General features: G+C 53.8%; 101 protein-coding genes, 4 tRNA genes and 1 other annotated feature (2 of these 106 running past the window's edge). Of the genes, 34 read left to right on the forward strand and 71 right to left on the reverse strand.

The features are described 5' to 3' along the window. The 3 genes from A6013_RS11105 to A6013_RS11115 all read right to left on the reverse strand — a co-directional run. Nucleotides 1-5: the 5' portion of a fimbria/pilus periplasmic chaperone gene (locus A6013_RS11105; protein ID WP_049136347.1), read on the reverse strand. The gene continues 757 nt to the left of window position 1, outside the view; 5 of the gene's 762 nt are visible here — the first part of the coding sequence; the start codon lies at nucleotides 3-5; its stop codon lies off the left edge, out of view. Between the two features lie 120 nt (nucleotides 6-125). After that, nucleotides 126-662: a fimbrial protein gene (locus A6013_RS11110; RefSeq protein ID WP_047367856.1), complete on the reverse strand. Its 537-nt coding sequence runs from the start codon at nucleotides 660-662 to the stop codon at nucleotides 126-128. A gap of 418 nt (nucleotides 663-1,080) precedes the next feature. Beyond that, on the reverse strand, nucleotides 1,081-1,899 hold the full coding sequence (locus A6013_RS11115; protein WP_157859378.1) for a winged helix-turn-helix domain-containing protein: 819 nt from the start codon (nucleotides 1,897-1,899) through the stop codon (nucleotides 1,081-1,083). Between the two features lie 962 nt (nucleotides 1,900-2,861). On the opposite strand from A6013_RS11115, the gene A6013_RS11120 reads away from it, so the two are divergent. From A6013_RS11120 to A6013_RS11130, 3 genes are all read left to right on the forward strand, one after another. Continuing rightward, nucleotides 2,862-3,557: an EAL domain-containing protein gene (locus A6013_RS11120; RefSeq protein WP_082131804.1), complete on the forward strand. Its 696-nt coding sequence runs from the start codon at nucleotides 2,862-2,864 to the stop codon at nucleotides 3,555-3,557. A 209-nt stretch (nucleotides 3,558-3,766) separates the two neighbouring features. Beyond that, nucleotides 3,767-5,080, forward strand: coding sequence for an MFS transporter (locus tag A6013_RS11125; RefSeq protein WP_045260367.1), 1,314 nt, complete (start codon nucleotides 3,767-3,769; stop codon nucleotides 5,078-5,080). Then, entirely contained in the window at nucleotides 5,077-5,865 is a 789-nt protein-coding gene (locus A6013_RS11130; RefSeq protein WP_069733056.1) for a substrate-binding domain-containing protein, read from the forward strand. The genes A6013_RS11125 and A6013_RS11130 overlap by 4 nt, the downstream gene beginning before the upstream one ends. Here A6013_RS11130 and A6013_RS11135 read toward each other — a convergent pair. The 3 genes from A6013_RS11135 to A6013_RS25205 all read right to left on the reverse strand — a co-directional run bounded on the left by A6013_RS11135 (nucleotide 5,840) and on the right by A6013_RS25205 (nucleotide 8,502). Further along, nucleotides 5,840-6,739 carry a LysR family transcriptional regulator gene (locus A6013_RS11135; RefSeq protein ID WP_047367860.1) on the reverse strand — a complete coding sequence of 300 codons (900 nt, stop codon included), beginning with the start codon at nucleotides 6,737-6,739 and terminating at the stop codon, nucleotides 5,840-5,842. The two genes, A6013_RS11130 and A6013_RS11135, sit on opposite strands and share 26 nt — an antisense overlap. 90 nt (nucleotides 6,740-6,829) lie before the next feature. Next, entirely contained in the window at nucleotides 6,830-8,359 is a 1,530-nt protein-coding gene (locus tag A6013_RS11140; RefSeq protein WP_069733057.1) for a cryptochrome/photolyase family protein, read from the reverse strand. Next, nucleotides 8,356-8,502 carry a DUF2256 domain-containing protein gene (locus tag A6013_RS25205; RefSeq protein WP_072001212.1) on the reverse strand — a complete coding sequence of 49 codons (147 nt, stop codon included), beginning with the start codon at nucleotides 8,500-8,502 and terminating at the stop codon, nucleotides 8,356-8,358. Before A6013_RS25205 ends, A6013_RS11140 begins: the two co-directional genes overlap by 4 nt. A 189-nt stretch (nucleotides 8,503-8,691) precedes the next feature. Here A6013_RS25205 and mtfA point away from each other — a divergent pair, with 189 nt between their 5' ends. Then, entirely contained in the window at nucleotides 8,692-9,489 is a 798-nt protein-coding gene (gene mtfA / locus A6013_RS11145; RefSeq protein ID WP_045260370.1) for a DgsA anti-repressor MtfA, read from the forward strand. Here the strand turns inward: mtfA and A6013_RS11150 are convergent. Beyond that, nucleotides 9,486-10,697 carry an MFS transporter gene (locus A6013_RS11150; protein ID WP_069733058.1) on the reverse strand — a complete coding sequence of 404 codons (1,212 nt, stop codon included), beginning with the start codon at nucleotides 10,695-10,697 and terminating at the stop codon, nucleotides 9,486-9,488. The two genes, mtfA and A6013_RS11150, sit on opposite strands and share 4 nt — an antisense overlap. Before the next feature lie 138 nt (nucleotides 10,698-10,835). Between A6013_RS11150 and A6013_RS11155 the strand changes: the two genes are divergently transcribed. The 6 genes from A6013_RS11155 (at nucleotide 10,836) to A6013_RS11180 (ending at nucleotide 19,041) form a co-directional block, all read left to right on the forward strand. Continuing rightward, entirely contained in the window at nucleotides 10,836-12,578 is a 1,743-nt protein-coding gene (locus A6013_RS11155; protein ID WP_069733059.1) for an IucA/IucC family siderophore biosynthesis protein, read from the forward strand. Continuing rightward, nucleotides 12,578-13,525 (forward strand): GNAT family N-acetyltransferase, encoded by a 948-nt coding sequence (locus tag A6013_RS11160; protein WP_028013731.1) that lies wholly within the window; start codon nucleotides 12,578-12,580, stop codon nucleotides 13,523-13,525. Before A6013_RS11155 ends, A6013_RS11160 begins: the two co-directional genes overlap by 1 nt. Beyond that, nucleotides 13,522-15,264, forward strand: a complete 1,743-nt coding sequence (gene iucC / locus A6013_RS11165) for an IucA/IucC family siderophore biosynthesis protein (RefSeq protein ID WP_069733060.1) — start codon at nucleotides 13,522-13,524, stop codon at nucleotides 15,262-15,264. The genes A6013_RS11160 and iucC overlap by 4 nt, the downstream gene beginning before the upstream one ends. Beyond that, nucleotides 15,261-16,586 (forward strand): lysine N(6)-hydroxylase/L-ornithine N(5)-oxygenase family protein, encoded by a 1,326-nt coding sequence (locus tag A6013_RS11170; protein ID WP_069733061.1) that lies wholly within the window; start codon nucleotides 15,261-15,263, stop codon nucleotides 16,584-16,586. Before iucC ends, A6013_RS11170 begins: the two co-directional genes overlap by 4 nt. A gap of 26 nt (nucleotides 16,587-16,612) precedes the next feature. After that, nucleotides 16,613-18,802 carry a TonB-dependent siderophore receptor gene (locus A6013_RS11175; protein WP_069733062.1) on the forward strand — a complete coding sequence of 730 codons (2,190 nt, stop codon included), beginning with the start codon at nucleotides 16,613-16,615 and terminating at the stop codon, nucleotides 18,800-18,802. Nucleotides 18,803-18,965: 163 nt separating this feature from the next. Then, a tRNA-Asn gene (locus tag A6013_RS11180) sits at nucleotides 18,966-19,041 on the forward strand. A gap of 54 nt (nucleotides 19,042-19,095) precedes the next feature. Here A6013_RS11180 and A6013_RS11185 read toward each other — a convergent pair. From A6013_RS11185 to A6013_RS11200, 4 genes are all read right to left on the reverse strand, one after another. Next, on the reverse strand, nucleotides 19,096-19,428 hold the full coding sequence (locus tag A6013_RS11185) for a type II toxin-antitoxin system PemK/MazF family toxin (RefSeq protein WP_049138518.1): 333 nt from the start codon (nucleotides 19,426-19,428) through the stop codon (nucleotides 19,096-19,098). Beyond that, a complete protein-coding gene (locus A6013_RS11190) occupies nucleotides 19,429-19,686 on the reverse strand; it encodes an antitoxin (RefSeq protein WP_041909206.1) in 258 nt (85 codons plus the stop codon). A 276-nt stretch (nucleotides 19,687-19,962) separates the two neighbouring features. Then, nucleotides 19,963-20,922 (reverse strand): zinc-binding alcohol dehydrogenase family protein, encoded by a 960-nt coding sequence (locus A6013_RS11195; protein WP_069733063.1) that lies wholly within the window; start codon nucleotides 20,920-20,922, stop codon nucleotides 19,963-19,965. A 48-nt stretch (nucleotides 20,923-20,970) separates the two neighbouring features. Continuing rightward, complete coding sequence (locus tag A6013_RS11200) at nucleotides 20,971-21,360, reverse strand: RidA family protein (RefSeq protein WP_041909204.1); 390 nt, start codon at nucleotides 21,358-21,360, stop codon at nucleotides 20,971-20,973. Nucleotides 21,361-21,501: 141 nt separating this feature from the next. On the opposite strand from A6013_RS11200, the gene A6013_RS11205 reads away from it, so the two are divergent. After that, nucleotides 21,502-22,422, forward strand: a complete 921-nt coding sequence (locus A6013_RS11205) for a LysR family transcriptional regulator (protein WP_069733064.1) — start codon at nucleotides 21,502-21,504, stop codon at nucleotides 22,420-22,422. A gap of 160 nt (nucleotides 22,423-22,582) precedes the next feature. On the opposite strand, the gene A6013_RS11210 is transcribed toward A6013_RS11205, so the two are convergent. The 3 genes from A6013_RS11210 to nac all read right to left on the reverse strand — a co-directional run bounded on the left by A6013_RS11210 (nucleotide 22,583) and on the right by nac (nucleotide 25,997). Further along, complete coding sequence (locus A6013_RS11210) at nucleotides 22,583-23,869, reverse strand: hypothetical protein (protein ID WP_069733065.1); 1,287 nt, start codon at nucleotides 23,867-23,869, stop codon at nucleotides 22,583-22,585. A 163-nt stretch (nucleotides 23,870-24,032) separates the two neighbouring features. Next, the gene (cbl, locus tag A6013_RS11215) at nucleotides 24,033-24,983 is read right to left on the reverse strand and encodes an HTH-type transcriptional regulator Cbl (RefSeq protein ID WP_069733066.1); all 951 of its coding nucleotides are present in this window, start codon (nucleotides 24,981-24,983) and stop codon (nucleotides 24,033-24,035) included. Nucleotides 24,984-25,079: 96 nt separating this feature from the next. Next, nucleotides 25,080-25,997 carry a nitrogen assimilation transcriptional regulator NAC gene (nac, locus tag A6013_RS11220; protein ID WP_028013742.1) on the reverse strand — a complete coding sequence of 306 codons (918 nt, stop codon included), beginning with the start codon at nucleotides 25,995-25,997 and terminating at the stop codon, nucleotides 25,080-25,082. Between the two features lie 320 nt (nucleotides 25,998-26,317). Here nac and A6013_RS11225 point away from each other — a divergent pair. Beyond that, nucleotides 26,318-26,393 (forward strand) — tRNA-Asn (locus A6013_RS11225). A gap of 145 nt (nucleotides 26,394-26,538) precedes the next feature. Here the strand turns inward: A6013_RS11225 and ldtA are convergent. From ldtA to A6013_RS11240, 3 genes are all read right to left on the reverse strand, one after another. Beyond that, a complete protein-coding gene (gene ldtA, locus A6013_RS11230) occupies nucleotides 26,539-27,435 on the reverse strand; it encodes a L,D-transpeptidase (protein ID WP_069733067.1) in 897 nt (298 codons plus the stop codon). A gap of 61 nt (nucleotides 27,436-27,496) precedes the next feature. Next, nucleotides 27,497-30,190, reverse strand: a complete 2,694-nt coding sequence (locus A6013_RS11235; protein WP_069733068.1) for a cation-transporting P-type ATPase — start codon at nucleotides 30,188-30,190, stop codon at nucleotides 27,497-27,499. 47 nt (nucleotides 30,191-30,237) lie between these two features. After that, nucleotides 30,238-30,669, reverse strand: coding sequence for a universal stress protein (locus A6013_RS11240; RefSeq protein WP_028013745.1), 432 nt, complete (start codon nucleotides 30,667-30,669; stop codon nucleotides 30,238-30,240). A 395-nt stretch (nucleotides 30,670-31,064) separates the two neighbouring features. Here A6013_RS11240 and A6013_RS11245 point away from each other — a divergent pair, with 395 nt between their 5' ends. The 3 genes from A6013_RS11245 to A6013_RS11255 are packed head-to-tail and all read left to right on the forward strand — an operon-like array spanning nucleotide 31,065 to nucleotide 36,174. Beyond that, a complete protein-coding gene (locus A6013_RS11245) occupies nucleotides 31,065-32,150 on the forward strand; it encodes an efflux RND transporter periplasmic adaptor subunit (protein ID WP_069733069.1) in 1,086 nt (361 codons plus the stop codon). After that, nucleotides 32,150-35,212 (forward strand): efflux RND transporter permease subunit, encoded by a 3,063-nt coding sequence (locus tag A6013_RS11250; protein WP_069733070.1) that lies wholly within the window; start codon nucleotides 32,150-32,152, stop codon nucleotides 35,210-35,212. Before A6013_RS11245 ends, A6013_RS11250 begins: the two co-directional genes overlap by 1 nt. Continuing rightward, on the forward strand, nucleotides 35,209-36,174 hold the full coding sequence (locus A6013_RS11255) for an acyltransferase (protein WP_045629806.1): 966 nt from the start codon (nucleotides 35,209-35,211) through the stop codon (nucleotides 36,172-36,174). The genes A6013_RS11250 and A6013_RS11255 overlap by 4 nt, the downstream gene beginning before the upstream one ends. On the opposite strand, the gene pagP is transcribed toward A6013_RS11255, so the two are convergent. Then, the gene (pagP, locus tag A6013_RS11260) at nucleotides 36,171-36,746 is read right to left on the reverse strand and encodes a lipid IV(A) palmitoyltransferase PagP (RefSeq protein ID WP_028013749.1); all 576 of its coding nucleotides are present in this window, start codon (nucleotides 36,744-36,746) and stop codon (nucleotides 36,171-36,173) included. The genes A6013_RS11255 and pagP overlap by 4 nt on opposite strands. Nucleotides 36,747-37,001: 255 nt before the next feature. On the opposite strand from pagP, the gene shiA reads away from it, so the two are divergent. The 3 genes from shiA to A6013_RS11275 all read left to right on the forward strand — a co-directional run bounded on the left by shiA (nucleotide 37,002) and on the right by A6013_RS11275 (nucleotide 41,631). Next, nucleotides 37,002-38,318 (forward strand): shikimate transporter, encoded by a 1,317-nt coding sequence (gene shiA, locus A6013_RS11265; RefSeq protein ID WP_069733071.1) that lies wholly within the window; start codon nucleotides 37,002-37,004, stop codon nucleotides 38,316-38,318. 73 nt (nucleotides 38,319-38,391) lie between these two features. Beyond that, nucleotides 38,392-39,846, forward strand: a complete 1,455-nt coding sequence (locus A6013_RS11270) for an AMP nucleosidase (protein WP_041909184.1) — start codon at nucleotides 38,392-38,394, stop codon at nucleotides 39,844-39,846. An 18-nt stretch (nucleotides 39,847-39,864) separates the two neighbouring features. Further along, nucleotides 39,865-41,631: an aminopeptidase P family protein gene (locus A6013_RS11275; protein WP_069733072.1), complete on the forward strand. Its 1,767-nt coding sequence runs from the start codon at nucleotides 39,865-39,867 to the stop codon at nucleotides 41,629-41,631. A gap of 142 nt (nucleotides 41,632-41,773) precedes the next feature. Here the strand turns inward: A6013_RS11275 and A6013_RS11280 are convergent. Continuing rightward, nucleotides 41,774-41,849, reverse strand: a tRNA-Asn gene (locus A6013_RS11280). 103 nt (nucleotides 41,850-41,952) lie between these two features. Then, the gene (gene emmdR / locus A6013_RS11285; RefSeq protein ID WP_139128224.1) at nucleotides 41,953-43,407 is read right to left on the reverse strand and encodes a multidrug efflux MATE transporter EmmdR; all 1,455 of its coding nucleotides are present in this window, start codon (nucleotides 43,405-43,407) and stop codon (nucleotides 41,953-41,955) included. Between the two features lie 161 nt (nucleotides 43,408-43,568). On the opposite strand from emmdR, the gene A6013_RS11290 reads away from it, so the two are divergent. After that, nucleotides 43,569-43,644 (forward strand) — tRNA-Asn (locus A6013_RS11290). A gap of 164 nt (nucleotides 43,645-43,808) precedes the next feature. Here A6013_RS11290 and A6013_RS11295 read toward each other — a convergent pair. From A6013_RS11295 to dacD, 4 genes are all read right to left on the reverse strand, one after another. Continuing rightward, entirely contained in the window at nucleotides 43,809-44,144 is a 336-nt protein-coding gene (locus A6013_RS11295; RefSeq protein WP_028013754.1) for a DUF496 family protein, read from the reverse strand. Between the two features lie 159 nt (nucleotides 44,145-44,303). Beyond that, nucleotides 44,304-45,362 carry an FUSC family protein gene (locus A6013_RS11300; protein ID WP_028013755.1) on the reverse strand — a complete coding sequence of 353 codons (1,059 nt, stop codon included), beginning with the start codon at nucleotides 45,360-45,362 and terminating at the stop codon, nucleotides 44,304-44,306. 92 nt (nucleotides 45,363-45,454) lie between these two features. Beyond that, nucleotides 45,455-45,928: a DNA gyrase inhibitor SbmC gene (gene sbmC / locus A6013_RS11305; RefSeq protein ID WP_028013756.1), complete on the reverse strand. Its 474-nt coding sequence runs from the start codon at nucleotides 45,926-45,928 to the stop codon at nucleotides 45,455-45,457. 119 nt (nucleotides 45,929-46,047) lie between these two features. Beyond that, nucleotides 46,048-47,214: a serine-type D-Ala-D-Ala carboxypeptidase DacD gene (gene dacD, locus A6013_RS11310; RefSeq protein ID WP_028013757.1), complete on the reverse strand. Its 1,167-nt coding sequence runs from the start codon at nucleotides 47,212-47,214 to the stop codon at nucleotides 46,048-46,050. A gap of 198 nt (nucleotides 47,215-47,412) precedes the next feature. Here dacD and sbcB point away from each other — a divergent pair, with 198 nt between their 5' ends. Further along, nucleotides 47,413-48,849: an exodeoxyribonuclease I gene (sbcB, locus tag A6013_RS11315; protein WP_153656654.1), complete on the forward strand. Its 1,437-nt coding sequence runs from the start codon at nucleotides 47,413-47,415 to the stop codon at nucleotides 48,847-48,849. A 58-nt stretch (nucleotides 48,850-48,907) separates the two neighbouring features. Here the strand turns inward: sbcB and plaP are convergent, their stop codons facing one another. From plaP to A6013_RS11330, 4 genes are all read right to left on the reverse strand, one after another. Further along, a complete protein-coding gene (gene plaP, locus A6013_RS11320) occupies nucleotides 48,908-50,266 on the reverse strand; it encodes a putrescine/proton symporter PlaP (RefSeq protein ID WP_028013759.1) in 1,359 nt (452 codons plus the stop codon). Continuing rightward, nucleotides 50,256-50,318: a membrane protein YoeI gene (gene yoeI, locus A6013_RS26790; RefSeq protein ID WP_099458931.1), complete on the reverse strand. Its 63-nt coding sequence runs from the start codon at nucleotides 50,316-50,318 to the stop codon at nucleotides 50,256-50,258. Before yoeI ends, plaP begins: the two co-directional genes overlap by 11 nt. A gap of 219 nt (nucleotides 50,319-50,537) precedes the next feature. Then, nucleotides 50,538-51,467, reverse strand: coding sequence for a LysR substrate-binding domain-containing protein (locus A6013_RS11325; RefSeq protein ID WP_069733074.1), 930 nt, complete (start codon nucleotides 51,465-51,467; stop codon nucleotides 50,538-50,540). A 41-nt stretch (nucleotides 51,468-51,508) separates the two neighbouring features. Next, nucleotides 51,509-52,333 (reverse strand): SDR family oxidoreductase, encoded by an 825-nt coding sequence (locus A6013_RS11330; RefSeq protein WP_028013761.1) that lies wholly within the window; start codon nucleotides 52,331-52,333, stop codon nucleotides 51,509-51,511. Between the two features lie 175 nt (nucleotides 52,334-52,508). On the opposite strand from A6013_RS11330, the gene hisL reads away from it, so the two are divergent. The 9 genes from hisL (at nucleotide 52,509) to hisIE (ending at nucleotide 59,725) form a co-directional block, all read left to right on the forward strand. Then, on the forward strand, nucleotides 52,509-52,559 hold the full coding sequence (gene hisL, locus A6013_RS26795; RefSeq protein WP_001364200.1) for a his operon leader peptide: 51 nt from the start codon (nucleotides 52,509-52,511) through the stop codon (nucleotides 52,557-52,559). Continuing rightward, nucleotides 52,535-52,658 (forward strand) — a sequence feature (His leader region). (Overlaps the previous gene by 25 nt.) Nucleotides 52,659-52,703: 45 nt before the next feature. Beyond that, on the forward strand, nucleotides 52,704-53,603 hold the full coding sequence (gene hisG / locus A6013_RS11335; RefSeq protein ID WP_000886595.1) for an ATP phosphoribosyltransferase: 900 nt from the start codon (nucleotides 52,704-52,706) through the stop codon (nucleotides 53,601-53,603). Between the two features lie 5 nt (nucleotides 53,604-53,608). After that, nucleotides 53,609-54,913: a histidinol dehydrogenase gene (hisD, locus tag A6013_RS11340; RefSeq protein ID WP_069733105.1), complete on the forward strand. Its 1,305-nt coding sequence runs from the start codon at nucleotides 53,609-53,611 to the stop codon at nucleotides 54,911-54,913. Continuing rightward, on the forward strand, nucleotides 54,910-55,971 hold the full coding sequence (gene hisC, locus A6013_RS11345; protein ID WP_028013763.1) for a histidinol-phosphate transaminase: 1,062 nt from the start codon (nucleotides 54,910-54,912) through the stop codon (nucleotides 55,969-55,971). The genes hisD and hisC overlap by 4 nt, the downstream gene beginning before the upstream one ends. After that, on the forward strand, nucleotides 55,968-57,035 hold the full coding sequence (gene hisB / locus A6013_RS11350) for a bifunctional histidinol-phosphatase/imidazoleglycerol-phosphate dehydratase HisB (RefSeq protein ID WP_069733075.1): 1,068 nt from the start codon (nucleotides 55,968-55,970) through the stop codon (nucleotides 57,033-57,035). The genes hisC and hisB overlap by 4 nt, the downstream gene beginning before the upstream one ends. Continuing rightward, a complete protein-coding gene (hisH, locus tag A6013_RS11355) occupies nucleotides 57,035-57,625 on the forward strand; it encodes an imidazole glycerol phosphate synthase subunit HisH (RefSeq protein WP_028013765.1) in 591 nt (196 codons plus the stop codon). Before hisB ends, hisH begins: the two co-directional genes overlap by 1 nt. Beyond that, entirely contained in the window at nucleotides 57,625-58,362 is a 738-nt protein-coding gene (gene hisA, locus A6013_RS11360; RefSeq protein WP_069733076.1) for a 1-(5-phosphoribosyl)-5-[(5-phosphoribosylamino)methylideneamino]imidazole-4-carboxamide isomerase, read from the forward strand. The genes hisH and hisA overlap by 1 nt, the downstream gene beginning before the upstream one ends. After that, nucleotides 58,344-59,120: an imidazole glycerol phosphate synthase subunit HisF gene (gene hisF / locus A6013_RS11365; protein ID WP_069733077.1), complete on the forward strand. Its 777-nt coding sequence runs from the start codon at nucleotides 58,344-58,346 to the stop codon at nucleotides 59,118-59,120. Before hisA ends, hisF begins: the two co-directional genes overlap by 19 nt. Beyond that, on the forward strand, nucleotides 59,114-59,725 hold the full coding sequence (gene hisIE / locus A6013_RS11370; protein ID WP_061097701.1) for a bifunctional phosphoribosyl-AMP cyclohydrolase/phosphoribosyl-ATP diphosphatase HisIE: 612 nt from the start codon (nucleotides 59,114-59,116) through the stop codon (nucleotides 59,723-59,725). The genes hisF and hisIE overlap by 7 nt, the downstream gene beginning before the upstream one ends. A 40-nt stretch (nucleotides 59,726-59,765) precedes the next feature. Here hisIE and wzzB read toward each other — a convergent pair whose 3' ends face one another. Next, nucleotides 59,766-60,746, reverse strand: a complete 981-nt coding sequence (wzzB, locus tag A6013_RS11375; RefSeq protein ID WP_045629815.1) for an LPS O-antigen chain length determinant protein WzzB — start codon at nucleotides 60,744-60,746, stop codon at nucleotides 59,766-59,768. A gap of 192 nt (nucleotides 60,747-60,938) precedes the next feature. Between wzzB and A6013_RS11380 the strand changes: the two genes are divergently transcribed. Then, a complete protein-coding gene (locus tag A6013_RS11380; RefSeq protein WP_063154995.1) occupies nucleotides 60,939-61,943 on the forward strand; it encodes an NAD-dependent epimerase in 1,005 nt (334 codons plus the stop codon). Between the two features lie 51 nt (nucleotides 61,944-61,994). On the opposite strand, the gene ugd is transcribed toward A6013_RS11380, so the two are convergent. Continuing rightward, entirely contained in the window at nucleotides 61,995-63,161 is a 1,167-nt protein-coding gene (gene ugd, locus A6013_RS11385; RefSeq protein WP_069733078.1) for a UDP-glucose 6-dehydrogenase, read from the reverse strand. Nucleotides 63,162-63,386: 225 nt separating this feature from the next. Then, nucleotides 63,387-64,793, reverse strand: coding sequence for an NADP-dependent phosphogluconate dehydrogenase (gene gndA, locus A6013_RS11390; RefSeq protein ID WP_028013772.1), 1,407 nt, complete (start codon nucleotides 64,791-64,793; stop codon nucleotides 63,387-63,389). A gap of 128 nt (nucleotides 64,794-64,921) precedes the next feature. Between gndA and A6013_RS25215 the strand changes: the two genes are divergently transcribed. Then, complete coding sequence (locus A6013_RS25215; RefSeq protein WP_083264134.1) at nucleotides 64,922-65,377, forward strand: acyltransferase; 456 nt, start codon at nucleotides 64,922-64,924, stop codon at nucleotides 65,375-65,377. A gap of 95 nt (nucleotides 65,378-65,472) precedes the next feature. On the opposite strand, the gene A6013_RS11395 is transcribed toward A6013_RS25215, so the two are convergent. The 36 genes from A6013_RS11395 to A6013_RS11570 all read right to left on the reverse strand — a co-directional run bounded on the left by A6013_RS11395 (nucleotide 65,473) and on the right by A6013_RS11570 (nucleotide 104,328). Further along, nucleotides 65,473-66,369, reverse strand: coding sequence for a glycosyltransferase family 2 protein (locus tag A6013_RS11395; RefSeq protein ID WP_069733079.1), 897 nt, complete (start codon nucleotides 66,367-66,369; stop codon nucleotides 65,473-65,475). Then, a complete protein-coding gene (locus tag A6013_RS11400; protein ID WP_069733080.1) occupies nucleotides 66,362-67,264 on the reverse strand; it encodes a glycosyltransferase in 903 nt (300 codons plus the stop codon). Before A6013_RS11400 ends, A6013_RS11395 begins: the two co-directional genes overlap by 8 nt. 9 nt (nucleotides 67,265-67,273) lie before the next feature. Continuing rightward, a complete protein-coding gene (locus A6013_RS11405) occupies nucleotides 67,274-68,443 on the reverse strand; it encodes a hypothetical protein (protein WP_139128225.1) in 1,170 nt (389 codons plus the stop codon). Between the two features lie 141 nt (nucleotides 68,444-68,584). Further along, a complete protein-coding gene (locus tag A6013_RS11410) occupies nucleotides 68,585-69,835 on the reverse strand; it encodes an O-antigen translocase (RefSeq protein ID WP_032623967.1) in 1,251 nt (416 codons plus the stop codon). Then, a complete protein-coding gene (locus tag A6013_RS11415; RefSeq protein ID WP_069733082.1) occupies nucleotides 69,832-70,935 on the reverse strand; it encodes a DegT/DnrJ/EryC1/StrS aminotransferase family protein in 1,104 nt (367 codons plus the stop codon). The genes A6013_RS11410 and A6013_RS11415 overlap by 4 nt, the downstream gene beginning before the upstream one ends. Nucleotides 70,936-70,951: 16 nt before the next feature. Continuing rightward, on the reverse strand, nucleotides 70,952-71,347 hold the full coding sequence (locus A6013_RS11420; RefSeq protein ID WP_032623965.1) for an FdtA/QdtA family cupin domain-containing protein: 396 nt from the start codon (nucleotides 71,345-71,347) through the stop codon (nucleotides 70,952-70,954). Then, nucleotides 71,347-71,895: a dTDP-4-dehydrorhamnose 3,5-epimerase gene (gene rfbC, locus A6013_RS11425; RefSeq protein ID WP_069733083.1), complete on the reverse strand. Its 549-nt coding sequence runs from the start codon at nucleotides 71,893-71,895 to the stop codon at nucleotides 71,347-71,349. The genes A6013_RS11420 and rfbC overlap by 1 nt, the downstream gene beginning before the upstream one ends. A 40-nt stretch (nucleotides 71,896-71,935) precedes the next feature. Then, on the reverse strand, nucleotides 71,936-72,742 hold the full coding sequence (locus tag A6013_RS11430) for a glycosyltransferase (protein ID WP_069733084.1): 807 nt from the start codon (nucleotides 72,740-72,742) through the stop codon (nucleotides 71,936-71,938). A 128-nt stretch (nucleotides 72,743-72,870) separates the two neighbouring features. Continuing rightward, nucleotides 72,871-73,752 carry a glucose-1-phosphate thymidylyltransferase RfbA gene (rfbA, locus tag A6013_RS11435; protein ID WP_069733085.1) on the reverse strand — a complete coding sequence of 294 codons (882 nt, stop codon included), beginning with the start codon at nucleotides 73,750-73,752 and terminating at the stop codon, nucleotides 72,871-72,873. A 52-nt stretch (nucleotides 73,753-73,804) separates the two neighbouring features. Further along, nucleotides 73,805-74,704 (reverse strand): dTDP-4-dehydrorhamnose reductase, encoded by a 900-nt coding sequence (rfbD, locus tag A6013_RS11440; RefSeq protein ID WP_069733086.1) that lies wholly within the window; start codon nucleotides 74,702-74,704, stop codon nucleotides 73,805-73,807. Next, the gene (rfbB, locus tag A6013_RS11445; protein WP_069733087.1) at nucleotides 74,704-75,789 is read right to left on the reverse strand and encodes a dTDP-glucose 4,6-dehydratase; all 1,086 of its coding nucleotides are present in this window, start codon (nucleotides 75,787-75,789) and stop codon (nucleotides 74,704-74,706) included. The genes rfbD and rfbB overlap by 1 nt, the downstream gene beginning before the upstream one ends. Before the next feature lie 102 nt (nucleotides 75,790-75,891). Further along, nucleotides 75,892-77,778, reverse strand: coding sequence for a nucleoside-diphosphate sugar epimerase/dehydratase (locus tag A6013_RS11450; protein WP_069733088.1), 1,887 nt, complete (start codon nucleotides 77,776-77,778; stop codon nucleotides 75,892-75,894). A 38-nt stretch (nucleotides 77,779-77,816) separates the two neighbouring features. Beyond that, nucleotides 77,817-78,377, reverse strand: coding sequence for a sugar O-acyltransferase (locus A6013_RS11455; RefSeq protein WP_069733089.1), 561 nt, complete (start codon nucleotides 78,375-78,377; stop codon nucleotides 77,817-77,819). Next, a complete protein-coding gene (locus A6013_RS11460; RefSeq protein WP_069733090.1) occupies nucleotides 78,370-79,413 on the reverse strand; it encodes a glycosyltransferase family 4 protein in 1,044 nt (347 codons plus the stop codon). Before A6013_RS11460 ends, A6013_RS11455 begins: the two co-directional genes overlap by 8 nt. After that, nucleotides 79,413-80,357, reverse strand: coding sequence for an NAD-dependent epimerase/dehydratase family protein (locus A6013_RS11465; RefSeq protein WP_069733091.1), 945 nt, complete (start codon nucleotides 80,355-80,357; stop codon nucleotides 79,413-79,415). Before A6013_RS11465 ends, A6013_RS11460 begins: the two co-directional genes overlap by 1 nt. 381 nt (nucleotides 80,358-80,738) lie before the next feature. Beyond that, complete coding sequence (gene galF / locus A6013_RS11470; protein ID WP_048957548.1) at nucleotides 80,739-81,635, reverse strand: GalU regulator GalF; 897 nt, start codon at nucleotides 81,633-81,635, stop codon at nucleotides 80,739-80,741. A 176-nt stretch (nucleotides 81,636-81,811) separates the two neighbouring features. Beyond that, the gene (gene wcaM, locus A6013_RS11475) at nucleotides 81,812-83,203 is read right to left on the reverse strand and encodes a colanic acid biosynthesis protein WcaM (RefSeq protein ID WP_041909137.1); all 1,392 of its coding nucleotides are present in this window, start codon (nucleotides 83,201-83,203) and stop codon (nucleotides 81,812-81,814) included. Nucleotides 83,204-83,215: 12 nt separating this feature from the next. Beyond that, entirely contained in the window at nucleotides 83,216-84,436 is a 1,221-nt protein-coding gene (gene wcaL / locus A6013_RS11480; protein ID WP_048959499.1) for a colanic acid biosynthesis glycosyltransferase WcaL, read from the reverse strand. Further along, on the reverse strand, nucleotides 84,433-85,713 hold the full coding sequence (gene wcaK, locus A6013_RS11485) for a colanic acid biosynthesis pyruvyl transferase WcaK (protein ID WP_069733092.1): 1,281 nt from the start codon (nucleotides 85,711-85,713) through the stop codon (nucleotides 84,433-84,435). Before wcaK ends, wcaL begins: the two co-directional genes overlap by 4 nt. Before the next feature lie 17 nt (nucleotides 85,714-85,730). Continuing rightward, nucleotides 85,731-87,209: a colanic acid undecaprenyl disphosphate flippase WzxC gene (gene wzxC / locus A6013_RS11490; RefSeq protein WP_069733093.1), complete on the reverse strand. Its 1,479-nt coding sequence runs from the start codon at nucleotides 87,207-87,209 to the stop codon at nucleotides 85,731-85,733. Between the two features lies 1 nt (nucleotide 87,210). Beyond that, nucleotides 87,211-88,605 carry an undecaprenyl-phosphate glucose phosphotransferase gene (wcaJ, locus tag A6013_RS11495; protein WP_041909129.1) on the reverse strand — a complete coding sequence of 465 codons (1,395 nt, stop codon included), beginning with the start codon at nucleotides 88,603-88,605 and terminating at the stop codon, nucleotides 87,211-87,213. A gap of 46 nt (nucleotides 88,606-88,651) precedes the next feature. Next, nucleotides 88,652-90,022: a colanic acid biosynthesis phosphomannomutase CpsG gene (gene cpsG, locus A6013_RS11500; protein ID WP_041909126.1), complete on the reverse strand. Its 1,371-nt coding sequence runs from the start codon at nucleotides 90,020-90,022 to the stop codon at nucleotides 88,652-88,654. Between the two features lie 109 nt (nucleotides 90,023-90,131). Further along, on the reverse strand, nucleotides 90,132-91,568 hold the full coding sequence (gene cpsB, locus A6013_RS11505) for a mannose-1-phosphate guanyltransferase (RefSeq protein WP_028013792.1): 1,437 nt from the start codon (nucleotides 91,566-91,568) through the stop codon (nucleotides 90,132-90,134). A gap of 3 nt (nucleotides 91,569-91,571) precedes the next feature. Further along, nucleotides 91,572-92,795 (reverse strand): colanic acid biosynthesis fucosyltransferase WcaI, encoded by a 1,224-nt coding sequence (gene wcaI, locus A6013_RS11510; protein WP_028013793.1) that lies wholly within the window; start codon nucleotides 92,793-92,795, stop codon nucleotides 91,572-91,574. Further along, nucleotides 92,792-93,271 (reverse strand): GDP-mannose mannosyl hydrolase, encoded by a 480-nt coding sequence (locus A6013_RS11515; RefSeq protein ID WP_048999739.1) that lies wholly within the window; start codon nucleotides 93,269-93,271, stop codon nucleotides 92,792-92,794. Before A6013_RS11515 ends, wcaI begins: the two co-directional genes overlap by 4 nt. A gap of 2 nt (nucleotides 93,272-93,273) precedes the next feature. Further along, nucleotides 93,274-94,239 (reverse strand): GDP-L-fucose synthase, encoded by a 966-nt coding sequence (locus tag A6013_RS11520; protein ID WP_024908102.1) that lies wholly within the window; start codon nucleotides 94,237-94,239, stop codon nucleotides 93,274-93,276. Nucleotides 94,240-94,241: 2 nt separating this feature from the next. Beyond that, on the reverse strand, nucleotides 94,242-95,363 hold the full coding sequence (gene gmd, locus A6013_RS11525; protein WP_003863514.1) for a GDP-mannose 4,6-dehydratase: 1,122 nt from the start codon (nucleotides 95,361-95,363) through the stop codon (nucleotides 94,242-94,244). Between the two features lie 24 nt (nucleotides 95,364-95,387). Beyond that, a complete protein-coding gene (wcaF, locus tag A6013_RS11530) occupies nucleotides 95,388-95,936 on the reverse strand; it encodes a colanic acid biosynthesis acetyltransferase WcaF (RefSeq protein WP_045260414.1) in 549 nt (182 codons plus the stop codon). 15 nt (nucleotides 95,937-95,951) lie between these two features. Next, entirely contained in the window at nucleotides 95,952-96,698 is a 747-nt protein-coding gene (gene wcaE, locus A6013_RS11535; RefSeq protein ID WP_041909116.1) for a colanic acid biosynthesis glycosyltransferase WcaE, read from the reverse strand. 16 nt (nucleotides 96,699-96,714) lie between these two features. After that, a complete protein-coding gene (gene wcaD / locus A6013_RS11540; RefSeq protein ID WP_028013797.1) occupies nucleotides 96,715-97,935 on the reverse strand; it encodes a colanic acid polymerase WcaD in 1,221 nt (406 codons plus the stop codon). Then, nucleotides 97,910-99,127 carry a colanic acid biosynthesis glycosyltransferase WcaC gene (wcaC, locus tag A6013_RS11545; RefSeq protein WP_045629829.1) on the reverse strand — a complete coding sequence of 406 codons (1,218 nt, stop codon included), beginning with the start codon at nucleotides 99,125-99,127 and terminating at the stop codon, nucleotides 97,910-97,912. Before wcaC ends, wcaD begins: the two co-directional genes overlap by 26 nt. After that, a complete protein-coding gene (gene wcaB / locus A6013_RS11550; protein ID WP_045260418.1) occupies nucleotides 99,124-99,615 on the reverse strand; it encodes a colanic acid biosynthesis acetyltransferase WcaB in 492 nt (163 codons plus the stop codon). The genes wcaC and wcaB overlap by 4 nt, the downstream gene beginning before the upstream one ends. Beyond that, complete coding sequence (gene wcaA / locus A6013_RS11555; protein ID WP_028013800.1) at nucleotides 99,615-100,457, reverse strand: colanic acid biosynthesis glycosyltransferase WcaA; 843 nt, start codon at nucleotides 100,455-100,457, stop codon at nucleotides 99,615-99,617. Before wcaA ends, wcaB begins: the two co-directional genes overlap by 1 nt. Before the next feature lie 116 nt (nucleotides 100,458-100,573). After that, nucleotides 100,574-102,736: a tyrosine-protein kinase Wzc gene (gene wzc / locus A6013_RS11560; RefSeq protein WP_049137370.1), complete on the reverse strand. Its 2,163-nt coding sequence runs from the start codon at nucleotides 102,734-102,736 to the stop codon at nucleotides 100,574-100,576. Between the two features lie 2 nt (nucleotides 102,737-102,738). Then, on the reverse strand, nucleotides 102,739-103,182 hold the full coding sequence (wzb, locus tag A6013_RS11565; RefSeq protein ID WP_045629833.1) for a low molecular weight protein-tyrosine-phosphatase Wzb: 444 nt from the start codon (nucleotides 103,180-103,182) through the stop codon (nucleotides 102,739-102,741). Nucleotides 103,183-103,188: 6 nt separating this feature from the next. Continuing rightward, a complete protein-coding gene (locus A6013_RS11570; protein ID WP_014170829.1) occupies nucleotides 103,189-104,328 on the reverse strand; it encodes a polysaccharide export protein in 1,140 nt (379 codons plus the stop codon). A gap of 692 nt (nucleotides 104,329-105,020) precedes the next feature. On the opposite strand from A6013_RS11570, the gene A6013_RS11575 reads away from it, so the two are divergent. Continuing rightward, complete coding sequence (locus A6013_RS11575; protein ID WP_047363153.1) at nucleotides 105,021-106,604, forward strand: TerC family protein; 1,584 nt, start codon at nucleotides 105,021-105,023, stop codon at nucleotides 106,602-106,604. 92 nt (nucleotides 106,605-106,696) lie between these two features. On the opposite strand, the gene asmA is transcribed toward A6013_RS11575, so the two are convergent. The 3 genes from asmA to udk all read right to left on the reverse strand — a co-directional run bounded on the left by asmA (nucleotide 106,697) and on the right by udk (nucleotide 109,885). Beyond that, on the reverse strand, nucleotides 106,697-108,547 hold the full coding sequence (gene asmA / locus A6013_RS11580) for an outer membrane assembly protein AsmA (protein ID WP_049137366.1): 1,851 nt from the start codon (nucleotides 108,545-108,547) through the stop codon (nucleotides 106,697-106,699). A gap of 23 nt (nucleotides 108,548-108,570) precedes the next feature. Next, a complete protein-coding gene (gene dcd, locus A6013_RS11585; RefSeq protein ID WP_028013805.1) occupies nucleotides 108,571-109,152 on the reverse strand; it encodes a dCTP deaminase in 582 nt (193 codons plus the stop codon). 91 nt (nucleotides 109,153-109,243) lie between these two features. Further along, entirely contained in the window at nucleotides 109,244-109,885 is a 642-nt protein-coding gene (gene udk / locus A6013_RS11590) for a uridine kinase (RefSeq protein WP_008500855.1), read from the reverse strand. 343 nt (nucleotides 109,886-110,228) lie between these two features. Between udk and A6013_RS11595 the strand changes: the two genes are divergently transcribed. After that, the gene (locus A6013_RS11595; protein ID WP_069733094.1) at nucleotides 110,229-113,558 is read left to right on the forward strand and encodes a diguanylate cyclase; all 3,330 of its coding nucleotides are present in this window, start codon (nucleotides 110,229-110,231) and stop codon (nucleotides 113,556-113,558) included. Here A6013_RS11595 and alkA read toward each other — a convergent pair. Continuing rightward, complete coding sequence (gene alkA, locus A6013_RS11600) at nucleotides 113,523-114,395, reverse strand: DNA-3-methyladenine glycosylase 2 (RefSeq protein ID WP_069733095.1); 873 nt, start codon at nucleotides 114,393-114,395, stop codon at nucleotides 113,523-113,525. The genes A6013_RS11595 and alkA overlap by 36 nt on opposite strands. Nucleotides 114,396-114,525: 130 nt before the next feature. Here alkA and yegD point away from each other — a divergent pair, with 130 nt between their 5' ends. Beyond that, nucleotides 114,526-115,343: the 5' portion of a molecular chaperone gene (gene yegD / locus A6013_RS11605; protein ID WP_041909098.1), read on the forward strand. The gene runs 535 nt beyond the window's last position; 818 of the gene's 1,353 nt are visible here — the first part of the coding sequence; the start codon lies at nucleotides 114,526-114,528; the stop codon falls past the right edge of the window.

Here is a 115,343-nt window from a genome sequence, read left to right on the forward strand (position 1 = left end):
ATCATTATTAACAACTCCGGGGTCGAATGAACCTGGTGTGGCGAGACCCTGACTGCAATGCGCTGAGTGGAATGTGCACGTTTGCATCCTGCAAAACGTGCACACGTTAGTTCCAGTGCGGCCTGTTACTGATAGGAAACGGCATATTGCAGCGTGGCCTCTACCGTACCCGCCGTCGCCGCTGCGTTGGCGTAATACTGCGCGGTATAGGTAGCGGAGGCGTCCGTCTGGTTCGCGGCCAGCTTGAGGTCGCCATTACCGGTAAAGCCATTGCTCAGGTTCACAACGGCATTGGCGGTATCCAGGATCTGGACTTCAACGTTCTTCGCGGTGCCGGTGTTGCCAAGGTTGCCGTTAGACGTCACCTGATTACCGACAAACACCGTCGAGATTTTCGTTTCCCCACTGGCGTTGCCCGTGCAGCCGCTTACCCCGATATCAAACGTGACCGATCCCACAGTATCACCGCTGGCGGCAAGATCGGAGGCGCTGACCGTTGGCAATAACACCACCGGAGAGGCGCTGTTACCGTTTACGGCAACTGAACAGGTTTCATCCGTCACCTCCCCCTGGAAGGTGATGGTGTTGTCAGACGCAGCAAAAGCCCCACCAGAGACCAGTGACGCCCCCAGAACTAACGCAATAATATTTTTCTTGTTCATAACGCTTATTCCTGTTTTATCAATTGAACCGATAATGAAAACTTCCTTTTTTACAGACAAACCGGTCATATGAAATTGAACGCCAAATAAAGGCGAACGCGTAAACCCTGCCCGATGAGCTGCAGGAACAAATCTATACGAAAATCCCTATTACAAAAATAATTAACCATTAAATCGCAAATCTTAAGATTATAATTCTACAGATGAAGTAATTTAATGTGAGATTAAGTTTTTTATGCCAGTCGCGTCATAATTGCAGTGATTACTTATGCGCCAGCGAGGGAGAAAAAAAAGAAATTATGCTTTTCTCAAGATTTTGAATGAGAAAAGGATGTTGATTCTCTGGGAGAATTAAACCGGTGATCGGGAGGGAAGATTAAATTCCCGGCGAATACCGGGAAAATAAAGGATAATGCGCTCAACGTGGTGGCAATAACCCCCAGCATATCTCCTCTTTGCCGTCACTCAACATGCCGCAACGCATAAAATAGAGACGCGAGAGATTGGAAGAATACGTTTTGAACGTACTGCTTTTGATGATCAGGACATACTCATTACTCTTACAGACGGGGTTAAGCTTTACCGCTAAATCCATCACGACCTTCTTTACGTCAGGATTGGTTATACTGTCCAGCGCCTGTTCAGACATCATGACCTTACAGGAGCCAGCATTTCCCATGTAAATCTCATTACGTTCAACGGGCTTACTGGCAACCCAGAATCCTGCTGCCCCGCCCAGCGCCACAACAGCGAAAAAAAGCACCAGCTGATTTACTATTCCTGTTTTCATCGTACGCCAGCGTGATACTTCGCCCGCGCTGCTTTCGGCAGTTTTGCCTTTTAGTAAACGTCCGTTGGCAATATAAGCGGTTTCGGTTTCTGAAGGGGCCCCCATGATGACGTCAACCGGCTCTGAGCATTTTTCGATGTCAACGTGCTGATGCAGCATAAAGCCTATTTTGGGTACGGTGACAATCACCTCCTCATCCATGCCAAGATTCTTCATAATCTTACGTAACTTGCTTACGCACTGGTTAAGATTATTGTTGCTGGAAACCATGCCATAGTCGTCCCAGACTTTCTTAAATATTACTTCCCTTTTTATTGCCTCTCCCTTATGGGCAATAAGCAACAATAAAAGTCTCTTCGTAGGGTTTGAGATTTGAATCAACTCATCCTGAGAACCTTCGAGGCCCAGTGTACTCATATCTGAGTCAAATATTATCTGCTTATTCATTATAAATTTCATATGCATAAACTCTTATTAAGTAAGTTTTCCTCCGGGCATGCGCGAAATGGCTCCTGACGCGTTACCTCGCTTGGGCACGTGACGCAGATCATTTTTAATATTTTCATCTTGTTAAGTTTATTTTTTTTGCGAAGTCCAGGATACATTACACAGTGCAGGCCCCATAGTCAGAATTTTGTACTGTATCATAGACAAGTTATCGCATCATTTACTAAAAACAACAAAAATTTAATATTTTAATCTTGAAAAATATTAATAAATTTTAATCGCCTTACCCGACTCTATTTCAGCAATCAGGAATATTCAGGAATAATCAGAATTATTAAATTAAGAAAGGGGCATATCTGAACGCTGAACGTGTACTCAACACTATAACCCTGAAAGTAAAATTAATTAATATTCAACAAGTTAAACATTGCGGTGGTTATTTTGATACATCGCATGAATCATCTTTAAGGTGAGAAAAAACTGAAAATACAGTTTAAAATTGATCCAAATCAAATTTAGGTGAGATTTATCCTTAAAAATCACATCATAAATACAGCTCAGACCTCACATCGCTCATTCGCCTCAACAAACCTGTCGAAAATTCAGTCGGATATAAGAAAAGATCGCCTGTATACCCACAATATCATCTTCCGTTCTGACGTTTTGGCTCCTGTGATTAAGGCGATTAAAAATAGCGCAATTGTACTTTGATGGCCGGTTAAATATTTACAATTCTTTCGGACTTTTTTAATTACACTACTGAGCAGACTGACTAACTTAACTCAAAAACAACAAATGATGAACAAGGGATAAACAGACGCAGAAAAACATTAAACAGGCCGATAAAAGGCATCCAGACCAGTATAAAAAACTATTTTTACACTGTTAACAAAGATTAACACCATTAAATAAAGGGAGAGATATAGAATTAATCACCTATAAAATCTCACACTCACGTCGTCATGAAACGTTTTACTATTCGACTGCAGCCCATAATGTCACTCACTACGAGGCAACTCTGTGGATATGAAGTGCTGTCTGAGCCTCCCACTGAGGTCAATATTACAGAGTGGTTTGAACAGTGCTCATCCGCCCAACTCCTGCAGTTGAGAACGTGGCAGCTCAGGATGCTTGAAAGTCAAAAAATCACCGTAAAGCTCTTTGTTAACCTCACCACAGCCATTCTCGCCAGCGAAGAGGGGACCGCGGCGCTTCTGCAAGGCCCTTTACCGGGGGTCGTTGAGCTTCAGGACCCAATGGCAATCGCCCGTCTTGATGCGACCAGGCTCGCATTACTGGATAAAAATCTCCGGCGGCTTCGGCATGCCGGTATGGAGGTCTGGCTCGATGATTATCTCAGCGACTATGGCAGTACGCTTGCCGATAGCGGGCTGGAATTCGATGGGGTGAAACTCGACTGCGCTGCATTCCAGCAGTATCGCAACGATAGCGCGGGTTTAGCGCACCTGATCGCTGAAGCACGACGTTTCGGAACGTTCGTCCTTGCGGAAGGGGTTGAGAGTCAGCGAGACGTCAGAGCGGCATTGCTGGCGGGGGCCGATCTGGCGCAGGGATTTTACTGGCCGGAGAAAAAAATCCATGCGGTGCAGGCCCCGTCGGTTCAAACCGTCCAGAGACAAATGCGCAATGTCACATAACCGTAATAGCAAAATGCCGCCCTCCTATCGTAACCATATAATTAAATAGATGTTAACTTATTGTAAATTATAGTCATCCAGCTACACCATGAAGGATTGATGCATGTCACGCATCAGCTTATGTGTAATTTGCGCTTATTAATTTTCCCTCACTGATCCAGTTTTCAGAAACAGACGCGTAAAACGTCAACAATAAACTGGAGATAACCATGTTTTCCTCAACCTCACCTGCAACCGTACGCTCTAAGGCGGGCGCGATACTTCGCGTGACGTCCGGCAACTTTCTTGAACAATTCGATTTCTTTCTTTTCGGCTTCTACGCCACCTACATCGCCCACACGTTCTTCCCGGCGAGCAGTGAATTTGCGTCGCTGATGATGACCTTCGCGGTCTTCGGCGCGGGCTTCTTGATGCGTCCAGTCGGGGCCATTGTGCTGGGGGCTTATATTGACAAGGTCGGTCGCCGCAAAGGGCTGATCGTGACGCTTTCCATCATGGCGGCAGGCACCTTCCTGATCGTGCTGATCCCGTCCTATCAAAGCATCGGGCTTTGGGCACCGTTGCTGGTACTGACGGGCCGTCTGCTGCAGGGCTTTTCCGCCGGTGCGGAGCTTGGAGGCGTCTCGGTCTATCTCGCTGAAATCGCCACGCCGGGCCGCAAAGGGTTCTATACCAGCTGGCAGTCCGGCAGCCAGCAGGTTGCCATTATGGTCGCCGCGGCGATGGGCTTTGCCCTGAACGCGCTGATGGAAGAGAGCGCCATTCGTGAATGGGGCTGGCGCATACCGTTCCTGTTCGGCTGTTTAATCGTGCCGTTTATCTTTTTCCTGCGCCGCAAGCTGGAGGAGACGGAAGAGTTCAGCGCACGCCGCCATCATCTGGAGATGCGTCAGGTCTTTAAAACGCTGCTTGGCAACTGGCAGGTGGTGGTCGCGGGCATGCTGATGGTGGCGATGACCACCACCGCGTTCTACCTGATCACCGTCTACGCGCCAACCTTCGGCAAAAAAGTGCTAATGCTGAGCGCCTCGGACAGCCTGCTGGTCACGCTGCTGGTTGCGATCTCTAACTTCATCTGGCTGCCGGTGGGCGGCGCGCTGTCGGACCGCTTCGGGCGTAAACCGGTGCTGATTGCCATGACCCTGCTGGCGCTGGCCAGCAGCTATCCGGCCCTGACGCTGCTGGCTGATGCGCCAAGCTTCTCCATGATGCTGAGCGTCCTGCTGTGGCTCTCCTTCCTGTACGGGCTGTATAACGGTGCGATGATCCCAGCGCTGACGGAAATTATGCCCGCTGAAGTCCGCGTGGCAGGGTTCTCTCTGGCTTACAGCCTCGCAACGGCGATCTTCGGCGGCTTTACCCCGGTGATGTCCACCGCGCTGATTGAATACACCGGTGACAAAGCCTCGCCGGGCTACTGGATGAGCTTCGCCGCGGTGTGTGCCCTGCTGGCAACCCTCTACCTCTACCGTCGTCGCGCGGTTTCGGTGCAAAACACCGTTAAGTCGCAGGAGGCCGCATGACTCGCACTTCTCGTTATGCCGCCACCGCGCTGATGCTGACGTTCCTGAGCGCCAATGCCTGCGCTCAGGAGGTGAAAGTGATGATTTCAGGCGGTTTCAAAGCCGCCCTTGAAAAGCTGGCACCGGAATATGAACGCCAGACCGGCGATACCATCGTGATTATTCCCGGTCCGTCAATGGGCGCTACGCCGCAGGCGATCCCAAACCGGCTCGCGCGCGGCGAGAAAGCCGACGTGGTGATTATGGTGGGCGATGCGCTGGCGAAGCTCGAAAAAACCAGCCAGACCCAGCCGGGTTCGCGAACCGAACTTGCGGACTCCCCCGTCGGAATGGTGGTGAAAAAAGGGGCGGATGTCCCTGATATCAGCAGCGAGGCGACGCTACGTAACGCGCTGCTTCAGGCCAGCTCCATCGCCTACTCAGACAGCGCCAGCGGCAGGTATGTCAGCCAGACGTTGTTTAAAAAGCTGGGGATTGAAAAGGAGGCGGCGGCTAAAGCAACGATGGTCGAACGCATTCCGGTTGCTTCGGAAGTGGCAAAAGGGAAATACGCCGTGGGCTTCCAGCAGGTGAGCGAGCTGCTGCCGGTTCAGGGCGTCACCTTTATCGGTAAAATCCCGGATAATCTGCAGTACATCACGCGCTTCGCAGGCGCGGTCACCCGTCACGCAGAGCATCCCGCGGAGGGGAAAGCGCTGCTGACCTATCTCGCCTCACCGCCCTCACGCGCCGTCATCGAGAAGACGGGGATGATCCCCGTTACGTCCGGCGATACCGCTCGGTGATCTCTTTTTCCAGTTCAGCCGCGATATAAGACTGGATGCGCCCCCGGCGCCGGATAAGCCCAACGGTACGTTTCACTTCCGGCGCCACCAGCGGCAGATGCGTCAGCGGCGTATGCTCTGAGGTCGGCATCGACATGGCGGGAACGGCGGCAATGCCGATCCCCGCCTCTACCATACCGAGCATCGTGGTGACGTGGCGCGTTTCGCAGACGCTGGGGCGCTCGGGAATGATATCCCCCAGCATCCGATCCAGCAGGTTGCGGTTCCCCGACGTTTTGTCGAGGGAGATATAGTCCTGCTGGTAAAACGCCTGCCAGGTCAGGTGGCTCTTCTGCGCCAGCGGGTGGTCCTTTCTGCACGCCACAACGTAGACATCCTCCACCAGCGGGAAAAATTCAATTTCAGACGGCAAGTTTCCTGCAAAGCAGATGCCAAAATCCGCCTGGCTTCGGGCCACGGCGTCAATCACATTCCCCGCGCTGCTGTCGATGAGCTTAATGCGAACGCGCGGAAAGCGGGACTGAAAGCGACGGATCACATCAGGCATAAAGTAACAGGCGGCGGAAGGTACCGCGGCGACCGTAATCAGCCCCGTCCGCTCTTCACTGGCCTTATCGACATCCGCCAGCATTGATTCTACGTTGTCGAGCAGCTGTGCTGAGCGTTCAGCAAAGTTTTGCCCGTATAACGTCAGGGCGACGCGGCGGGTGGTTCGGTCAAACAGCCTGGTTCCCAGCGCGGCTTCCAGCTTTTCGATCCTGCGGCTCAGCGCCGACTGGGATATGCAGATTGATTCAGCGGCGACACGGAAGTTACCGTATTCCACTAACGCCCTGAAGGCATAGAGATCGTTAAGGTCGAAATTCACGGGCATAGCGTCTGGATGTCCTGTCAGGGAAAGCAACAAAGTCAAAAATAATAGCGTCTTATTGACCTTCCGCAACCGGCGCGGTGTTGAAATAGGTCAGAGGTCGTTGAGATTGAGGCGAATGCGCCCGGCCTGGTCCGCAATCGCCTGCCGTTCCTCTTCCTTCATATCCGCAAGCTGTTTATAGACAATGCCCAGGCGGGGATTGTTACCGAGGCGCGCCCGGTTGCGCGCAAAGAAATCCCAGTAGAGGGCATTGAACGGGCACGCCAGCTCTCCGGTGCGCTGGTTGTGCTGGTACCGACATCCCTGACAGTAATTACTCATCTTATGAATGTAGGATGCGCTTGAGACATAGGGCTTACTGGCCAGTAACCCGCCATCGCCAAACTGGCTCATGCCGAGAGTATTGGGCAGCTCCACCCATTCAAACGCATCAATATAGACCCCCAGATACCACTCATGAACCTCCTGCGGCGACAGGCCGCTGAGCAGACTAAAGTTCCCGATCACCATCAGGCGCTGGATATGGTGGGCGTAAGCCTCGGTAAGCGATTGCCCAACGGCATGCGCCAGGCAGCGCATCTGCGTTTTGCCCGTCCAGAACCAGTCCGGCAGCGGAGCGTGCTGCTCCAGGGCATTCAGCTCGCGATAGCCCGGCATTTGCGACCAGTAGATCCCGCGCACGTACTCCCGCCAGCCGAGAATTTGTCGGATAAACCCTTCAACGGCAGGCAGCGGCGCGTGGCCAGAACGCCATGTCTGCTGGGCGGCGGCCACTACTTCCCGGGGATTAAGCATTTTGGTATTCAGCGCAAAAGAAATTAACGAATGAAAAAGAAAAGGTTCCTCCGCGTGCATCGCATCCTGCCAGTTTCCAAACTGCGGGAGCACGTGAGAAATAAACGCATCCAGACTGGCTTTGGCTTCCGAACGGTTGAGCGGCCAGCGAAAATTGTCGGCCTGCGGTTCGCCGAAGGTCTTTACGCCGCAGCGTTGGATCTCTGCCCACAAGGCTGAACGATCGTGGCGGGGGCGCGAGTCACCCGGTGCGGGCGGCTCGCCGGACCAGCGCCTGCGGTTTTCAGCATCATAATTCCATTTCCCCCCTTCCGGCTCGCCTTCAGAGGTCAAGAGAATCCCGTGCCGACGGCGCATTTCCCGATAAAAGTATTCCATTCGCCAGCTTTTACGCGACGCAAAAAACGCGCTTACCGCGTCCCGGGGGGTGAAAAAATGCTCGCTGCTGACGCAGGCTGTTTCGACGGACGCTGTTTTCGCCCACGCCTGCAGCTGCTTATCAAGACGCCATTCGTCGGGCTCCTGCCACAACACCCTTCCGGCGCTGTAATGCGTAACAAGCGCGTTGAGATTGTCTTCCAGCGCGCCGCGGTTTGAACCGTCAGAGAGCCGGACATACCTTACCCGATGCCCCTTCTCTTTCAACGCTGAGGCAAACGCCCGCATGGCGGCGAAGATAGCGATAACTTTCTGGGCATGATGCAGCACGTATGCGGTTTCCGCCCGCAGCTCCAGCATCACGTAAATGACGTTTGGGTTGCGGGTATCAAACCAGCTGTGATGCGGATTAAGCTGATCGCCCAGGATCAGGCGCAGCTCGGTCAACGGTGGCTCCTGCGGCAACGCTCGGAACAGTATTTGACCTCATCCCAGCATTTCGCCCATTTTTTGCGCCACGTCATGGGCCGCTGGCAGTGCACACACAGCCGACTGGGCAGGTCCTGCTTGTTGCCTTTGAAATCGCTCATCTTTTCAATACCGTACTGATTTATTCACCCCACCTGCGGATAAAGGCTACGACAGACGTCACAAAATGAAGGTGATGCCTGCAAAGCGCTACCCACCGCTACGTACGAAATGATAGTTTATTCGGGCTGTAAGTGTTGCAATGATAACGTTCCCCTTTGTGTTCAAGTGACGAGTTTGCGAGCAAAGCGATGATTAAGTGGCCCTGGAAAACGAATGAGGCTGGCCGGGATATGGCGCTGCCGTGGGATGACGCGCTGGCGATCCCTGTTCTGGCGAATCTTAAGCCGGATGAACAATCGAAACTGGTTCAGATGGCGGATCGTTTTTTGCAGCAAAAACGTCTGGTACCGCTGCAGGGGTTCGAGCTTGATCCGCTGAAAAACGCCCGCATCGCCCTGCTTTTCTGCCTGCCGGTGCTGGAGCTCGGCATTGAGTGGCTGGACGGTTTTCATGAAGTGCTGATTTATCCTGCACCGTTCGTCGTCGATGACGAGTGGGAGGATGATATCGGGCTGGTACACAACCAGCGGGTGGTGCAGTCCGGACAAAGCTGGCAGCAGGGGCCAATTATCCTCAACTGGCTCGACATTCAGGACTCGTTCGACGCCTCAGGCTTTAATCTGATTATTCACGAGGTGGCGCATAAGCTTGATACCCGCAACGGCGATCGCGCCAGCGGCGTGCCTTTTATTCCGCTACGTGAAGTCGCAGGATGGGAGCACGACCTGCACGCAGCGATGGATAACATCCAGGATGAGATCGATCTGGTGGGCGAAAGCGCGGCCAGCATTGATGCCTATGCGGCAACTGACCCCGCCGAGTGCTTTGCGGTGCTCTCGGAGTACTTCTTCAGCGCCCCCGAACTCTTCGCGCCCCGTTTCCCGGCGCTGTGGCAGCGTTTCAGCCAGTTTTATCAGCAGGATCCGCTCCAGCGCCTGCGGCAAAATGAGGGCGCTGGCGGCCCTTCATCCCACCACGTCCATTAATTTTTTTCGACAGGGGTATGCTCGGTTAACCGTACCCCGATGCTCAGCGCTAAAAACAGCGCCGCCACGCCAAAGGCCGCCGTGGTTAAATAGTGTTCGCCGAAAAAGCGCGTCACAACGGGCACCAGCAGCGCGCTGACGCCATAGCCCAGCGTGTGGCTGGTCGCAATAGCGCCCGCCCCCTTCCCCGTGGTCAGGCGATCGTTCAGCAGCAGCTGATAGCCCGGCGTTGCCATTGCCGCGCCGAGCGAAGTGATAGCAATCCCCACATAGAACAGCGCCAGTTCGGCGATACACATTAGCGCCAGCCCAGCCACCATCAGCACCGCCGCCATGCAAAGCAGGGTCAGCGGGCTGAAATGCTGCGGACGAACCACCAGGAACTGCGCCGCGAGCGTAGCCAGCGCGGCCAGGCTCAGCAGGAGCGCAACATGATGGCTGATATCCCGGGCGTTGCCGTCCAGCAAGGGGCTGAGGTGCGGTGACAGGCCGAGCTGCATCAGGCTCACCAGCGCCGCCAGCAGCATCGCCAGCAGCAGGAACGGCAGCATGGACATCTGCAGACGGGTCGCCTGGTGTGCCACCGGCGGCAGCGGCGGATCCGCCACCTCGCGCAGCACCAGCAGCAGAGCGATTAACGGCGCGATCGCCATCAGCCAGAGCGGCGCGACCGGGTTAACGCTGAGCATCAGCGCCGCCAGCGGAGGCCCCAGCAGGCGGCCGCAGCTGAGGCCGGAACTGATGGTTGCCAGCGCCGCCATGCGTTTATCCAGGCCCGCACGCTGAATGGCCCACGTCTGCGCGGCAGGCACCATGCCCGACACCGTCAGGCCATATAGCAGACGCGAGAGGATCAGCCCCGCCAGCCCCCAGGTGCTTTCCAGCCTCCCTGCCGCCATCGCCCAGACCACCAGCGCCATGACGCCAAAGCTGGCGAGATAGCCGCTGAGGGAGGCCACCATAACGACCTTACAGCCGCGGCGCTCGCTCTGGCGTCCCCACCAGGGGGACGCGGGTAAAAAAAGCATGGAGCCGAACATCAGCAGCCCGGCCCAGACCGAGAGTGAAAGTCCGGTCAGGGTCACCAGCTGCGGAAGCATGACCAGCAAACCGTTTTGCCCGATGCCCAGCAGGCCCGCGCAGAGCGCCAGGGGCCAGTTGGCTTTGGAGGTGATATTTTCGGTCAACGTTTCAGAATCAGCGCGCATGAGAATGTGAACATAGTGTCAATAAATGTGTGGAAAATATGAAGTTAATGAAAACAAATATTGCAAAAATAGTTGCCACTGTAAACAGAATGAATATCATAACGAGAATTATTATCAGTCATGGAATGAGGTACATCTATGCGTGCTCTGCCCCGCTCTGCCGGTACAGACGTTGCAGCCCAGTGTTTTTTAAACGCCCTGTTACGCGAAACGAAGGACTGGCGCTATCTCCCCGCAGCTGCAGCGGATGAGTTAGCGCACATTCATATTCCACTCTCTTCCTCCCAGGCCCTTCGGGTTCCGGTACGCTATTTCTCCCCAACCCAGCATCATCAGTACCGTTTCCCGGCAACGCTTATTCAGAGCGATAGCGACAGCGGTGACGCCGTCACATTCACTCAACTGATTGATCTAATTCTTGAAAAACCCTCAGTAAAAGGCTCACTGGATGACGATACGCTGACGCGTTTTAAACAGCGCGCGCTGGGAAGTCATACCCATACCTGGCAGGCGATTGATTTGCGTCACGGCTGGGCAACGCTGCGCGACAAGCCGCTGACGTTTGCCGAAGCGGAACAGGCGCTGCTGGTGGGCCACGCGTTTCACCCTGCGCCAAAATCCCACGAGCCCTTCAACGAAACCGAGGCGCGCCGGTATCTGCCGGATTTCGGCTCCCGCTTCCCGCTGCGCTGGTTTGCCGTTGAGAGCACGCTCGTTGCCGGCGACAGCCTTAACGTCTCCCTGCGCGAGCGTCTGCTGCGCTTCGCCGCCCAGAGCGCGCCCGATCTGCTCGGCCACTTCACCGACACCCGCTGGCTGCTGCCGATGCATCCGTGGCAGGCCGACTATCTGCTGGAGCAGGATTGGTGTCAGCGTCTGGCGGCAAACGGTTCATTACAGGACCTGGGTGAAGCGGGCGCACAGTGGCTGCCCACCAGCTCATCCCGCTCGCTGTACAGCGAGACCAACAGCGACATGATTAAGTTCTCCCTCAGCGTGCGCCTGACCAACTCCATGCGCACGCTGTCGGTGAAAGAGGTGAAGCGCGGCATGCGCCTGGCGCGTCTGGCAAAAACGGAACGCTGGCAAGATTTACAGGCCCGCTACCCGACCATGCGCGTGATGCAGGAAGACGGCTGGGCAGGACTGCGTGATGAAAGCGGCGTCATTCAGGAAGAGAGCCTGATGGCCCTGCGCGTTAACCTGCTGTTCGATACGCCAGACACCCAGACCAACGTGCTGGTCAGCCTGACGCAGGCCGCGCCTGACGGCGGCGACAGCCTGCTGGCCGCAGCGGTGCGCCGTCTTAGCCAGCGTCTGGATTTACCGCTCGCCCAGGCCGCCCGCTGCTGGCTGGACGCCTACTGCGACCGCGTGTTGCTTCCGCTGTTCAGCGCCGAGGCGGACTACGGTCTGGTGCTGCTGGCGCACCAGCAAAATATCCTCGTTGAGATGCAGCAGGATTTCCCCGTCGGGCTGATCTACCGCGACTGCCAGGGCAGCGCCTGGACCGAAGGGGCCGACGCGTGGCTGAAAGAGGCGGGCGAAACCGACGTGGAAAACCGCTTCGGTGAAAGCCAGCTGCTGCGCTACTTCCCTTATTACCTGCTGCTGAACTCCACCCTTGCGGTCACCGCCGCTCTCGCCGCCGCCGGTTTCGACAGCGAAGAGCACCTGATGTCCCGCGTGCGTGACGCGCTGGCCGGGCTGCGCACGACGGCGAAGCAGACCCGCTGCCTCGACTACGTGCTCGACAGCCCGACCTGGAACTGCAAAGGCAACTTCTTCTGCTACCTGCACGATCGCAATGAGAACACCATCGTCGATCCGGCGGTGATCTATTTCGACTTTAGCAACCCGTTTTACAAGGAGAAGGCGTGATGGCCATCGCGAATATCGTCCATTCCGGCTACGGCTTTCGCTGCACCGCAACGGAACAAAACCTGCCGCTGACGCTGGGTCTTGACGGCAGCGCGGTGCTGGAGCGTCTGACCGGGATCCCGGCCGGCTGGCTGGTGGAAGCCCTCGATCAGCTGTTTGTTGCCGCGCCGGCCCTGACCGGCATTACCCTGCCGTGGGCGGACTGGCAGGATGAACCCCAGGCGCAGGCGCTGTTTAGCCAGGCCCACGGGGATTATCTGGCGCGAGAAACCTTCTGGCAGCTGCCGCTGTGGCTGCAAGGCGAACGTCCGCAGGCAAGCGGTGGGATGCAGTTTGATGAGAGCCGCCAGCTGTACTTCCCGCTGCGTCCTCGTCGCCCACAGGGCGAGGTGTATCGCCGTTACGATCCGCAAATCAAGCGCACTTTGAGCTTCCGCGTGGCGGACGTGGCGCTGGACGGTGAGCGTTTCACTCAATGGATGAATAACCCGCGCGTGAACGCCTTCTGGGAGATGGCGGGCCCGCAGGCCGAGCAGGAAAACTACCTGCGCCGCCAGCTTGACTCGACCTACTGCTACCCGGTTATCGGCTGCTTCGACGACCAGCCGTTTGGCTATTTTGAACTCTACTGGGCGGCAGAAGACCGCATTGGCCGCCACTACCGCTGGCAGCCGTTTGACCGCGGGCTGCACATGCTGGTGGGCGAAGAAAACTGGCGCGGCGCGCAGTACATCCGCAGCTGGCTGCGCGGCCTGAGCCACTATCTGTATCTCGATGAACCGCGCACCGCGCGCATCGTGGCCGAGCCGCGCTTCGACAACCAGCGCCTGTTCCGCCATCTGGCCTCCGCCGGTTTCGACACGGTGAAAGAGTTCGACTTCCCGCACAAGCGCTCGCGCCTCATCATGAGCCAGCGTCACCGCTTCTTCAGCGAGGTGGGCCTGTGAACGCGCTCTGGCAGAAAGTGAACCGCGAGATGGTGGCGAAGATCCTCGCGGAGCTGGAATACGAACGCACCCTGCGCGCTGAGCCCGTTTCATCGGACGGCTGGCGCATCGCCATGGGCAACGAGTCCTGGCAGTTTCGCGCCGCGCGCGGGATCTGGGGCTGGCTGCATATCGACCCGGACAGCCTGACCACCGCCAGCGGCGCCGTCGTGGAAGCGGAAAGCGCGCTGCTGCAGCTGGCGACGGTGCTGGAGATGAGCGACGCGCAAACGGCGGAGCACATGGAAGATCTCTACGCCACGCTGCGCGGCGACATGCAGCTGCTGCAGGCGCGTGAAGCGCTGGACGCGGACGCGCTGATCCACCTCGACCCGGACGAATTACAGTGTCTGATGAGCGGCCACCCGAAGTTTATTTTCAACAAAGGCCGCCGCGGCTGGGGTCTGGACGCGCTGCGCCAGTACGCGCCGGAATACCGCGGGCGCTTCCGCCTGCACTGGGTCGCCGTCCAGCGTGAACATCTGGTCTGGAGCAGCGACGCCGATTGCGACATTCACGCTCTGCTGGCCAGCACCATGGACGATGCCGAGCGCGCCCGGTTTGACGCTCGCTGGCAGGCGCTGGGTCTCGACGACGGCTGGCTGCCCGTGCCGCTGCACCCGTGGCAGTGGCAGCAAAAAATTGCCATTCATTTTCTTGCGCAGCTGGCGCGCGGTGAAATGGTAGAGCTGGGCGAGTTTGGCGATGAGTATCTGGCCCAGCAGTCCCTGCGCACGCTCACCAACGCCAGCCGTCGCGCGCCGTATGACATCAAGCTGCCGCTGACCATCTACAACACCTCCTGCTATCGCGGCATTCCGGGCAAGTACATTGCCACCGGTCCTCTGGCCTCGCGCTGGCTGCAGCAGCAGTTCGCCGCTGACGCCACGCTGATCCGCTCTGGCGCGCAGGTGCTGGGCGAACCCGCCGCCGGGTATCTGTTGCATCCGGGTTACGCGGCGCTGCCGAAAGCGCCCTACCGCTATCAGGAGATGCTGGGCGTGATCTGGCGCGAGAACCCATCCTGTTATCTGCAGGACGGCGAACAGGCGGTGCTGATGGCGGCGCTAATGGAAACCGACAACGCCGGGCGCCCGCTGATCGACGCGTGGATTAAACGCTCGGGGTTAAGCGCCGACGCGTGGCTGGAAAAGCTGTTCGAGGCAACGGTGATCCCGTTCTACCACCTGCTCTGCCGCTACGGCGTGGCGCTGATTGCCCACGGCCAGAACGTGACGCTGGTGATGAAGGACTACGTCCCGCAGCGCATCCTGCTGAAGGATTTCCAGGGCGATATGCGCCTGGTGGACGAGGATTTCCCACAGGCGCAGAGCCTGCCGGAGCAGGTAAAAGCGGTGACGGCGCGCCTGAGCGCGGATTACATCATCCACGACCTGCAAACCGGCAACTTTGTGACGGTGCTGCGCTTTATTTCACGCCTCACGCTGCAAAGCGGCGTCAGCGAAACGCGTTTCTATCAGATCCTCGCCGGGGTGCTGCACCGCTATATGGCCGCGCATCCGGAGCTTGCGGAGCGCTTTGCGAAATTCGATCTGTTTAAGCCGCAGATTATTCGCGTGATCCTCAACCCGGTCAAACTGACCTTCTCCGAACACGACGGCGGCAGCCGCATGCTGCCGAACTACGTTACCGATCTTGATAACCCTCTTTTTCTGGCCTCCCGGGAGTCCGCGCAATGAAAACCTATGATTTCATCGGCATTGGTATTGGCCCGTTTAACCTCAGCGTCGCCGCCCTCGCAGAAGGTCTGGACGGCTTTAGCTCGCTGTTCCTTGAGCGTAAACCGCACTTCTCGTGGCACCCGGGCATGATGGTGCCGGACTGCCACATGCAGACCAGCTTCCTGAAGGATCTGGTCAGCGCCGTGGAGCCGACCAACCGCCACAGCTTTCTGAACTACCTGGTGCAGCGCAAAAAGTTCTACCGCTTCCTGACCACCGAGCAGCGCACGGTTTCCCGCGAAGAGTTTGCGGACTACCTGTGCTGGGCGGCGGACAACCTCACCAATCTCGCCTTCAGCCAGCAGGTGCAGCAGGTGAGCTTTGATGAGAAAAACGGCCTGTTTGAGGTGGTGACCCAGCGCGACCGCTTCCTGGCGCGCCACGTCTGCGTGGGGATTGGCAAACAGATCAACCTGCCTGACTGCGTCACGGCGCAGGACGATACCTGCTTCCACGCCAGCGAGATGATGCTGCGCACGCCGGATCTCGCCGGCAAGCGCGTCACCGTTGTCGGCGGCGGCCAGAGCGGCGCCGACCTGTTCCTGAATATTTTCCGTGGCGAATGGGGCCAGCCGCTGAGCCTGAACTGGGTCTCGCGCCGCAACAACTACAACGCGCTTGATGAAGCCGCCTTTGCTAACGAGTATTTCACGCCGGAGTATGTGGACAGCTTCTCCACGCTCGGTGAAGAGGCGCGTCGTCAGATGCTGCACGAGCAGAAGATGACCTCCGACGGCATCACCACCGAGTCCCTGCTGGCGATTTACCGCGCCATGTACCACCGCTTCGAAGTGCTGCGTGAAAAACCCTGGGCGCACCTGATGCCGTCCCGCTCGGTGACTGCCCTGACGCGTCAGGAAACCGGACATCGCCTGAGCATTCAGCATCACCTCGACGGCGGCCACGAGCAGCTGGAGAGCGACGTGGTGATTTTCGCCACCGGCTACCGCGCCGTGCAGCCCGCGTTCCTTGCGCCGCTGTCTCACCGCCTGCATCTGGATGCGGACGAAGCGTTCTGCATTAACAACGATTTCACCCTCGAATGGGACGGTCCGCAGAGCAACCGCCTGTTCGCCGTGAACGCCGGGATGCACCGTCTCGGCATTGCCGAACCCCAGCTCAGCCTGATGGCCTGGCGCGCGGCGCGAATTCTGAATCGCGCACATGCCGACGAGCCGTTTGAACTGGCCACCACCCCTGGCGTTATCCACTGGCGGAGCACCACCAGCCCGGAGAGCAGCCAGGTTTTTAAATCGTTAGCAAAAACCACTGAGTACTGACACACACAATCAGGATCAACATAACAATGAAACGTTCTCATCTTTGGGTTTTAAATCCTTGCTTGCTTGCAATGCTTTCTACCTCTGCGTGGGCGGAAGAACAAAAGGAAGAAAATATCGTGGTCTCTGCCAGCCGCGCGCACCGCAGCGTGGCCGAGATGGCGCAGACCACCTGGGTCATTGAACGCTCTGAGATCGAGCAGCAGGTTCAGGGCGGGAAAGAGATTAAAGAGGTGCTGGCGCAGCTGATCCCGGGTATGGACGTCAGCAGCCAGGGGCGTACCAACTACGGCATGAACCTGCGCGGCCGCTCCATGATGGTGATGGTGGACGGCGTGCGCCTGAACTCGTCCCGCAGCGACAGCCGCCAGCTCGACTCCATCGACCCGTTCAACATTGACCGCATCGAAGTCATCTCCGGCGCCACGTCACTGTACGGCGGCGGAAGCACCGGCGGCCTGGTGAACATCGTCACCAAAAAGGGCCAGCCGGAGACCGAAGTTGAGTTCCAGACCGGAGCAAAAAGCGGGTTTAACAGCCACAATGACCACGATGAGAACGTGTCGGCTGCGGTCAGCGGCGGCAACGACAACGCCTCCGGTCGTCTGTCGGTGTCGTATCAGCGCTACGGCGGCTGGTATGACGGCAACGGCGATGAGGTGATCATCGACAACACCCAGACCGGCCTCCAGTATTCCGACCGTATTGATGTGATGGGAACAGGCACCCTCAACATCGACGATCACCAGCAGCTGCAGCTCACTACCCAGTACTACAAGAGCGAGTCCGACGGCAAGCATGGGCTGTATCTCGGGAAGAACTTCTCGGCGGTAACGGGCGATGCCACCGCGTACAACAAGGATAATCTCGACTCTGACCGCGTGCCGGGCACCGAGCGCCATTTGATTAACCTGCAGTACTCCAATACTGATTTCTGGGGCCAGGATCTGGTCGCGCAGATTTACTACCGTGACGAGAGCCTGACCTACTACCCGTTCCCGACCCTGACCAAAGGCGTGGTGAGCAGCATCGGCGCGTCGCAGCAGAAAACCGATTTTTACGGCGGCAAGCTGACACTGAACAGCAAGCCGGTGGACGATTTGACGCTGACCTGGGGCGTCGATGCCGACCACGAAACGTTCGATGCCAACCAGCAGTTCTTTGACCTGAGCAAAGCGGCGGCGAGCGGCGGCATGGAACTGGACAACGCCTACAACGTGGGCCGTTATCCGGGCTACAGCATCACCAACCTCGCTCCGTTCCTGCAGGCGAGCTATGACATTGACGCCATCACCCTGAGCGGCGGCGTGCGCTACCAGTACACCGAAAACAAGGTGGATGATTTTGTTGGCTACACCCAGCAGCAAGCCATCGCCACCGGGAAAGCCACCTCCGCCGACGCGGTGCCGGGCGGGAAAACCGATTACAACAACTTCCTGTTTAACGCCGGGATCCTCGGTCGTCTGACCGAACAGCAGCAGCTGTGGTTTAACTTCTCCCAGGGCTTTGAAATTCCGGATCTGGCGAAGTACTACGGCTCCGGCACCTACCAACTCAGCAACGGCCACTATCGCCTGCTGAACAGCGTGAACGTCAACGACTCAACGCTGGACGGCATCAAGGTCAACGCCTACGAGCTGGGCTGGCGCTTCACCGGTGACAACCTGCGCACGCAGGTCGCGGCGTATTACTCGCTCTCGGATAAAACCATCACCATCAACAAGACAGATATGACCATCAACCTGGAAGACGATAAGCGTCGTATCTACGGGATTGAAGGCCAGGTGGACTATTTCTTCACCGACAGCGACTGGAGCACCGGCGCGAACTTTAACGCCATCAAGTCTGAAACCCGCGAAAACGGGAAGTGGGAGAAGCTGACGGTCGACAGCGCCAGCCCGTCGAAAGCCAGCGCATGGGTGAACTGGGCGCCGGGCGACTGGACCCTGCGCGTGCAGAGCACGCAGACCTTTGACGTGTCTGACGCTGACGGCAAGAAGATCGATGGCTATAACACGGTCGATTTCCTGGGCAGCTACGCCCTGCCGGTGGGGAAAGTCAGCTTCAGCGTGGAAAACCTGCTGGACAAAGACTACACCACCGCCTGGGGCCAGCGCGCGCCGGGACTGTATAGCCCAACCTACGGTGCACCGGGCCTGTACACCTACAAAGGCCGAGGACGTACGTTTGGTCTGAACTACTCCGTACTGTTCTGATCCTTCGCGCCGCCTGCGGGCGGCGCATTTCGTTGTGTAATTTCAACGCAAATTTGCTATAAAATCAGCGATTTGCTGAAATAGTCGGCAAACGAACAAAAAGCGCGTTTTCACCCTTTGACAAGGCGTACCGAGGTCGATAATATCGCCTCGTTCACACGATTCCTCTGTAGTTCAGTCGGTAGAACGGCGGACTGTTAATCCGTATGTCACTGGTTCGAGTCCAGTCAGAGGAGCCAAATTTGAAAAGCCTGCTTTTGAAGCAGGCTTTTTGCTTTTCTGCGTCTTTGATGCTAACTCAGAATTGCATCCAGCCTGGCAAGCACTTCATTTATAACAGCATCAGGTATGCGTTCCAGCCGCATGCCGTTTCGGGCAGCCATATCAATAGTTCTGGGCTGGTCGCAGCGAATAACGCCCATCGTTTTTGTCCCCGCCCCTTCCAGTGAAACGGTGAAACCTGCCGTGCGAGCAAAGTTACCGCCGCTGGTGACGGGAACCACTACCGGTAGCCGGGTCAGCTTGTTAAACGATGCCTTCGACACGATGAGAACCGGACGTTTTCCGCTTTGCTCGTGGCCTGCAATCGGATCCAGTGAAACAAGCCAGATTTCCCCTCTGTCCATTTACAGGATCTCCTTTCCTACCGCAGGCGCATCAATCCATTCCCGATCCTCTTCACTCATTTCAGCGTGCGGATCGCACTGCGCCAGCAGCTCCTCAAGCGAATAATGAGGCCGTTTTTGGGGTTCAATGATCAGGCAGCCATTGTTAATGGTCATGCCGACTTCGCTGTCCGTCGACAGCTCCAGCGTTTTCAACACGGCGGGAGGAACCGCCAACATGATGGATCCGCCGACCTTTTTCAGGCGAGTTTTATACATAGCGCACCTCCTAATATTATATTTTAATATAACATTTATGCCAGGAGATGCGCAGTTATTCATCAGATTCATGGTGATTTCCTTTTCGTAATTAAGTGGGCAGAGAGCCGTTATCCATCGAAGGGCAGCGCTGGTGGGAACGAATTGCGTCACTAAGAAGGCTGATAATAAAAAACTGTTTTTACGGTTAAAAGAATTATGGCGGATCGGATAAACGAAATGCGAGGCGGCTTCCGCATCGGGAGAATGGTGGGGGCCAGGCTAAGGTCAACCCCATCATGGCTTCATAACAATACGGCCAAGCGGTTTCGCTGTCTCGGCGTATTCATGGGCGGCGGCGGCGTTAGCCAGGGGGAAGATGCGGTCAATGACAACCCTGATGCGCCCTGCCGCTACAGCCTGCAACATCTCGTCCACGCTTGCCCGAACCTCAGGCCTTTCAAAAAGGGGGCCCATGAATACCCCCATGAGCGTCTGGTTAGACTGCATTGCCGGCCATAAGTCGGCTGTCAGGCTGCCACCGCCCGCATTACCGACGAAAACGAGACGCCCTTCCGGCGCGAGTGCAGAAAGCGACGCAGGCAACGTCGTCCCTACCGGATCGATGACGAGGTTAACACCGGTGCCACGAGTGACCTGTCGGACACTCTCCACGACGTTATTCTCTACACGATCCACAACATGATCGGCCCCCAGTTCCAGCAACCGGTTTTGTCGCTGCGTTCCGCTTGCCACGGCGATGACCGTCGCGCCAGCTTGTGAGGCAAGCTGAACGGCCGCGAGCCCCACGCCACCCGCTGCTGCCTGAATCAGAACGGTTTCTCCGTGCCGGAGCATGCCTCGTGTGAAGAGGCAGTGATATGCTGTTCCAAAGGAGATCGGCACCACCGCCGCTTCTGCTGCATCCACTCCGTCTGGTATAAGCCAGGTTCGTTCCGCAGGCACAGCCCAACGTTCCGCATGCGATCCCTGCATGCTAAAAGCAGTCACTCTGTCTCCAACCTTGCGGCTACGGACTTTCGACCCGACGGCAACCACCGTCCCCGCGGCCGCGTAGCCAACGATCCATGAAGGAAAAGGCGGCGGAGTTGAACGTCGGTTGATCAGATCTCCCCCTTCAATTGAGATAGCCTCGACTGAAATCAGCACATCGTCAGCCCCTGCGACCGGATCCGGAACATCGACATATTGCAGGACGCCGGGAGCGCCTTCCTCGTCATAAACCGCTGCCTTCATAAATTTTCCTCTGTCTCGTCTTTTGACCGTCAGAAAGATCCGTAACGCTCAGGGTAGCCTGGCAATCACTTTTATCTCAAACTGGAATCCGTACAGCCACGTCACGCCGATCCCGGTCAAGGTTGGGTAAGGTGCTTCCCCCCAGTATTCTGGCAGGACACTCCAGATAGCGTCGAGGTTTGACTCGGGATCGACAACAAAAAGGGTAACGTCAACTACGTCATCGAACGTGCAGCCCGCAGCCGTGAGAACAGCATTAAGGTTATCAAACGCCAGACGGATCTGCGCTTTTATATCCTCTTCAGGCGAACCATCTTCCCGGCTACCCACCTGCCCCGAAACAAACAAGAAGCCATTAGATTTGATGGCCGGTGAATAGCGATTGCGCTCATAAAGCGCCTGGCGCCCGAAGGGAAAAACGGCTTCGCGTGTTGTCATATTTGTACCTTTGTAATGGGGCAAACTCTGCCCGGTGAACGTAAAGAGACTTTACAGCTGCTGAAGCAGAGGGATAAACAGGCGACTTTGTCCATCATTGTTTGTAATATCCAAACAATCGGTGAAAAGAGAGGACATGGGATGGATCGTTTTGATGCGATGCGCGCCTTTGCTCGCGTGGTGGAGGCAGGCAGCTTCACAAAGGCTGCCCAAACGCTCCATATGAGCAAAACCACGGTGACGCAGCTTATTCAGCAGCTGGAAGCGCGCCTGCGCGTCAAGCTGCTCCATCGCACCACCCGCAGGCTCGGCGTCACTCCCGATGGCGCGGTCTACTACGAGCGCGTTATCCGCCTGCTGGCGGACATGGAAGATGCAGAAAACAGCCTGTCCAGTGCGGCGATGACGCCCAGGGGACGCCTAAGGGTGGATGTGCCCACTCCTCTCGCCCGCCTTGTGCTGGTGCCCGCGCTACCGGCTTTTCACGCGCGCTACCCTGATATCCAGTTTGACATGGGCGTAAGTGACCGGGTGGTGGATCTGATCGGCGACAACGTGGATTGCGTCCTGCGGGGTGGCGAAATCAATGACCAGTCACTGATCGCGCGCCATGTCGGCGATTTGCAAATCGGTGTTTACGTCGCACCGAGTTATGTGGAACGCCTCGGTGCCCCCGCGCATCCGCGAGAGCTGGAAAACACGGACCATCGCATCGTGGGATTCTTGTCCTCACGCACCGGTAAGATTGATCCTCTGGTACTGCGCTGTGAGAGTGAACGCATTGAAATTACGGGCAACTATGTGCTTGCTGTGGATGATGGCAATGCTTACCTCGAAGCTGGGCTAGCGGGATTGGGCGTGATTGCGCTGCCGGTCTATATGGCGGCAGCACATCAGGCTCGCGGTGCCTTGATTCCGCTATTTGAACGCTGGCGTATTGCTCCAATGCCCCTGTACCTGGCATTCCCGCCTAACCGCCATGTCAACGCTAAACTGCGCGTTTTTATTGACTGGATCGTTGAGTTGATGCAGCAGCATGTCCCTACTTCTACCATTAAGTGACTACATCTATTCGCTCATCACCGCCGATTGGTGGTCATTCAGGCGGTTTTGACAGAAAGGGAAATATTTATTTGTCTGTTACTGGCAAAGTCGAACCCATTCAGAGGAGCCATTTTTGAAAAGCCTGCTTTTGAAGCCGGCTTTTTGCATCTGTGACCCACTAATTGTTACCAAGCGGATTCTTTTCACAGGCAATACCGCAAATGCCCTCAAGTTCGGCTTCGAGTGTTTTAACCAACGATTGAAGATAGTCTGGCCCTTCCTGATACTGGCGACGTTGTAACTGGTATTCTTCGGTAGAGAGCAAAGTTAATCGTTCTTTGACTCGCTCACCGCATGACGCTATCTCTTCAATAAAATCAATATCATAAAATGGAAGAATTTCTTTAGTTTTGTTATTAAAAACGATGACTTTGACGCTATGAGCATCCAGAACTTCAATGAATTTTTTATCACAGGTTAAGATTGCGGGAAAAAAGAATGCCGCGTTTTTATCAATATTTAAGGTAATAACAAATTCGAGAAAGCGCTGATGGCGAAGATCCCAGGCCATACCTCTAACGTACTCCCAAAATCCCGCCGTATTACGGTTCACTTTGTGAAAAAAGGCTTCCTTAGAACCATTTTCAAAAAAACGCTTAGCGAGCAAAATCTCTCTAATGCCAAAGAAATGGGCTTCATTGTGAGTAAATTCTAGCAGTTCGAGTAATTTTTCCTGCACCTGCTTAGCACTTGTTTTTGGGTTCCGCAGGTGAATCGCGCACATTTTTAACACATATACATATAAGCGATTATAGTCACGAGCCAGCTCTTCCATTAGCGACTTATTTATAAACTCATAATTTTTACGTGCCATATATTGCTGCGTTTTAGCTATAATTTCCTGTTCAGACACATTAAATTTTAACTGCCTATGCTGCTGCCAAGCCGCAACATCCAGGTTGCGTAACATCTCATAAGCTCTAATGCGTTCGAAGATTTTTTCCTGTTTATTGAGATCGCTAAAATTACAAAGATTTTCGAGTTCATACAGCAAAGGATCAACATTGACTTCCTCTCTGGCGATGAAGTCAAAAATTTCTTCAAAATCATCGGGAAGTCGCGATCTTTGCCCTTCAAAGAAAGGCTTAAGATAACTTAATACCTGCGTATCGAGCGAGATAGAATAGTCGATGGGAAATGTAACGCGGTTACCAGAGATAAACATTTCTCTGAATATGTCTGGTGTAAGAATAAACACATGCGGCGTTTTGAATAAGCTACGCACGGCAGAACCACTGCTGAAGTTCCTCTTAACCGATAAGCCCGGAGTCGCACCTTTCTCCGCTGCAAAAATGAAGGTATAATCGTCAAGATAGTGGTAATAGAGTGCATATTGTTGAACAGCTGCCTCAAGATTTCCTGAGTGGCAGATATCATAAATAAAATAATGAATAACATTTGCCATTGTGCCCTCCCGGCATCGACGTAGCCTCCATTTTTAACACGCCTAAGCTTTTGCTATCAATATATTCAGTATTTATTCCTGCATGCATACTTCATAAAATTTATGCCGCGATACTAACGCACCGGGCATAAACGATAACAGACTGCTTGCCTAAGTTGCATTATTAAATCTGATAATCAATCGCCACTTCTTCCGGCTCCATCACCTGCCGTTTAATCTCATCCACCGACAGCCCGGCATTGCACAGCTCGATAAAGCGCCACACATAGTTGCGCTGCAGCTGCCCGCGCTTCAGGCCCAGCCAGACGGTGTTGGCGTCAAACAGATGCCGCGTGTCAAGACGCACCAGGTTCCCGTCTTCGCGTTCGCCGCTGGACTGTTCCGCCACCAGGCCAATGCCCAGACCCAGCTCGACGTAGGTTTTGATCACGTCAGAATCCTGCGCGCTCAGCACGATGTCCGGCGTTAACCCTTTACGATTGAAGGCCTCGTCAATTCGCGAGCGTCCGGTTATGCCCTGGCGATACGTAATCAGCGGCCATTTCGCGATCGCTTCCAGCGTCAGCGGTGAAACCTGATTCAGCGGATGATCGACCGGAAGCAATAAGCTGTGGTACCAGCGGAACCAGGGAAAGGCCACCAGCAGCGGGTCGTTGCTCAATCGCTCGCTGGCAATGCCGATATCTGCCCCACCGTTTTGCAGCAGCCCTTCAATTTCCTGCGGCGTGCCCTGGATAAGCTCCAGACGGACGTCAGGGAAAAGTTCGCGGAAGGCTTTAATTACCGGCGGCAGGCTGTAGCGCGCCTGGGTGTGGGTGGTGGCGATGGTGAGCACGCCCGAGGCATCGTTGGTGAAGAGATCCGCCAGACGCCGCACGTTGCTGGCCTCGTTGAGGATCCGCTCAGCGATGGCGAGCAACGCTTTACCGGGCTCCGTCATGCCGAGCAGGCGCTTGCCGCGGCGGATAAAGATCTCTATACCCAGCTCCTCTTCCAGCTCGCGGATATGGCGGCTGACGCCGGACTGAGAGGTATAAAGCATATTGGCGACCTCGGTCAGGTTGTAGTCCCGCCTGGCCGCCTCACGGATAATTTTAAGTTGCTGGAAATTCACGATTCACTCCGGCGCATCTGACATAGCTCTATTGTTAGAGTCAGCCGAGCTGCAGAACAAATAATAAAAACCAGCATCTTATGCTTTTATGGAATATCAGCTCACGAGCTGGAGCTCACGGTTCTCAAGCGACGGCTTGCTGACCAGCGACATTAAAATCTCTTTTACCGCCTGCGCCTGAGGCGACAGCGAGCCGCGAGCGGACATGTTCAGCGACAGCGGCAGGCTCATCGAAGGCGTGGTGATTCGCGCCATCCAGCCGTTTGCCGCACCGCACAGCGAGCGCGCGGCGGATTCCGGCAGTACGGTGACGCCCATTCCGCTGGCAATGGCTGCGGTCAGCGTGGAGATTGAGTCGATTTCGCCGATGATTTTGGCCGTCAGGCGGCGCAGGGAGAACGCTTCGTCGACACGCACGCGCACGGCGCTGTAGTCGCGCGGCAGATAGAGGTTCATCTCTGCCACGGCGGTAAGATCGACGCTCTGGCCCGGACAGTCGCGGGTGCCCACGAGGTAGAGATCTTCCTTGAGCAGCGGCTGGCTGGTGATCCCGGCAACCGGGGAGCGATCGTAAAGGACCGCCATGTCCAGCTGGCCGTTGAGCAGCTTGTCATTCAGTACAGAACCACTGTTTTCATGCAGATAGACCAGCACTTCCGGCAGCTCGGCGCGCACGGCCTGCAGAAGCGGCATGGTGATAGAGGAGGCCGCCGTTCCCGGCGCCAGCCCGATAGAAACGTGCCCGCTCAGGGTCTGGCCCACGTTGTTCACCGCCAGTTGCGCCTGTTCACACTGACGCAGGATAGTGCGGGCATGGGTATACAGGATCTTGCCTGCTTCCGTTGGCGTGACGCCGCGCTTGGTGCGGATCAGTAACTGCTGATCCATCTCGCCTTCCAGAGTAGCCACCTGCTGGCTCAGCGCAGGCTGCGCGATGTGCAGCACTTCTGCCGCTTGAGTCAGGCTGCCGATATCGACGATTTTTACGAAGTATTTCAGTCGTCTTAAGTTCATTTTGCCCCCTGTTCGAAATGCATTGCCGGTACTGGCTGTCGTTGTTGAACAGGTTTTGCAATATGAATGCCACTTTTACCGTGCGGTCTGAATTGTTCGCTAACCGCCTGAAAATAAGGAAACCTAATCATGGAGGGGTGATTTATTACTGAAACAGCAGTTTACGATCTGCCCCATTAGAGGTACATCCGCACCATTACGGTGCATTCCGCTGTCAAAAACATCATTTTGCCGATTTTGTCAGCAAACGATCAAAAGGCGTTGATCCACCCTTTGACAAGGCGAACGCAGGTCGATAATATGCGCCCCGTTCACACGATTCCTCTGTAGTTCAGTCGGTAGAACGGCGGACTGTTAATCCGTATGTCACTGGTTCGAGTCCAGTCAGAGGAGCCAAATTTGAAAAGTCTGCTTTTAAAGCAGGCTTTTTGCTTTTCTGCGCAAGGTAAATGCAAAACGGCAACTAGGTTGCCGTTTTTAGTGTGTTCCCCCTCTCCCGTGGGAGAGGGTTGGGGTGAGGGCACCAGCCCGCACTATGCCTTCACATGCCGATTTTAACCGGCATCCCCGACCGCCGTTCCAGTTCAGCGCCCGCCCCCTCGTTTATCAACTGTGTCTGCTGTGCGGCGGAGATGGGCAGAGGCACTTTCCGGCTCGATTCAAATTCCGCCCGGTTACGCGACAGCGGTTCGTGAACCTCCACCCAGCGGCTGCCGTCCGGCTCCGTGGTCACCTTAACGGGGCGATCGATAAGCTGCACGCGGGTGCCCACGGGGACATTATCGAAAAGATATTTAATGTCGTTGTTACGCAGACGAATACAGCCCTGGCTCACCCGCAGCCCAATGCCGAAATTGGAGTTTGTGCCGTGTATGGCATATAGCCTGCCGATATATATCGCATACAACCCCATCGGGTTATCCGGCCCGGCGGGCACGAAGGCGGGCAGCGTTTTCCCCTCTGCCGCATAGGCACGACGCGTGTTCGGCGTAGGTGACCAGGTGGGGCCCTCCTGCTTGCGCTCAACCGCCGTGACCCAGTTACGCGGAGTTTCGCGCCCGGCCTGACCGATGCCGATGGGCAGTACTTCAACGGTATTGCTGCCCGGCGGGTAATAGTAAAGACGCATTTCCGCCACGTTAACGACAATCCCCTCGCGCACGGTGTCGGGCAAAATCAGCTGCTGAGGAATGACCAGCCGGGTGCCGGATTTGGGCAAAAAAGGATCCACGCCCGGGTTCGCTTCCAGCATATTGCTGAGCCCCAGCCCGTGCTGCGCAGCAAAGGCCTCAAGCGGTAACGTATTGCGCTCGGGAACGGTGATGGTAATCGGGGTTCCCACCAGCCGACTGCCTTCCGGCGGTAGGGTATAGGTTACGGCAAACGCACTGGGAACAGCGGCACACAGCGTAAGGACGATCCAGGTAAGTCGCATCATAATTTCCTGTGCTCACAAAAGAGAAAGCCTGGACTCAGGCAGGCTTTCTCAGTTTACGCTATTACGCTTCGATTTTACGCCATCTGCGCGTCAGCACTTTTTCCGCCTCGACAATAAGGAACATCACAAAACCAATCAGGAAGGTAATGACCCAGTAGCGGAACGGCAGAGCTTCGGTGCCAAACAGCATCTGCATGAACGGGGCGTAAATGATAAGAAGCTGTAGCGCCAGCAGTACGCCGCTCACGATCCAAATCCCTTTATTCGCCAGCAGACCTTTGCTCAGCGAGAAGCCGTCATTAACGCGACAGTTGAGCATGTAGAACCACTGCGCGGTCACCAGGGTTTGCAGCAGCACGGTGCGGATGAATTCCGCCGAGTAGCCGCGCGGCTGTAGCCAGGCTTCCAGCACGAAGGCGCTAATGGCAATCATCAGACCGACAAACACCACGCGCCAGATAGCGTAGCCGTCCATCACATGCAGATTCGCCTTGCGCGGTGGCCGGTTCATGATGTTCTTCTCACCCGCTTCAAACGCCAGGCCAAACGACAGGGTTGCTGACGTGGCCATGTTCATCCACAGGATCAGGACCGGCGTCAGCGGAATCAGGTTCCCCGCCAGCAGCGCGATGATGATCAGCAGGGCCTGCGCGATGTTGCTCGGGATAACGAACAGAATCGTTTTTTTCAGGTTATCGTAAACCCGCCGTCCCTCGTGGACCGCACTGGCAATGGTGGCAAAGTTGTCATCCGTTAACACCATGTCGGCGGCTTCCTTGGTGACCTCAGTCCCCTTAATTCCCATGGCGATACCCACATCCGCCCGCTTGAGCGCCGGGGCATCGTTTACGCCATCCCCGGTCATGCCCACCACTTCCTGTTTACTTTGCAGGGCCTGCACGAGGCGGAATTTATCCTCCGGGCTGGTTCGGGCGAAAATATCGTACTGCTGCGCGGCGTCGCTCAGCTGACGGTCATCCATCGCCTCCAGCTCGCGTCCGGTGATCGCGCTTGCGGCGTTACCAATCCCCAGCATTTGCCCGATGCTCATGGCCGTTTGCGGGTGGTCGCCGGTGATCATTTTCACGCGAATCCCGGCCTGCAGACAGTCGGCAATCGCGGTAATGGCCTCCGGACGCGGCGGATCCATCATTCCTGCAATACCCAGCAGGATCACGCCATCATGGAGGTCCGGGTGATCCAGCTCGCGCTGTCCCTCGCGGGCAGGTTTCCAGGCCGCCGCCACCATGCGCAGCCCTTCCCGGGCATACTCTTCAATCTTCCCTTCCCAGTAAGGTTGATCGAACGGCTGCAGTCCGTCATTCGTCTGCTGGTACTGACAGAGGCGGAACAGGACGTCCGGCGCGCCGGTGATTAAAATCGCCTCTTCTTCACCCAGTCGGTAGAGCGTGGACATGTATTTATACTGCGAATCAAACGGGATTTTACTGCGCATTTCCGTATCAAGCGGTGGGAGCGGGATTTTCGCCGCCAGCACCTTCAGGGCGCCCTCGGTTGGTCCTCCGGTGATTTTCCACAGCCCCTGCTCGTCTTTGATCAGCTGGCTGTCATTGCAGAGGTCAATGGTGCGCAGGTAGCGTTCCAGCAGGGAACCCTGCGTCACGCTGACGGGCGTCGGGTCATCTACAGGGTGAATATTCCCCACCGGTTCGTAACTGTCGCCCTCCACGCGATAGGTCGTGTCAGCGGTAATCACCGCTTTGACCGTCATTTCATTCATCGTCAGGGTGCCGGTTTTATCCGAGCAGATGACCGTCATTGCACCCAGGGTTTCCACCGTGGGCAACTTGCGAATAATGGCCTTACGACGCGCCATGGCCTGTACGCCAAGCGAAAGGATGATGGAAATGATGGCCGGCAGGCCTTCCGGCACGGCGGCAACGGCGAGGCTGATAAGCGACAGCACCAGTTCAGAAACCGGCATATCCCGGAACAGGAGGCTAAAGACGAACAGCGCTACCATCATCACCAGGATAGTGATGAAGATGGTCTTACCGAGCTTGTCCATCTGCACCATCAGCGGCGTGCGGTGCTTTTCAATGTCGGACATCATCTGGTTGATGTGGCCAAGCTCGGTCTCGCCCCCGGTTGCCACCACCACGCCTTTACCGCCGCCGGAGCTGACGGTGGTGCCTGAGTAGAGCAGATTATAGCGATCGCCTAAGGGCAGTTCCCCGCTTAACGCATCGCTGTTTTTCTCAACAACGGTGGATTCGCCAGTCAGGATGGCCTCCTCCACGCGAAGGTTATGCGCCTCAATCACGCGCAGGTCCGCAGGGATACGATCCCCGGCGCGGATCACCACGATATCGCCCGGGACCAGCTCCGTAGTGGGGATCGTTTCATGATTCCCCTGTCGTACCACCACGGCTTCGCTGGAGAGCATATTGCGAATACTCTGCAACGATTTTTCAGCATTGCTCTCCTGGATATGGCCGATCAGGGCGTTAATGATGGCAACCCCAAGGATCACAAACATGTCTACCCAGTGGCCCATAAAGAGCTTAAGCAACGCGGCCACCAGCAGAACGTAAATTAGTACATCGTTAAAATGCGCCAGGAAGCGCAGCCAGGCGGGTTTGCCCTTTTTTTTTGGTAACGCATTCTCACCATGCTGCTGAAGTCGGGCTGATGCCTCAGTGCCGCTAAGTCCTTCCAGAGTGGAGTGGATATTCGACAGGGTTTCATCAACGGTTTGTTGATAATACGGACGTTCAGGTTTTCCTGTTTTCATTGTTACTTCCTCAGGTTCTATTCAGAAATCACCTTGCTTTCATGAAATTAACGAATAACGAAAACAGGAACATGGGCGTAACGGACAATACTTGCCGCCTCCGATCCTAACAAATGGGTTTGAATATTTGGATTGCGGGAGCCGACGATAATCGCGCCAGCAGCAAGTTCATCCGCCAGCTTAATAACCTCATCACGAACATTTCCGCTGCGAACATGGAGGTGAACGCGCTCTTCTGGCAAATTCAATTTTTTGACCAGGTCAGACAGTTTTTCTTTTGAATTATTAATCATATATTCATCCATCTTTCGCGCATCTGAAATAAAACCGCGCGTCAGCTCGGCTGAAAATTTTGGCATGACGTGCAGCAAATGAATGTCACCCAATGCGCTTTGCGCCAGAAACTGTGCATGCTGCAACGCTTTATCCGCCAGGCTTGTCTCGTAGACATCCACCGGAACGAGAATGTTTTTATACATATCGAGCATCCTTTTTATAACCAACATGAGAGTGAATGAAGCAAAAAAACGCATTAAATGCAGGGGGTTGCCCTTAATGCCAGTTACGGTAAAAGAGATGAATAATATTAAACGTAGCACAGGAATTTCAGGTTTAGCGCGTCCCCACTGCTAATGGTTATTTAACATTTATCTTTTCGCCGACTATGCTCATAGTGAGTTACCGCTTCCGGCTCATGGAGGAATGTATGTATGGCATAAGCCTGATCCGACTGGGTATGTTTATTGCGCTTGCCATTATCGCCAGCACGGCGATTGGTTTATTTACCTATATGGTCGTCACTGTTCTGGCAGAATAGTGTCACCCCTGTCCAGGTTATGGAATAAATAAAACAGTTATTTATTAGGGGAATACAGTGAACCGCTACCTCTCTCTTATACCGTTCGTTTTGTTAACGCTCACGGCGTGCGATCCTAAACCTGAACAAGCCTCCCCCCTGCCCAGAATGGTTAAAGTGGCAGAGGTGACGGTTCCCGGTCATGCCCAGCAGCGCGTTTTTCCCGCCCGCATTGAATCGGGCGATGCCACAGACCTTTCCTTCAAACGCGCTGGTCAAATTGAAGCGCTCGATGTGCGTCAGGGCGCAGCCATCAAGCAGGGCCAACAGCTTGCAAGACTGAACGCCCGGGAAGCCCAGCAGCGGGTTAACGACAGGCAGACGGCGGCGACGCTGGCCCAGAGGCAGTTCGATCGCTTCCAGACGCTGGCGGGTCGCCAGGCGATTTCGAAAGCCGAAATGGACGTACAGCGTGCGAACCGCGATTCGGCGAATGCGGCGCTGCAGATTGCCCGAGAAGAGTTGAATCAGATGACGCTCGTCGCCCCCTTCAGCGGGACGGCGGCCAGCGTACATGTCAGAAACCATCAGGTGGTGTCTGCCGGTCAGCCCATTGCGACGTTAACCCGCACCGATCTGCTTGACGTGGTGTTCAGCATCCCTGAAAACCTGTTTAAGACCTTTGATATCCGCAACGCGCAGTATCGTCCGGTAGTGAGAATTAACGCCATTCCGGATCGGGAATTTACCGCCGTCTACAAAGAGCACTCGGGCAGCAGCGACAGTAATACCCTGACCTGGCAGGTGATACTGACCATGCCGCGACCAGAGGATTTTCCCGCCGTCGGTGGCGTAAGCGGTACGGTTACCATCAATTTAACCAACCTCCCGGCTGGCGCGGGCGCTCAGGCGCTGGTTGTACCGGTTGAGGCCGTCTTTAACCCGGACAACAGCCCACGCAATGAGCCGCACGTCTGGGTTGTGGCGGGAGAAGGCGACACGCTCCATCTTGAAGACCGCAAGGTCAGCGTGGGGCAAGTGATAACCGAAGGCGTGACGATCACCAGCGGGCTTAAGGCGGGCGAGCGCGTGGTGGCCGCAGGCGTGGGAGAGCTCCATGCTAACCAGCCGGTGCGTATCTGGACGCGTGAGCGGGGACTGTAATGGATATCACTCGTCAATTTATTAATAACCCGGTTCGCGTCTGGCTAACGATTCTGCTGCTGGGCATTGGGGGGATTTTCGCCCTGTTGAATATCGGCAGGCTGGAAGATCCCGCCTTTACCATCAAAACCGCTGTGGTGGTTACCCACTACCCCGGCGCATCCGCTCAGCAGGTTGAAGAAGAGGTGACGCTGCCGCTGGAGAATGCCCTTCAGCAGCTGCCTTATCTGGACAACGTAAGCTCCATCTCTTCAAACGGGCTGTCGCAAATCACCGTCAATATCGCTTCACGCTATCACTCGAACGAACTGCCGCAGATTTGGGATGAGCTGCGCCGCCGCGTGGGCGATGCCTCGCGTCAGTTCCCGCCCGGCGTCGTCACGCCCTTTGTGAATGACGATTTCGGCGACGTATTCGGCTTCTTCTTCGCCATTTCCGGGGATGAATTCAGTAATCCTGAACTGGTGAGATATGCAGAGCAGCTGCGCCGCGCGTTGATTCTGGTTCCCGGCGTCGCGAAGGTCGCCATCGGCGGGGCCATTAGCCAACAGGTCAACATCGATATTTCCCTGACCAAAATGGCCGCGCGCGGCATTACGCTGAACCAGCTTTCCGCCCTGCTCAGCAGGCTCAACGTCGTTTCCAGCGCCGGAGAAATCACCTCCGGCAGCGAATCCATTCGTCTGCACCCGACCGGTGAGTTCGAGAATCTCGATGAACTGGCGGATCTCATCATCACGCCTTCCGGCACCGGGGCGGCGACGCGCCTGCGGGATATCGCCACGCTGTCGCGCGGGCTGAACGAATCGCCCGCCAGTATCTACCATGCCAACGGCAAAAAAGCCGTCACCATGGGCGTCTCGTTTATTCCCGGCGTGAACGTGATCGACGTGGGCCAAGCGCTGGAGGCGAAGCTAAACCAGATGTCGGCGGAAAAACCGGCTGGCATACAGATAGATCTGTTTTACGATCAGGCAGCCGAAGTGGGCCACTCTGTTAACGGTTTTATTATTAACTTCCTGATGGCGCTGGCGATTGTCATCGGCGTGCTGCTGATCTTTATGGGGGTACGCAGCGGGATCATCATCGCGGTTTCTCTCGCCCTTAACGTGCTGGGCACGCTGCTGATTATGTATCTGTGTGGCATTGAGCTACAGCGCATCTCGCTCGGGGCGCTGATTATCGCCCTCAGCATGCTGGTGGATAACGCCATCGTGATTGTCGAAGGGGTGTTGATTGCCCGGCAGCAGGGCTCCCCGCTGTTAACCGCCGTTAACAACATCATTCGCCGCTCCGCCCTGCCGCTGCTGGGGGCGACGGTGATCGCCATCCTTGCGTTTGCCCCTATCGGGCTATCGCAGGATTCCACCGGGGAATACTGTAAATCTCTGTTCCAGGTGCTGCTGATTTCCCTGATGCTGAGCTGGTTCTCGGCGCTCACCCTCACCCCGGTGCTGATTAAGTGGTGGTTGTTTAAAAACGACAGTGCGCCGGACGCCACTAACGAGTCAGATCCTTACGACAAACGTCTCTACCGCCTCTACCAGCACCTGCTGAACGCACTGCTGCACCATAAAGCGCCGACGCTGGTAGTGATGGCCGCCCTGCTGGCCGCGTCTGTCTGGGGGTTTGGCGCGGTGCGGCAAAACTTTTTCCCGTCGTCCAATACGCCGATTTTCTTTGTCGACCTCTGGTTACCCTACGGGACCGATATCAAATGGACCGAGAAAATGACCGGCGATATTGAGAAAACCATCAAGGGACGGCCCGGCGTGGAAACCACCGTCTCGACCATCGGTCAGGGGAGCATGCGCTTTATTCTGACCTACAGCGGACAGCGGCAGTACAGCAACTACGCGCAGATCATGGTGCGTATGGATGACCAGCGCAGCATCTCCGCGCTGACGCGCTACGTGGATGAGTACATCGCGCGTAACTACCCGCAGGTCAACGCCAGCACGAAACGGGTGATGTTTGGGCCCTCCGGCGACAGCGCCATTGAAGTGCGCATTAAAGGCCCGGATCCTGACAGGCTGCGTCTGATTGCCAGCCAGGTGGACGATATCCTGGCGCGCGACCCGGCCACGGGGAGCGTCCGAAACGACTGGCAGAACCGCAGCAAAGTGATCCGTCCGCAGTACGTCGCCGCGCTGGGACGCGAGCTTGGCGTGGATAAGCAGGACGTCGACAACGCGCTGGAGATGAATTTCTCCGGCAGCCGGGCGGGGCTGTATCGGGAAGGCAGTGACCTGCTGCCCGTGGTGGTGAGGCCTCCGGAAAGCGAAAGGCTGGACGCCAGCCACCTGAACAACGTGCTGGTGTGGAGCCAGGCGCGGCAGCAGTATATCCCGCTGAGTAACGTCGTCAGCAGCTTCACGCTGGAGTGGGAAGATCCGCTCATCCTTCGACGCGACCGCTCGCGGGTACTGACGGTTCAGACGGATCCGGACCCGCTGAGCCAGCAAACCTCCGGTGATATTCTCGCCCGCGTGAAGCCGCAGGTGGATGCCCTTCCCCTGCCACACGGCTACAGCATCGAGTGGGGGGGCGACGCGGAAAACTCCAGCGAAGCGCAGCAAGGGCTGTTCACTACGCTACCTCTCGGGTATCTGGTGATGTTTGTTATTACGGTGCTGATGTTCAGCTCGGTAAAAAATGCCGTCGCGATCTGGCTAACCGTACCGCTGGCGTTGATTGGCGTCACGCCAGGATTTTTAATTACCGGCATTCCCTTTGGCTTTATGGCGCTGATTGGTCTGCTGAGCCTGAGCGGAATGCTCATCCGCAACGGCATCGTGCTGGTGGAAGAGATCGAACAGCAGAAAACGCAAAAGGATCAGCACAGCGCGATCGTTTATGCCGCCACCTCGCGCCTGCGCCCTATCCTGCTCACCGCGTTCACGACCGTACTTGGCCTGGCACCGCTGCTGCTGGATGTTTTCTTCCAGAGCATGGCCGTTGTGATTATGTTTGGACTGGGGTTTGCTACAATCCTGACGCTACTGGTACTCCCCGTGATCTATGCGTGTTTCCATCGTAAGGACGAAGCCAAACAACAATGAATGCGACAGGGCTGAACATTATCAAGACGCTGGGCTGTATGACGGCGGTCACCTTCTTCACCATCTACAATACCTGGGATCATTATGACTATGACTATCACTGGATCCTGGGCTTTTTAACCTTTATCTCGACCATCGCCACGCCGCTGTTTTTTGTGGTGTCGGGCTATCTCGACGGGCAATCACGGCACGGCACGCGCTGGCAGCTGGGGAAAATAAAAAGTCTGGTGATTGTTTTTCTGTTCTGGATAACGATCTACTACCTCTGGGAGCCTTATCAGCGCGGGTATTTAATTCAGCCCTGGTTCGTGTTCGCATTTGTGGTGATTTACACCTTCCACCCGGCGGTGGAGTGGCTTAGCCAGCGGAGATCGCTGTTCTGCGGCGCGATTGCTGCTCTGCTGTGCTTTTCCTACGGATACGATCTGCTATCGGCGCTTTATCCTGAAACGCACGTCCTTTCGCTTTCGCCGCAGTATCGGCTGTGGACATGGCTGCTGTTTTATCTGACCGGGCAGCTCTTCTGCGACCCAAAAGTCGCCGAGTGGATAAGCCGCAAAAACGTGGTTCGGGCGGCGGTTGTCGCCATCCCGTTTATCTATCTCTTCACCTGGTTTTACGAGCGCCACTTCTTTTTTGCCCTGTTTAAGGCCGACAGAAACGCCTTTATTCTCACCGGCTCGCAGATCTACATTCTGATTATTGCCCTGGTGATTGCGGCGAACGGCGTTCGCTTTCGCCGCAATGCTGAATTAAAGGAGTCCATTCTGGCCGCCATCAGCAAAACGATGACCGGCGTATATATTGTGCACTACTCGGTGTTTCATCTGCTGACGGCGCTGATACCGGTGACCTCTCTCGGCATGAAGCTGGCGCTGATTGTGCTTACGTTCGTCACCTCTGTTCTTTTTTCCATGCTGGTCTTGTCTAACGCCGTGGCTAAAAAGGTGATCACCCTTTAAAAGCCTAAGCGCAGCCAGGCAAAGAGCACGTTGCCGTTGTTATACGTTCCGGGAATATAGGTGAACTGGACGGTAACGCGCTTATAGCCGGCTGAAAACAGCGGGAAGATGAACGGCAGAGGCACATAGTTCGCAAAATCATCTCGCGCCGTGATGCCCGCGGCGGCACCGAGCCCAAGGCGGAAATCTTTGGCATTATCCAGATACCAGCCCTTCTCCCAGCCATAGCCCATCGCGGGCTGCCATTCGTTGTGCGAGTCCTTGAACATCATTGCGAAAAGCGCGCTCCAGTTGCCCTCTTCGTTATAGCGGGACACGCCCAGGCCGCCGCCCCACGGCATTTCGTTGTAATTGTCGGTTTTTTCTTTGTCGTACATAAAGCGGGCGTGCCAGCTCAGAAACGGCAGGTACAAATCGTAACGTTGCGGCTCTTCCCAGGTCTGGGAGATATCATCCGTCAGCGCATTCCACCAGCCGCTAATACGCTGTTCGCCATAGACTTTCGGCTCGGCATGAAGCGGTGCGGCGAATAAAAACAGGACCATCCAGAATGCCGAAAAGTTACGTTGCATCGTTTTTCCCTCAGCTTTAGTCACGCAGCGGTATCTATTACTGTAATCCATTCAGCACGAACCGGAGCCAAACAGACTGATTTATCTCGAGGCAGGGGAAGATGAAATTTATTTATTCAGCGCCTTCCGGAAAGATAAAAACGTTTTCTCAGGCGTTTTGTCGCGGTAGTCTCATAGGTTCCGTTTATATGACGGCAGCTATGTGAGTGACCTTTTCTTATACCAATAATAAAAAACAGTACGGACAGGATAACTATGGACTCCACCCTCATCTCCGATCGTCCCAACGAGGAGACACCTTCGCTCAATCGCGCCCGCCGCGCTGCACTCGGCAGCTTCGCAGGTGCCGTCGTCGACTGGTATGATTTTCTGCTCTACGGCATCACCGCCGCGCTGGTGTTTAACCGCGAGTTTTTCCCTCAGGTTAGCCCCGCGATGGGCACCCTCGCCGCGTTTGCCACCTTCGGCGTTGGCTTTCTGTTTCGCCCGCTGGGCGGGGTGATTTTCGGCCACTTCGGCGACCGGCTTGGCCGCAAGCGGATGCTGATGCTTACCGTCTGGATGATGGGGATTGCCACCGCGCTGATTGGCATTCTTCCTTCGTTTTCCGCTATTGGCTGGTGGGCGCCTGTGCTGCTGGTGACGCTGCGCGCCATCCAGGGCTTCGCCGTGGGCGGCGAATGGGGCGGCGCGGCGCTGTTATCCGTTGAGAGTGCGCCAAAAAACAAGAAAGCGTTTTACAGCAGCGGCGTGCAGGTCGGGTACGGCGTCGGGCTGTTGCTTTCCACCGGGCTGGTGTCGTTAATCAGCCAGCTCACCACCGACGAGCAGTTTCTGAGCTGGGGCTGGCGCATCCCGTTTATCTTCAGTATCGTGCTGGTGATTGCCGCGCTGTGGATCCGCAACGGGATGGATGAGTCGGCAGAGTTCGAACAGCAACAGCGTGAGGAGCCGTCCGTCAAAAAGCGGCTGCCGGTGATGGAAGCCCTGATTCGGCACCCTGACGCTTTTCTGAAAATCATCGCCCTGCGCCTGTGCGAGCTGCTGACGATGTATATCGTCACCGCCTTTGCGCTGAACTACTCGACGCAGAATCTCGGCCTGCCGCGCGAACTGTTCCTGAATATCGGCCTGGTGGTTGGCGGGATAAGCTGTCTGACCATCCCCTGCTTCGCCTGGCTGGCGGACCGGTTTGGTCGCCGCCGCGTCTATATCACCGGCGCGCTGATTGGGACCCTCAGCGCCTGGCCGTTCTTTATGGCGCTGGAGGCGCAGTCTGTGTTCTGGATTGTCTTCTTCGCCATTATGCTCGCCAACATCGCCCACGATATGGTGGTCTGCGTGCAGCAGCCGATGTTTACCGAACTGTTCGGCGCCAGCTACCGCTACAGCGGCGCGGGCGTGGGCTACCAGGTGGCAAGCGTGGTCGGCGGCGGGTTTACGCCGTTTATTGCCGCCGCGCTGGTGACCTTCTCCGGCGGTAACTGGCACAGCGTGGCGATTTATCTGCTGGCCGGCTGCCTGCTGTCGGCAGCGACGGCGCTTCTGATGAAAGAGACGAGCCACCGCTGATCTCCCTTTTGTTTCACAGGCGTGTGACATACTATCGGATAGAGTCGCACACCTGTGGAACAAGGAGACAGAGATGAATAATAAGGGCTCCAGCCTGACCCCGGCTCAGGCGCTGGAAAAACTCGACGCGCTGTATGAACAGTCCGTCAACGCGCTGCGCAGCGCCATCAGCGAATACATCGAAACGGGGAAACTTCCCGATCAAAAGGCCAGAAACGAAGGCCTTTTTGTTTATCCATCGCTCTCTGTGACCTGGGACGGCAGCGCAAGCACGACGCCGAAAACCCGCGCCTACGCCCGTTTTACCCACTCCGGCTGCTACAGCACCACCGTCACCCGCCCTGCACTGTTCCGCCCCTATCTGGAAGAGCAGCTAACGCTGTTGTATCAGGATTACGGCGCGCACATTGCCGTGGAGCCTTCACAGCATGAGATCCCGTACCCGTACGTGATTGACGGTTCGGCGCTAACTCTTGACCGCTCCATGAGCGCGGGACTGACCCGCCACTTCCCAACGACCGAGCTGTCACAGATTGGCGATGAGACGGCTGACGGGATTTATCACCCGGCAGAGTTTTCCCCCCTGTCGCACTTTGACGCCCGTCGGGTGGATTTCTCCCTGGCGCGCCTGCGCCACTACACCGGCACGCCCGCCGAGCATTTCCAGCCGTTTGTGCTGTTTACCAACTACACCCGCTACGTGGACGAGTTCGTTCGCTGGGGCTGTAGCCAGATCCTTGATCCGGACAGTCCATATATCGCCCTCTCCTGCGCGGGCGGGATCTGGATCACCGCCGAGACCGAAGCGCCCGAGCAGGCCATCTCCGATCTGGCGTGGAAAAAACACCAGATGCCCGCCTGGCACCTGATCACCGCCGACGGTCAGGGGATCACCCTGATCAACATCGGCGTCGGCCCGTCGAACGCCAAAACCATCTGTGACCATCTGGCGGTGCTGCGCCCCGACGTATGGCTGATGATTGGCCACTGCGGCGGCCTGCGCGAAAGCCAGCTGATTGGCGATTACGTGCTGGCCCACGCTTATCTGCGCGACGACCACGTGCTGGATGCGGTACTGCCGCCGGATATCCCAATCCCGAGCATCGCCGAAGTACAGCGCGCGCTCTACGACGCCACCAAAGAGGTCAGCGGCATGCCGGGTGAAGAGGTCAAACAGCGCCTGCGTACCGGTACGGTAGTGACGACGGATGACCGCAACTGGGAGCTGCGTTACTCCGCCTCCGCGCTGCGCTTCAACCTGAGCCGAGCGGTGGCGATTGATATGGAGAGCGCCACCATCGCCGCCCAGGGGTATCGCTTCCGCGTTCCTTACGGCACGCTGCTGTGCGTGTCCGATAAGCCGCTGCACGGCGAAATTAAGCTGCCGGGTCAGGCCAACCGTTTCTATGAAGGGGCGATTTCCGAACATTTGCAGATCGGCATTCGCGCCATCGACCTGCTGCGGGCGGAAGGCGACCGACTGCATTCGCGCAAGCTGCGCACCTTCAACGAGCCGCCGTTCCGCTAATAACAATAAGGAAAAACCATGCACACCCCTACTCCGCTCTCTGCCCTGCGTCAGTGGCTTCAGGAAAACAGCCTCGACGGGATGATCGTTCCGCGCACCGATGCCTGGCAAAGCGAGAATTGCGCGTCGAACGACGAAAAGCTGGCCTGGCTGACAGGCTTTAACGGCTCTGCTGGCGTCGCGCTGGTACTGAGGGATAAAGCGCTGCTGTTCGTCGACGGGCGCTATCAGGTGCAGGCCCGCGTTCAGGTGAATATGGATGAGGTTGAGATCCACCATCTGCACAACGAGCCGCTGGCAGACTGGCTGACGGCCAACGTCGCGGCGGGCACGCGCATCGGTTTTGACCCAATGCTGATGACGAATACCGAGTTTACGCAGCTTTCTGCCACACCGTGCGCGCTCGTGCCGCTGAACGCGTCACCGTTTGACGCCTTATGGACCGATCGCCCTGCCGCACCGGCGGGGCTTATCCGTGAGATGCCGGTTGCGATAAGCGGTGAAAGCAGCGAAGACAAACGTCAGCGCGTTGCCGCCGTGCTGGCCGCGAACAACGCTGACTACCTGGCCGTTACGCTGCCGGATAACATTGCGTGGCTGCTCAACGTGCGCGGCTCAGATATCCCCACCAGTCCGGTACCGCTCTCATTTGCCCTGCTCGGTCGTGACGGCCGCGTTGAGTGGTTTGTTAACGACAATAAGCTCGCAGAACTCCCTGATGCAGTTCTGAACGCCTTCACGATTGCGTCGCAGGACACCTTTATTGAACGCTGTCAGCAACTTGCTGAAGGGAAGCGGGTGATGGTTGATGCCGACTCCGCGCCGGTGGCCCTGCGCTTTGCCATTGAACCGCGCGGTGAAATTGTCTGGCGAACCGATCCCATTACCCTCATTAAGGCTACCAAAAACCCGGTCGAGCTGGCAGGGTATCGCGAGTGCCATCTCCAGGACGGCGCCGCGTGGGTCAACTTCCTGGCCTGGCTGAGCCGCGAAGTGCCGCTGCGTGCGGCGGCGGGACAACCGCTAACGGAGCTGGAAGTGCAGGCGCAGCAGCTGGCATTTCGCAAACAGCAGCCCGGTTTTATCGAGCAGAGTTTCGCGACCATTTCCGCCTCTTCGAGCAATGCGGCGATGTGCCACTATCATTCAAGCGAGGCCAGCAACAAGCCCATCGGCCATAACCATTTTTACCTGAATGATTCGGGGGGTCAGTACGCTAACGGCACCACCGATGCCACGCGCACGCTGGCGTGGGGTAATGTCCCCTCGCAGCAGCGTCTGCACTACACCGCCGTGCTGAGAGGCTTCCTGTCGCTGATTACCCTGCAGTTCCCTTCCGGTACGCAGGGGCACCAGCTGGATGCTTTCGCGCGTCGTCCGCTGTGGGAGATGGGGCTGGATTACGATCACGGTACCGGGCACGGCGTGGGCCACCAGCTTCTGATCCACGAAAACCCGCATCGCATCGCCAAAAAGGTCAACCCGTGGCCGCTGGTGGCAGGCAATATCATGACGATTGAACCGGGATACTATCTGGGCGATAGCCACGGTATTCGCATTGAAAACCAGGTGGAGATAGTGGAGAGCCGTCCGGGGTTCTGCAAGTTTGCTTCTCTGACGCTGATCCCGATTGATTTAAGCCAGGTCGAGCTGGATCTGTTGAGCGAGCAGGAAAAGCAGTGGCTGGATGAGTATCATCAGCAGGTACGTGAGGCGCTGTCACCGCTGGTGAATAGCGAGGCGCGTTCGTGGCTGGAGGCGGCGACGGCGCCGGTTCGTGTGTAATTTCGTGCGGTCTGATGCCCTCACCCCATCCCTCTCCCACGGGAGAGGGTGAAAACACTAAAAACGGCAACAAGGTTGCCGTTTTGCATTTACCTTGCGCAGAAAAGCAAAAAGCCTGCTTTAAAAGCAGGCTTTTCAAATTTGGCTCCTCTGACTGGACTCGAACCAGTGACATACGGATTAACAGTCCGCCGTTCTACCGACTGAACTACAGAGGAATCGTGTGAACGGGGCGCATATTATCGATGCTCCCCGATGATGTCAAAGGCAGAATGCATATTTCCGATCGTTTGCCGAATTATTCTCCACTTCGCGCAATTGTCAGGCACTTTGACGCGGATATTTCCACAGCCAGCGCCCGCTGACCATGCGCCAGTAGAACAGCGCCCCGCGTACGGCCCAGTCAAGGAACATCCCCAGCCAGACGCCCACCACGCCCCAGCCCAGCACCACGCCCAGCGTATAGCCCGCCACAACGCGACACCCCCACATGCCAAGCATGGACACCCACATGGCAAAACGGGCATCGCGCGCTCCTTTCAGCCCGGCAGGCAACACCCAGGATGCCGCCCAGATGGGCATAAAGGCGGCGTTGAGCCAGATAAGGATCTTCACCACCTCTTTCACGTCATCTTCGTGGGTATAGAACGCGGCCATCAGCCCGGCAAACGGCGCGGTGCCCCAGGCGATCAGCGTCAGCCCAATCGTCGACAGCCAGAACACATGGCGCAGCTGCCGCTCCGCCTGGCCTATCTGCCCTTTCCCGAGCCGTTTACCCGTGATGATGGTTGATGCCGACCCAAGGGCATTACCCGGCAGGTTAATCAGCGAGGCGATGGAGAAGGCGATAAAGTTACCGGCGATAACGTCGGTGCCCATTCCGGCGACAAACATCTGCGTGAGCAGCTTCCCGCCGTTGAACAACACGGATTCAATGCTCGCGGGAATACCAATCCCCATCACTTCCCAGATAATGGCGAAATTAAAGGGCCGGAAGTAGCTCTTAAGCGTAAGACGCAGCGAGGGGGTAATCCCCGTCATCAGCACCCCGATGATAGCCGCCGCACCGATATAGCGTGAAATGGTTAATCCCAGCCCGGCCCCGACGAACCCCAGCCCATCCCACGAGAACGCGCCGTAGATCAGCACGCTGCTGATGATGATATTCAGGATATTCATCCCACCGTTGATCAGCAGCGGGATTTTGGTGTTACCTGCCCCGCGCAGCGCGCCGCTGCCAATCAACGCGATGGCCGCCGCCGGATAGCTTAAGACGGTCATTTCGAGATAGGTCAGCGCCAGTTCCTTCACCTCGTTCGTGGCTTCCCCGGCGACAAAATCGATAATCTCTTTACCGAAATAGTGGATCACCGCCGCAAGAACAATCGAAAAGAGGGTCATGATCATCAGCGACTGACGTGCAGCCTCGCGCGCGCGTTTGGGATCCAGCTTGCCGAGACTAAAGGCCACCACAACCGTCGTCCCGAGATCGATGGCGGCAAAGAATGACATCACCACCATGTTAAAGCTGTCTGCCAGCCCGACCCCCGCCATCGCCTCTTTCCCCAGCCAGCTCACCAGGAAGGTGCTCAGCACCCCCATCAGCAGAACGCAGGTATTTTCCAGGAAAATAGGCACGGCAAGAGGGGTGATTTCACGCCAGAACAGAACACGATAGCTTTTACGTTTTGCGTACCATGGCGTACGCACGATCGCCTGGCGCAGAGGGGCAGTGACGTTCAAAATGGACCTTAGCGAGAATAGTTGAAACTTCATTTCAAATGATGGGGGAGAAATGCTAATCCTGCAAAGTATTTTCCTGAAAAAGATGTGTGTATTTACAACAAACTGACGACAGAATCGGCAATCAGTCGATTTTCTCTAAGATCAGGTTTGACAAAAGTTTTTTCGCCGCTAAGATAAGCCTCCACAACGATTCCTCTGTAGTTCAGTCGGTAGAACGGCGGACTGTTAATCCGTATGTCACTGGTTCGAGTCCAGTCAGAGGAGCCAAAATTTAAAAAGCCTGCTTTGTAGCAGGCTTTTTGCTTTTCTGCGTCGGGTAGAATTGTCGGCTGGTGGCTGCGCCTGACCCGACCTACAAATCAGCGGACCGTTGATCGTCAAATAAAAAAGGCTCCCTGTCACCAGAGAGCCTTTTTCACAATTCGCTGCGATTATTCGCTTTTAGCTTCGGCGTTTTTGATTTCGCCCATCACTTTCAGCTTTTTAGAGATGTCGCGACGCTCTTTGGACAGCTCGGCATTTTTGATGATGTAATCATCAACGCGGTCTTCATAGTCGCTCTTCATGCTGGCGATGATGCCCTGAATAGCTTCAACGCTCATGCCCGGCTTGATGTAGTCGCTCAGGTTGTCGAGCAGCAGAACACGTTTCTGGTTGTCACGGATCTTCTTCTCAACGTCCTGGATTTCACGCTGCAGTTTGTTTTTGCGGCGGAACAGGCGGACGAATTCCAGAACATCCTGGAACGAAGGCTTGATAGTTTCCATTTTTTACACCCCTGATAATGTGAGATTCGGATTCGTTAAAGCAACCGTTGTAACAATAACCTTACTGACAGCGGCTGCGAATGACAATGGCTATATCGTTTAAAGCTATCATAACCCCAATTGCTGCTGAATCGAAGCAGCAGGCGTCACATCCGCGTTTTATTTGCGCAGCGCCCGACAAATCAGGTGCGATAGCAGTTCAAGCTGTCGCGCCAGCTCCAGGCTCAGCCAGACATAGCCGTGAATGGGCGTTTCCGCCACGTTATCGCCCTGCCGCTCGTTGATTAACTGCTTCAGTTCCGCCACGATTTCATTGAGACGCTCGCTGTTCGCCAGAACGGGCTGCGGGTTGCCTTCATAGAGCGCATGGGCGATGGTCAGCAGGGTCTGCTGCGTCATCATCTGCGTCTCTTTGAGGGTCTGGGCGTTAAGCATCAACAGATGGCTGGGACGCGTGGCCCAGTGCGCGTTGATTTGCAGTTCAAGCATGCACACCAGATTGCGGCTGACCGTCTGGATAGCTTCGAAAATCGCTTTCTGAATATGGGTCTCTTTACTGGCTGGTACTATCAGGCCGCGCATTTTGACCACGTCGTTGAGGATGGTTTGCAGATGCTTTTCCAGCCGGGGACGCTCAACCAGATTCGGTGAAAACCCCGCCTGGTAAACGCGGTTAAACGCCGTGACGTAGTTAGCCATCTGGATACGCCAGTGCAGAAAAGCCCGCTGCGGCCAGATGCCGGTAAACAGCATGGCGAGCAGCGAGCCCAGAATAACATCCCCGCTTCGCCACATTGCCGTGGTCATATCCCCTGCTGGCGCGCCGACCACGACCGCGAGAGTGATACCAATCAGCAGCGCCTGATAAGGCCGTTTGCCCAGCGCCAGCCAGCCGCACAGGAACATGGCGGCACCGCACCATGCCAGCATCACAGGAAATGAGATGAGCTCAAGCTTCAGGGCAATCAGCCCCAGGGCAGAGCCAAGCACGGTACCACCTATCCGCTCGAAGGCGCGCGGGACAACGTTTCCCCAAAATGAGATTGGCCCCATCACCACCACCAGCGTGATCAGCGGCCACGTTCCTTCCGGTATATCCAGCAACCTGACCAGTACAAAGGTCAACACGAACGCCAGCGCGATGCGACACCCGTGCACCACGCGGTAATGTTTATATAAGCGAATTTCAAAAGGGGTTAATGATTTGTCGGGACGCACACCCGCTCTCCAGCAACACGGCAAATCACAATTGTACTGTGTTTTCAGCCGGGCGGATCGCTCCCGGCTGAAAAACCCTTCATTAAGCAGGCTTAAACCGTTTTGTGCTCAACCGCGATAAACATTTCAATATCCCAGTAGCCGTCCGCGTTGCCATCATTGAGATAGCGCTCAAAGCAGGGCTTAAGCGCCATCTGATATTTATTATCCTGCAGCAGGGAATTAAAAAACTGATACCACGGGGTTGCAAAGTCGTAGTTTTCCACGCGCGCCGTCGCCACGGCATAATCACCGGCCGCGATTTCCGTCATCATCACCCCTTCGCTGTTTTCCGGGATGACGAAATCATCCGGTACGGTAACGGCCGTATCGCAGCGCAGTTTTTCTGCCGGAACCTCATCGGGGTTATCGTAATAGACCGCCACCCACTCCAGCGGCTCAATGTGACGCCCGTCTACCCACATGACCAGCTGTTCAAAGCCCTGCTTGACCGTTTTTTCCCACGGCCCAACAAGATGAAAACCCGCAATCTTACGTTTCTGTTGCTGCTTGATGCTGTAGTCCATGCTGCCTCCGATTAGCACTGTATATTTATACACTGTAAAGCAGGATTTCTATTATCGGCAAACGAGGAGTGTTTATTATGTGAGCAGACTCGCAACCCTGCCAGTCTGCCCATCAGCGGTTAAAGCGTGTGGTGAAGATAATCGCTCAGGCGTGAGAATACGCCTCCCTTATCAACGGCTTCCAGAGTGACCAGAGGCCAGTGCGCCACGACCTTGTCGCGGTCATAGAGCTGGATCTCCCCGACCCGCTGATGCGCGGCAATCGGTGCTTCCAGCTCTTTTTTATCCAGCACGTATTTGGCTTTGATGTTCGGTACTTCCGCTTTCGGCAGGGCCAGCCAGAAGTCCTGGTCGGTGCCCAGTTTCACCTGTTCTTTATCGCCGTACCAGATACGCTCTGTTCCCACTTTTTTACCGTTATGCAGGATCTGCACCGTATCGAAGTTCTGTTGTCCCCAGTGCAGTAGCTTACGCGCCTGGTCCTCGCGCCCTTTCGGGCTGTCCGCGCCCATCACCACCGCAATCAAACGACGCTGACCGTCCACCGCGGAGGCAATAAGGTTAAAGCCTGCTCCTGAGGTATGCCCCGTTTTCAGGCCGTCCACGTTCATGGTTTTATCCCACAGCAGGCCGTTACGGTTTTGCTGGGTGATGCCGTTCCAGGTGAGACTCTTTTCGCTGTACATATGATAAAACTCTGGCTCACCGTGAATGATGGCCCGGGAGAGCACGGCCAGGTCATAGGCCGAGCTGTGCTGGCCCGGCGCGTCCAGACCGTGGACGGTTTCAAAGTGCGTATCACGCAGGTTCAGCTTCTGCACGTAGTCGTTCATCATCTTCACAAACTGCGGCTGCCCGCCCGCCACGTGATCGGCCAGCGCCACGCAGGCATCGTTGCCGGAATCGACAATCAGACCGCGGCTTAAGTCACGCACGGTGACGCGATCGCCCTCTTTCAGAAACATCAGCGACGAACCGTCAAAAACCGGGTTGCCCTTTGCCCACGCGTCACGCCCTACGGTGACAATGTCATCCGGCGAAATGCGATGGCTATCAATAGCCCGGTCGACCACATAGCCCGTCATCAGCTTGGTGAGGCTCGCCGGGTTACGTTGCTGATGTTCGTTGCCCGCCGTTAAAATTTGACCAGTCGTGTAATCCATCAGCACCCAGGAGCCAGCCTGGATGGCCGGAGGCTGCGGCGAAAAATCCAGTGGTTCGGCCGCAAAAGCAGATGAGACACTCGAAGCGAGTAAAGAAACAGCAATAAACAGACGGCGTTTCAACGGTATATCCTCAGGTCATTAAAAATCGATGACCTTTTTACGGGAGTTCTGATGTCGTTACCTGGCTTAATTGCAAAAAAATGTGACAGAACGCAGGTTTTACGCGGAAGCGGTCTCGCAAATTTGCGCCGCGGCGGCGCTTTTTATTCGGTCTGACCCGCACGATCGTTTACCATAGTGACGTCATTTTTTAACAGGATGGTATTACTGGTGTCTGACTCTGCCGCACGCCCGACTTTTTTATTCCACGACTACGAAACCTTTGGCACGCATCCGGCGCTGGACCGACCGGCGCAGTTTGCCGCCATCCGCACCGATGACGAATTCAACATCATTGGCGAGCCTGAGGTCTTTTACTGTAAACCGGCTGATGACTACCTGCCGCAGCCCGGCGCGGTAATGGTCACCGGGATCACGCCGCAGGAAGCACGGGAAAAAGGCGTTAACGAAGCAGAGTTCGCCCGCCGTATCCACGATCTGTTTACCGTGCCTAATACCTGCGTGGTCGGTTACAACAACATCCGCTTCGATGATGAAGTGACGCGCAATATCTTCTATCGCAACTTCTACGATCCGTACGCCTGGAGCTGGCAGAACCGCAATTCACGCTGGGATCTGCTCGACATCATGCGCGCCTGTTATGCCCTGCGCCCTGAAGGCATTAACTGGCCGGAAAATGAGGAAGGGCTGACCAGCTTCCGGCTGGAACACCTGACGCGCGCCAACGGCATCGAGCACAGCAATGCCCACGATGCGATGGCAGACGTTTATGCCACCATTGCCATGGCGAAGCTGGTGAAAACCGCACAGCCCCGGCTGTTTGAATATCTGCTGAGCCACCGAAGCAAGCAGAAGCTCATGACCCTTATCGACGTACCGCAGATGAAGCCCCTGGTGCATATCTCCGGCATGTTTGGCGCCTGGCGCGGCAATACCAGCTGGGTTGCGCCGCTGGCGTGGCACCCGGATAACCGTAATGCGGTTATCATGGTGGACCTGGCGGGCGATATTTCGCCGCTGCTGGAGCTTGACAGCGATACCCTGCGCGAACGGCTTTACACCCCGAAAAATGAACTCGGGGATCTGCCTGCGGTGCCGGTTAAGCTGGTGCATATCAATAAATGTCCGGTGCTGGCGCAGGCGAACACGCTGCGTCCGGAAGATGCCGACAGGCTGGGCATTAACCGTCAGCACTGCCTGGATAACCTGAAAGTGCTTCGCGATAACCCGCAGGTGCGCGAGAAAGTGGTCGCCATCTTTGCCGAGGCGGAGCCGTTCGTGCCGTCCGAAAACGTGGATGCCCAGCTCTACAACGGCTTCTTCAGCGATGCCGACCGCGCAGCCATGAATATTGTTCTGCAAACCGAGCCGCGTAACTTACCTGCGCTGGACATCACCTTCGCAGATAAGCGCATCGAAAAGCTGATGTTTAACTACCGGGCGCGCAATTATCCCGGCACGCTGGATGAAGCAGAACAGGCGCGCTGGCTGCAGCACCGTCGAAACGTGTTTACGCCAGAGTATCTGCAGCATTACGCGCAGGAGCTTGAGTCGTTATACAACCAGTATGAAGGCAACGCAGAAAAACAGATCCTGTTAAAAGCCCTGTTCCAGTACGCGCAAGAGATAGTCTGAAGTGAGATATAAAAAAACCGGAGACATGGTCTCCGGTTTTTTTTTGATACGTTAAGACTTAAGCAACGTCTTCGTACTGCGGAACCGGGTTACGGAAGCTCTTCGTGACACAGGCCAGGTACACCAGGCCGATACCTGCCCAAATCAGGCCAAGCACCATCGAGCTCTCTTCCAGGTTAACCCACAGCGCGCCCACGGTCAGGGCACCGCACATCGGCAGGAACAGATACTGGAAGTGATCTTTCAGCGTCTTGTTACGCTTTTCACGGATCCAGAACTGAGAGATAACCGACAGGTTAACAAAGGTGAACGCCACCAGCGCACCGAAGTTAATCAGCGCCGTTGCCATCACCAGGTCAAAGTTAATCGCCAGAAGCGCGATCGCACCGACCAGGATAATGTTCATCGCCGGGGTACGCCAGGTTGGATGCACGTAGCCGAAGAAGCTTTTCGGGAATACGCCATCACGACCCATTACGTACATCAGACGCGCAACGCCTGCATGCGCGGCCATACCGGACGCCAGTACGGTGATGGTGGAGAAGATCAGCGCGCCGACCTGGAACGCTTTACCCGCCACATAGAGCATGATTTCCGGCTGAGACGCATCCGGATCCTTGAAGCGCGAGATATCCGGGAAGTACAGCTGCAGGAAATAGGTCGAGAAAATAAAGATCAGACCGCCAATCAGCGCCGTCAGGAAGATGGCACGCGGGATCACGCGCTCTGCATCCTTCGTTTCCTCAGACAGGTTGCTAATCCCGTCGAAACCGGTAAAGGAGAAGCACAGAATCGTCGCCCCGGTAATCATCGGGATCACATGCGCATCACCAGACCAGAACGGTTTGCTGCTCGCCAGGGTGCCCGCGCCTTCGCCGTGGAATACGCCATAGATCACCATGCCAAGAATCACGGCAATCAGGACAACCTGAAGCACAACGATAACGGAGTTAAAGTTGGCAACGGACTTGATGCTGCGCAGGTTAAAGGCCGTCATAAAGGCTACCAGCGCCACGACGAAGATCCACGAGGGAATCGATGGCACCAGCGCTTCAAAATAGATTTTTGCCAGCAGAATGTTGATCATCGGCGCGAACAGGTAGTCGAGCAGCGAAGACCAGCCCACCATAAAGCCAACCGTCGGGCTGATGGATTTCTGGGCATAGGTGTAGGCGGAACCTGCAGACGGATAGCGACGCACCAGTTTACCGTAGCTCAGCGCGGTAAAGAGGATCGCAATCAGCGCAAAGCCGTAAGCCGTCGGCACATGACCGTCAGTGAGGCCCGATACGATACCGAATGTATCGAACAGCGTCATCGGTTGCATATAGGCAAGGCCCATCATAACAACCGGAATCAACGTAAGCGTTTTACGTAATTCCACGCGAGAGGTGTTTGGAGTTGCGTTATGCGACATAGTTATTCTCCTTTACGGTGATAACCGCCACGTAAGCGAAAAATTGCCCCATTTCTTTCTTCCTCAGCGACAACAACTGTCGGATTTTAGTAAATATCTATCCGGTACGAAGCCCGGCCTCTTGGTTTTTAGTTTCGTTTCGTACATGCAAAAAAAAATAACCGACGCCTTTTATATCGTCGATTATTCATTTAGTTGCAGCGGCGGCATTTTGCCCCACATCGGATACAAAAGGCAATACTTTGCAACGCACCGGGTCATTTTCTTTTTTCTAACTGGCTGATTTCTCGGCGCTCCCCTGAGAGTAAACTGCAGCGATAGCACTATTTGCTAAAATTTCGTCCCGCCACCAGGCACTGGCCAGCCCGGCGGTTTGTTCGTTCCAGCCCACCCATACCGATTCGTTACTGCTTTGCGCAAGCACCTGTTTTTCAACAAGCGCACCGCTATCAATAAAGCGCTGCGCCAGGTAGCGCGGCAAATAGCCGCAGCCCAGGCCGCTAATTTGCAGCTCCAGCTTGGTTTTAAAGTCAAAAACGGTAATGGCCTCCTGCTCATCCAGCAGCTGCGAGGAAACCGCACATTCGGGGCGTGAACTGTCCCCGACTACTATTGCGCGGTACCCCTTAATAACGCGGCGGTTAAGAGGCTCAGGCTCCTGAGCCAGCGGATGATGGGGCGCCACGGCAAATACCTGCTCCAGCACGCCCAGGCGGGCAAAACCAAAGTCACTCAACTGGGGAGGCTCGTGCAGGGCACCGACAAAGATGTCCGCCCTGCCCTGGGTTAAGGCATCCCAGGAGCCGCCCAGCACCCCGTTGATGAAGATCAGCCGGGTGACGCTGTGATGCTGGTAAAACGCTTCAATGAGCGGCGTCAGTAGAGAAAACGGAAAGGTATCATCCACGCCAATCACCAGCTCATTCTCCCATCCCTGATGGAGCTTGACGGCCTGCTTTTCCAGCTCGCGAACGGTATGAAGAACGTCACGGCCTTTTTCCAGCAGCATCTGCCCGGTGCGGGTAAACCGCGCGCGGTGCCCGGAGCGATCGAGGATCTGAATATTGAGGTCGCTTTCCAGTTTTTGAACGGTATAGCTCAGGGCCGAAGGGGTTTTGTAAAGCTTTGCCGAGGCAGCCGCAAAGCTCCCCTCTTTTTCCAGTGCATCCAGAATAATAAGAACATCCAGCAGCGGTTTCATGCTCGCCCCCTTCTGGTGTGCGATTGTCTCCGCTGCGGGGTTTATTCCATGGGCATCACCAGCGGATCGGGATACTGATACTCAAACCCCAGCTCATGGCAAATGCGATTGCCATCAACAATTTTGCCTTTACTTTCGTTCTTTGCCTCACCAAAAACCGGCGGAGCCAACCCAAGCTGGCGTGCCATGAGCGGGTAAAACGTGCTGCGCGCCGGATGAGACGGTGCACATATATTATAGATGTGTCCGCCTTTTGGAGCCTGTAAGAGTAGCTCAATCGCGCCAATAACATCTTCAAGATGCACAAGATTCACGCCATGCTGACCGTCTGGTGCCGTCTTACCGGCAAAGAAGCGCCCCGGATGACGCCCCGGGCCAACCAGCCCCGCCAGACGAACGATATCGACCTGCGTGCCGGGAAGGTTATGCAGCCAGTCTTCCAGCTCTTTCAGGACCTGACCGCTCGCGGTTACGGGACGGCGCTCGGAACTCTCTTTCACCACGCCCTCAGCATCGCCATAAACCGACGTCGAGCTGGTAAAAATTATGCGCGGGACGTGATGCGCCAGCGCGCTGTCGACAATCTCCTGCATCGCCTGCAGGTAGAATGATTCGCCCGGGCCACTGCGCCGTGCGGGTAGCGTAATCACCAGCGCATCTACGTTCATCAGCGTGTCCAGATCGTCCGCATCACACACCAGCTCCGGCTCCAGACGCAGTTCAACGCCATCAATACCGCACATTCGTGCCGCTTCGACCCCATCCCGGGTGGTCTTGCTCCCGGTCACCTGCCAGCCTTTCGCGGCTAATGACATCGCCAGCGGCATTCCCAGCCATCCTAAACCGACAATCGCGACCTTTTTCATGCGAATTCTCCTGACTCTCACTCGTCTTTCATAAGGCTACGCCAGCCCGGCAGAACACACAATTCATAGCATCAATATGAAATGAATTAATGATCAAAAAAAGCCCTTGCAATATGTCGTACAACTGGTTTAGGTTAAAAGACATCAAATGAATAAGCATTCATCGAGAATTTATATGACACGCGTTCAATTTAAACACCACCATCATCACCATCATCCTGACTAGTCTTTCAGGCGATGTGTGCTGGAAGACGTTTGGATCTTCCAGTGGTGCATGAACGCATGAAAAAGCCCCCGGAAGATCTTCTTCCGGGGGCTTTTTTTTGGACCAAATTCAGACAGGTTAAAACAGGTTAACGAGGAATAAAGAATGTTAGATAACTCACGTTTACGCATAGCTATTCAAAAATCAGGCCGTTTGAGTGACGATTCACGCGAACTGCTGGCCCGCTGCGGGATCAAAATCAACCTGCACACCCAGCGCCTGATTGCTCTGGCTGAAAACATGCCCATCGACATTCTGCGCGTGCGTGATGACGATATTCCCGGCCTTGTGATGGACGGCGTCGTTGACCTCGGCATCATCGGTGAAAACGTGCTGGAAGAAGAGCTGCTGACCCGCCGCGCGCAGGGTGAAGACCCGCGTTACTTCACCCTGCGTCGTCTGGACTTCGGCGGCTGCCGCCTGTCGCTGGCAACGCCGGTTGATGAAGCGTGGGACGGCCCGGCCGCGCTGAACGGCAAACGTATCGCCACCTCTTACCCTCACCTGTTGAAGCGTTATCTCGACCAGAAAGGCGTGCAGTTTAAATCCTGCCTGCTGAACGGCTCCGTTGAAGTGGCACCGCGTGCGGGTCTGGCGGACGCCATCTGTGACCTCGTCTCGACCGGCGCGACGCTGGAAGCGAACGGTCTGCGCGAAGTGGAAGTCATCTACCGCTCTAAAGCGTGCCTGATTCAGCGCGACGGCGAGATGGCCGACGCCAAACAGCAGCTGATCGACAAGCTGCTGACCCGTATTCAGGGCGTGATTCAGGCGCGTGAGTCCAAATACATCATGATGCACGCCCCAACCGAGCGTCTGGATGAAGTGATTGCCCTGCTGCCGGGCGCTGAGCGACCAACCATCCTGCCGCTGGCGGGCGATCAGCAGCGCGTGGCGATGCACATGGTGAGCAGCGAAACCCTGTTCTGGGAAACCATGGAAAAACTGAAGGCACTGGGCGCAAGCTCCATCCTGGTGCTGCCAATTGAGAAGATGATGGAGTAATGGCCATGAGCTTTAACACAATCATCGACTGGAATACCTGTAGCGACGCACAGCAGCGTGAGCTGCTGATGCGCCCGGCGATTTCCGCCTCTGAAAGCATCTCCCGCACCGTGGCGGAGATCCTGGATAACGTCAAAGCCCGCGGCGATGACGCCCTGCGTGAATACAGCGTGAAGTTTGATAAGACGGAAGTCGGCGCATTGCAGGTTACCGAGCAGGAAATCATTGATGCCAGTAATCGTCTGGGAGATGACATCAAGCAGGCGATGGCCGTTGCGGTGAAAAACATTGATACCTTCCACACCGCGCAGAAGCTGCAGACCGTGGATGTCGAAACCCTGCCCGGCGTGCGTTGCCAGCAGGTGACGCGCCCGGTTGCGTCAGTGGGACTTTATATCCCTGGTGGTTCAGCGCCGCTGTTTTCGACCGTATTAATGCTCGCCACGCCGGCGCGTATCGCCGGATGCCAGAAAGTAGTGCTGTGCTCGCCGCCACCGATCGCCGATGAGATCCTCTACGCGGCAAAACTCTGCGGCGTACAGGCGGTCTATAAAGTGGGCGGCGCGCAGGCGATTTCCGCCCTGGCGTTCGGGACGGAGTCCATTCCTAAGGTCGACAAAATTTTTGGCCCGGGCAATGCGTATGTGACCGAAGCCAAGCGCCAGGTCAGCCAGCGTCTCGACGGCGCTGCCATCGATATGCCTGCCGGTCCGTCTGAAGTGCTGGTCATTGCCGACAGCGGCGCAACGCCGGACTTCGTGGCCTCCGACCTGCTTTCACAGGCAGAACACGGCCCGGACTCGCAGGTCATCCTGCTGACGCCGGATGCCGATATGGCGAAACGCGTGGGCGAAGCCGTTGAACGCCAGCTTGCCGACCTGCCCCGCGCCGACACGGCACGTCAGGCGTTAGCGGCCAGCCGCCTGATTGTGGCGCGCGATCTCGAGCAGTGCATCGCCATCTCCAACCAGTACGGCCCGGAGCACCTGATTATTCAGACCCGCAACGCGCGCGATCTGGTCGACAGCATCACCAGCGCGGGCTCGGTGTTCCTCGGCGACTGGTCACCGGAGTCCGCGGGGGATTACGCCTCCGGCACCAACCACGTGCTGCCAACGTATGGCTACACATCTACCTGTTCCAGCCTCGGCCTGGCGGATTTCCAGAAACGCATGACCGTGCAGGAGCTGTCCCGCGAGGGGTTTGCTTCACTGGCTTCTACTATTGAAACCCTGGCCGCCGCCGAGCGTCTGACCGCCCACAAAAACGCCGTGACGCTGCGCGTTGCCGCCCTGAAGGAGCAAGCATGAACATTGAAGAATTAGCCCGCGAAAATGTCCGCCGCCTGACGCCTTACCAGTCTGCGCGTCGTCTGGGCGGAAACGGGGACGTCTGGCTGAACGCCAACGAATTCCCGACTGCGGTGCAGTTTGAGCTGTCGCAGCAAACGCTGAACCGCTATCCGGAGTGTCAGCCAAAAGCGGTGATTGAAAACTACGCCCAGTACGCGGGTGTGAAGCCGGAGCAGGTACTGGTCAGCCGCGGCGCGGATGAGGGCATTGAGCTACTGATCCGCGCGTTCTGCGAGCCGGGCAAAGACGCGGTGATGTACTGCCAGCCCACGTACGGCATGTACAGCGTCAGCGCCGAAACCTTCGGCGTGGCGTGCCGCAACGTCCAGGCGCTGGAGAACTGGCAGCTCGATTTACAGGGCATTGCCGACAATCTCGACGGCGTGAAGGTCGTCTTCGTCTGCAGCCCAAATAACCCAACCGGGCAGATTATCAACCCGCAGGATATCCGCACCTTGCTGGAGATGACCCGTGGTAAAGCGCTGGTGGTGGCCGACGAAGCCTACATCGAGTTCTGCCCGCAGGCGACGCTGACGGGCTGGCTGGAAGAGTATCCGCATCTCGTTGTGCTGCGCACGTTGTCAAAAGCCTTCGCCCTCGCGGGCCTGCGCTGCGGGTTTACGCTGGCGAATAAAGAGGTTATCGACCTGCTGCTGAAAGTGATCGCCCCGTACCCGCTCTCAACGCCGGTTGCCGATATTGCGGCACAGGCGCTGACGCCTCAGGGTATCAACGCGATGCGCGAACGCGTGGCGCAGATCCTGGAGGAACGTCAGTACCTTGTCACCGCGCTGAAAGACATCCCTTGCGTCGAGCAGGTGTTCGACTCGGAAACCAACTACATCCTGGCGCGCTTCACCGCCTCCAGTGCCGTATTTAAATCTTTATGGGATCAGGGCATTATCTTACGAGACCAGAATAAACAACCTTCCCTGAGTGGCTGTTTACGTATCACCGTAGGCACCCGCGCAGAGAGCCAGCGCGTCATTGACGCCCTGAAAGCGGAGAAAGTATGACCCAGAAGATCCTTTTCATCGATCGTGACGGCACCCTTATTTCGGAGCCACCAGCCGATTTCCAGGTCGATCGTTTCGACAAGCTGGCTTTTGAACCGGACGTGATCCCGGTGCTGCTTAAGCTTCAGAAAGCGGGCTATAAGCTGGTAATGATCACCAACCAGGACGGTCTGGGTACGGACAGTTTCCCGCAGGCGGACTTTGACGGCCCGCATAACCTGATGATGCAGGTGCTGACCTCTCAGGGCGTGGTATTTGATGAAGTGCTGATTTGCCCGCATATGCCAGCCGACGAGTGCGACTGCCGTAAGCCTAAGGTGAAGCTGGTTGAGCGCTATCTGGCCGAAGAGATGCTGGATAAAACCAACAGCTACGTCATCGGCGATCGCATCACCGATATTACGCTGGCGGAAAACATGGGCATCGCGGGGCTGCGCTACGATCGTAACGACCTTAACTGGGCAAAGATTGGCGAGCAACTGACAAAACGCGACCGCTATTCCCACGTTGAGCGTAACACCAAAGAGACGCAGATTGATGTAAAAGTCTGGCTGGACCGTGAAGGCGGCAGCAAGATCCACACCGGCGTCGGTTTCTTTGACCACATGCTGGACCAGATTGCCACCCACGGCGGTTTCCGCATGGAGATCGCGGTAAAAGGCGACCTTTATATTGACGATCACCACACCGTGGAAGATACCGGCCTGGCGCTGGGTGAAGCCCTGAAGCTGGCGCTCGGCGACAAGCGCGGCATCAACCGTTTCGGCTTCGTCCTGCCGATGGACGAGTGCCTGGCGCGCTGCGCCATGGACATCTCGGGTCGTCCGCATCTGGAATACAAAGCTGATTTCACCTACCAGCGCGTCGGCGATCTCAGCACCGAAATGGTGGAGCACTTCTTCCGTTCCCTGTCCTACACCATGGGACTGACGCTGCACCTGAAAACCAAAGGCAAAAACGATCACCATCGCGTGGAGAGCCTGTTTAAAGCCTTTGGCCGTACGCTTCGCCAGGCGATCCGCGTGGAAGGCGATGCCCTGCCCTCGTCGAAAGGAGTGCTGTAATGAACGTGGTGATTCTGGATACCGGATGCGCCAACCTCAACTCCGTGAAATCGGCCATCGCGCGCCACGGCTATGAGCCGGTGGTGAGCCGCGATCCGGACATTGTATTGCGCGCTGACAAGCTTTTCCTGCCGGGCGTTGGCACCGCACAGGCGGCGATGGACCAGATTCGCGAACGCGATCTGGTCGATTTGATCAAAGCCTGTACCCAGCCGGTGCTGGGGATTTGCCTGGGCATGCAGCTTCTTGGCCGCCGCAGCGAAGAGAGTAACGGCGTTGACCTGCTGGGCATTATCGACGAAGACGTACCGAAAATGACCGACCACGGCCTGCCTCTTCCGCATATGGGCTGGAACCGCGTTTACGCCAAAGCGGGTGACCGGCTGTTTCGCGGCATCGAAGACGGCGCGTACTTTTACTTCGTGCACAGTTACGCCATGCCGGTGAACGTCAATACCATCGCCCAGTGCACTTACGGCGAGGCGTTTACCGCGGCGGTGCAGAAAGACAATTTCTTCGGCGTGCAGTTTCACCCGGAACGCTCTGGCGCCGCTGGCGCGCAGCTGCTGAAAAACTTCCTGGAGATGTGATGATTATTCCCGCTTTAGATTTAATCGACGGCACGGTTGTCCGTCTTCATCAGGGCGATTACGGTCAACAGCGCGACTACGGAAAGGACCCGCTGCCGCGCCTGCAGGATTATGCCGCCCAGGGTGCAAAGGTGCTGCATCTGGTGGATTTAACGGGCGCGAAAGATCCGGCGAAGCGCCAGATCCCGCTGCTGAAAAAACTGGTTGCTGGTGTTGACGTGCCCGTGCAGGTCGGCGGCGGCGTACGCACCGAGGACGACGTGGCGGCTCTTCTGGATGCGGGCGTGGCGCGCGTGGTGGTCGGTTCAACCGCCGTGAAAGACCCTGAGACGGTGAAAGGCTGGTTCCGCCGCTTTGGCGCCGACGCCCTGGTACTGGCGCTGGACGTGCGCATTGACGAGCAGGGTAATAAGCAGGTGGCGGTCAGCGGCTGGCAGGAAAATTCCGGCGTAACGCTGGAAGCGCTGGTCGAGACGTATCTCCCTGTGGGCCTGAAGCACGTGCTGTGCACGGACATCTCGCGCGACGGCACGCTGGCGGGTTCCAACGTCTCGCTGTATCAGGAGGTATGCGCGCGTTATCCGCAGGTTGCGTTTCAGTCTTCAGGCGGTATTGGTGACATAGACGACGTGGCCGCGCTGCGCGGTACCGGTGTGCAGGGCGTAATTGTGGGCCGGGCCCTGCTGGAAGGTAAATTTACGGTGACGGAGGCGATTCAATGCTGGCAAAACGGATAATTCCTTGTCTTGACGTGCGCGATGGTCAGGTTGTGAAAGGCGTGCAGTTCCGCAACCACGAGATCATTGGCGATATCGTCCCGCTGGCAAAACGCTATGCTGATGAAGGCGCTGACGAACTGGTCTTCTATGATATCACCGCCTCCAGCGATGGCCGCGTGGTCGATAAAAGCTGGGTCGCGCGCGTGGCGGAAGTGATTGATATTCCGTTCTGCGTGGCGGGCGGGATTAAGTCTGCTGATGACGCCGCCAAAATTCTCTCTTTTGGCGCCGATAAGATTTCCATCAACTCCCCTGCTCTGGCCGAGCCGGAACTGATTACCCGCCTGGCCGATCGCTTTGGCGTGCAGTGCATAGTGGTAGGGATTGATACCTGGTTCGACGCCGCGACCGGCAAATATCACGTTAACCAATATACCGGCGATGAAAGCCGGACGCGCGTGACGCAGTGGGAAACGCTCGACTGGGTGCAGGAAGTGCAGAAGCGCGGCGCAGGTGAGATTGTGCTGAACATGATGAACCAGGACGGCGTGCGTAACGGTTACGATCTCGGGCAGCTGAAGAAAGTTCGCGCGGTGTGCCACGTTCCGCTGATTGCCTCCGGCGGCGCGGGCACCATGGAACACTTCCTGGAAGCCTTCCGCGATGCGAACGTGGACGGCGCGCTGGCCGCGTCCGTGTTCCACAAACAGATTATCAATATTGGCGAGTTAAAAACGTACCTGGCCGACCAGGGCGTGGAGATCAGGGTATGTTAACAGAGCAACAACAGGCGCAGCTGGACTGGGAAAAAACTGACGGATTACTGCCGGTGGTTGTACAGCATGCCGTCTCAGGCGAAGTGCTGATGCTGGGGTATATGAACCAGGACGCGCTGGCAAAAACAATCGACAGCGGCAAAGTGACGTTTTTCTCGCGCACGAAGCAGCGCCTGTGGACCAAAGGGGAAACCTCGGGGCACTTCCTGAACGTGGTCAGCATGACGCCAGACTGCGATAACGACACCCTGCTGGTGCTGGCCAATCCGATCGGACCAACCTGCCATAAGGGCACCAGCAGCTGCTTCGGCGAGGCGAGCCACCAGTGGCTGTTCCTGTATCAGCTTGAGCAACTGCTGGCAGAACGTAAAACGGCGGATCCTGAGAGCTCCTATACCGCGAAGCTGTATGCCAGCGGGACTAAGCGTATTGCGCAGAAGGTGGGTGAAGAAGGCGTTGAGACGGCGCTGGCCGCGACCGTACACGACCGGGAAGAGTTGACGAATGAAGCGTCGGATTTGATGTATCACCTGTTGGTGCTGCTGCAGGATCAGGAACTGGATTTGACGGCGGTGATTGAGAATCTTCGAAAGCGTCATAAATAAAAAAACCGGGGATTTTCCCCGGTTTTTTTAAATCTGCAAATCAGGCTTTTGGCTTATAGTTGCGTAATGCGTTACGCCCTAATACCACACCGGAACCAATCATTCCGCCCAGCAGCACGGCAAGAATCAGCACAATGGCTTTTTTCGGGCTATCGCGACGAACGGGCAGATCCGGCTTCATGACGTAACGGTAGACGTGTATTGTGTCCGGCTTAACGTTCAGGTTTTGGATGTCCAGCAGGTTTTGCCTGGTCTGATAGTATGCAGCAGAAAAGACCAGGGGACGAGAGGCTTCGTTTTCAATCATCGATTTCAGCCCTACGCTTCCCAGGAGGAACATTGTTTCCTGGGTCACATCCTGAGTTTGTTGAATCTGTGGCGAGGAGATTTTCGCCGCCTCAGCGTTTTTCAGCGCTTCGGTAATTTGTTTAATACGCAGGTCTTTCTGCTCCTGAGCGACCTTCTCTTGGTTTACCAGAGAATCGTTCAGGGTTTTAATCTGCTCTTTGATGCTGTTTTGCAGGTCAACCGTGAGCTCTTTGGAAGTTTGCTCATCAACCTGCTGGATATATTGCGCAAGCTGCTTCTGCGCCGCTTCTGCGGAAGTACTGGTATAGGAAACACTCAACGGGAGCGATTCCCCTTTAACAGCAGGCTCGATTGTCAGTTTTTCAGGTTCGTCCTGATTTTCCAGTGCCTGTGCCAATGCAGAGAAGGAAGAATTGAAACGACCAATAGCGCGTGTTTGAACATCAAGCATTGAGGGTGCAGCACTACCGTAGAGGATATTCAACGCATTAGAATATGTTGCAATTTGAGCGACATCAGGTTGCGCAATAATTGCGCTTGAGGTCCACTTTTCTTTCGCGAAAGTAAGATAACCGACAGCAAGTGCAATAAAAACAACAACAAACGTTGCTATCATCCACTTCCCACGCCACAGCTGCAGCACTAAATCAAGTAAATCAATTTGCTCAGGGTCATTGCTTCGGATGACCTGGCTATTGTTGTTGTGCGTCATACATTCCCTAACAGATGAAAAAGGGCAAACATAATTGTGTTTTCATAGTTTATCTATTGCTGGGGATTTTTCTATAAGAATCCGATGAGTTATATCGGAAAGATGCGTTATGTAACTCGCCCCCTTCGCGCTATCATAGTCACCATGTGATGCGTTATCGCATCTGTAAGCGTTGGGTATTTGAGGAAAGATATGAAATTTCTGGTAACGGGTGCAGCGGGTTTTATCGGTTCGAATGTCAGCAAACGCCTCATTGAGGGCGGTCATGAGGTTGTCGGTATTGATAACCTGAACGACTATTACGATGTTAATTTAAAGCTGGCACGTCTGGAACGGCTACAATCTGAGCGATTCACCTTCCACAAGATGGAATTAGCTGACCGGGAAGGTATGGCTGCGCTTTTCGCTGACGAGAAGTTCGATCGCGTTATTCACCTGGCCGCACAGGCAGGCGTACGCTACTCCCTGGAAAACCCGCATGCGTACGCCGATGCCAACCTTATTGGCCACCTCAACGTGCTGGAAGGCTGCCGCCATAACCACGTTCAGCATTTGCTGTATGCCTCATCCAGCTCCGTATATGGCCTCAACCGTAAGATGCCCTTCTCCACTGACGATTCCGTAGATCACCCGGTTTCACTCTATGCCGCGACCAAAAAAGCCAATGAGCTGATGTCGCACACCTATTCGCATCTCTACAACCTGCCGACCACCGGACTGCGCTTCTTTACCGTATACGGTCCGTGGGGACGCCCGGACATGGCGCTGTTTAAGTTTACTAAGGCGATGATTGAAGGCAAAAGCATCGATGTCTATAACTACGGCAAGATGAAGCGCGATTTCACCTACATCGATGATATCGCTGAAGCAATTATCCGCCTGCAGGATGTTATTCCCCATCCTGACGCAAACTGGACCGTCGAGACTGGCTCACCGGCAACCAGTTCAGCACCTTACCGCGTTTACAACATCGGTAACAGTTCGCCAGTAGAACTGATGGACTACATCACCGCGCTGGAAGAGGCGCTGGGTAAGAAAGCCGAGAAAAATATGTTGCCACTCCAGCCAGGCGACGTCCTGGAAACCAGCGCCGACACGAAAGCGCTCTATGACGTGATCGGTTTCAAACCGCAAACCTCGGTTAAAGACGGCGTGAAGAACTTCGTTGACTGGTACCGCGAGTTTTACAAGGTCTGAAAATAAAAAACCCGGCAAATCAGCCGGGTTTTTTATTTTAACGTAAGAGAATTAGTCGCTACCGAACAGATCGCGGGTATAGACTTTGTCAGCGACGTCAGCCAGCTCTTCGGCCATGCGGTTCGAGATGATGACATCCGCTTCCTTCTTAAAAGCATCCAGATCGCGGATCACGCGGGAATTGAAGAACTGATCTTCCTGCATGGCCGGTTCATAAATAATAACCTCAACGCCTTTCGCCTTGATGCGCTTCATGATCCCCTGAATGGAAGAGGCGCGGAAGTTATCGGAACCGCTCTTCATGATCAGACGGTACACGCCGACCACTTTCGGCTGGCGCGCAAGAATAGAATCGGAGATGAAATCTTTACGCGTACGGTTAGCGTCAACAATCGCAGAAATGAGATTATTCGGTACAGCCTGGTAGTTTGCCAGCAGCTGCTTGGTATCTTTTGGCAGGCAATAGCCGCCGTAGCCAAATGAGGGGTTGTTGTAGTGGTTGCCAATACGCGGGTCGAGGCAAACCCCTTCAATAATCTGGCGGGTATTCAGTCCAAGACTTTCTGCATAGCTGTCGAGCTCATTGAAGTAAGCGACTCGCATTGCCAGATAGGTATTTGCGAAAAGCTTAATTGCCTCCGCTTCGGTGGAGTCTGTGAACAGCACCGGAATATCTTTCTTCACCGCACCTTCCTGAAGCAGCGCAGCGAAACGTTCAGCGCGCTCAGAGCGTTCGCCAATAACGATACGGGAAGGATGCAGGTTATCGTAAAGCGCTCTCCCCTCACGCAGGAACTCAGGCGAGAAGAAAATATTATCGATACCAAACTTTTCTTTGATGGATTTGGTAAAGCCGACAGGAATGGTTGATTTAATAACCATCACCGCATCAGGATTGACCGCAATAACATCTTTGATAACCGCTTCTACGGTTGAGGTGTTGAAGTAATTGGTTTTTGGATCGTAGTCAGTAGGCGTCGCAATGATGACGTAATCCGCATCGCGGTATGCATCTTCTTTATCTGTCGTGGCACGGAAATTCAGCGGTTTGTAGCTGAGATAGTCCTGGATTTCTTTGTCGACAATCGGCGATTTCTTCTGATTGAGCATATCCACTTTGGCCTGCACGATATCCAGCGCAACCACTTCATGGTTCTGAGCAATCAGAATGCCGTTAGAAAGACCGACATACCCTGTTCCGGAAATTGTTATTTTCATTCGCTAATGACTTCTTTTAGTTAACTGTATTGATGGCCGGCAGACCATCGCGATAAACATAACTGTTGGGCTTTGTACCTCCTGATAAACAGAACTGTCAAGGCAAACCAGGAGTAATCACAACGAGCGGGATGAGATTCAGACTACTTCGAATAATGCGCGGCATTTTTTGCATAAAAAAACCCGGAGACAGGCTCCGGGTTTGATGATAGCGAGTAAGTTAACTTATTCCATCCATTCGGTGTGGAACACGCCTTCTTTATCCGTGCGCTTGTAAGTATGCGCGCCGAAATAGTCACGCTGTGCCTGAATCAGGTTGGCAGGCAGAACGGCAGCGCGGTAGCTATCGTAATACGCCACCGCAGCGGAGAAGGTTGGAACCGGGATACCGTTCTGTACAGCGTAGGCCACCACGTCACGCAGCGCCTGCTGGTACTCGTCTGCAATCTTCTTAAAGTACGGTGCCAGCAGAAGGTTAGCGATACCTGCGTTTTCAGCATAGGCATCGGTGATTTTCTGCAGGAACTGCGCACGAATGATGCAACCCGCGCGGAAGATCTTCGCGATCTCGCCGTAGTTCAGGTCCCAGTTATTCTCGTCAGACGCCGCACGCAGCTGTGAGAAGCCCTGCGCGTAGGAGACGATTTTACCCAGGTACAGGGCGCGACGAACTTTCTCGACGAACTCAGCTTTGTCACCGGCTGGTTTAGCCTGTGGGCCGGACAGCACTTTAGAAGCCGCAACGCGCTGCTCTTTCAGAGAAGAGATATAACGCGCAAAGACGGATTCGGTGATCAGAGACAGCGGCTCGCCCAGATCCAGAGAGCTCTGGCTGGTCCATTTACCGGTACCTTTGTTCGCTGCTTCATCCAGGATCACATCAACCAGGTATTTACCTTCTTCATCTTTCTTCGTGAAGATATCTTTGGTGATGTCGATCAGGTAGCTGTTCAGCTCGCCTTTATTCCACTCGGTAAAGGTTTCAGCCAGCTCTTCGTTAGAGAGATTCAGGCCGCCTTTCAGCAGGGAGTATGCTTCTGCAATCAGCTGCATATCGCCGTATTCGATGCCGTTGTGCACCATTTTGACATAGTGACCCGCACCGTCCGGACCTATATAGGTCACACAAGGCTCGCCATCTTCAGCAACGGCTGCAATCTTAGTCAGAATTGGCGCAACCAGCTCGTACGCTTCTTTCTGGCCGCCAGGCATAATAGATGGACCTTTCAGCGCGCCCTCTTCACCACCGGAAACACCGGTACCGATGAAGTTGAAGCCTTCAGCGGACAATTCACGGTTACGACGAATGGTGTCCTGGAAGAAGGTGTTACCGCCATCAATGATGATGTCGCCTTTTTCGAGGTAAGGCTTCAGGGAGTCGATAGCTGCATCGGTACCTGCGCCCGCTTTCACCATTAGCAGGATTCGACGAGGCGTTTCCAGAGACTCAACAAATTCTTTTACCGTATAGAAAGGAACGAGTTTCTTGCCTGGGTTTTCGGCAATCACTTCTTCAGTCTTATCACGGGAGCGGTTGAAAACGGAGACGGTATAACCACGGCTTTCGATGTTGAGCGCCAGGTTGCGCCCCATCACTGCCATACCGACAACGCCGATCTGTTGCTTGGACATTACATACTCCTGTCAGATAACATTATTATTGAGCGAGCAGAATGTGTAAATTCTATCTTAGATCGATTATAATAGAAAGCATTCAGCAGTATTATTTTATAATTACGCGTCAACTTTAAGGTTTATAAATGAAAATACATAATCTAAGTGATGTTAAATCAACACAAATCGGTCAAAACACTACCATATGGCAGTTTGCGGTAATTTTCGAAAATGCACAAATTGGTAAAAACTGCAATATATGTGCTCATACATTAATCGAGAATGATGTTATCATTGGTGACAATGTAACTGTTAAATCAGGAGTTTATATTTGGGATGGCACAAGGATCGAAGATAATGTATTTATTGGACCCTGTGTGGCTTTTACAAATGATAAATTCCCAAGATCAAAGAAATATTGTACAGAGTACCCTAAAATCTGGATTAAAAAGGGGGCATCAATTGGTGCTAACTCAACCATATTACCAGGAATAACTATAGGTGCTAATAGCATGATAGGTGCAGGCACCGTAGTAACGAAAGATGTTCCTGACAATGCAGTTGTAGTTGGTAATCCAGGGAAAATCGTACGTTACCTTTAAAAGTAAATGGTTCAGAAATTCACAATTCTGAACCAATTACTCATAACAGTGCTTGCGGCATATTAATATTTAGAACAACTTATAATTTCATTCTATTATTTTAACTTTCTTGAAAAATTTTTCCTGATACCGTCATAAATTCCCAGAGCCACATACTTGGTAAATTTTAATTTATCTTTCTTAAGCATTAACATGATAAAATAGAAAGATATTAGTCTAAATATATTATATGAACTCCAACTTAATGGGAACTTCCTGTATAAACTACAATAAACGCCATTACGGAATACATAAAAATATCGATATGTTGAGTGTATTGGTACCTCCAAAACATTCAATATTTTTTTACGGTCATCACCGAGCTTGTGGATTAAATGAGCTTTAGTTACGCCAAATAATTTATATCCCTTTTGTGATAATCGTAAACACCAATCGGTATCAACATATTCAAGGAAAAATCCCTCATGGTTTTCAGATTCAGAAGACCATATATCAACGCAAAAAAACGTTCCCGATGAAATTAATTGTTGAGTTTCAATATATTTTTCATTTTCGTCTGCGCTAACCACTATACGTTTGAATGTTGTGTAACGGTAAAAGGGAAATTTTTTCCCTGATCTTTCATCAATAATTATAGGCCCCAGTGCTCCAACTTTAATACCTTGCTGGGTAAGATCTGAATAGGCATCTTTCAGACTTGAAATGAATTTAGGTTCTAAACGGCTATCTTGGTCAAAGAAACAAACAAATTTACAATCATTTTTAATTGCTAATCGAGCACCTATATTTTGTGCTCTTCCGATACCAGCATTTTCATTTAAGAATTCAAAGTGCAACTTATCGGGTATTTGAAGGCCGCTGAAATCAGTACTGGAGCCATTATCGACAATAATTATCTCATCAACTTGTGAGGTCATCGAGTTAATTAAAATTTGGAGATCATTAATATTTGGGTTATATGTAACCACCACTCCGCAGACTTTATTATCCATGAGAGAAATATACCTTCAATATAAATATAAATCGTAAAACCTTACGAACGATGCTCCCAAGCATCGAATAAAAAACAGACAGCTTTGATTCTGAAATAAGACTTAACCCATAGCTTTTAAGATATAGCTTGTATATACCTTGCCATTCAGAGGCATAGCTGTAATTTATTTTGCGTATTTCTAAATTCATATTCTTCCTAAAGACTGTACTTTTAGAAATATTTGAAGAATGCACTCTATACGCAGCTATTCTCTCTGAATCAAAGAGAACGTTAGCATGTCTAAATAACCTCAAATAAAAATCTCGGTCTTCAGCGATCAGTGATTCATTATAAAAGCCAATCTGATTATATACGTCTTTTTTTATTAGCAGACATGGGCCAGGAATGCACCAATTAGTAATAACTTCTCCAGCCAAGAATTTAGAACTCTCAAGGGCTTTTGGACTGGCATGAAAATAATCTTTAAATCCACTATTTAAGACTATTTTGGATTTTTCATCAATGATCATGACATCACTTATTATTGCATCATAATCAGACTCATTAAGTAAACGCACTTTATTGTCAATCACATCAGACAATGGAAAATCATCAGCGGCACAAATGTAAATAATGTTATGAGTCGATAACTTAACTCCTTTATTTAAAGTTCGACATATTCCAAGATTAGATTCATTTTTATAAAAACGAACATTTAGTTTTGTATCAATGTTTTTCTCGATCCAGGTCGATACCCGTTCTACAGAAGTATCGCGTGAATAGTCATCAATAATAATCACTTCAACATTTAGAATATCTATTTTGTTTAATGCATTGAGACACTCTTCAACATACAGTGCTTGATTATACAGTGGAACTATCACGGATAGAGAATTCATAGTTTTCTTATTCATCACCAAATTTTATACACCTTTTAATCGCCTATTATATATAGATTGATTAAGTAGCGACACAATAAGCGGGAAAATAAACACGAACGTTGTTTTTAAATACAAACCCCATGTCAAAGTTGGGTCGATAAATAAATAACAAGAATAGGTACAAAAGATAATATAGAATACAACTCTTAATGAATAAGCTCTTGTTCGGTTATTTACTAAAAATGTACCACGTCTTATTGCCAAATATATTAGCCCTAAAACAAACGAAAAAACACCACAGAAATATGGCCCAAATAAATACAACCCAAGAATGTTCTGTCTTGCATTGGGACCAATTCCACTGTCGATATTATAATAGTATTTTGAAATCTCGTATCCAAAAATGACTTTGTCTTTTACCGGATAACCAAGAATCATAGACAATTTGTTTATTGTACCGCCAAAAAAATAATCCCAGACATAAATATCCTTTGGTAACGAATCCATAAATGGTTTGCTATAACCCTGGTAAAAAACATCACCAAATAAAACAAAACGCTCAAAAAACGCCGAAACCACACTGCCGTTGGCTCCCCAAACACTGAAAATAACAACCATCAATCCCAGAATTATTAAAGGAGAAATGTATGATAGTATCTTTACAACTTTTGCTAATTCTCGTATTTGATATACTTCCTTAACTAAAAATAAGGATACAATCATAAAGAAGAAGTCAGATTTCCCCCCTTTAACCAGCAAACATACAAAACAAAGTAATAATAGCACGTAGTCGACAAAACTTTTCCTACGATAAACATATCTCTTAATAGCTACCATAGCTGGGAAACAAACCCAGTAGACATCGGTAAACCATGAAATAATTCCAGCTGATTCATTTGTATCCAACCTCGATAATTGATTTAAGATTGGAATACCTACAATAGCAAAATAATATATACTCGTTATGATGAGTAAAATAGTAGTTGTATAGTAAAAACTGGAGTACCCATAATTCCAACGTTTGTAAGCAATAAAGCGTTCATGGGAATCATCATTAATCTTTACATAATTTTTCCGCATAAACAATAATGGTATTAAAAACATAACCTCAGTATATAAAAAAGAATAGAAATAAAAATCATCTATCTCTGAGGTAAACTCTAACAATAAAACAACTGAACAGGAAAAAACCTGTGCAACAAAACCAATCATCAGAGGGTCTGCAACATGCCTAACTTTGTTACCAAACCATGCATAATAAATTATGAAAACCAGACCCAACAAAGACAAATATAACGTGAGGTTCGAGTATAACAGATCTAAAAACTGGCCATTGTCCATAAGTAGATTTACTCAGCTAGAAATTCTTTTTAAATTTGTCACAACAAAAATAAAATAGAGAGTATAGTTCAATAAGTAAGCTATATTGGCGCCCTGAATTCCAAAATGCAGGATAAAATAATAACTCAGCACAACCAACGTTGCAGAAAAAAACACCTCACTTGCAACAAACCATTTTGTTGCATTCCGAGCTATCATAGGAAATGCATAAAGCCAGCTTGCTATTTTAACAACATCCCCCATAAGTTGAATGCCAAATAAATCTCTTGCGTTCCTGAATTGCTCAGTGAATAAAACAGTTATGACTACATCACGTAACAAATAAATTGTAACGGCCATAATTATTACAATCGGTATTATTATTTTGGCTGTATTCCAAATCTCAAGTTTAATCGAATAATAATCACTTATTTTAGACAATCTCGGGAGATAATAAGCACTAAGCGCCATGGTACATACCCCCAAGTACACTTCTGATATTTTCCACACGGATTGCCACATCCCAGCAGCGGCCCATCCTTCATTAGCTACCAGCAAGTTTCTAATAAGCATCAATGCCACCGGCATGGCGATAGCAGTGATGATTGCCATCACAATATATCCCCACGTGTCAGCCAATGCTTTTTTATCAATATTACCAAACCATAGGCTGAATCTAAACCATGGCTGCTTAATGCTCATAACAATCAGTGAAATGCCTATCAATGCCGATTGCAAAGCTGCGGCTATCAGAGCACCATCTATATTCCATCTAATGATTAGCGCTGTCATAACCGCACCAGAAACAGAAACAGAAACTATTCCCAAAAAGACATAGAGTTTATAATTCTGCAGTCCATTTATGACAGAATTGACTAAGGTCCCAATAGCGGTAAAGGGCAAAACGAATACTGCCAAATAAATAACCCATTGATATTCAGCCCCACCAAATAACCATTGAGATAGATAGTGGTTTAAAAATAATCCAATTGGCAGTAAAATGATATATAATGCTAACATCCAAAATAAAGCAGCTCGCCACCATGGGCTACATGCTTCATAGCCATCTTCATGGTGCTCAGCGGTATAACGTATCACGCTATTTGAAACAGGTGCGTTAATAACACCATTAAATGCATTTACCAGACTTTGTATTTGGCCTAAAAGGGCCATACCTGATGGCCCAGTGTAGATCGCGACTACTTTAGCAATTATAAAGCCAATTAACATTTTTAATAATGTTAATGACCCTGTCATTGCCGTAACCTTTAACAACTTTTTCATACAGTAAATTCATTTAAAGCATCGATAACTTTTTCCACCTCAAGGTTTGACATTGTTGGATCAAGAGGTATAGATAATACAGTATTATGAATTTTTTCCGTCACAGGCAAACTCATACCGTTTAGTTCCTCATATGCTTTTTGCTTATGAGGTGGTATTGGATAATGAATTAATGATTGAATATTATTTTTTGTCAGCCATGCCTGTAACTGTTCTCTGTATTCGCACTTCACAACAAATAGATGCCAAACATGTGCAGAGTCAAAGGTTACTGTCGGCACTGTGATCAAACTATTAGAGATCCCTTCGATATAAATTTTTGCAATCTCTTGTCTGCGAATAGTTTCTTGAGGAAGATATTTTAGTTTAACAGATAGCATTGCAGCCTGAATCTCGTCAAGGCGACTATTAACTCCAGGATAAAGGTTCTCGTATTTTTTCTGAGAACCATAATTTCTTAAAGCACGGAGTACATCTGCTAATTCATCATCATTGGTAGTGATTGCACCCGCATCGCCCAGAGCACCCAGATTTTTTCCTGGATAGAAACTAAACCCTGACGCTATACCCCAGTTCCCAGATTTTTTACCATTAATATTTGCCCCATGAGATTGGGCACTATCTTCGATGACAAGTAGATCAAATTCTTTTGCAATCTCCATGATTTCAGGCATTGGAGACAGTTGTCCATACAAATGCACTGGCAATATCGCTTTTGTCTTCTCTGTGATGACGGAGCGAACATTCTGAGGTGAGAGATTGAATGTATCCGCATCGGGCTCGACAAGTACAGGTTTAAGATTATTCGCAGTGATCGCCAGAACCGATGCTATATAGGTATTAGCCTGAACGATAACTTCATCACCATCTTTTAGCTTTCCTAATTCTTTTAGGGCTCTAAAAATGAGAATGAGTGCATCTAAACCATTAGCTACACCAATTGTATGTTTAACATTGCAGAAGTATGAGAAATCCTTCTCAAATTTTTGTAATTCCTCACCCATAATATACCAGCCAGAATCAATCACCTTAGCGCAGGCATTTTTAAGTTCTTCATTGTATCTGGCATTTACTTCTTTTAAATTCAGAAAATTAATCATATTAAACCTGTAATATTTATCTTGCTTGCTTTAAAAAATCGTCATAATCACGAATATAATCATTTTCGTCATAATGACAGTCAGCTAATACCATCAGAACGCAATCGCTCGAAAAATCATACATCTCACGCCAAATACATGACTCAATGAGAAGCCCCTGCGCTGGATTGTCCAAAACAACCTCTATCCTCTCTGTCCCATCATCCAACAGAAAACGACAAGAACCTTTTACGGCGATCGCAACTTGTTTTAATTTTTTATGCGCATGAAAACCTCTACGAACACCTTCTTTAGTATCAAAGATGTAGTAAACTCTTTTAATACTAAAAGGGATATTATTCTCTTCTTCTAAGGCGACCAATGAACCACGATCATCACCATGCTTTTGAAGTGGGATAAAATTGATTTTCATTATTTACCTTGAACGTTTAATGAAGCAAAGGTTGAACCGTTCTGATCTTTCTCAGAAATGATGTATTCCATTTTTGGCCATTCTATATTCAAGTCCTTATCATCCCATTTTATACAACGTTCATGTGCTGGAGAATAATAATCGGTAGTTTTATAAAGAAATTCTGCATGCTCACTTAAAGTTAAAAAACCGTGTGCAAATCCAGCTGGGATCCAAAGCTGCTTTTTATTCTCTTCTGATAAAATAACACCCACCCATTGCCCATATGTTGGAGATTCTTTGCGTATATCAACCGCTACATCAAAAACCTGCCCTGTAACACATCTAACCAGTTTTCCCTGGGCAAAAGGTGCTTCTTGATAGTGCAAACCCCGTAAAACCCCTTTAGAAGATCTTGACTGATTATCTTGTTTAAAAATGACGTTTGGATCTATATTTTCTTTGAAGTTTTTTTCGTTAAAACTCTCAAAGAAATAGCCTCTTTCATCATGAAACACTCGAGGTTCGATAATCAAAACACCACTGAGCGAAGTATTAGAAATTTTCATTATAGCCTCTATCAATATCAGTAACTCGCAGAGTGAGTCTCTATTTTCGTGTAATATTATATATTCGCTTAAGCGCCCATAATGGCAGTAATCGTGGAATACTTCTCAAAATAAAATAGTAGTGACACGACAATATATTCTGAAAACCAGTCATTCTTTTCATTCGAGCAAGTTTATACTCACTTGAAACATACTTAATTCCGCGTCGCCTAACCAACATATCAGCTCCGACTCTGACCAATACCAATGATTCGTCCAAGTTGCCCGCTCTGAATCCTGCCCCTAGTAACCGCAACCATAAATTATAATCTTCCATAAGATAATGGTGCTGGTATCCCCCAACAGACTGGACGCTGGATTTTTTGAAAATGACAGTCATATGGTTAAAAGGATTTTTATGTCTTGCGAATTTTTTAATTTCTTTATTAGTAAGTGGAACCTTTCTTTCTGATACTATATTGTTTTTATCACCTATAAACTCGCGGATGCAACTTCCTGAAATATCAATATCAGGGTTTAACTCCATAAATGCAGATTGTAATTCAAAACGAGTTGGTTGGCATATATCATCCGTATCCATCCGCATGACATAATCATAGGTGCAATGTTTCATTCCTTCATTCAGCGCTTGTCCTAACCCAACGTTCTTTTTTAATGCGACGATCTTGATAGGTAATGACATTGACCATCTATCGACCACTGTGCATAATGCTTCGTTGATAGGGCCATCATAAACAAGAACGATTTCATCCGCTTTAACCGTTTGATTTGCCAGACTGTCAAAACATTCTTCCAAATAGGAAGGTTTTTCCTTGTCATAGAGCGAAATTAACACACTAAAATGCATATAATCCCCACACTTCCTCACTGCTGCTTAAATATAGTAATTCTGTCCGATTTAAAAATTCATTCACATGTTCATGTGAGAAATGTGACAGAGCAATACTACTTTATAATATTTGAGAAAATTGATTATTATATTTTTTTATCAATCATTTTTAAAAGATATTTGCCATAATTATTTTTTGCTAATGGCTTTGCTAAGAGAGCTATTTGCTCAGCATTAATAAAGCCTTTACGATAGGCAATTTCTTCAGGACAAGCGACTTTCAACCCCTGGCGTTCTTCAATGGTTGCAATGAAGTTACTCGCTTCAATCAGGCTCTGGTGAGTCCCTGTGTCAAGCCAGGCAAAGCCACGGCCCATCATAGCCACGGAAAGCTTTCCTTGCTCCATATAAATACGGTTAATATCCGTGATTTCCAGTTCACCACGTGCTGACGGTTTTAAATTCTTCGCCATCTCAACGACACTATTATCGTAGAAATAAAGTCCCGTAACCGCATAATTACTCTTCGGTTCCAGCGGTTTTTCTTCGAGGCTGATGGCGGTACCACTTTTATCAAACTCGACAACACCGTAACGCTCAGGATCGTTCACGTGATAGGCAAAGACCGTTGCACCATTTTCTTTATTAACCGCGGCATCCATCAATTTAGGAAGGTCGTGACCATAGAAAATGTTATCCCCCAACACCAGGGCGCAATCATCGTTACCAATGAATTCTTCGCCAATAACAAAAGCCTGCGCCAGACCATCCGGGCTTGGCTGGACTTTGTATTGCAGATTCAGACCCCACTGGCTTCCATCACCCAGAAGTTGTTCAAAACGCGGTGTATCCTGCGGAGTACTAATAATTAAAATATCTCGAATACCAGCCAGCATCAGTGTTGAAAGAGGATAGTAAATCATCGGCTTATCATAAATAGGCAATAATTGTTTACTAACAGCCATGGTCACTGGATACAAACGAGTGCCAGAGCCACCCGCCAGAATAATACCTTTACGCGTTTTCATTTCATCATCTCTATAGTCATAAGATGCCCATTCCCAGGCATCCCGATCATTATTAAATCGCTGTCGCTGTAAACCACTCAGTCAGCATACGCTTAACCCCCTCGTCCCACTGAGGCAGTACGAGGTTGAAATTCTGCTGGAACTTTAACGTATTGAGGCGCGAGTTTGCCGGACGTTTTGCAGGCGTAGGGTACGCACTGGTCGGCACCCCATGAAGCTGCTTTAATGCCAATTCAATTCCTGCTTTGCGCGCTTCATCAAATACCAGAGAGGCATAGTCGTACCAGGTTGTTGTACCACTGGCAACCAGATGATAAGTCCCTGCCACTTCAGGTTTATTCAGGGCAACCCGAATAGCATGAGCCGTACAGTCTGCTAATAATTCAGCACCCGTAGGGGCCCCAAATTGGTCGTTAATAACAGACAGCTCAGAACGCTCTTTTGCCAGTCGCAGCATAGTACGCGCAAAATTATTCCCTTTACCGGCATAAACCCAGCTAGTCCGGAAGATCAAATGGCGTGAACAATTTTCACTTAACGCTTTTTCACCAGCAAGTTTGGTCTCACCATACACATTAAGCGGCGCTGTGGCGTCCGTTTCAAGCCACGGCGTATCGCCATTACCCGGGAATACGTAATCAGTAGAGTAGTGAACAACCCAAGCCCCCAATTTTTGGGCCTCTTTGGCAATCGCCTCGACACTCGTGGCATTCAGCAACTGAGCAAATTCGGGTTCTGACTCGGCCTTATCGACGGCGGTATGCGCGGCCGCGTTGACGATGACATCAGGCTTAATGCGGCGCACCGTTTCTGCAATGCCTTCAGGGTTGCTGAAATCACCGCAATACTCCTGCGAATGGACGTCAACCGCAATCAAATGACCCAGAGGTGCCAGAGCACGCTGTAGCTCCCAGCCCACCTGCCCTGTTTTGCCAAACAACAGGATGTTCATTACGCACGATCCCCGTAGTTTTCTTCAATCCAGGATTTGTAGCTGCCGCTTTTCACGTTCTCTACCCATTTTGTGTTCGCCAGGTACCATTCTACGGTTTTACGAATACCACTTTCGAAAGTTTCCTGAGGCTTCCAGCCCAACTCCTGACCAATTTTCTCTGCATCAATTGCGTAACGGCGATCGTGACCCGGGCGGTCAGCCACATATGTTATCTGGTCACGATAGGAACCTTCCTTCGGCACGATTTCATCCAGCAATGAGCAGATGGTATTTACCACATCAAGGTTCTGCTTCTCATTGTGACCACCGATGTTATAGGTTTCGCCAATCTTGCCCTGGGTTACTACGGTGTATAAGGCACGGGCGTGATCTTCTACGTACAGCCAGTCGCGGATTTGGTCTCCTTTACCGTAAACAGGCAGGGCTTTACCCTCCAACGCATTGAGAATGACCAGCGGGATAAGTTTTTCCGGGAAGTGATATGGACCGTAATTGTTAGAACAGTTAGTCACAATGGTAGGGAAACCATAGGTACGCAGCCAGGCACGGACCAAATGATCGCTGGACGCTTTAGAAGCAGAATAGGGACTGCTTGGGGCATAGGCCGTTTTTTCAGTAAACAGCGGCAGTTCAGCTCCCTTGGCCACTTCATCCGGATGCGGAAGATCGCCATAGACTTCATCTGTTGAGATATGGTGGAAACGGAAAGACGCTTTTTTATCAGCATCTAACGCTGACCAGTATTGGCGGCTTGCTTCCAGCAGTACATAGGTGCCAACAATGTTAGTCTCGATAAAGGCTGCCGGGCCGGTGATCGAGCGATCAACGTGGCTTTCGGCCGCCAGGTGCATCACCGCATCCGGCTGGTGCTCTGCAAAAATACGCGCCATGGCATTGCTGTCACAGATATCGGCATGTTCAAAATGATAGCGTTCGCTGTTCGAGACTTCGGCCAGCGATTCAAGATTCCCTGCATAAGTCAGTTTATCGACGTTAATAACAGAATCTTGCGTATCATTAATAATGTGTCGTACCACCGCAGACCCAATAAAGCCTGCTCCACCAGTGACCAGAATTTTCACGTTTATTTCGCTCTTAATGTTATCAGAAACAATTAATTAGTTGCTGTCGCCCTGGTAACTTTCGATAGGCCTCCAGGGCGTAGAAACTGACAATCTGCTATTTTAACTTACCTTTACATTCCAAAGTAAATCGCAGATACCGTCGGTTGGATTAAATGCTGCAGGTGCCTGTAAAAGTATCTCTCGCACGCGCTCGTAGTCGAACTGACAGCAGGCGTTGTCGAGGTCACGGAGAATAATGCTCATCTCACTCCACGGCAACATCACCTCGTTAGCAGTCCTGATACGCGGGTGCTGCGTAACGGATACATTGTCGCCGATAAGCAACTCTTCATACAGTTTCTCACCAGGCCGCAGACCCGTTGTTTTTATCGCAATATCACCATAAGGGTTTTTATCATCGCGAACGGTAAGCCCTTGCAACGTAATCATGCGGTGCGCAAGGTCGATGATCTTGACGGGTTCCCCCATATCCAGAACAAAAACATCGCCGCCCGTGCCCATGGCTCCCGCCTGGATAACCAATTGAGCCGCTTCAGGAATGGTCATAAAGTAACGCGTGATATCTTCGTGAGTCAGCGTCACCGGTCCACCTGCAGCAATCTGTTTTTCAAATAACGGCACAACTGAGCCTGATGAGCCTAACACGTTGCCGAAACGAACCATACTGAAGCAGGTTTTACTGGATTCCTTCGCCAGCGCTTGCAGCACCAGCTCCGCCATGCGCTTGGTCGCCCCCATGGTGTTGGTAGGGCGAACGGCTTTATCAGTCGAAATCAGAACAAAGTTTTCAACACCGCAACTTGCCGCAGCCTGAGCACAGCTCAACGTACCAAAGATATTATTGCGCACGCCATCAAGTACGTTGAACTCGACAAGCGGTACATGCTTGTACGCCGCAGCATGATAAATTGTGTCGACGTTGAATGCTCTGATTAACCTTTCGAGATGCTCTTTATCCTGAACGTTTCCGAGGATCGGATAGATTTTAACCTTAAAATCCTGACCCAGATTCAGGTTACGCAGTTCGGAATCAATGGAATAGAGGGAGAATTCGGACAGTTCGAACAGAATAAGCTGGTTTGGCTTATTTTTAATTATCTGTCGGCATAGTTCAGACCCTATAGATCCCCCTGCCCCGGTAACCATCACTGTTTTCCCGTTGATATTACGCGATATCAGTTCCGGAATGGGTGAGACAGGATCGCGGCCCAGCAGGTCTGTAATAACGACTTTCCGCAAGGAATCAATACTTGCCTTCCCCTCCACCAGATCGACCATTCCCGGTATTGAGAGCACTTCGCACGGCAGACCTTCCAGGGTTTTAATGACTTCGTTCTTTCTTGCCCGGCTTGCGCTTGGCATGGCCAACAGAATTTTCTTCGCTTCGTATTTCTCAACCAGCCAGGGCAGTTTTTCTGGTGCGAAGACGCTTACTCCGTGAATCACCTGACCTTGCAGGGCGCGATTATCGTCGACAAAAGCAACGGGGTAATATTCGTCCATCTGGCTCAGCGCAGGCAGTAATTGACGACCCGATGCACCTGCACCATAAATAACTACCCGAGTACCCAGATTCAACCCACGATTCACTAACATCCTCATTCCAAGCCGTGATCCGGCAATAAGCAGTAGACCGAATGAGAAATAGATAAAAGGAATCGTTCTCGGCAAATAGAGGTTGGTATAGAACGCTGCGATAATAAGTAAAATGGACGATATGACCATCCCCATCGTTACGACCAATAATATCTTGGCAGTAATATAACGGATTACTGCCCGATACAGTCCTAATTTAACAAATATTGCCAGAGTAACTAAAATAATTGAGAAAATAAAAAGCCAATGCTCCGTACTATATAATGGAGTCATTGAATCAATACGCACCCAAAATGCAAACCAAAAAGCGCACAACAGAAGCACAACATCTATAGAGAGTGTGATAATACGTTTTATTGGTCGTGGTAAAGATATTAAATAATTTAGCATACTAAAAACTGGTCGCCTCACTAAAGCTTGCATTCAGTTTATAAAATAGTACCAGCAGGACACACTGAGTAATCGTCTACTTTAGTATTATAACCGCCCACTGTCCCCGCCTGGAGAAACGCTGCTTTCCCAATCACAGCGCTGCCCGCAAGATGAACACCAACACCTAAATGAGCGAAATCACCAAGAATGGCATCGTGATCTATTGTCGAGTGGCTATTCACAATCGTCGCCAAACCTAATTTTGCGTTGGCACCCACTACAGCTCCCGCTAACACAACAGTTCCCTCAGCAAGGGTCGCCGTTGGACTGACAAATGCAAAGGGATGTATAAGCGTTACAGGATGAATACCTAAGCCGAGCAGTTGCTGATAGAGCTGCTCTCTGACTTTATTGTTTCCGATGCCAATAGCGACATGACTGACCTTACCAATATGTAACTGTAGTTCAGAAATTTTTCCAATAATCAGCTGATTAATTTCCTGGCTGGCAGAGGTATTATCGTCGAGGAAAACGATATCCTTATATCCCAGCAGTCTCGCTGTCTCGTACAGCGTACGGCCATGACCACCCGCGCCCAAAATCAATAAGTCATGCATTGACGTTGCTCTCTTTGTCTTTAACTCCTGCACCACATTTCAGTGCAACAACGAGAAGCGGGAACCAGGCGATAAGCAGCCCCACAACACCATCAATTTTGCCTGAGGCAATAAAAAAGGCGAAGGGGAAAAGCCACAGCAGATTGACGGCAATTGCCAATGATGTCACCGGAACGTGGCTGCCATATTTTCTTGCGAGGATTTGGTAGCCATGGCTGGCATGTGCTTCATAGACCTTTTTACCTGCTACGAGCCTCCTCAATAGCGTTGTCGTGGCATCGACGATAAATATGCCCAGCAAGCATAATTCTGCAATAAAGAAGTGCGAGTCAACTTTCGCAATATGCAGGATCATCAGTCCGATTGTTATCCCAAGAAAACCACTTCCGGCATCGCCCATGAAGATTTTCGCGACCGGGAAGTTCCAGACAAGAAAGCCGGCTCCGGCACCAATAAGGGCAAGCGTGAGAGGATAAAGAGTGCCTGGCGCGTCTGTATACGGGTTGATAGCCATCAATACCGCACTACATGCAGCAAAGGTGATGGCCTCTGAGCTAGCTAAGCCATTAATCCCATCCATAAAATTATATAAGTTAAGCATCCAGACCAGATAAACGCAGCCCAGAATCATACCAACCCAGGATAAGGAAACGTCATAACCAAACAGCGTAATGACAGGGAAAGAACCTAAGAAATAGATGCCGATTGCTGCCGCAAGGAAATGCATCAGCAGACGCCAGCGTGCCGCGATATGGCCGTGATCGTCAAGGAAACCGATGATGGCAACAATCAATCCTGGAATAAATAAACCCAGGAAGCTATCCAGCGTCAGCGCGCGGCTGAAATAAAACCAGACTAACGCCGCCAGGAGCGTCAGAACGATAGCCACTCCGCCCCCTCGTGGGGTTGGTACCGAATGCGAACTTCGCTGGTTTGGACGGTCAATAACGTTATGCTTAATGGCATAACCTCGTAGCCCCCAGGTCAGCGCGCATGATACTAAAAAAGCGAATATCACAATCCCAAAACTCATCATTATTTATTACCTTCGATATAATATTTCGCCGTTTTTTTCATCGTTTCAAAAAGGGTTATCGGGGGCGTCCAGTTTAAATGTTTCCGGGATTTAGAGGCATCGACTTCCAGATCGCCAAACAGCTGATCGTAAATACCTCGTTTACCAACTGAAGAAAGCAATAACCTGAAGATACCCGTTGGAAATGAGACCAGTTTCGCTTTAATGCCCATTCCTGAGGCAAAGGCATTAATCATATCTTCGGTTGAAGGACGTTCTGCATCGGCGAGTAAATAGAGTTGATTTTTGGATTTCTCATTTACCACGCATTCGCTGATGAAACTGACGACATTATCCAGAGACACCAGCGCTCGCTTGTTCCTGACATTTTTAAATGGCAACGGTAGGTTTTTAGAAACCAGTTTTAAAAGGCGCTGTATATTACCCGGTGCATTTTCACCACAAATCAATGCCGGGCGAACAATGGTGATCGCCATATCGCTTTCTGCAAATTGATTAAGCAGACTCTGCTCGGCTTCTCGCTTAGAAATGGCGTAATCAGAGGTGGGTTGTGGCTCCGAGGCCTCAGTAAATGGGATCCCTGAGGTGGCATTACCGTTAACGCCGATTGAGCTTACAAAGATAAAATGTTTAACTCCGCTGGTCGCAGCATCGCTCGCTAATTTCATCGTTGCGTCGTGATTGACACGGCGAAATTCCGCTAAAGCGTCCTGAGCATCATCATTAAGGATATGCGCCCTTCCTGCGGTATGAATGATAGTGTCGCATCCTTGCAGGAGATTTAACCAGTTGGTATTGGCTGAGATATCACCCAGGTTGTAAATGCCCTGTTCAGGGTTCTCCTGCTTGCGCGTTGTTAATATCACCTCGTGTCCTGATGACTTCAACGCCTGGACTAAAGCAGTTCCAAGAAACCCGGTCCCGCCCGTCACCATTACTTTCATTGACATCCCCTATCGGCTCAATCTGATATTTACGCCCGCACGTAGTGCAGATTTGCGTGAGACTGTCTCGTTCACAACTGTTCGTTTAAAATTCAATTGTAAATGCCAGGCACGCTACCGCCCCTGGCTTAACAGCTACCAGTGCACTGAGCGATGTTTGATTAATGATTTTGCTTGTCTGGTTACAGACAAAAACTGGCGTTAATTGTCGTCCTAAACGACCAGAGAAACAAGCACAAATCGCTACAAAGCTGCTGAGATTTGAATCAGATAACCCTATGTAATCATTAAAATTAATAACAAAAAACGGCAGTTATCATTTTGGTTATGTCTCAACACCAAAAATGATAACTGCCGTTTGTTCTGGACGCGGAATGAATATCAGTCGTTAGCCAACAGCTTCTCAATCCGGTTTCTGAACTTCGCACCTTCCTTCAGGTTGCGCAGCCCATAGTTCACAAACGCCTGCATGTATCCCAGCTTCTTACCGCAGTCGTAGCTGTCACCTGTCATCAGCATTGCGTCAACAGACTGTTTTTTCGCCAGTGCTGCAATTGCATCGGTCAACTGGATACGATCCCAGGCGCCTGGCTCAGTTTTTTCCAGCTCCGCCCAGATATCGGCATTCAGAACATAACGGCCAACCGCCATCAGATCCGAATCCAGCGTCTGCGGCTGATCGGGTTTTTCGATGAATTCAACGATGCGGCTCACCTGCCCTTCCGTCTCCAGCGCTTCTTTTGTCTGGATAACGGAGTACTCGGAGAGATCGCCCTTCATGCGTTTCGCCAGCACCTGGCTACGGCCGGTTTCATTGAAACGTGCCACCATTGCCGCCAGGTTGTAACGCAGCGGATCGGCTGAAGCGGTATCGATGATGATGTCCGGAAGAACAACGATGAATGGGTTATCACCCACTACCGGACGGGCACACAAAATCGAGTGACCCAGACCCAGCGGCTGTGCCTGACGCACGTTCATAATGGTTACGCCTGGCGGGCAGATAGACTGCACTTCCGCCAGCAGCTGGCGCTTAACGCGCTGCTCAAGCAACGCTTCGAGTTCGTAAGAGGTGTCGAAGTGGTTCTCAACCGCATTCTTGGACGAATGGGTAACCAGGACGATTTCTTTGATCCCTGCAGCAACAATCTCGTCGACGATATATTGAATCATCGGTTTGTCGACAATCGGCAGCATCTCTTTAGGGATGGCTTTAGTGGCTGGCAGCATATGCATGCCCAGGCCTGCTACCGGAATGACTGCTTTCAAATTAATCATTATTTCTTCCACCTTAAAATGGTTGACGAATTATAGCTCTTAAACCTGTTTTCGCCAGCATGATTTGCCGTAATCCTCTGACAATGTTACGCCTTAGCCCCACAAATTTCTGTAGTTGTAATCTGAATAGATCACACTTCTGTGCCAGGAATAGTCTCAAAAAAGAAAGTTGTCGATTATCTGTGCGGAAGCGCAAAATTCAGCCTTTCCACATTCACAACCTGCTGATCCACCCGGTCAATATCCACTGAACTCTGCCCCTTCTCATTCACCGCTTTAATGTTCGCCAGCGACAGCAAGGTTTCGTCTTTGGCCATAAATTTACCCCGCACATCTTTACGCAGGTCGAAGTTGATCTTCAGCGCGGGGCCAATAGCTGCCTCCTGCATCACGTTGATATTACGTAAGAAAAGATGCTGCGGCTTATTGTGCAGCTCAAGCGTCGCCCGCTTCATCTCCACGTTGGTGATCGCTACAAAGGAGGTCGCATTACCGGATGAAATTTGAATTCCGCGCAGCTTATACGCTAGCTGGCGATTATCGAGGTGAATATTGTTGAGCTTGAAGTTCTGGGGTATGGACAAATAATCACCTTTAATTACCCCATAGCCGATTAACATTCCGGCACTATTGACCATGTCGACATTATCAATAATGAAATTATCACAGCCATAAATGGCGACCGTTGCGTTGTCTATACCCGCCTTTTTACTGAAATCGGGGGTAATATTTTTGGCCTTTATATTGCGGATAACAAAGTGTTTCCCGTTCTCAACGTGCACCAGCTGGCGACAGTTGCTGCCGGTGATATTTGCCACCACGAAGTTCTTCACGGTTTGCTTTTCCGGGTAGTCGTTATCGTAGGTGCTGCCGGCGAGGCCGATGCCGATGCCCCAGTTGATCTTGCCGTTAGTGCAGTTGATGTTATCGATCACATGATCGGAGATGAGGATATTGCGGTCATTGATGGCAACGTTCCACTCGATCGCATCGCCCTGCAGATGGCTGAATTTGCTGTTGGTGATCCGGGCGCCATCAACCTGATTGTGAAAGCCCTGGCGCAGGATGGCGTAGTTAGCCTGGCTCACGCTGATGTTATCAATCACCAGATTGCGCATCACGCGAGGTTTCTTGCCGCCAATGTAAATCTGCGTCACCGGCCCAAATCCGCTCATTGCCAGCCCTTTGATCGCGCAGTCCGAGCCGCGAACATCGAGCGTGATGTTCTCCGTGCGCCCACTGCCTTCACCGATCACTTTGCAGCCTTCCTGCAGCACAAAACGCCCACGTCCGTTGCCGGTCAACGCTCCGCGGATCAGCAGCGTTTTACCGTCGGGAATGAAAATGCCCGTATTGATGTTTTCGCAGGTAAGTCCGGCCGGGACAACGACGGTGTCACCGTCCTTAAACGCCTGCTTAAAAGCGGCGATCCAGTCGTTGTTATTGTACTGATTAATGGAGACCGTCTTTCCGCTTGCCGCCCGCGCCATGCGGGACGACAGCAGCGGCGAGGCCGCCAGAACAGACAGAGAAGAGACAAAGGTGCGTCGGGTAATCTTTTTCAGCATACAACCTCGGCGTTACAGCGTTTGCAGCAGGCTCGCTAACTGGCGATTGATTACCTGCTGGTTAAAATCGGTTTCAACTTTTTGTCGGGCATTCTGGAGCACAGGCTCCAGCGCCTGCTGGTCGATGTCGCTGAAGGCAGCCAATCGATCCGCAAGAGCCATCGCGTTATTCTCCGGCACCAGCCAGCCGGAATGATCAGATTTGATCAGCTCCGGGATCCCGCTGTGCAGCGTCGATACCACCGGGATCCCAACGGCCATCGCCTCCATCAGCGCCACCGGAATGCCTTCCATATCGCCATCGGCGCCCGTTACCGAAGGCAGCAGGAACACGTCCGCCTCATCGAGCATGGCTTTAACCTCATGGCTCGGCTTGAAGCCCGGCATCTCGACGACATCGTCCAGCTGATACTGTTCGATAAGCGTGCGCAGACGACGTTCCCACGGGCCAATGCCGAGAATGCGATAGTGGAACGCCACCCCGCGCGCCTTCAGCTGTCGGCAGGCTTCGATGGCCACGTGCAGACCTTTCTTCTCGGTCAGACGGGCTACGGAGATGATCTGCAGCGGTTTTCCCGGCACCTTAACCGGGCGGCGAGTGAAGCGCGTTAAATCCACGCCCATACGCGACACGGCAATTTTCTCCCCCGGACAGCCCATGCTTTTCAGTCGTCCGGCCCACAGGTCGCTGATGGGCAGCATCATGTCGCCGCGGCGGAAAAGCTCCTGATACTCCGGCGTGTAGTGGTTCAGCACCTCGCGGCTGGAAATGTCGATACCGTGGAAGATGGTCGCAATTTTGCCGTCAATTACGCCAAGCTCACGCAGTTTCGCGGCGGTGACCCCCGCCGGGCCAAAGTGGGCGATAAACACGTCGGCACGATACGGCTGCGCCGTTTGCCCGCAGATGGCCGACAGAATTAAATTGCGAGATTCCGATCCATAGCGGGAAACGTTCAGCGCGCGCCACGTCGACGCGCGGTGGATCCCGCGTAACGTCTGGCTGGCCCGGTAGCGCAGTTTGCTCAGCTTCCCGGCCGGTTCGTCCTGCAGCCAGCGGGTCTTCGCCTCCAGCCCATACTGGGCATACGCCGCATGGGTATTTTTGGTGTCGCCCTTTTGCAGGGCGACGATCTCCACGTCATATCCCATATCGATAAACGCGGTAATTTGGTTCAGTACAAAGGTCTCAGACGACAGCGGAAATTTCAGTAAGAAGAAACCAACCTTCATTTCCCCTCCCGCACGCGGTCAAGTACCGACTTCACCATGTCAATGCCCTTCTCGCGCTCGGCTTTCACCGCCATCGCCAGGCGTTCATTGATCGCGGGCAGTTGACCCAGGGTGTCCCCCACCATTGCACCGAGCGATCCGTCCAGCAGATGACGAATATCCACTGCCATTTCCGGCATGCCAAGCTGCTGCATAATCCCGGCGGACTTGTGCTCATAGTTAATGGCGATGGCCGGCGTGCCAAAGTTCATGGAGATAATCGCCGAGTGCAGACGGGTGCCCACGGTCAGGTCGCAGGCTGCGAGCAGTTTGCCCATCTCCAGGTCGTTCAGCTCGTCCATCACCACGTGGTAGCGGGACGGGTCGTTCACCAGGTTGCGCAGGTTCAGCGCCACCATGCGGTCATCTTTGTTGTAGCTGTCGATGCCGGTACAGGTTGAGAGCGCCAGCACCTGGTAACCGCTATCCAGTACGCGGTTCACCACGTCGGCGAACGCTTTCTCATAGGCTGCCTGGGTGGTGCCAAGACGCTTATCGAACGGGGCGAGTTCACGCAGGGTAATCGCAACGGTTTTCTGTTTCGCCGTCACGTCGAGCCAGTGCTGCACCGCGTAGCTCGGCTGGAAGTTATTGTCCTGGTGATCCACCAGCCAGGCGGTATCCACGCCGTGTTCTACTTTAGAGGTGTCAATTTCGCTACGCTTCATCATGTCGAGGCTGACCGATTCGCGCAGGATCAGCGCGTCGCAGTGGCCAAACACATAATTTGCGAGCTGGTTAAACTGCGGATCCTGGAACGGCCCGACGCTGTGGCCGATCATAAACAGCGGCTTTTTCGCCATGAACGTGCACAGCGCATGCTCAAACTGCGGCACGCCGTAAAGATCGACGAAGAACGAGCCGCCGACCTGAATAATGGCGTCATAGCCGGAAAGCAGGCGCACGAAATCGGTAAAGCCCTGCGCGATCGCGATGTTGCGCAGCCTGCCGGTGTCGGTGACGCGGGAAAGCAGCACCTGATGCTGGTAGCGACGGCGCAGCACTTTCTTCACGCGCCCCATCACGCCCGCGGCGTTGTTGTGCTGTTTCATCTGGCTGTAGAGCGGGTCGCCCATCACCGGGCGGTTCAGTAACCAGGATGAGCTGACCGGATAACGGCTCATCACGTCCACTTCAGTCTCAGGCTTAAGGGTGTTAATTGCATCCAGTAAACCGCGCAGGATGGCGCTGTCGCCACGGTTGCCGCAGGTATGGTTGCCAAGAATTAATAATTTCATAATGGCCTCTTAAAGAACTAGCCTGCGCGAAGCAGCGTTTTCATTTTTTCGTTACGGCAAAACTGGCGCTTCATCTCTACCACCAGCGCGTTGCGCGACAGCACAATCATCACGCCAAACGCCAGCGCGCCCGCGGCAACCTGCACCGCCAGCAGCGCGGCCAGCGGCAGATGCCCGCTGAGGATAATGCCCAGACCGTAGCTCACCGCCAGGGTCGGCAATGAGAGATAGAACGGCAGCCACAGGCTCAGGATGTACTGACGGTAGCTGGAGCCCAGCACCGGTTTGATCATGATGAAGTAGCTCAGAACGGTATTGACGATCTGCACCAGCAGGAAGCCCAGCGTGACGCCGATGGCGCCCGCCATATGCCCGCCGACGATAATCGCCGGAATAAACAAGAAGGTTTTGAACACGTTGAACTTAAAGCTGATATCCACGCGCGCCTTCGCCATCAGCAGAGAACCAATCGGATTGCCCACGGAGCGCAGCAGCCCCACCACGCACAACAGCTGCAGGATCGGGATAATGCCGTTCCACTTCTCGCCAAACACCAGCGGCACGAAGTTGCTGAAAACCACCATCAGCCCCAGCAGCACCGGGAAGTTGATAATCCCCACCACGGAAAGCAGCTTGTAAAAGTTGACGCGCAGCTTCTCTGTGTCGTCCTGAATCTTGGCGAACGCCGGGAACAGCACGCGAGTGATAATGGGGTTCAGCTTCATAGGAGGAACAACCGCAACGTTATAGGCCAGGTTGTAGCCCCCCGCCACGCTCGCGCCCAGGATGCGCGCCAGCACCAGCGTCGAGAGGTTGGTATTCACATAGTTAATAATGCTGTCCGCCGTCAGCCACGCGCCAAAGCGCAGGTTGGACGAGACGGACGCGAGAGAGAAATGCAGCCCCGGACGGTAAATCTTGCGGCCAAAGTAGCCGAACAGCAGCGTACGCACGGCAGAGTTAACCAGATAACCGAGGATGGCGGTCATCGCCAGCGGCCAGAAATGGGCGCTCACCACGGTAAAGGTAAAGCCCGCCAGCACGGCGCTGGTCTCGATCATGCCGATCTTGTTGAACTCCAGCTCTTTTTGCATCAGAGCGCGGAACTGCTGCCCGTGCGGGATCACCACAAAGGCAAACGACAGCGTGCGCATCAGCGGGGCGAGATCCGGGTTGTGCAGCACGCTGGCGATGGTGTCGCTCAGCAGGAACACCAGCACAAAGACGAAAATGCCCAGCCCGACGTTCAGCCAGTAGAGCGTGGTCAGCTCGAGATGGCTGATCTCTTTGCGCTGGATAATGGAGTTGGCGATACCGAAGTCAGACAGCGTGTCGGCCAGCGCGATAATCACCAGCGAGACGGTCAGCAGGCCGAACTGGTGGTTATCGATAATGCGCGCCAGCACCGTCATCTGCACCAGGCCGAGGCCAATGATGACGATGGTCGCCATCGCTGACCACTTGGCGCCGCTGATGGTTTTTTCACGTAAGCTCATCTTAGTACGCCGCTTTGTTCACGAAACCTTTGAAGATGGTCAGAAAAACAATCTTGATATCGAACCAGAGGCTCCACTCGCGGATGTACTCCAGATCGAACTCGATGCGTTTTTCCATTTTTTCCAGCGTGTCGGTCTCGCCGCGCCAGCCGTTGATCTGCGCCCAGCCGGTGATGCCCGGCTTCACCTTATGGCGCAACATGTAGCCCTCAATCAGCGAACGGTACTGCTCGTTATGCGCCACCGCGTGCGGACGCGGGCCAACAATCGACATGCCGCCGGTAAAGACGTTGATGAACTGCGGCAGCTCGTCAAGCGAAGTGCGGCGCAGGAAGTTCCCCACGCGGGTGACGCGCGGATCGTTCTGCGTCGCCTGGGTCACCACCTTGTCGTTCTCCATCACCTTCATGGAGCGGAATTTCCACACCATGATCGGTTTACCGTCCATGCCGTAGCGGGTCTGACGGAAGATAACCGGGCCGGGAGAGCTCAGCTTCACCGCCAGGGCGATGCAGCACAGCACCGGGGAAATGAGCAGTAAAATCAGGGAAGAGAGTACGATATCTTCCACGCGCTTGAGCACGCGGTTGATACCCGACAGCGGCGTGTCGTACAGCGGTACCACCGGTACGCCGTTCACCTCTTCAATGCGGGAATGCAGAATGTTGAAGGTAAACACGTCCGGGATCAGGATCACCGAACAGGTGGTGTCCGCCAGCTCGCGCATCAGCTGCTTGATGCGGGTTTCGTCTTTCATCTGCATGGCGATATAGACGTTATGAATTTTTCCGGCCTTCGCGTCTTCAATCAGCTGCGCGTAATTGCCCGCCCAGTCCGCAGGCACGCCACCCGGCTTCGCGTCGTGGTAAATCCCCACCACTTCAAACCCTAACCACGGCTCTTTGCGGAAGCTGTCGAGCAGCACCCTGCCGACGGGCAGATCGCCTGCCACCGCCACGAAACGACGGTTATAGCCGCGGTTACGCAGCCAGCCCGCGCCAAAACGGATCAGGGAACGGCACACGACCATGCCGACGCTGGTTAACAGGTACCAGCAGAGATAGGTCACGAAGCGGTTGTCAAAATCATGGCTGAACGCCACCAGACCGGCGCTGAAGATCAGGCTCAGGGTCCAGTTCTGCAGCAGCAGCATCAGTTCGGTGGTCATTTTCACGCCGCGCCACGAGCGGTAGAAATCGGTCATTCCGCCGATCATCTGAAACACAACCAGCGCAATCAGGGCCATCAGAAGATGCATATATAAGAACGGCAGCCCGCTGATCCGACACACCGCCCACAATCCACCGACCATGATGGTGATATCAGAAAAACGCTGCACCATAGAGATTAACGATGCATTCGTTCTCGCTCGTTCGCGTTTTTTTAGATTCGTCATCGTTGTTCCTGTATTCGGTTCCCCCTCCCGCCGGGAGGGGCAATTGTTACTGATTCAACAGCGCCAGAATGTCCTTCGTTCGGGCTTCCATCAGCGCCGTATCAGCGCGGGATTCCACGTTCAGGCGCACCACCGGCTCGGTGTTGGACGAACGCAGGTTAAAGCGCCACTGCGGGAACGCCATGCTGATGCCGTCCGTACGGTCAATCTCCAGCGCGTGAATGGCAAAGTGCTGTTCTACGCGGGCAATCGCCTCGGCCGGCTGCGCCAGCTTGCTGTTGATCTCCCCGCTCGCCGGGAAGGCCGCCATGCGGTCGCGCACCAGCTCGCCCAGGCTCTGCCCCTTCAGGCACAGCAGCTCGGTCACCAGCAGCCACGGGATCATCCCGCTGTCGCAGTAGGCAAAATCACGGAAATAGTGGTGCGCGCTCATCTCGCCGCCGTAGATGGCGTCTTCTTCGCGCATGCGCTCTTTGATGAAGGCATGGCCGGTTTTGGACATCACCGGCTCGCCGCCCGCGGCCTTCACCACGTCGACGGTGTTCCAGGAAAGACGCGGATCGTGAATGATCTTCGCGCCCGGATTTTTCTCGAGGAACGCTTCCGCCAGCAGGCCAACGATGTAGTAGCCTTCGATAAACTGCCCTTTCTCGTCGAACAGGAAGCAGCGGTCGAAGTCGCCGTCGAAGGCGATGCCCATATCGGCACCGTGCTCAATCACCGCGTTACGGGTGTCGTCGCGGCACTCCGGCAGCAGCGGGTTAGGAATACCGTTCGGGAAGTTACCGTCCGGCGTGTTGTGTACCTTGACGAAGGTCACCGGCACGTTCAGCGCCTTAAAGCGGGCTTCCAGCGCATCGACAACCGGGCCTGCCGCGCCGTTACCAGAGTTGATGACCAGCTTCAGCGGCTTGAGGTTCGCCACGTTGATGTAGCCCAGCAGGTGGTCGATGTACTCTTTCTGCAGGTTAATCTGTTTGTAGCTGCCGCGCTTCGCGTCGTTCACCGGCGGGAAGTCGTTGGCTTCCGCGAGGCGCTGCACGTCGCGCAGACCGGTGTCGCCGCTAATCGGGCGCGCGCCCTTGCGCACCAGCTTCATGCCGTTGTAGTCCATCGGGTTGTGGCTGGCCGTCACTTCGATACCGCCGTCCACGCCGAGGTGGAAGGTGGCAAAATAGATCTCTTCGGTACCGGACAGGCCGATGTCCAGCACGTCCACGCCCGCGTCCTGCAGCCCTTTTGCCAGCGCCAGCTTCAGGGATTCGCTGGTCAGACGCACGTCGCCGCCCAGCACGATGGTCTTAGGTTTTAAATATTCGCCGTACGCGCGACCGATGCGCCACGCGATGTCTTCATTCAGCTCTTCGCCCAGCTTGCCGCGAATATCGTAGGCTTTAAAACAGGTTAATTTTTCCATGATGACCCCTTTTTCAGGCAACAGTTGGCCCTGACCACTTAATGGCCAAATTTATTTTTGTCATTCGTAGGCCCGGCAGGCGCAGCGCCGCCGGGCATGATGCGGCGTGCTACACGCGCCCGTAGCGATCCTGGAAGCGCACAATATCGTCCTCTTCCAGATACGAGCCGGAGCGCACCTCAATTAAATCGAGAGGAATTTTCCCCGGGTTTTCCAGACAGTGCGTGGCGCCCAGCGGAATATAAATGGACTCGTTTTCACCCAGCAGCTTCACTTCGCCGTCGATGGTCACTTTGGCCGTACCCGCCACCACCACCCAGTGTTCAGCGCGGTGATGGTGCATCTGCACCGACAGCCCCTCGCCCGGCTTCACGGTGATGCGCTTCACCTGATAGCGGTCGCCCGCGTCGATGGAGTCATATTTGCCCCACGGACGGTACACTTCACGGTGAATGTGGTGTTCGTGACGGCCATCGGCCTTAATCTTCTCAACCACTTTTTTAACGTCCTGCACGGCGTTACGGTCGGCAATCAGCACCGCGTCTTTGGTCTGGACAACCACCAGATCCTTCACCCCGACGGTAGTGACGAGGCCAGACTCGGCGTAAACGTAGCTGTTTTCGGTTTTGTGGCTAATCACATCGCCGTGATGGACGTTACCCTCCGGGGTATGGGCGCTGATCTCCCACAGGGAGGACCAGGAGCCCACATCGCTCCAGCCTGCATCCATCGGTACCACCACCGCGTCAGCCGTGCGTTCCATCACAGCGTAGTCGATAGACTCTTCCGGACAGGCGAGGAACGCCTCTTCATCCACGCGGATAAAGTCGAGATCCGGGTCTACCACCGCCATCGCTTTTTCGCAGGCGTTCAGAATATCCGGGCGGTATTTGCGCAGCTCTTCGAGATAGCGTCCGGCGCGGAACAGGAACATCCCGCTGTTCCAGTAATATTCACCGCTGGCGACATAGGCCTGGGCGGTTTCGAGATTCGGTTTTTCGACAAACTGCGCCACGTCAAACGCCACGCTATCGCCCTCACCCGGCGTTACGCTGCCGCGACGGATGTAACCGTAGCCGGTTTCCGGCAGATCCGGCACGATGCCGAAGGTCACCAGCTTGCCGCTCTCGGCGTAAGGGATCGCGGCACGCACCGCGTCGCGGAATGCGTCTTCCTGCTGGATAACGTGATCTGCCGCCAGGACCAGCATCAGCGGGTCACAGTCAGGGCTGCTGCGTTTTGCCGCCAGCGCCGCCAGGGCGATCGCGGGCGCGGTATTACGTCCGGCAGGCTCCAGGATGATGTTTTCCGTGAGCTTGTTCAGCTGGCGCAGCTGCTCGGCAACGATAAAGCGGTGCTGTTCGTTACAAATCACCACCGGGCTTTCACACTCCACGCCGTGCAGACGGTTTACCGTCGTCTGCAGCATGGTGAGATCCCCTTTCAGGCAGAGGAACTGTTTTGGATAGAGCACGCGGGACAGCGGCCACAACCGGCTACCAGAGCCACCAGCCATCACAACCGGATACAAAGTGGTTTGACTCATGATTTATCCCCGTATATCTGCAATAAATTGGCTCAGCACGTTCTCTTTCTCGAGCGTGCGTTCGGCATATTCACGTGCCACCGTGTTCACTTTTGGCATGGCGAGTGCCTGTTCAATGCCGGTGACCAGCGCCGGGACCGATTCCGGCTCCACGCACACGGCAATCCCCGGATAGCTGTCACACAGCTGGCCTAATTCAGTTTCGGCTTCGGCCGTAATCACCGCGTTACCGCCCACTGCCAGAATGTTGGTCAGCTTGGACGGCAGCACCGCATCCGCCGCGCCGCGTTTTTGCACGACCAGATGGCAATCCGCCATTTTCAGCAGCGCGGGCAGCGCGTCGTACGATTGCAGCGGGAAAAACTTCACGTTGGTCAGGCCGCGTTCACTGGCCATCTTTTCCAGCCGCGCTTTTCCCCCGCCCTGTCCGACAATCACAAACGTCCACGGCTGTTCGATCAACAGCTGGGCCGCTTCAATAACGCTCTCCAGCCCCTGCTTTTCGCCGATGTTGCCTGAGTAAAGAATGATTTTTTGGTCTTCAGGCAAACCGAGCCGGGCGCGCAGCGCCTGAGCCTCTTGCTCCGTCACGTCGCGAAAACGCGCCACTTCGGACCAGTTCGGGAAGAAGATCACCTTCTCCGCCGGGACGCCCTTCTCCTGCGCTTTGTTCATCATCGAGCGCGAGATCGTTGAGACGTAATCCACGTTATGCAGGCCGCTGCGCTCAAAGGCGCTGGCGAGCTTCGCCACCTTGCCGCCCTTGCCTTTCCCGGCCATACCCAGACCGAGCATGGCGTCCACTTCATAATCCTGAATGTGCAGCAGGGTGCGCGCGCCGGAGAGTTTTCCCAGCAGGCGCATGCCCGGCGTGCAGAACAGCGTCGGCACCACGCCGATAATGCGATCCGGCTTCCAGCGACGCTGCGCCATCAGCGGGAAGAAACTGCTGAGGGCAAAGCTGCCCAGATGAATTAAACGTTTCAGCGTCGAGGGCTGTTTCGGCACGTAGAGCGGGCAGCGCCAGACGGTCGCGGCCCCCTCTTCGCGGCGATAGCGCCAGCTGGAATAGCGTTCGCCTACCTTCCACTCCGGGTAGTACGGCGGGGCAGTAATCACCCGCACGTCATGTCCCTGGCTCGCCATCCACTCCACCATCTCGCCGGTGTATTTCCCGATACCGGTTAATTCCGGCGAGTAGTTAATTCCGTAGACGAGGATTTTCATAGTCCTGGCACCTCGGCCTGACGTTCCGCGAGGAAATACGCCCGACTGTTGTCATGGACGTTGTCGCTTGCCAGCAGCGCCTCTGGCGCTAACCAGCGGTAATCGTCATGCTGAGAATCAGGCAGACGCAGGTCTGCCTCACTCACCTTCAGGCGGAACCCCAGCACGATGTAGTGCGTGGAGAACCCGGTGCCCGAAAAGTTATCGTCATAGAAGTGCTGCCAGACCCCGTAAAACTGGCCCGCTGCCATCGGCAACTGCAGGCCCAGCTCCGCCAGAGTGAGACGCTCAAACGCATCAACCAGCGTCTCATCCTTCTGCACGCGCCCGCCGGGCACGAACCAGAAGCCCTGTGCAGGACGATTGGTTCGTTTCCCCAGCAAGAACTCGCCGCGTTCGTTCTCCACGATCAAATCAATCGAGATGAGCGGAGTGGAACGCACTACCGTGGCAAAATCTTCCTGACTTAAAAACATCATTACCCCCGGAAGCGGTGCTGGTTTTCCAGGAACCACTGGTAGGTGCTGGCCAGCCCCTGCTCCAGTGAGACCTCGTGATACCAGCCCAGCTGATGCAGACGGGTCACGTCCAGCAGCTTGCGCGGCGTGCCGTCCGGTTTGGTCGCGTCAAACACCACGCGGCCCTTGTAGCCCACCACCTGCGCGATGGTCTGCGCCAGCTCGCGAATGGTGCAGTCCACGCCGGTACCCACGTTAATGTGCGACAGCATCGGCTCGGTGTTTTCCTGCCACACCTCGCGATCCAGTTCCATCACGTGAATGCTGGCAGCCGCCATGTCGTCCACGTGCAGGAACTCGCGCATTGGTGTTCCGCTGCCCCACACCACCACGTCCGGGGCGTTTTCGGCAGTCGCCTCGTGGAAGCGACGCAGCAGCGCCGGGATCACGTGCGAGTTGCTCGGGTGGAAGTTGTCGTGCGGTCCGTACAGGTTGGTCGGCATCACCGAGCGATAGTCGCGGTTATACTGACGGTTGTAGGATTCACACAGCTTGATCCCGGCAATTTTGGCAATCGCATACGGCTCGTTAGTGGCTTCAAGCGTGCCCTGCAACAGTTCGCTCTCGGCAATCGGCTGCTTCGCCATCTTCGGGTAGATACAGGATGAACCGAGGAACAGCAGCTTGTTCACGTTGTGCAGATGCGCCGCGTGAATGATGTTGCTCTCAATCATCATGTTCTCGTAGATGAAATCCGCCGGGTAGGTGTTGTTAGCGACAATGCCGCCCACCTTCGCCGCCGCCAGATACACCTGGTCAATGCGTTCGTTGGCAAAGAAGTCCTGTACCGCACGGCTGTCGAGCAGGTTCAGCTCGTCACGGGTGCGGACAATCACCTCTACGTCACCGCGCTGTTCCAGCTGGCGGACAATCGCGGAACCCACCATTCCGCGATGACCAGCGACAAAAATACGTTGTTTTGTCATTCTCAGGACTCCAGCGCGATGGCAACCTCGTAGCCATGAGACTTGAGCAGGGAGTGTTTTTTCGCTGCTTCAAGATCTTTGGCCACCATCTCGGAAACCATCTCCTGCAGAGTGGTTTCTGGTTTCCAGCCCAGCTTCTCGTGCGCTTTGGTTGGGTCGCCCAGCAGGGTTTCTACTTCAGCAGGACGGAAGTAACGCGGGTCAACCTGCACAATTACGTCGCCTGGCTTCACGCCTGGCGCGTCGTGGCCGGTCACGGACACAACGATACCCTTCTCTTCCACGCCCGTGCCTTCGAAGCGCAGTTTGATGCCCAGCTGCGCCGCAGCCATCTCAACGAACTGACGCACGGAGTACTGCACGCCGGTCGCGATAACGAAGTCTTCTGGCTGTTCCTGCTGCAGCATCATCCACTGCATTTTCACGTAGTCTTTGGCATGGCCCCAGTCACGCAGGGAGTCCATGTTGCCGAGGTGCAGGCAAGATTCCAGACCCTGAGCGATGTTGGCGATCGCACGGGTGATTTTGCGGGTCACGAAGGTTTCGCCGCGACGCGGAGATTCGTGGTTGAACAGAATGCCGTTACAGGCGTACATGCCGTAGGATTCACGGTAGTTCACGGTGATCCAGTAGGCGTACAGTTTTGCTACCGCATACGGAGAGCGCGGGTAGAACGGCGTGGTCTCTTTCTGTGGAATTTCCTGCACCAGGCCGTACAGCTCGGAGGTAGATGCCTGGTAGAAGCGAGTTTTCTTCTCAAGACCGAGGAAGCGAATCGCCTCCAGCAGACGCAGGGTACCCATGGCGTCAACGTCAGCGGTGTATTCCGGGGACTCGAAGGAGACCGCTACGTGGCTCATCGCCCCCAGGTTGTACACTTCATCCGGCTGTACTTCCTGCAGGATACGGGTCAGGTTGGAGGTATCGGTCAGGTCGCCGTAGTGCAGGTGGAATTTCGGGTTTGCCGCGTGAGGATCCTGATAGATGTGATCCACACGTTCGGTGTTGAAAGAAGACGCACGACGCTTAATACCGTGCACTTCATACCCTTTCTCCAGCAGCAGTTCTGCCAGGTAAGAACCATCCTGCCCGGTAACGCCGGTGATGAGAGCGACTTTAGACATGTTTATATTCCTCTACTTATGAATTTAATCAGTTTCAACGCGTTCGCGTATCACCACTGCGGGGTTGCCACGGCAAACTTTATTTGCCGGTAGCGATTTAAAAACGCTGCTGCGGGCACCGACTACCGTGCCATCGCCAACAGAAATACCTGGTGCAACAAAAACATCCGTTGCCAGCCAGCACTTTTCACCGATCACAATAGGCGAAGCGGTAATATCAAAATGCGGGCTCATAAAGTCGTGGCTGCCGGTGCATAAATAACACTTCTGTGAAACCACCGAATTTGCGCCAATCGTAATCTCGCCCAGGGTATATAACACCGCGTCATCCCCTACCCAGGCGTAATCCCCGAGGGTTAATTTCCAGGGGTAGGTAATCTTCACCGAAGGTCGAATAACTACGTTTTTTCCGATTTTTGCGCCAAACAGGCGCAATAAAAAGGCTCGCCAGCGGTACAGTATTTGCGGCGACCAGGCAAATAAGGTTGCCTGAACCGCCCACCATAGCTGTACCTTAATACCGTTCCCGCCCCGAAAACCTTTCGGTACGGAGAAACCTTTTAAATCCTGCATTGCGTTTCCTTATATTCAGGCTTTGTTATATAAGGTTTTTGTTTTACCTGTCGTACGCAGGCGTAATAAATAAGACAATTCCGCCCAGAATCCCGGCACGCGTAATATTTGACGCTGCACCTTTTTTGCATCCTGGCATAATTCCAGATTATTAGACGTTGACACGCCGCCCATCGAAAATTCAGACACCAGCCCTTTAATTCGACGGAACGGGTAACCTGATTTATACAGGCTGGCGGCCAGCGCATAATCGGATGACACCTTGTACTGCAAATCGTAAGGCTGTTTTTTCAGACCGTTTACCGGGAAGAAAATGGCCTGATGGCTGGCCGGCAGGCTATGGTAGATATACCAGCCTGGCTTGGCGCTGCGGCAGACTTTATGCCCGTCGCCAAAATCGAGCAGCGCATCGCCAATATACATGGCATCCTCTTTCTGGCGCGCCAGCTGACGAGCAAACAACGCCACGTCGTCGTGGAAAATATCGCCGGAGTTGAGGAAGATGGCATAACGGCCCTGGGCCATAGAAATGCCCTTGTTCATCGCATCGTAGATGCCTTTATCTTTCTCGCTGATGTAGCGTAAGTTGAACTCACCGTTGAGTTTTTCCAGAAACTCCGCCGTGCCATCGTTCGAGCCGCCGTCGACCACGATCCACTCAAAGGTGAGGCTTGGATCGCGCGCCAGGTTGCGCAGCGAGCGCCAGGTTTTTACCACCCCTTCGTAATTACGAAAAGCGACAGTAATGACGCTAAGAAACATAAATCACCTCATTTCGTCATACGTTCGTAATATTAAGCGCCTTACGCAAAATAAACGGACAGACAATCAAGAAAGCATATTCCGGGCTAAATATTGACCCGGTAAAAAACAGCGACACCGGCGTAAAAAGATAAAGCTGCACGCGAAAGTTCTGGTTATCACCAAACGCGTTGATCATCATTTTGAAAACTTTAAACAGATACCACAGCGTCAACAGTACGGCGAACCATGAAAAATAAATAATTAACAGATACAGACCATTGTCTATGGTTTTACCGACATCCGCACCGTTAAAGATTCCGAATGATGCAACATATTCGTAAAGTGAGCCGAATCTTACTACACCATCGATATGGGTTAAGGAATAACCCACCATCACCAGCGGACCAATGATGCGATAATAGGACGATGACCCTTCCGTTCCCAAATCACCCAGACGTTCTGAAATGTACGGAAACGCGAATATGACGCCCACTAAAAATACCGTCAGAGAGATTATCGCCAGCGGCAGTTTTTTCTTAATCGCATCTTTGTTCAGGTACTGGAACGCCCACTCCAGCAGGTAAAACAGGATAAATGTCATTACCCCTGAGAACGATCCAGACAGAACGATTCCTGCAAGAATCATAGCATCGGTCTTAGGCGTTTTGATACCAAACTGTTTGATGCTGAGCCAAATTGAGATTAACGCCAGAGCGAAAAACGCCGGTTCAAAATAGAGCGCCGTTGTACGCTTACCACCAAACTTAATGAAGTTCAGTACATAGCTGTTACTGTAAATGAGATATTTCGAAATTATCTCCATCAGGCTGCTGCCACCGGTCAAAATAATCTGCGCCATTTCCAGTGCGGCAAGCACAACAATTAACGCAACGGCAATATAAAAGAACCTGAGGATTTTCCGATAATTGTGCGGTGAAATAGTTTTGAAGCGAATACTCCAGACCATACCAATAATAATAACGATATAAACAAACAGCATGGTTGAAGTGACGTATTTACTGGCATCCAGCGACTGGCCAAAGATGTAGTTAAACAGCGTCAGGCCCGTGCCCAGCCCCAGGGCAATCATCAGCTTCTTCAGGTTGATTTTATCGACATACAGCAGAAGCAGAACGGGCAAAAAAGTCACGATGGTTATCGGGAAGCTTTCGCCGAGCTGGGCAATTTTGACGTTGACCAGCAGGTAGATCAGCGGCAGCAGCAGATAACTACAGATTCTGATAGAACGAGACATACTCCTCCAGCATCTGTTGTCCACTGTAGGCCTTGCGGCTGCGGTTGCGGAACGATTCCAGGTCAGTGCCAAAAACGGCCTCGGCGATCTGCGCCTTCGGCAGTTGCACCAGAGGCAGGACCTCGTGCCCGGCGAAGGTTTTTCCGCCGGATTTTTCCAGCACTTCGCGCGCTGCATCGCTGTGGGTGGCAATCACCGGCACGCCGATGGAGAGCGCCTCGCAGAGGATCAGCGGGTAATTATCCACGCGGGAGCTGAACACCAGCGCGTCCATACCATTCAGGGCGCTCATCAGCTTGCGCTTGTCGGTTTCAAACCCGTGATTCACCACGTTAGCGCCTTCGAACGGCGAGAATTTGCCAAAGGTATGCAGTTCAATTTTGTCGCCGAGCGCCATCATGTCGCGCACCAGCTGCTGGTTGGTTTTGCCGTCGTAGCGCAGATCGTGCGCAACGATGGCAATTTTCGGTTTGCCCGCGGTTTCCGCCACCGGCGTCAGCTCGGCCAGGATGGCTTCCGTCGCCACGTCGATACCGTTGTTGATAATCTGACAGCGCCCTGCCCCATACAGGCTGTTGAAGGCGTCGGCCACGTGCTGGCTCGGGGAGATAAACGTGCAGCCGAGCGAAAGCATGTCGCGGAACAACTGACGCTTTCCGTCTACCAACTGATGCGCGCGATCCACTTTCACCGGCGGATAGTTGCTCAACGTCGGGCATTTCTGGCAGCTATCTTTCCAGCCTTCGCAGCCGTCGGTAAACGCGCAGCGTCCGGTCACGCTCCAGTGATCGTGCAGCGTCCAGACGAAGCGGGTGTCGGGCTTGTGGGCCTGCACCTTCTGACAAAACGCCACCACCTCTTCCAGATTCAGCCAGTAGCTGTGCAGGACGTGAAAATGCAGCACAACCGGGCCGGTAGTGCGGGTCACGGTGCGATATAGACTGTTCAGGTTGCCAAACAGATCGCGGTTAAACAGGCGGAACAGCGCAATGTTGGCAACAGAGGTCAGACGCGGCGTGTGCTTGTGCACCTGCGGGAAGTTATCATGGCTGACGCTTTTCTTGCCGCCTTTGCCGTAGCCGTAAATAAACCGGGACTGAAGTCCTTTTTGCAGGGCACGCTGGTGCAGATCCAGCGCCACGCCTGCCGCTCCGCCTTCTGCGAGGCGTACGTTAAATTGCAGAATGTTCATTTAATCACCTTCACGCGGGCTTTCTCTCCCACCACCAGCGCGTTATCCGGAATGCTGTCCAGCACCACGCTGCCCGCCCCGATCGTCACGTTGTTACCAATCGTAATGTCGCCAATCATCACCACATTCGCCCCCAGCTCGACGTTATTGCCGATCACCGGGCAGGCCAGGCTGTCCGGCCCGCGGTTGCCGATCGTCACCCCGTGGCGAATGGTGAAATCATCGCCCGCAACCACGAACTTGTTGATCACCACCGCATAGCCGTGGTGGATGGTAAAGCGGCGGCCAATGGTGGCAGCGGCCTGGATTTCATAGCCAAAAAAGCATTCGGTGATGATGCGGTACAGCACCAGAATCGGTGCCGCCCAGATATTGTTCAGTACGTTTTTCTTGCGCCACACCGAGCAAAAGTGCGCGATGCGGTACGCCAGAACCATGCAGCACGGGCGCAGGCTCCAGCTGTTTGCGCGGCAATCTTCCAGAAACATTATTTCCCCCGAAGCCCGTCAGCCAGACGCTTGCCGTTACGCACCGACAGCAGCGTCAGCAGCGTGCGCCAGTTCATGCGCTTATTGCGGATCTGATACAGGGTAAAGAGCTGATACTTGCGGCTGGCACGGTCAAACTTGTCCTTGTGCTTGCGGTAAAAATGGAAGTAGCCTGAAAACTTCTTCGGTGAGGAGGTGATCTGCATCTCCCCGTGGTTGATGTGCAGGATCTGCGTGGCCTCTTCCACTTTCCACGGCTCGCCGTACTCCACCACCATCCGCAAGAAGATGTCGTAATCCTGCGCGGCCTTCAGTTCGGTATCGAACAGGCACTCCTTAAAGCGCCACGCCCAGGTAAAGACCTGATTACCGATAATGTTGCGCTTGTAGAACAGGCGACGAGAGTACGGTGATTTCGGGTACAGCGGCAGGCTCGCGGGCTGCGAGTAAACCTCGCCCTGGCAGACATAGTCGTTGGCATACAGAAAAGCGTGCGTGACCAGCTGCTCTTTATGCGAAAGGAAGACGGACAGGCGGTTCGGCGTCCATTCGTCGTCATCGTCGATGCCGGTCAGATACTGCCCTTTGGCCTGCATAATCGCCTGATTACGCACCGCGCACGCCCCGGAGTTAATCGGGTTATGGGTATACATCACGCGCGGATCGTTGAGTTCGGTGACAAATTTTTGCAGCTGTTCATACGAGGAAGAACAGTCATCAACGATGATCAGTTCCCAGTTATCGTAATCCTGACGTAAGACCGACTTAATAGCGCGGATCGCCAGCTGCTGACGGTTCCATGTCGGCATATAGATAGAAACTAAAGGGCGTTGTGTGGTCATCTTTTCCTCCTACCCCTCACCCCGGCCCTCTCTCCTGAGGGGAGAGGGTGAAAGGCGGCACCGGACAGTTCCCTCTCCCCTCTGGGGAGAGGGTTAGGGTGAGGGGGGGTGTTTTGTTATTTGCTGTCAGACTTGTATTCGTACTCGTAATAACCGTAATCCTGGTACCCGGTCGCACGACGGAAGATGGAGTTCAGGATGACCCCTTTCACCTCAATGCCGTTCTGCTCGAAGCGGCTCAGGCTGGTTTCCACTTCCTTCAGGGTATTCACCGCATAGCGCGCCACCATCAGCGTGGTACCCGCATGACGGCCAACCACGGCGGCATCAGTCACGGCCAGAATTGGCGGCGTATCGATCAGCACCAGGTCATAGTTTTTGCTCGCCCACTCAATCAACTGGGTGAAGCGTTCGCTCATCAGCAGTTCAGACGGGTTCGGCGGCACCTGACCACGCGGGATCAGGTCGAATCTCGGAATCGAGGTCGGCTTGGCGCTCTGGCTAATCTCTCCCTGACCCAGCAGGATTTCCGACAGACCGTTCACGTTGTTGGTGCCCAGCAGTTCGTGGGTATAACCCTTACGCATATCGCAGTCGATCAGCAGCACGCGCTTGTTGGTCTGGCTCACCACGGCCGCCAGGTTGGCACAGACAAAGGTCTTACCGATTGACGGGCTGACGCCGGTTAACATCAGGACGTTGTTTTTAGCCTGCATCATGGCGAAGTGCAGACTGGTACGCAGGCTGCGGATCGCTTCAATCGCCAGGTCGGTTGGGTTACCCACGGCCAGCAGCTGGCTCTGTTTGTAACGCTTAACGCCCTTGATGGTCTTGACGCTGTCACGGGATTTTTGCCACTCAGACAGCGGAATGCTGGCATAGACGTTGATACCACTCTCTTCCAGCACCTGCGGGCTTTCGATGCCGCGGTTGAACAGCGAGCGCAACAGCACGCCAACGATAGAGAGCATCAGGCCAAGAATGATGCTGCCGAGAATAATCAGCGCTTTCTTCGGCTTCAGTACGCCAGGCTGGGTAATGGCCGGGTCGACGATACGCACGTCACCCACGGTGCTGGCCTCGGTGATTTTCAGCTCCTGCTGTTTGTTCAGCAGCTGCATGTAAACCTGCTGTCCGGACTCCACGTCGCGGGTCAGGCGGACGATCTCCTGCTGCGTTTTCGGCATCGCGGTCACGCGGTCGTTCAGCTTCGCCTTCTCCTCTTCGAGAGTGCGGCGCTTCTCCAGCAGCGTGCGGTAGGCCGGGTGGCGTTTGGTGTAAAGCTTGGAAATCTCCGCCTCTTTGAAGGTCAACTCGTTGAGCTGCGCATCAATATTCACCATCGAGTCGAGAACCGATTTCGCCTCCAGCGGCAGGTCGACGGAGTCTTTATCCTGACGGTAGGCGTTCAGCTTGTTCTCGGCATCATCCAGACGGGCACGCACTTCCGGGAGCTGTTTAGCGAGGAACGCCAGGCTTTTCGCCGCTTCCGCCGACTTGCGCTCGACGTTCTGCTCAAGGTAGTTGCGGGTAATGCTGTTCAGGATGTCGCGAATTTGATCCTTATCTTCACCGGTAAAGGTCATGCTCAGCACGCCGGTGTCCTTACCGTTTTCGGTGACGGTCAGGTTGTTCTGTAGATTGTTGATCATCCCCAGCGTGGAGAATTTGGTGACGGTGAATTCACCGCCCTCCTGGGCGTGGATCGCGCTAACCATCATGCTAACGCCGTCTTTGTTCAGCATCTGCCCCACTTCGCCACGTGCGCTAAAGCCCGCATCGCTGGTCAGCTGATACTGTTTCGGGCCCAGCACCGTCAGGGTAAAGGTTTGATCCCCCGCCCCTTTCGGCAGCACAAAGTCAGTGACTTTTACGGTGTCATTGTTGCGCCCCATCAGACGGTCCCAGCCGGCACCGAAGATCGGGAACGTATTTTTGGTGACGGAGATGTCGAGTCCGAGGTCGTGAACCGTTTTACCCAGCACCAGACGCGACTGGATCAGCTGAATTTCAGCGTCGGATGCTGGCGGTTTGTTCGCCAGCGCGGAGCCGATATCCTGCACCAGCGAGTTGCCGGTATTCTGCTCGATCTGCACCAGCGCGTCGGCGCTGTAGATAGGTGTGGCGAACAGCGTATACACGACGGCCGCTGCGGCAAACACGGCGGTAATGCCAAGCACCCACCACTTTGCCTCGATAACCGTGCCGACCAGGCGACCAATATCAATTTCATCACTGCCCGAAGTCGGGGCGGCAGAAGGTCTTGTTTTTTCTGTCATTGTTATCCCTGCTGAGCTTTCAGTGCCTGCGCCCACTGTTGGGCAGACTGGTCAAGTAAGGTGTAAACCGCCTCGAAGGCTTCATGGCTCTTGCGATACGGATCGGGGATTTCGCGTTCGTTGTCCCAGTGACCAAACAGCATCACCTTGCCGCGCATCTCCGGAGCGATATCGCATAGCGCATGAATATGGCGTTTTTCCATTGCCAGAATCAGGTCATACTCCCGGCACATGCGGCCGGTGACCTGGCGGGCGATATGCCCGTCAAGAGAGAGGTTGTGATCGCGGGCCACGCTCGTGGCGCGCTCGTCGGCACCTTTGCCCACCAGCGCGCCCAGCCCTGCGGACTCGACCGTTAACTCGGGCTGGTACTGTTTCAACAGCCGTTCAGCCGTGGGGGAACGGCAAATGTTCCCCACGCATACCACCAGAATTTTGTTAAACATCGCGGATTACCAGGTATGAATGTCGCGCGCCGTATCCGTCATGTAGCGAACGCCACTGATGGTTGGCAGCAACTGGTTGATCAGACGGTTCCAGCGGGCAACCGGCGCGGTGGTGACGTAAACCACATCGTATGGCTGGAGACGGAACTCCGTCGCCATCACCAGAGACGTAGCATCGGACATATCCAGCTGGTAGATGTTGGCAATCTTGCCCTTCGCGCTGCCTTCACCCTTCAGCGGACGGATGACGAAGATACCGGTCGCGTTAGAGGTGGTCAGATCGATACCTTCAGCATTGCCCAGCGCTTCGGTCAGGGTCATGCCGCTGAAGTCCATTTTGAGAGTGCTCTGTTTCTTCACTTCACCCATCACGAAGACTTTCAGATCGTCGTTGCGCGGTACGTAGAGAATATCGCCCGGATAGAGCAGGCGGTTCTGGGTCAGGTCGCCGTTTTGCATCAGCGCCTGCAGCGAAATGCGCTGCTCTTTGCCGTTGTGGGTCAGCACCACGTTGCGCCAGTCGGCGCCGTCGGTTAAGCCGCCTGCGGCGTTAATGGCGTCCAGAACGGTGAGCGGAACGTTGGTGATGGCCTGCTGGCCGGATTTGTTCACCTGACCGGAGATATAGGCTTTTTGCGAGCGGAATGCGGCGATATTAACGTCCACCTGCGGGTCGGCGATGTACTGCGCTAAGCGGCCGGTAATATCACTACGGATCTCGGCAAGCGTTTTCCCGGCGACATGTACTTTACCAATGTACGGATAGAACATGGTGCCATCTGACTGTACCCAGTTCCCGGTGTCGCTTGAGCTACGGTACTGGCCCGCTGGCGTGGTCAGTTCAGGGTGGTCCCAGACGGTCACGTTGATCACGTCGCCCGGCCCCACGCGATACTGATAGGAGGCAATTTCCTGGTCCAGAGACATATTCGGCTGGGCAACATTCGGACGTGGACGTAATTGTTCGACCAGACGTGGCGTTAGTGGATAAACATTCACCATTTTGTCGAGATCAAAATCGGCATCCTGTTGCTTGATCACATCCTTACCCATTGTTGACATATTGCTGCCGGGAAAGACCGTGCAACCACTCATCAAGGTCACAGACACCAATAATGGCATCAATTTCATTTTGGATTTCATCATTGATTATTTATCACTTTGGCAGAGTAATTATCCTGTGCAATTTAAATAAGCCTGAGACGTATTGGGTTTCAGCATGCAGTTAATCAAATAGAAATATAACTGGCATCAGTCCTAAAAAAAGCTTATTCATCCATTGGCTATTGACAGAATAATCGAGGCTGATTCACACGCTTTCAGGCACGCTACCGCCCTTGGCTTTCAGTTACCAATCCACTGACTAAACAATGTGTTATGGATAGACACCCTCTTGAGTAAGGTCTTCTGGAAATATATCAGCCGCTTGAAATACACAACGGATAATGAATGACCATTCCGAAGACCAAAACAATAATAGCAACAACAAGATTTAACATTTGATGCTGGGAGAATTGTTGCAGCTAACCTAATAGCAGGCAAGGAGACAACTGTCCTAATATCTGTTTTTAAGATTAATATTAAGAGCAAAGTTTTGACCTTTTAGGATTTTCTTTATATTGACAAAAAGAGAGTAAAAACCATTATCTGCGATATATCCTAAAAAGCACTCAAAATAATAAAATATACGTATTTTGCTTATTTACACTCACCTGAGACTGCTCTCTTTTTTACGCATCGTATTAAGAGAAATCTCAGCCCGACATTGCATTTTCCCCCAGCTTTATCCATGATCGAAGTGTGACATTCGTCATATAACAGAAGGTATTGCTATTACTATGGAATGGATTGCCGATCCATCAATCTGGGCCGGGCTGGTGACGTTGGTCGTCATCGAATTAGTGCTCGGTATTGATAATCTGGTGTTTATCGCCATCCTCGCTGAAAAACTGCCTCCTTCCCAGCGCGACCGCGCGCGCGTGACGGGTCTGCTGCTGGCGATGGTGATGCGTTTACTGCTGCTGGCCTCTATCTCCTGGATGGTCACGCTCACTCAGCCTCTGTTCTCCGTTCGCGGCCTGAGCTTTAGCGCGCGCGACCTGATCATGCTCTTCGGCGGGCTGTTCCTGCTGTTCAAAGCCACGGTGGAGCTTAACGAGCGGCTCGAAGGCAAGGACAGCGAGAACCCGACCCAGCGACGCGGGGCGAGATTCTGGCCGGTGGTGGCGCAAATTGTGGTGCTCGATGCGGTCTTCTCCCTGGATTCGGTGATTACCGCCGTCGGGATGGTGGACCATCTCGCCGTCATGATGGCCGCGGTAATTATCGCCATCACGCTGATGGTGATGGCGAGCAAAGCACTGACCCGCTTTGTGAACAGCCACCCGACAATCGTGATCCTCTGCCTCAGCTTCCTGCTGATGATTGGCTTTAGCCTGGTCGCCGACGGTTTCGGCTTCCACATTCCGAAAGGCTACCTGTACGCCGCCATTGGCTTCTCCGTCATGATTGAAGCGCTCAACCAGCTGGCGATATTTAACCGCCGCCGGTTTCTCTCCGCGAATCAGACCCTGCGCCAGCGCACGGCCGACACCGTGATGCGCCTGTTGAGCGGCAGGAAAGAGGATGCCGAGCTGGACGCCGAATCCTCTGCCCTGCTGGCCGATCACAGCGACGGGCAAATCTTTAACCCGCAGGAGCGGCTGATGATCGAGCGCGTGCTTAACCTGAATCAGCGCACGGTCAGCAGCATCATGACCTCCCGGCATGACATTGAGCATATTGACCTCACGGCACCGGAAGAGCAGATCCGCGCCCTGCTGGATAAAAACCAGCACACCCGCGTGGTGGTCACCGGCGGTGAAGAGGAAGAGGAGCTGCTGGGGGTGGTACACGTGATTGACCTGCTCCAGCAGCAGCTGCATGGCGAGCCGCTCAACCTGCGCGCGCTGGTACGCCAGCCGCTGGTCTTCCCGGAAGCGCTTCCGCTGCTCTCCGCGCTGGAGCAGTTCCGCAACGCACGCACCCACTTCGCGTTTGTGGTGGATGAATTTGGTTCGGTGGAAGGGCTGGTCACGCTCAGCGACGTAATGGAAACCATCGCCGGTAATCTGCCAAACGAGGTGGATGAGATTGATGCCCGCCACGACATTCAGAAAAACGCTGACGGCTCGTGGACGGCCAACGGCCACATGCCGCTGGAAGACCTTGTGCAGTACGTGCCGCTACCGCTGGATGAAAAACGGGAATACCACACCATTGCCGGTCTGCTGATGGAGTATTTGCAGCGCATCCCGCAGCCGGGAGAAGAGGTTCAGGTGGGCGACTATCTGCTTAAAACCCTGCAGATTGAAAACCATCGCGTGCAGAAAGTGCAGCTAATTCCTCTGCGGGATGAGGAAGAGCTGGATTTTGAGGTTTAGGTAAACCAAAACGGCAACCCCGTTGCCGTTTTGGTGTTTGCTCCCTCTCCCGTGGGAGAGGGTCGGGGTGAGGGCATCAGGCCGCACCGCCGTCAAAGCTTATCCAGCAGCTTCTTCACATCCTTGCCGTTCTGGGAATCTTTATTACGATCCGCCCAGCTGTTGAGCCGACGCTTCGCTTCATCCTGCAGATGCTTACGCAGGATCTGATCTACCTGAAGGCTGTAGTTCAGCGCCTGCCATTTGCCGTATACGCTAAGCGGAACCGGTGTCTCTTTGAGGAAGTCAATCAGCTTGCTTTCGCCCTGCCAGCCGGAAAGCACCCGGACGTTAAAGCGCGTGTCCGCCGTCTCTTTGACCAGATCCAGCGAGCCTTCTCCGGTTAACGACAGCATAGATGAAGTTCCCTGCATCCCGGCCAGCGTCAGCACCCCGTTATCCAGCGTCAGGTCAGTGGTGAAGCTGTCGAGGCGAGTTGCGCTGTCGTAGTTTTCCTGGGCTTTAACATCGCTGCTGCGCTCCACCGCCTGCTGAACCAACTGCTGGAAGTTGAGCCCTTCCATTCGCGAATCTTTCAGGTCAACATGCGCCTCGCCCTGCCACTCACGGCGGAAGGCGTTGGCATCAATTTTGGTGCCTGAGAAATCGCCCGCCAGCGTCAGCTGACCCGTCAGGGATATCGGATAGTTAAAGGCTTTGAGGATGCTGCCAATCTCAACGTTGTCGAGACGCGGCTGGAATTCAGCGCTGGCAACGTCCTTACGCACGTCCAGCGTACCCGGAAGTGACAGGTGACCCGCCCCCATTTTGCCGCTCAGTTCTGAAATTACCAGCAACCCGTTGTGGTTGAACATCTGGCCGCTCACGTCGGTAAAATCAATACCGCGCCAGCGCACGCTGTTGGCTTTCAGCAGAATATCCGCCGTGAAGCCGCGCAGCACGTTATAGTCAGGCTGTTCAAGGTTGGATGAGATAACCGGACGCGACACCGGTGACTGGCTTTGCCCCGTCTGCACGGCATCGCTGTCCGTTGCGCTTGCCGGCACCGGTGGCAGGATGTTCTCCAGGTTGAGCTTGTCAAACTGCAGGTTCAACACCCACTTCGGCTTATCGTCGAGCGTGACGCTCGCCTGCCCTTTCAGGCTGCTGTCGTTGGCCTGCAGGTTAAGGTTATCCAGAGCCAGCTGTTTTTGCTCTTCGCGCCATACGGCCTGCAGCGTCCCCTGCCCGGCGATCCCCTGGGTCGGGAGATCCGCTCCCGTCAGCTGCCAGCTAAGCTGCTGGATGTCGGCCGTCAGCTGATGCGGGTAGTCCGACGCATTCACGTTTGCATTCAACGAGAGGGACAGATCGCGCTGGTCGCGGTTTATCCGTCCGCTAAATTCCAGCGACGCAAGATGGTGTTCATCCTGTTCCATCTGCAGGTTGATGTTGCGAACGGTGACCTGCTCCTGATCCTCATGCTGGAACACCAGCACGCTATCGGCCACTTTCAGTTTGCCTATATCAAAGGACCAGCCCGTATCGGACGGTTCATCCGGTAAGGTATTCTCGCGCGGCGCAACCGGCGCATTCGCGTCGCGCACGGCTTCGGTCTGCGGGGTAAGCTGAATGACCGCGCCCTTCAGCATCACCTGATTAACCTGCAGCTGATGGGAGATGAGCGGGATCAGCGCCACATCGAGACGCATGTTGTCCGCAGAGACCAGCGGCTGTGCCGCGCCCGGCGCGGTTAACGACATGCGGCCAGAGAGAATGCTGAGCTGCGGCCAGACGTGCCAGCGCAGCGGCCCGTCAAGCTTCAGTTGGTAACCACTGCGTGCCTCGACCTGCCGCACCATGTAAGCGCGGAAATCATTCGGGTTAACCAGCAGAACCAACGCCGAAAGGCCAGCAACCAGCACTACCAGCAAAATCATCAGCGTTGTCAGAACTCTTCTCATGGCATCCTCAATGGACTTAACGATCAGTCTTTATCAATACGGCTGGCAACCGCACCCTGCTGGTCGCGGTATTTTGCGTCCTGGCGGCGGTTATAAGGCCTGTCTGCCGGGCCTGTGAGCGGTTCAAAGCTTAACGCACCGATCATCATTCCGGGGCGCAGCGCCAGCGGCAGTTTACCGGCGTTGAAGAACTCCAGCACGATACGGCCGGACCAGCCTGGGTCGATACGGTGCGCGGTTACGTGAACCATCAGCCCCAGGCGGGCCAGAGAAGAACGGCCATCAAGCCAGCCGACGAGATCCGCAGGCAGGGTCACGGATTCATACGTCACCGCCAGCGCCAGTTCACCCGGGTGCAGATAAAAAGCTTCACCTTCGTCAATGATGATTTCATCACTCATGACGCGATCGAGCGCGGCGCTGACTTCATCCTTCGGCCCGCTGAGGTCGATGAACGGCGCAGTATGGCCGCTAAAGGTGCGGAATTTATTCCCCAACCGTACATCAACGGTCACCCCATTGATGCGCTCCACGGGGGGACGTGGGGTAATAGACAAGCGGCCTTCATCCAGCCAGGCTTCAATATCACGATCGCAAAGACGCATGGTTCTTTCTCCTTTCATGCATCGTACCCTGAGCCGTTGAACGCTCAGGGTAAAACCAGGTTATCTCTGAACGGTACACAATTCGCGCGGCTTATTCAAAAAACTGGCTGATTTTCGCTTTTAAGATATCAATAGCAATGCGGTTTTTGCCCCCGCGAGGCACGATGATATCGGCGTATTGTTTGGATGGTTCAATAAACTGCAGGAACATCGGACGGACCGTTTTCTGGTATTGCGCCATGACGGAGTCCATGGAACGGCCGCGCTCGTTAACGTCACGCTTGATGCGGCGCATCAGGCAGATATCCAGCGGGGTATCGACAAAGATGGAGAAGTTCATGGATTCACGCAGGCGGGCATCGGTCAGGAGCAGGATGCCTTCAAGGATAATGACCTTCTTCGGCTCGATGCGGATCGTTTCCTGGGTACGGGTGTGTTCTACGTAACTGTAAACGGGCAGTTCGATCGCCTGGCCGCTCTTAAGCGCTTCTAAATGCTGGAACAGTAAACTGTGATCCATCGCATTCGGGTGGTCGTAGTTGGTTTTTACACGTTCTTCCATCGACAGATGGGATTGATCTTTGTAGTAGCTGTCTTCGGGAATGACGCCGATATGCTCATCACCTACCTGTTCACGCAGTTCGCGATAAAGCGTACTGGCAATTAGACTTTTACCTGAAGCCGATGCGCCGGCGATGCCTATAATGACGCACTGATGAGACTTATCAGTCATAAATTTAGCGACCTGAATAACCTGGATGTTAAGGAAGGACGACGCCGGAGCGTCAAACGCGGCAATTATAGGGATTTCGCGGGCGTGATACCAGTCGAATGCGCAGGTTCTGCGAGACAGGCTGAAAAGTGGCGCATTGATCCCTGAGAGAAATTTTAATGACCGTTTTTTCAGCGTTTAACAGGAATTTTTTAGCGAGTAACTATTTAATAAGTCTATGATGTCAAATTATGAGCAGTCGCCATATGAATTGTAAATTGTTTGTACTAGCATAAACCAAATTATCAAATTCACTCGTGCGCACTTCTCTCCTGACGGCATGGCGTCTCTGGATAAAGCGGTAATGAATAAACAATACCAGCGGGTTTTGGTTACCACCCCACATCCTTTATTACGACTTGTCTGTCTGGGCCTGGTCACCTTTATCTTTACCTTATTTTCGCTGGAGCTTACCCGCTTCGGTACCCTGCTGGCGCCACTCTGGTTTCCTACCGCCATTATGATGGTGGCGTTTTACCGCCATGCAGGAAAAATGTGGCCCGGGATAGCCCTGGCCTGTTCATTTGGCAATATTCTGGCCTCGTGGATGCTGTTCTCCTGGGCGTCGATAAACCCCACCTACACCGCAATAAACGTTATTGAGGCCATCATCGGTGCCGTGTTACTGCGCAAGCTGCTTCCGTGGTACAACCCGCTGCAAAATTTAAACGACTGGATCCGCCTGGCAATAGGCAGCGCGCTGGTGCCGCCGCTGGTGGGCGGTATTCTGATGACGCTTCTGATCCCCGGCCCTGAGCCGCTGCGTAATTTCATCGTCTGGGTGCTATCTGAATCCATTGGCGCGCTGGCGCTGGTGCCGCTGGGGCTGCTGTTTAAATCCCATTACCTGCTCCGCCACCGTGATCCGAGATTGCTGCTGGAAACCCTGGTTACCATGGCCATAACGCTGGCCCTCAGCTGGGCATCCATCACCTGGCTGCCGTGGCCCTTTACCTGCGTGATTGTCCTGCTTATGTGGAGCGCCGTGCGCTTGCCGCGGATGGAAGCGTTCATGGTGTTTCTGGTTACCGTGATGGTCGTTTCACTGATGATTGCCCATAACCCTTCGGCGCTGACCACCCAACATGCCGGGCCGATGATGAACGCGCCGTGGCTGCCGTTCCTGATGCTCCTCCTCCCCGCTAACGTGATGACCATGGTGATGTATGCCTTCCGTGCCGAACGCAAACACATCACCGAGAGCGAAGAGCGCTTTCGTAATGCAATGGAGTATTCCGCCATCGGTATGGCGTTAGTCAGCATGGAGGGCCAGTGGCTTCAGGCCAACAAGGCGCTGTGCAATTTCCTCGGTTACAGCCAGACCGAGCTACAGTCGCTCACCTTCCAGCAGCTCACCTGGCCGGAAGATTTGCATACCGACCTGGAACAGCTGGAGCAGCTGGTCAACGGCGAGATCAACACCTACACCCTTGAAAAGCGCTATTACACGCGCAACGGAGAGGTCGTCTGGGCGCTTCTGGCCGTCTCCGTCGTGCGCCATGCCGATGGCTCGCCGCTCTATTTCATCGCCCAGATTGAAGACATTAACGACCTGAAGCAGACCGAGTGGGTCAATAAGCGCCTGATGGAGCGCATTACGCTGGCCAACGAAGCGGGCGGCATCGGCATATGGGAGTGGGATCTGGAGCCAGACATCATCAGCTGGGATAAGCGGATGTTTGAGCTGTATGAAATTCCGCCGCACATCAAGCCCACCTGGCAGCTCTGGCACGAAAGAATATTGCCGGAGGATCGCGCCCATGCGGAGCAGGTGCTGCGGGATTCACTGGTTTCTCGTCTGCCGTTTAAGCTTGAATTCCGTATCCGCGTGAAGGAAGGCGTGCGCCATATACGCTCCCTGGCAAACCGGGTGCTGAATAAAGAGGGTGAAGTCGAACGTTTGCTCGGCATCAATATGGACATGACCGAGGTGAAGGAGCTTAACGAAGCGCTGTTTCAGGAAAAAGAGCGTCTGCACATCACGCTCGACTCCATCGGCGAAGCGGTGCTCTGTACCGATATCGACATGAACGTCACCTTTATGAACCCGGTCGCCGAGAAGATGAGCGGCTGGCTGCAGACCGAGGCCATCGGCCAGCCGATCCTGAAGGTGTTACACATCACCTTTGGGGAACGGGGCCCGCTGATGGAGAATATTCACAGCGGCGATATGTCACGCTCCGATATCGACCAGGATGTAGTGCTGAACTGCCGCACCGGCGGATCGTTTGATATCCACTACAGCATTACGCCACTCAGTACCCTTGATGGGCACAGTATTGGCTCGGTGATCGTTATTCAGGACGTCACCGAGTCGCGCAAAATGCTGCGTCAGCTAAGCTACAGCGCGTCGCACGATGCCCTCACCCACCTGGCAAATCGGGTCAGCTTCGAAAACCATCTCAAACGGCTTCTGCAAACCGTTCGCGAGACGCGTCAGCGTCATGCGCTGGTCTTTATCGATCTGGACCGCTTCAAAGCCGTCAATGATAGCGCAGGCCATGCGGCGGGAGATGCCCTGCTGCGGGAACTCTCTTCCATGATGTTAACCATGCTTCGCTCCAGCGACGTGCTGGCGCGCCTGGGCGGCGACGAGTTTGGGCTGCTGCTGCCGGACTGCAATATTGAGAGCGCGCGCTATATCACCGGTCGTTTGATCCATACCATCAATGACTATCACTTTATGTGGGAAGGTCGCCTGCACCGGATTGGCGCCAGCGCAGGGATCACGCTGATTGATGAGCATAATAACCAGGCGTCAGAAGTGATGTCGCAGGCGGATATTGCCTGTTATGCCTCGAAAAACAGCGGCCGCGGCATCGTGACGGTGTACGAACCGCAGCAGGAGCGGGATCGGAGCGCGCGCAGCATGATGTCGCTGGACGAACAGTGGCATATGATCAAAGACAATCATCTGATGATGATAGCCCGCAGCGTCGCCTCCCCGCGCATACCGGAAAGCTGTAACTTCTGGCTGATTTCGCTACGCCTGTGGACCAGCCAGGGTGAAGTCCAGGAGGAGCACGCCTTCCGTTCTGGTCTGGCGGAGCCCGAACTGCTGCACGCCCTCGACAGACGTATCTTTGGTGAGTTTTTCCGCACCTCTGCCGCACAGGTCGCCCGTAAAGGGATGGGGGTAGCACTGCCCCTTTCTGCCGCCGGTTTAGCCAGCGTAACGCTGGTCGATGAACTCCTCGACCTGCTCGATAACAGCCCCATGCCGGGCCGTCTGCTGCATCTGGTTATCGCGAGCGACGTGGTGTGTAATCCGGATGAGAACCTGCAGCGAGGGCTGCAAAAGCTTCGCCAGGCGGGCTGCCGGGTGATCTTCAGCCAGATAGGGCGCGACATGAACGTCTTCAGCCACCTGAGCCCGAACATGGCCGATTATCTGATGCTCGACGCCGAGGTGGTGAGCAACGTATATGGTAATCTGATGGATGAGATGATGGTGACCATCGTTCAGGGCCACGCCCAGCGTCTGGGGATGAAAACCATCGCGGGCCCCTGCAACCAGCCCATCATGATGGATACGCTTTCCGGCATCGGCATTGATTTTATCTATGGCGACACCATCGCCGAGCCGCAGCCGCTGGATCTACTGCTCAACACCAGTTATTTCGCCATCAACTGACGGCGTCCAGCCGTCGGTATACCAGATGTGCAGCAGCGCGTAGGAGCGCCACGGCTGCCATCGCTCGGCGTAACGACGGATCTGCGCGGGAGTCATCCCGGCGAAGCGTTGCTTAATCAGATAATCATCCGGCAGGAACACATCTTTCGCCTGCCAGCCTCTCAGGGCCAGGTAATTTGCCGTCCAGCGCCCGATGCCCGGCCGCTGCTGTAGCGCCTTCATGCCCGCCTCAACGTCCTCGGGCGGCGTCAGCGGAAACGTCCCGTCAACAACCGACTGCGCCAGATGAATCAGCGCCTCCGCGCGTTTTACCGGCATCCCGAGCGCCTTGAGCGCCAGCGGATCGGCAGCGGCCAGCGCTTGCGGGGAGGGAAAGCAGACATAACCCGGTGCATCCTTCACCGGCTCACCGCACAGGGCGACAACGCGGGAAGCCAGTTTCGCCGCCATCGCCACGCTGACCAACTGCCCGAGAATGGCCCGTACGCCCTGCTCGTACGCATCCATCGCCCCCGGCAGACGCAAGCCGGGGCGGGCAGCGCCGAGATCCCCCAGCGTATCTGCGATGTGCTGCGGATTACAGGCGAGATCGAACAGGCGCGCGATGCGTTCAAGACACGTCTGCGCAACCGGAACCAACCCCGGGCTGAGCGTCACGGTCAGCGTATGGGTAGCGATATCCGGTGTCACGCGAAATATCCCCTGATGGCCGTCGCAGGCAAAGCTGCGCTCGTAGTAGTCGCTCGTGACGGTTTCAATGCCTGTCACCGCACGCGCGCCGAGAAAGCCAAACATCCACTGCCAGTCGTAAGGGGGTTGCCACGTCAGGGTATACATCGCTGCTCCTTTTTTATTTTTATCAGCATAAACGGAAAGACCTTGTTTTGCCTTGCTTTCATATTCCTGTTGTCGCGATGCAGACATTTCGTTAAAGTCTCGCCCCTTCTCACCGGCATGGGGATTAATCGTGTTTATTGGATTTGACTACGGTACGGCAAACTGCTCGGTTGCGATCATGCAAAACGGCCAACCGCAGCTTCTGAAAATGGAAAAAGAGAGCACGCTGCTGCCGTCAATGCTCTGCGCGCCGACGCGCGAAGCGGTGAGCGAGTGGCTGTTCCGCCACCATCAGGTTCCGGCTACCGCGGCGGAGACCCAGGCGCTGCTGCGTCGGGCGGTCAGCTTTAACCGCGAGGAAGACATCGACGTTACCCCTTCAAGCGTGCAGTTTGGCCTCTCCTCGCTCGGGCATTACATTGAAGACCCGGAAGAGGTCTACTTCGTTAAATCGCCAAAGTCCTTCCTCGGCGCGAGCGGCCTGAAGCCGCAGCAGGTGGCGATGTTTGAAGATCTGGTGTGCGCCATGATGCTGCATATCCGCAATCAGGCGCAGTCGCAGGTGCCGGATACTATCACCCAGGCGGTGATTGGCCGCCCGATCAACTTCCAGGGGCTGGGCGGTGACGAAGCCAACCAGCAGGCGCAGGGGATCCTTGAACGTGCGGCGCACCGGGCGGGATTCCGCGACGTGGTGTTTCAGTACGAGCCGGTTGCGGCGGGGCTGGATTTTGAAGCCACGCTGACGGAAGAGAAGCGCGTGCTGGTCGTCGACATCGGGGGCGGTACAACGGACTGCTCGCTGCTGCTGATGGGACCGCAGTGGCATCACCGTCGTGACCGCGAAAACAGCCTGCTCGGGCACAGCGGCTGCCGCGTAGGCGGCAACGATCTGGATATCGCCCTGGCCTTTAAGAGCCTGATGCCGCTGCTGGGCATGGGCGGGCA

Origin of the sequence: Enterobacter sp. IF2SW-B1 (genome assembly GCF_001743375.1) — a bacterium.
Taxonomy (GTDB): domain Bacteria; phylum Pseudomonadota; class Gammaproteobacteria; order Enterobacterales; family Enterobacteriaceae; genus Enterobacter; species Enterobacter bugandensis.

Excerpts from the sequence above, each read along its gene's own strand:
- ldtA (WP_069733067.1), bottom strand. The coding sequence starts at position 27,435 with ATGATGCGACTTACCTGGATCGTCCTTACGCTGTGTGCCGCTGTTCCC.
- A6013_RS11465 (WP_069733091.1), bottom strand. The coding sequence starts at position 80,357 with ATGAAAGTAATGGTGACGGGCGGGACCGGGTTTCTTGGAACTGCTTTA.
- wcaJ (WP_041909129.1), bottom strand. The coding sequence starts at position 88,605 with ATGACGAATCTAAAAAAACGCGAACGAGCGAGAACGAATGCATCGTTA.
- A6013_RS11120 (WP_082131804.1), top strand. The coding sequence starts at position 2,862 with ATGAAACGTTTTACTATTCGACTGCAGCCCATAATGTCACTCACTACG.
- A6013_RS11135 (WP_047367860.1), bottom strand. The coding sequence starts at position 6,739 with ATGCCCGTGAATTTCGACCTTAACGATCTCTATGCCTTCAGGGCGTTA.
- A6013_RS11155 (WP_069733059.1), top strand. The coding sequence starts at position 10,836 with ATGCGTGCTCTGCCCCGCTCTGCCGGTACAGACGTTGCAGCCCAGTGT.
- A6013_RS11160 (WP_028013731.1), top strand. The coding sequence starts at position 12,578 with ATGGCCATCGCGAATATCGTCCATTCCGGCTACGGCTTTCGCTGCACC.
- udk (WP_008500855.1), bottom strand. The coding sequence starts at position 109,885 with ATGACTGATAAGTCTCATCAGTGCGTCATTATAGGCATCGCCGGCGCA.
- galF (WP_048957548.1), bottom strand. The coding sequence starts at position 81,635 with ATGATTAATTTGAAAGCAGTCATTCCGGTAGCAGGCCTGGGCATGCAT.
- A6013_RS11235 (WP_069733068.1), bottom strand. The coding sequence starts at position 30,190 with ATGAAAACAGGAAAACCTGAACGTCCGTATTATCAACAAACCGTTGAT.
- A6013_RS11175 (WP_069733062.1), top strand. The coding sequence starts at position 16,613 with ATGAAACGTTCTCATCTTTGGGTTTTAAATCCTTGCTTGCTTGCAATG.
- A6013_RS11455 (WP_069733089.1), bottom strand. The coding sequence starts at position 78,377 with ATGCATGACTTATTGATTTTGGGCGCGGGTGGTCATGGCCGTACGCTG.
- hisG (WP_000886595.1), top strand. The coding sequence starts at position 52,704 with ATGTTAGATAACTCACGTTTACGCATAGCTATTCAAAAATCAGGCCGT.
- hisA (WP_069733076.1), top strand. The coding sequence starts at position 57,625 with ATGATTATTCCCGCTTTAGATTTAATCGACGGCACGGTTGTCCGTCTT.
- A6013_RS11295 (WP_028013754.1), bottom strand. The coding sequence starts at position 44,144 with ATGGAAACTATCAAGCCTTCGTTCCAGGATGTTCTGGAATTCGTCCGC.
- pagP (WP_028013749.1), bottom strand. The coding sequence starts at position 36,746 with ATGCAACGTAACTTTTCGGCATTCTGGATGGTCCTGTTTTTATTCGCC.
- wcaM (WP_041909137.1), bottom strand. The coding sequence starts at position 83,203 with ATGCTGAAAAAGATTACCCGACGCACCTTTGTCTCTTCTCTGTCTGTT.
- A6013_RS11190 (WP_041909206.1), bottom strand. The coding sequence starts at position 19,686 with ATGTATAAAACTCGCCTGAAAAAGGTCGGCGGATCCATCATGTTGGCG.
- A6013_RS11325 (WP_069733074.1), bottom strand. The coding sequence starts at position 51,467 with ATGAAACCGCTGCTGGATGTTCTTATTATTCTGGATGCACTGGAAAAA.
- A6013_RS25215 (WP_083264134.1), top strand. The coding sequence starts at position 64,922 with ATGAAAATACATAATCTAAGTGATGTTAAATCAACACAAATCGGTCAA.
- wcaK (WP_069733092.1), bottom strand. The coding sequence starts at position 85,713 with ATGAAATTATTAATTCTTGGCAACCATACCTGCGGCAACCGTGGCGAC.
- A6013_RS11395 (WP_069733079.1), bottom strand. The coding sequence starts at position 66,369 with ATGGATAATAAAGTCTGCGGAGTGGTGGTTACATATAACCCAAATATT.
- A6013_RS11415 (WP_069733082.1), bottom strand. The coding sequence starts at position 70,935 with ATGATTAATTTTCTGAATTTAAAAGAAGTAAATGCCAGATACAATGAA.
- wcaD (WP_028013797.1), bottom strand. The coding sequence starts at position 97,935 with ATGTCTCGTTCTATCAGAATCTGTAGTTATCTGCTGCTGCCGCTGATC.
- wcaC (WP_045629829.1), bottom strand. The coding sequence starts at position 99,127 with ATGAACATTCTGCAATTTAACGTACGCCTCGCAGAAGGCGGAGCGGCA.
- A6013_RS11405 (WP_139128225.1), bottom strand. The coding sequence starts at position 68,443 with ATGATTGGTTTTGTTGCACAGGTTTTTTCCTGTTCAGTTGTTTTATTG.
- wzb (WP_045629833.1), bottom strand. The coding sequence starts at position 103,182 with ATGTTTAACAAAATTCTGGTGGTATGCGTGGGGAACATTTGCCGTTCC.
- hisD (WP_069733105.1), top strand. The coding sequence starts at position 53,609 with ATGAGCTTTAACACAATCATCGACTGGAATACCTGTAGCGACGCACAG.
- wcaL (WP_048959499.1), bottom strand. The coding sequence starts at position 84,436 with ATGAAGGTTGGTTTCTTCTTACTGAAATTTCCGCTGTCGTCTGAGACC.
- wzc (WP_049137370.1), bottom strand. The coding sequence starts at position 102,736 with ATGACAGAAAAAACAAGACCTTCTGCCGCCCCGACTTCGGGCAGTGAT.
- A6013_RS11185 (WP_049138518.1), bottom strand. The coding sequence starts at position 19,428 with ATGGACAGAGGGGAAATCTGGCTTGTTTCACTGGATCCGATTGCAGGC.
- A6013_RS11115 (WP_157859378.1), bottom strand. The coding sequence starts at position 1,899 with ATGAATAAGCAGATAATATTTGACTCAGATATGAGTACACTGGGCCTC.
- A6013_RS11400 (WP_069733080.1), bottom strand. The coding sequence starts at position 67,264 with ATGAATAAGAAAACTATGAATTCTCTATCCGTGATAGTTCCACTGTAT.
- gmd (WP_003863514.1), bottom strand. The coding sequence starts at position 95,363 with ATGTCTAAAGTCGCTCTCATCACCGGCGTTACCGGGCAGGATGGTTCT.
- wzzB (WP_045629815.1), bottom strand. The coding sequence starts at position 60,746 with ATGACGCACAACAACAATAGCCAGGTCATCCGAAGCAATGACCCTGAG.
- A6013_RS11380 (WP_063154995.1), top strand. The coding sequence starts at position 60,939 with ATGAAATTTCTGGTAACGGGTGCAGCGGGTTTTATCGGTTCGAATGTC.
- wcaB (WP_045260418.1), bottom strand. The coding sequence starts at position 99,615 with ATGTTTCTGGAAGATTGCCGCGCAAACAGCTGGAGCCTGCGCCCGTGC.
- wcaA (WP_028013800.1), bottom strand. The coding sequence starts at position 100,457 with ATGACCACACAACGCCCTTTAGTTTCTATCTATATGCCGACATGGAAC.
- plaP (WP_028013759.1), bottom strand. The coding sequence starts at position 50,266 with ATGTCGCATAACGCAACTCCAAACACCTCTCGCGTGGAATTACGTAAA.
- dcd (WP_028013805.1), bottom strand. The coding sequence starts at position 109,152 with ATGCGTCTTTGCGATCGTGATATTGAAGCCTGGCTGGATGAAGGCCGC.
- A6013_RS11150 (WP_069733058.1), bottom strand. The coding sequence starts at position 10,697 with ATGCGCGCTGATTCTGAAACGTTGACCGAAAATATCACCTCCAAAGCC.
- wcaE (WP_041909116.1), bottom strand. The coding sequence starts at position 96,698 with ATGTTTCTTAGCGTCATTACTGTCGCTTTTCGTAATTACGAAGGGGTG.
- A6013_RS11515 (WP_048999739.1), bottom strand. The coding sequence starts at position 93,271 with ATGTTTTTAAGTCAGGAAGATTTTGCCACGGTAGTGCGTTCCACTCCG.
- cpsG (WP_041909126.1), bottom strand. The coding sequence starts at position 90,022 with ATGGAAAAATTAACCTGTTTTAAAGCCTACGATATTCGCGGCAAGCTG.
- sbmC (WP_028013756.1), bottom strand. The coding sequence starts at position 45,928 with ATGGACTACAGCATCAAGCAGCAACAGAAACGTAAGATTGCGGGTTTT.
- A6013_RS11460 (WP_069733090.1), bottom strand. The coding sequence starts at position 79,413 with ATGATGAGTTTTGGGATTGTGATATTCGCTTTTTTAGTATCATGCGCG.
- A6013_RS11170 (WP_069733061.1), top strand. The coding sequence starts at position 15,261 with ATGAAAACCTATGATTTCATCGGCATTGGTATTGGCCCGTTTAACCTC.
- A6013_RS11130 (WP_069733056.1), top strand. The coding sequence starts at position 5,077 with ATGACTCGCACTTCTCGTTATGCCGCCACCGCGCTGATGCTGACGTTC.
- shiA (WP_069733071.1), top strand. The coding sequence starts at position 37,002 with ATGGACTCCACCCTCATCTCCGATCGTCCCAACGAGGAGACACCTTCG.
- A6013_RS11450 (WP_069733088.1), bottom strand. The coding sequence starts at position 77,778 with ATGCTAAATTATTTAATATCTTTACCACGACCAATAAAACGTATTATC.
- A6013_RS11255 (WP_045629806.1), top strand. The coding sequence starts at position 35,209 with ATGAATGCGACAGGGCTGAACATTATCAAGACGCTGGGCTGTATGACG.
- A6013_RS11575 (WP_047363153.1), top strand. The coding sequence starts at position 105,021 with ATGGAATGGATTGCCGATCCATCAATCTGGGCCGGGCTGGTGACGTTG.
- A6013_RS11520 (WP_024908102.1), bottom strand. The coding sequence starts at position 94,239 with ATGACAAAACAACGTATTTTTGTCGCTGGTCATCGCGGAATGGTGGGT.
- A6013_RS25205 (WP_072001212.1), bottom strand. The coding sequence starts at position 8,502 with ATGAGCGATTTCAAAGGCAACAAGCAGGACCTGCCCAGTCGGCTGTGT.
- emmdR (WP_139128224.1), bottom strand. The coding sequence starts at position 43,407 with ATGAAGTTTCAACTATTCTCGCTAAGGTCCATTTTGAACGTCACTGCC.
- alkA (WP_069733095.1), bottom strand. The coding sequence starts at position 114,395 with ATGTATACCCTGACGTGGCAACCCCCTTACGACTGGCAGTGGATGTTT.
- rfbA (WP_069733085.1), bottom strand. The coding sequence starts at position 73,752 with ATGAAAACGCGTAAAGGTATTATTCTGGCGGGTGGCTCTGGCACTCGT.
- ugd (WP_069733078.1), bottom strand. The coding sequence starts at position 63,161 with ATGAAAATAACAATTTCCGGAACAGGGTATGTCGGTCTTTCTAACGGC.
- hisF (WP_069733077.1), top strand. The coding sequence starts at position 58,344 with ATGCTGGCAAAACGGATAATTCCTTGTCTTGACGTGCGCGATGGTCAG.
- A6013_RS11240 (WP_028013745.1), bottom strand. The coding sequence starts at position 30,669 with ATGTATAAAAACATTCTCGTTCCGGTGGATGTCTACGAGACAAGCCTG.
- rfbD (WP_069733086.1), bottom strand. The coding sequence starts at position 74,704 with ATGAACATCCTGTTGTTTGGCAAAACAGGGCAGGTGGGCTGGGAGCTA.
- gndA (WP_028013772.1), bottom strand. The coding sequence starts at position 64,793 with ATGTCCAAGCAACAGATCGGCGTTGTCGGTATGGCAGTGATGGGGCGC.
- nac (WP_028013742.1), bottom strand. The coding sequence starts at position 25,997 with ATGAACTTAAGACGACTGAAATACTTCGTAAAAATCGTCGATATCGGC.
- hisC (WP_028013763.1), top strand. The coding sequence starts at position 54,910 with ATGAACATTGAAGAATTAGCCCGCGAAAATGTCCGCCGCCTGACGCCT.
- hisIE (WP_061097701.1), top strand. The coding sequence starts at position 59,114 with ATGTTAACAGAGCAACAACAGGCGCAGCTGGACTGGGAAAAAACTGAC.
- A6013_RS11330 (WP_028013761.1), bottom strand. The coding sequence starts at position 52,333 with ATGAAAAAGGTCGCGATTGTCGGTTTAGGATGGCTGGGAATGCCGCTG.
- A6013_RS11110 (WP_047367856.1), bottom strand. The coding sequence starts at position 662 with ATGAACAAGAAAAATATTATTGCGTTAGTTCTGGGGGCGTCACTGGTC.
- sbcB (WP_153656654.1), top strand. The coding sequence starts at position 47,413 with ATGGTATTACTGGTGTCTGACTCTGCCGCACGCCCGACTTTTTTATTC.
- A6013_RS11210 (WP_069733065.1), bottom strand. The coding sequence starts at position 23,869 with ATGGCAAATGTTATTCATTATTTTATTTATGATATCTGCCACTCAGGA.
- A6013_RS11205 (WP_069733064.1), top strand. The coding sequence starts at position 21,502 with ATGGATCGTTTTGATGCGATGCGCGCCTTTGCTCGCGTGGTGGAGGCA.
- A6013_RS11595 (WP_069733094.1), top strand. The coding sequence starts at position 110,229 with ATGAATAAACAATACCAGCGGGTTTTGGTTACCACCCCACATCCTTTA.
- hisB (WP_069733075.1), top strand. The coding sequence starts at position 55,968 with ATGACCCAGAAGATCCTTTTCATCGATCGTGACGGCACCCTTATTTCG.
- asmA (WP_049137366.1), bottom strand. The coding sequence starts at position 108,547 with ATGAGAAGAGTTCTGACAACGCTGATGATTTTGCTGGTAGTGCTGGTT.
- A6013_RS11125 (WP_045260367.1), top strand. The coding sequence starts at position 3,767 with ATGTTTTCCTCAACCTCACCTGCAACCGTACGCTCTAAGGCGGGCGCG.
- mtfA (WP_045260370.1), top strand. The coding sequence starts at position 8,692 with ATGATTAAGTGGCCCTGGAAAACGAATGAGGCTGGCCGGGATATGGCG.
- A6013_RS11270 (WP_041909184.1), top strand. The coding sequence starts at position 38,392 with ATGAATAATAAGGGCTCCAGCCTGACCCCGGCTCAGGCGCTGGAAAAA.
- cpsB (WP_028013792.1), bottom strand. The coding sequence starts at position 91,568 with ATGAGTCAAACCACTTTGTATCCGGTTGTGATGGCTGGTGGCTCTGGT.
- A6013_RS11420 (WP_032623965.1), bottom strand. The coding sequence starts at position 71,347 with ATGAAAATCAATTTTATCCCACTTCAAAAGCATGGTGATGATCGTGGT.
- A6013_RS11195 (WP_069733063.1), bottom strand. The coding sequence starts at position 20,922 with ATGAAGGCAGCGGTTTATGACGAGGAAGGCGCTCCCGGCGTCCTGCAA.
- wcaI (WP_028013793.1), bottom strand. The coding sequence starts at position 92,795 with ATGAAAATCCTCGTCTACGGAATTAACTACTCGCCGGAATTAACCGGT.
- wcaF (WP_045260414.1), bottom strand. The coding sequence starts at position 95,936 with ATGCAGGATTTAAAAGGTTTCTCCGTACCGAAAGGTTTTCGGGGCGGG.
- hisH (WP_028013765.1), top strand. The coding sequence starts at position 57,035 with ATGAACGTGGTGATTCTGGATACCGGATGCGCCAACCTCAACTCCGTG.
- A6013_RS11570 (WP_014170829.1), bottom strand. The coding sequence starts at position 104,328 with ATGATGAAATCCAAAATGAAATTGATGCCATTATTGGTGTCTGTGACC.
- A6013_RS11250 (WP_069733070.1), top strand. The coding sequence starts at position 32,150 with ATGGATATCACTCGTCAATTTATTAATAACCCGGTTCGCGTCTGGCTA.
- A6013_RS11200 (WP_041909204.1), bottom strand. The coding sequence starts at position 21,360 with ATGACAACACGCGAAGCCGTTTTTCCCTTCGGGCGCCAGGCGCTTTAT.
- A6013_RS11430 (WP_069733084.1), bottom strand. The coding sequence starts at position 72,742 with ATGCATTTTAGTGTGTTAATTTCGCTCTATGACAAGGAAAAACCTTCC.
- A6013_RS11275 (WP_069733072.1), top strand. The coding sequence starts at position 39,865 with ATGCACACCCCTACTCCGCTCTCTGCCCTGCGTCAGTGGCTTCAGGAA.
- A6013_RS11410 (WP_032623967.1), bottom strand. The coding sequence starts at position 69,835 with ATGAAAAAGTTGTTAAAGGTTACGGCAATGACAGGGTCATTAACATTA.
- wzxC (WP_069733093.1), bottom strand. The coding sequence starts at position 87,209 with ATGAGCTTACGTGAAAAAACCATCAGCGGCGCCAAGTGGTCAGCGATG.
- rfbC (WP_069733083.1), bottom strand. The coding sequence starts at position 71,895 with ATGAAAATTTCTAATACTTCGCTCAGTGGTGTTTTGATTATCGAACCT.